Source organism: Rahnella sp. AA (assembly GCF_002834385.1).
GTDB lineage: Bacteria > Pseudomonadota > Gammaproteobacteria > Enterobacterales > Enterobacteriaceae > Rahnella.
Map to the genome: position 1 here is coordinate 634,385 of NZ_PITQ01000001.1, position 115,343 is coordinate 749,727.

Genomic DNA, 115,343 nt, shown 5'->3' on the forward strand with positions numbered 1-115,343 from the left:
TTACTGTTTTCTCAGCTCGAATGCCCGCGGGTGATGCGTGGCACGTGTGGAGGTGGTTAGGTTAATGACCCACTTTTTACCGCTTGTTACATTTCAACAGCATCCCCTGCAGCCTTTAATGCGCTTTGCAGCACTTCTTTCAGCGGACCTTCTTTTAGAAAAATGTCTGCCCTCTCTGCGATGTTACAGACAGCCTGACTATAGACAGGTCAGTCGCCGACATCTGTACGCTACTCAGTAAAACCGGAATCGTATTCCCGACATATAACTGTAGTAGCCTGCGACCTCGGGGCACTTTCCCCTGATTTCTCCTGACTCGTCACACGGAGTCTAAAAACGTGTTTTACAATGATATGAGTGAAAAACAGCCCCGTAGCTGTGGCACGCAGGGTTTTATCCTGTCTGAAAGCCAGCCTTGCGGGTTGTTCTCACCTGTTGTTACTGCGATAGTGGCTGGCCATGTTGTCAGTATAGAAAGAGGATTTACCTATGTCTGATGACATCCAGTCTCATCGTCCGTCACTTGCGGGCGATACTGTTTCTTTGCGCTCCATGCAGGAGGTTGCCGTGAACGATCGTGATGCCAGCAAAATGCTGCGCACTTACAACGTTGCCTATTGGGGTAACAACTATTATGACGTCAATGAACTGGGCCACATCAGTGTTTGCCCGGATCCTGATGAGCCTTCTGCCCGTGTTGATTTGGCGCAACTGGTGAAAGACATGCGCGAGCAGGACGGTCAGCGTCTGCCCGCTTTGTTCTGTTTCCCGCAAATTTTACAACACCGTCTGCGTTCGATTAACGGCGCCTTCAAACGCGCGCGTGAATCGTTCGGTTATGAGGGTGATTATTTCCTGGTTTATCCGATCAAGGTTAACCAGCACCGCCGTGTCATTGAATCTCTGGTCGAATCCGGCGAACCGCTGGGGCTGGAAGCGGGTTCAAAAGCGGAACTGATGGCGGTTCTGGCCCACGCCGGAATGACCCGTTCCGTTATCGTCTGTAACGGTTATAAAGACCGCGAATATATTCGTCTGGCACTGATCGGCGAGAAACTCGGTCACAAGGTTTATCTGGTTATTGAGAAAATGACCGAGATTAAACTGGTGCTGGAAGAAGCTGAACGTCTGAACGTCATCCCGCGTCTGGGCGTGCGTGCACGCCTGTCTTCGCAGGGGTCCGGTAAATGGCAGTCCAGTGGTGGCGAAAAGTCCAAGTTTGGTCTGGCGGCTTCTCAGGTTCTGCAACTGGTCGAAATGCTGCGTGAAGCAGGGCGTCTGGAAAGCCTGCAACTTCTGCACTTCCACCTCGGTTCGCAGCTGGCGAATATCCGCGACATCTCAACCGGTGTGCGTGAATCGGCGCGCTTCTATGTTGAGCTGCACAAACTGGGCGTCAATATTCAGTGCTTCGACGTAGGCGGCGGTCTGGGCGTGGATTACGAAGGAACGCGTTCTCAGTCCGATTGCTCCGTGAACTACGGCCTGAACGAATACGCTAACAACGTCATCTGGGGTATCGGTGATGCCTGTAATGAACACGGTCTTCCGCACCCGACGGTGATCACGGAATCAGGCCGCGCCGTCACGGCTCATCACACTGTGCTGGTTTCCAACGTGATTGGGGTTGAGCGCAACGAGTTCAAAGAGCCGGTTGCGCCGGAAGATGATGCCCCCCGTGCGCTTGGCAGCATGTGGGACACCTGGAATGAAATGCACGATCCGGAAAACCGCCGCTCACTGCGCGAATGGCTGCACGACAGCCAGATGGATCTGCACGATGTCCACTCGCAATATGCACACGGTATTCTGGATCTGACTCAGCGCGCCTGGGCGGAAGATATCTACCTGAATATCTGTAATAAAATTCAGGATCAGCTGGATCCAAGCAACCGCGCGCACCGTCCGATCATCGACGAATTGCAGGAACGTATGGCCGATAAGCTGTATGTGAACTTCTCGCTGTTCCAGTCCATGCCGGATGCGTGGGGTATCGATCAGCTGTTCCCGGTTCTGCCGCTGGAAGGGCTGGACAAACCGCCGGTTGGCCGTGCGGTGCTGCTGGATATTACCTGTGATTCCGACGGGACTATCGATCACTACATCGACGGTGACGGTGTGGCGACCACAATGCCGATGCCTCCGTATGATCCTGAGAACCCGCCGGTGCTGGGCTTCTTCATGGTTGGCGCGTATCAGGAAATTCTCGGCAACATGCACAACCTGTTCGGCGATACCGCGGCAGTGGACGTGTTTGTGTTCCCTGACGGCAGCATTGAAGTGCAGCAGTCTGACGAAGGCGACACCGTGGCCGATATGCTCGAATACGTGCAGCTTGACCCGAATGTGTTACTGACCCGTTTCCGCGATCAGGTAAAAGAAACCGATCTGGATGCGGAACTGCAGGCGCAGTTTGTGGAAGAGTTTGAATCCGGTTTATACGGTTATACGTATCTGGAAGAAGACGAATAAGGGCGCCGGTTTTTAGCCCTGAATGACAGATAAAATAAAGGCACCTTCGGGTGCCTTTATTATTTAGGTTATGAATATTCTATTTTGGGAAATATAAATAACGAATTTATTCTCGTGATTATTTATCTTCGGCGATACGTTTTTTAATATTATCTGCGCGCTCCTGAGAAGGCGGGTGAGAGCTGAATAAGCTCTTCTCACTGCCCCCGCTCATTTTTGCCAGTTTCTCAAAGGCAGTAACCAGCCCTTTGGTCGGCAGGCCGCGTTTTTTCAGCAAGGCGTAGGAATAATTATCTGCGTCAGATTCCTGTTTCTGAGAGAACTGCGCGTTAATCAGGTCTTCACCCAGATCGGCCAGCTGTGTGCTGGAAAGCTGTCCGGCAATGCCACCGGCTGCGCCCGCTGCATTGTGTGCGGCGGAAGTGCTGTATGCCACCTGCATGGCTTTTTTGCTGTGACCCAGTGCGACGTGACCTATTTCGTGGCCCAGCACGCCTTCGACTTCATCGTCGGTCATCATGTCCATCAGGCCGCTGTACACGCGGATACAGCCGTTTGCCATCGCCCAGGCGTTGACGTCGCTGGTGAGATAGACTTTGTAGTTAGCCGGTCTGCCATTGATGTCGTTGCCGAGGTTTTTGGCAATTTTATTCAGGCGTTTTGAGTATTTGCTTTTTGATGAAGCAATTTTAGATTCGGCATCCAGCGCTTTACAGGAACCTTCCGTCATATTGATGACATCCTGATCGGTCAGCGTGGCCGCTTTGTAAGCATCTGAGCCGGATTTCATTAAGGCATCGGTACTGAGCGCGCCGTTCTGGCAACCACTTAATAATACGGTGATGCCTAACGCAATTGCAGTTATGCGAAAATTCATAATCCATCTTCCTTTGATAGTTAAATTAAATAAAAACGCAGGAAGAATAACGAAACGTTTTTACTTAGCGAGGAAAAGTCTTCATGAAAGGTTATTTTCAGATTTTGTGCGATATTTATTTCCGAATAATGGATTTTTAATAAAATTAGGAAGCTTCACTTATACCGATAATAAAAAGATGCACCCTTTAGCGGGCGCATCTGTATGTATGAAGGAATTAATTACCGGCAGCTATGCGATCGCGGATATGCTTGGCTCGCGCTTCGGACGACGGGTGATCGTCAAACCAGCCAATGCTGCTTCCCTGATCCAGTTTTGCCAGTTTTTCAAAACTGGTCGCCAGCCCGGTCGGATCTATCCCGCGTTTCTTCAGCAGATCGAAAGAGTAATCGTCGGCTTCGGATTCCTGTTTCTGCGAGAACTGCGCGTTAACGTATTTCTCACCGAGATCGGCCAGCTGTGATTGCGAAAGCGTGGTGCTGACGCCGCCCAGTGACGCCACCGCCGTCCGCGCCGCCGTGGCGCTGTAGGCAACCTGCATCGCTTTGCGGGTGTGTCCCAGCGCGACGTGGCCCATTTCGTGGCCGAGTACGCCTTCAACTTCGTTGTCGTTCATCATATCCATCAGGCCGCTGTACACGCGGATGCAGCCGTTCGCCATCGCCCAGGCGTTGACGTCTTTCGTCACGTACACCTTGTAGTTGGCTGGCGTGCCGTTGATGTTGTCCCCCAGCGCCGCCGAGATTTTTTTCAGACGTTGCGCGTATTCGCTGCTTTCTGGTGCTATTTGCGCTTTTTTATCCATTTCTTCGCAGGACTGAACACTCAGGGTTTTTACATCGGCGTCGCTCAGTGTATAAGCCTGATAAGCCTGCGCGCCGGACTGCATCAGGGTATCGGTATTAATCGTTGAACAACCGCTGACCAGCGTGGCCGCGCAAAGACTCAGTAAAACGGGGTGGAATTTCATTAGTTTGGGTTCCCGGATATCGTTAACAATAGAATCAGTGCGGCCTTAAAAAGGCTCTGATTGTAATGATAGCGTTAAGATAGGTTTTTGGGATTGTCCGATCTATAGTGTAAGTCCGAAAAAACACACTGATTTAAAAGCGAATTCTGTGAACTTAATCACGAGAGTGATTAAGGATTGCCGTTTTAATGCCGAGTCTGAGAAAATGACTTCCTTGACAGCTTTTTTAATCCGACCTGGAGTAGAACATGTCCTCTCGTAAAGAGCTTGCGAACGCTATCCGCGCACTTAGTATGGACGCCGTGCAGAAAGCGAATTCCGGCCACCCTGGCGCCCCTATGGGCATGGCAGACATTGCCGAAGTATTGTGGCGTGATTACCTGAACCACAACCCGTCAAACCCGAACTGGGCTGACCGTGACCGCTTCGTGCTGTCCAATGGCCATGGTTCCATGCTGATTTACAGCCTGCTGCACCTCACTGGCTATGATCTGCCAATCAGCGAACTGGCGAACTTCCGTCAGTTGCATTCCAAGACGCCGGGTCACCCGGAATACGGTTATACCCCTGGCGTAGAAACCACTACTGGCCCGTTGGGGCAGGGCATCGCGAACGCAGTAGGTATGGCGATTGCTGAACGTACACTGGGTGCGCAGTTCAACAAACCAGGTCACGACATCGTCAATCACCAGACTTACGCTTTCCTGGGTGACGGCTGCATGATGGAAGGCATTTCTCACGAAGTGTGTTCTCTGGCCGGCACCATGAAACTCGGCAAGCTGACTGCGTTTTATGATGACAACGGTATCTCCATCGACGGCCACGTAGAAGGCTGGTTCACCGATGATACCGCTGCCCGTTTCGAAGCTTACGGCTGGCACGTTGTGCGTCACGTTGATGGCCACAATCCAGATTCCATTAAAGCGGCTATCGAAGAAGCGCACAAAGTCACCGACAAACCTTCCCTGCTGATGTGCAAAACCGTGATCGGTTTCGGTTCTCCGAACAAAGCCGGTACTCACGATGTGCACGGCGCAGCGCTGGGCGCAGCCGAAGTGGCCGCCACCCGCGAAGCACTGGGCTGGAAATATGCTGCGTTTGAAATTCCGCAAGATATCTACGCACAGTGGGACGCTAAAGAAGCAGGCAAAGCGAAAGAATCCGCATGGGATGAGAAATTCGCCGCTTACGCTAAAGCACACCCTGAACTGGCAAAAGAGTTCAAACGTCGTATCAACGGTGAACTGCCTGCTAACTGGGAAACCGACGCACAGAAATTTATCGAAGAGTTGCAGGCAAAACCTGCCAACATCGCCAGCCGTAAAGCGTCTCAGAACGCGCTGGAAGCTTTCGGTAAAGTGTTGCCAGAATTCCTGGGCGGCTCAGCTGACCTCGCGCCAAGCAACCTGACCATGTGGTCCGGTTCTAAGTCTATCGGCGACGATCAGGCGGGCAACTACATCCATTACGGTGTGCGCGAATTCGGTATGACCGCGATCACCAACGGTATCGCGCTGCACGGTGGTTTCCTGCCGTACTCCGCAACCTTCCTGATGTTTGTTGAATACGCGCGTAACGCCGTGCGTATGGCAGCACTGATGAAGATCCGTAACGTGTTCGTTTACACCCATGACTCCATCGGTCTGGGCGAAGACGGCCCGACGCACCAGCCGGTTGAGCAAATCGCCAGCCTGCGCGTGACGCCAAACATGAGCACATGGCGTCCGGCTGACCAGGTCGAATCTGCGGTGGCATGGAAATACGCCATCGAACGTAACGACGGCCCGGTTACCCTGATCTTCTCCCGTCAGAACCTGACCCAGCAACCGCGTACCGCTGAGCAACTGGCTAACGTGGCACGTGGTGGTTATGTCCTGAAAGATTGCGACGGCACGCCAGAAGTGATTCTGATCGCGACCGGTTCTGAAGTGGGCATCACTGTTGAAGCCGCGGACAAACTGGCCGCTGCGGGCACCAAAGTGCGCGTGGTTTCCATGCCTTCTACGGACGCCTTCGACAAACAGGACGCGGCTTACCGTGAATCTGTCTTGCCGAAAGCCGTTTCTGCACGCGTGGCGGTTGAAGCGGGTATCGCTGACTACTGGTTCAAATACGTTGGCCTGAACGGCGCTATTGTGGGCATGCACAGCTTCGGCGAATCTGCTCCGGCAGACCTGCTGTTCAAAGAGTTCGGCTTCACGGTTGATAACGTTGTGGCTCAGGCTCAGGCGTTACTGAAGTAATCTGATTCTGATATCATCTGAAAAGCACCTTCGGGTGCTTTTTTTTCGCCCTGAATTCGGGCTTTGCTCTGACTTTCGCGTGAAATGACACAGGTCAAACCCTTTTGAAGTGCTCTCCGCTACACTCCTGCATTCCGAAACTGTTTCATTTCGTCAGTTTTTGCGAAAAATGACTGTCGAAAAAGTGATGGAAAAGTAAAATCACTGTGAATACACGGAATTGGCTGGTGTTTTTTTCAGCGATCAGCGAGATTAACGCGTCGAAATTCCGGGAATTATTCCTTTTGTTCATAGTTTGGTTTATTCTCAGCTGAACCGTTTCAGTCAGGCTATTTGAGCTTAACATCGTCACCAGGTTGTTAACGTGCCGCAAACTGAAATTTTTCTACTGCACTGAACGTGCGGGCAGATGACGATGGTGATTCACCGTAAACGCACGCTGCATTACTATAGGTGTTACTGATATTAAGTAACAACCGTGTAACAGGGAGATGTATGCCAATACGTATTGCAATTAATGGCTTTGGTCGCATTGGCCGTAGCGTATTGCGCGCGTTATACGAATCCGGGCGTCGGGCGGAAATTTCCGTCATTGCCATCAATGAAATCGCCAGCCCTGAAGGCATGGCCCATCTGCTCAAATACGACTCCAGCCACGGGCGCTTTGCCTGGGATGTCCGCCAGGAAGGTGAAAACCTTTACGTTGGCGATGACTCCATCCGTTTACTCCATCAGCCTGATGCCAGCCAGTTGCCCTGGGGCGAACTGAGCATTGACGTGGTGCTCGACTGCACTGGCGTTTACGGCAGCCGCGAAGACGGTGAAACGCAGCTTGCGGCGGGAGCTAAAAAGATTCTGTTTGCGCATCCGGGCGGTCATGATTTAGACGCCACAGTGGTTTACGGTGTGAACCACGAGCTGCTCGAACGCCAGCACCGCATTGTGTCCAATGCGTCCTGCACCACCAACTGTATTATCCCTGTGATTAAGCTGCTCGACGATGCCTTTGGCATTGAGTCCGGCACGGTAACGACCATCCATTCTTCAATGAATGACCAGCCGGTTATCGACGCCTATCATGCGGATTTACGCCGCACGCGCGCCGCCAGCCAGTCCATTATTCCGGTCGATACCAAACTTGCCGCAGGGATCACGCGCATCATGCCGAAGTTCTGCGATCGCTTTGAAGCGATCTCCGTGCGGGTGCCAACCATCAATGTCACAGCCATTGATCTGAGCGTGTTTGTCGAGGGTTCTGTGACGGTAGACGAGGTGAACCAGCTGCTGCAAAAGGCCGCAACAGGTGCTTTTCGTGGTATAGTTGACTATACCGAACTACCATTAGTCTCGACAGATTTTAACCATGATCCCCACAGCGCCATCGTCGATGGAACGCAGACGCGGGTAAGTGGACAGCACCTGATAAAAACACTGGTCTGGTGCGATAACGAGTGGGGTTTTGCCAACCGAATGTTGGATACAACATTGGCAATGTCCGCGAGCGGTTTCTAGTACGGCTGTTCCGGCCTTCTGGCCGAAATTGCCTTCAAGCAACTTTAAAGAGAATCAACGAGAGGATTCACCATGTCTGTTATTAAGATGAGCGATCTGGATTTAGCGGGTAAACGCGTACTGATCCGTGCCGATCTGAACGTGCCAGTTAAAGATGGCAAAGTAACTTCAGATGCACGTATCCGCGCTTCTTTGCCAACCATCGAAATTGCCCTGAAACAAGGCGCACGCGTGATGGTTACCTCGCATCTGGGTCGTCCGACTGAAGGCGAATATAACGAAGAGTTTTCTCTGCTGCCAGTTGTTAACTACCTGAAAGACAAGCTGTCTTCTCCTGTGCGTCTGGCTAAAGACTATCTGGATGGCGTTGAAGTTGCCGAAGGCGAGCTGGTTGTTCTGGAAAACGTTCGCTTCAACAAAGGCGAAAAGAAAGACGACGAAGCCCTGTCCAAAAAATATGCTGCCCTGTGTGACATCTATGTGATGGACGCATTCGGTACTGCGCACCGCGCGCAAGCTTCTACCCACGGCGTAGGCAAATTTGCTCCTATCGCGTGTGCCGGTCCGCTGCTGTCAGCAGAACTGGAAGCACTGGGTAAAGCACTGGGTAACCCGGCTCGTCCGATGGTTGCTATCGTGGGTGGTTCTAAAGTTTCTACCAAACTGACCGTTCTGGATTCCCTGTCCAAAATCGCTGACCAGCTGATCGTTGGCGGTGGTATTGCGAACACCTTCGTTGCAGCACAAGGCAACAACGTCGGTAAATCTCTGTACGAAGCAGACCTGGTGGGTACCGCAAGCAAACTGCTGGAAACCTGCGACATTCCTGTCCCAACTGACGTTCGCGTTGCTACCGAGTTCTCTGAAACTGCGGTTGCTACCGTGAAGTCTGTTAAAGACATCAAAGATGACGAACAAATTCTCGACATGGGCGATGAGTCTGCAAACCGTCTGGCTGAGATCATTAAAAACGCTAAAACCATTCTGTGGAATGGTCCTGTAGGCGTGTTCGAGTTCCCTAACTTCCGTAAAGGGACCGAAATTGTGGCGCAGGCTATTGCTGACAGCGAAGCATTCTCTATCGCAGGCGGCGGCGACACTCTGGCAGCTATCGATCTGTTCGGTATTGCTGACAAAATTTCCTATATCTCCACTGGCGGTGGCGCATTCCTGGAATTCGTTGAAGGGAAAGCATTGCCAGCGGTTGTGATGCTGGAAGAGCGTGCTAAGAAGTAATGAACCCTGAATGAGCAGCACTAAGGCTGCTCGTTCTTCTTTGCCGCGCGGGGGGCTGCACAGTGGAACTCGCGCGACATAGCAAACCGATTCAATCCATCTACGGCCGACGAATACAGGACAAAGAACTATGTCTAAAATTTTTGATTTCGTAAAACCAGGCGTTATCACTGGTGATGATGTACAGAAAGTTTTCGCTATCGCTAAAGAAAACAAATTTGCACTGCCAGCGGTTAACTGCGTAGGCACCGACTCAATCAACGCCGTTCTCGAAGCTGCTGCGAAAGTCCGTTCACCGGTTATCGTTCAGTTCTCTAACGGTGGCGCTGCGTTCATCGCAGGTAAAGGCCTGAAAACTGACGTGCCACAAGGCGCGGCAATCCTGGGTGCAATCTCTGGCGCACACCACGTACATCAGATGGCAGAACATTACGGCGTGCCAGTTATCCTGCACACCGACCACTGCGCGAAAAAACTGCTGCCATGGATCGACGGTCTGCTGGACGCGGGTGAAGCTCACTTCGCGAAAACCGGTAAACCACTGTTCTCTTCTCACATGATCGACCTGTCTGAAGAATCTCTGGAAGAAAACATCGAAATTTGCAGCAAGTATTTAGCTCGCATGGCAAAACTCGATATGACTCTGGAAATCGAACTGGGTTGTACTGGTGGTGAAGAAGATGGCGTGGACAACAGCCATATGGACGCATCTGCACTGTACACTCAGCCACAAGACGTTGATTACGCATACGAAAAACTGAACGCAATCAGCCCGCGTTTCACTATCGCTGCGTCATTCGGTAACGTACACGGCGTGTACAAACCAGGTAACGTTAAACTGACTCCAACGATTCTGCGCGATTCTCAGGAATACGTTTGCAAGAAACACAACCTGCCACACAACAGCCTGAACTTCGTATTCCACGGCGGTTCCGGTTCTACTGCAGCAGAAATCAAAGAATCTGTAGGCTACGGTGTTATCAAAATGAACATCGATACCGACACCCAATGGGCAAACTGGGACGGTATTCTGCAGTTCTACAAGAAAAACGAAGCTTACCTGCAAGGTCAGTTGGGTAACCCGGAAGGCGCGGACAAACCTAACAAGAAATTCTATGACCCGCGCGTATGGCTGCGTTCTGCACAGTCTTCCATGGTGACTCGCCTGGAACTGGCATTCAAAGAACTGAACGCAATCGACGTACTGTAATTCTTACCCTTCCGGTGCTTGACCACCGGAATGTGAGGATAATCGTCAAAGGGGCTTCGGCCCCTTTTTTATTGCCTGTTTTCCAGACACAATAGCCCGTTACGTATTTCCGGCCGCCCCCCGAAGAGAGAGCCATGAAGCCAAAATCTGTCACCCTTGATGATGTCGCGCGCCATGCAGGCGTGTCTTATCAGACCGTATCACGCGTACTGAATCAGGCGGCGCACGTCTCCGCAAAAACGCGGGATAAAGTCGAGCAGGCCATGGCGGCGCTGAACTACGTGCCGAATCGCGTTGCCCAGCAGCTGGCCGGGAAACAAAGTTATACGCTGGGGCTGGCGACCACCGAACTCGCGCTCCATGCGCCGTCACAAATTGCTTCCGCAATGAAAACCCGCGCTAATCAGTTAGGTTTTAACGTCGTTATTTCGATGATTGATAACCTGAGCCTTCCGGCCTGCCGCACGGCGGTGAATGAGCTGATGTCACAGCGCGTTGATGGCGTGCTGATTAACGTGCCGCTGTCGAACGATGATGCGGGCGCCATTGCGCAGCTGTGTGGTGATTTACCGGTGCTGTTCCTGGATGTCGATCCGCAGGCAGACGTCTTTAAAATTCTGTTCGATCCACATTGCGGGGCAGAGCAGGGCGTTGAACACCTTCTGGCGCTGGGGCATCAGAAAATTGCGGTGCTGACCGGCCCGCTGGAATCTATCTCTGCGCGACTGCGTTACGAAGGCTGGCTGAGTACGCTGGCAAAGCACCAGATTACGCCCTGTGCCGTACAACACGGCGACTGGAGCGCGGCTTCCGGTTACCAGCAGGCATTATTGCTGCTCAATCAGCCGGTGCGGCCTACGGCGATCCTGATTGCCAATGATCAGATGGCGCTCGGTGTGCTGCGTGCGGTGCATGAATTCGGCCTTCGCGTACCGGAGCAGATTTCGGTGATCGGCTATGACGATACCGAAGACAGCGCGTTTTTCTTCCCGCCGCTGACCACTATCAAGCAGGATTTCCGCCTGCTCGGGCATGAAAGCGTCAACCGGCTGGTTGATCATCTGCATAATCATGGCGATAGGCAGCAATCGTCGCTCTTATTGCCGACCTCTCTGGTGGAGCGCCACACAACGTCGAAACCCGGCGAATCTGCTGTTTCTCAGGAAGCCCTGTCGCAGGAGCTTCTCCGCATCGCCCGCCAGCTCAGCCCGCGCTGATTCACTTTTTTTGCTTCTCCGGCGCGGGATCTGTGATCCGCGTCCCTTTCCCGCACTCCCTTGCTTTACTTAATCGTTCCCGTTGCGCATGTTTATATTATTGTGAGCGCATAACAATTTTGTATGGGGATTATTATGACACTATCAGCGGATGAAAAACTGTCGTCACTGGCCACCGTTCTGGGGCGTCGTGACTGGGAAAAACCATCATCAACGCAATACAACCGTCTTGCGGCGCACCCGCCTTTTAACAGCTGGCGCGAAAGCGAAGAGGCCCGAGGTAATCAGAATTCTGCTAACGTTCGTTGCCTGAACGGGGAGTGGTCTTTCAGCTATTTCAACCGGCCAGAAGCCGTGCCTGAGCAATGGCTGGAACGCGATCTTACTGATGCAGATAAGATTCAGGTGCCGTCAAACTGGCAACTGGCTGGTTATGACGCACCGATTTATACCAACGTTCAGTATCCTATTCCGGTTAATCCACCATTTGTACCGCAAGAAAACCCTACAGGTTGTTACTCGCTCACAGTTGATGTGGATAAAGGCTGGCTGAGCAACGGCCAGACGCGCATTGTGTTCAATGGCGTGAATTCTGCGTTCTATTTATGGTGCAACGGCAAATGGGTCGGTTATTCCCAGGACAGCCGTTTACCGGCGGAATTTGACCTCAGCGACGTACTGCACGCGGGTGAAAACCGGCTCGCGGTGATGGTGCTGCGCTGGAGCGACGGCAGCTATCTGGAAGATCAGGACATGTGGCGTATGAGCGGGATTTTCCGCGACGTCACTTTGCTGCACAAACCGGCGGAGCAGATCACGGATTATCAGGTCCGCACGCATCTGTTCCACGGTTTCACGCAGGCTGAGCTGGAAGTGCAGGTCAGTGCCGCCGTGCCGCAGGAAAGTGCCTCGGATTATCAGGTTCGCGTGCAGCTGTGGCAGGGCGAAAAACAAGTTGCCGAACACCAGCAGCCGCTGGGCAGCGAAATCATTGATGAACGCGGCTGCGCGTTTGATAAAACCACGCTGCGCCTGCCGGTCGGCCAGCCGGATTTGTGGAGCGCCGAACAGCCTGCGCTGTACCGCGCGGTTATTTCCCTGATTTCTCCGCAAGGACAGCTGATTGAGGCCGAAGCCTGCAACGTCGGGTTCCGTCGGGTGGAAATCAGTAACGGCCTGCTGAAAGTTAACGGCCAGCCGGTATTGATCCGCGGGACTAACCGTCACGAGCATCACCCGGAAAACGGCCAGGTAATGGACGAAGCGACCATGCGCCGTGACATCGTGCTAATGAAACAGCACAACTTCAACGCGGTGCGCTGCTCGCATTATCCGAACCATCCGCTGTGGTACACGCTTTGCGACGAATACGGCCTGTACGTAGTCGATGAGGCCAATATCGAAACCCACGGTATGCAGCCGATGAACCGGTTATCGGACGATCCGGTCTGGTTCAATGCTTTCAGCGAACGCGTTACCCGCATGGTTCAGCGCGATCGCAATCATCCGTGCATCATTATCTGGTCATTGGGTAATGAATCCGGCCACGGCGCGAATCATGACGCGATGTACCGCTGGATCAAATCCGTCGATCCGACGCGCCCGGTGCAGTACGAAGGCGGCGGCGCCAACAGCGCGGCGACCGACATTATCTGCCCGATGTATTCCCGCGTGGAGCAGGATCAGCCATTCCCGGCGGTGCCAAAATGGTCCATCAAAAAGTGGATCAGCATGCCGGACGAAACGCGTCCGTTAATCCTCTGCGAATACGCTCACGCAATGGGCAACAGCTTTGGTGGCTTCGACAAATACTGGAAAGCCTTCCGCCAGTTCCCGCGTTTGCAGGGCGGCTTTGTCTGGGACTGGGTCGATCAAAGCCTGCTGAAAACGGGCGAAAACGGTGAACGCCATATGGCATACGGCGGCGACTTTGGCGATACGCCGAATGACCGTCAGTTCTGCATGAACGGTCTGGTATTTGCCGACCGCACGCCGCATCCGTCACTGTTTGAAGCGCAGCGCGCCCAGCAGTTCTTCCAGTTTTCACTGGTCAGCACGTCGCCCCTGACGCTGGAAATTCAAAGCGAATACCTGTTCCGCCGCAGCGACAACGAACAGCTGGTCTGGCGTATCGAACGCGATGGCGAAGTGATTGCGCAGGGCGAAGCGGCGCTGAATATTGCGCCGAACGGAGTGCAGAAACTTGAACTGGGGCCGGTCCCGAAAACAGACGGCGATTTGTGGCTGAACGTTGCCGTTCATCAGCCACAGGCGACGGCGTGGTCGCAGGCAGGTCACCGCAGCGCATGGGATCAGTGGCAGTTACCACAGGCACTGAGCCTGCCGGTTCAGGAAAAAATCTCCGCAGCGGCACCGGTTCTGGACGTGCAGGGGGACAAAATTTCTGTCGTACATGGTGCGCAGCGCTGGCAGTTCTGCCAGCAGAGAGGTCTGCTGGAACAGTGGTTCGATGGCAAAACGCCGCGTCTTCTTTCTCCGCTTCGTGAGCAGTTTGTCCGTGCGCCGGTGGATAACGATATCGGTGTCAGCGAAGTCACACGCATCGATCTAAACGCCTGGGTGGAACGCTGGAAAGCTGCCGGTATGTACCAGCTCGAATCCCAGTTAATCAGCATCAGTGCCGATCATCTGCAGGACGGCGTGGTCATCATCGCTACGCACGCTTACGTGGCAGGGGAGGAAACACGTTTTCTGAGCCGCAAAATTTACCGCATCAATAACGATGGCGAACTGTATATCAGCGCGGATGTTCGCGTGGCCTCAAATGTGCCGTCACCGGGGCGGATCGGCATGACCTGCCAACTGGCAGATACTGCTGAGACCGTCAGTTGGCTGGGCCTGGGGCCGCATGAAAACTATCCGGATCGCCGCCTGGCTGCGCAACATGGCCGCTGGACATTGCCTCTCGGTGATTTGTATACGCCGTACGTTTTCCCGACGGAAAACGGCCTGCGTGGTGAAACCCGTGAGCTGGATTATGCCGGATGGAACCTGCAGGGTAATTTCCACTTTGGCCTGAGCCGTTACAGCCTGCAACAGCTGATGGACACCAGCCACCGCCATTTATTACGTGAAGAAGAGGGGACGTGGCTGAACATCGACGGTTTCCATATGGGCGTTGGCGGTGATGATTCCTGGAGCCCGAGCGTCAGCCCGGATTTCCTGCTGACCTCAACGCACTATCACTACGCTTTCACCTGGAAACGTGCCTGACATCCCGCGCCGCGGCGTTAACCCGCTGCGGCGCAGCTTTCAGTCGTAAGGAAACTGCTTATGTATTACCTGAAAAATACTAACTTTTGGATGTTCGGGCTGTTCTTCTTCTTCTATTTTTTCATCATGGGAGCGTATTTCCCGTTCTTCCCGATCTGGCTGCACGACATCAATCAGATCAGCAAAAGTGACACAGGAATAATATTTGCCAGCATTTCGCTGTTCTCCCTGTTATTCCAGCCGGTCTTCGGCCTGCTGGCCGATAAACTGGGGCTGAAAAAGCATTTGCTCTGGGTGATCACCGGCATGCTGGTTCTCTTCGCGCCGTTCTTTATTTACGTGTTTGGCCCGCTGCTGAAAATTAATATCTATCTCGGTTCGGTGGTCGGTGGGATTTATCTCGGCCTGATTTACAACGCCGGTGCGCCTGCGATTGAAGCGTATATCGAAAAAGTCAGCCGCCGCAGCAGCTTTGAATTTGGCCGTGCGCGGATGTTCGGTTGTGTCGGCTGGGCGCTTTGCGCGTCGGTGGTCGGCATCATGTTCACCATCAATAACGAATTTGTATTCTGGCTCGGCTCCGGCTGTGCGGTCATTCTGGCGATCCTTTTGCTGATCGCCAAACCGGAAGTTACGTCTACCGCGCGCGTAGTGAATGAACTGGGCGCGAACACCAAACCGTTCAGCCTGAAGATTGCCCTTGAGCTGCTCAAAGACCGCAAACTCTGGTTCCTGGCGTTGTACGTGATTGGCGTCTCCTGCACATATGATGTCTTCGACCAGCAGTTCGCCAACTTCTTTACCTCGTTCTTTGATTCATCGTCCGAAGGCACTCGCGTTTTCGGCTATGTCACCACCATGGGCGAGTTGCTGAACGCCTGCATCATGTTCTTCGCACCGCTTATCGTGAACCGCATCGGAGGGAAAAATGCGCTGCTTCTGGCCGGGACGATTATGTCGATCCGCATCATCGGCTCGTCGTTTGCCTCATCGCCGCTGGAAGTCGTGGTGCTCAAAACGTTGCACATGTTTGAGGTTCCGTTCCTGATTGTCGGCTGCTTCAAATACATCACTTCAGTGTTTGAGGTGCGCTTCTCCGCGACGATTTATCTGGTGACGTTCTGCTTCTTCAAACAGGTGGCGATCATGTTTATGTCCGTCTTCGCCGGGAATATGTATGACCGTATCGGTTTCCACGGCACATATCTTATCCTCGGATTGGTGGCGCTGACGTTCACTGTGATCTCTGCCTTCACGCTGAGTGGAAGAGGGCCGCTTCAGGCTTTCAAAACGCCGGAACCGTTGAAAAACAGCCGCGTAAATTCCTAATCTGACAGTCTTTGCCCTCTGGCAATTGGCACTTCATCGCATTGTTAGTTAACCTTAAAGAACACTTGCTGCCCGCTCAGACGGGCAGCTTTGGTTTCTTGCAGCCCGTCAGGGTTTATTTTGGGGTAGATTAAATGGATGATTTGAACGTTGTAGACGGCATCAACAATGCCGGCAACTGGTTGGTGAGAAACCAGGCGTTACTGATTAATTACGCTGTGAATATTGTGGCGGCCATCTTTATTCTGATTGTGGGCATGATCATTGCCCGTGTTGTTTCAGGCGGTGTCAGCCGGGTCTTAAAAGCGCGTGGTATTGATATCACGGTTTCCGACTTTCTTTCCGCCATGGTGCGTTACGCGATTATTGCGTTCACGCTGATCGCGGTTCTGGGGCGGATCGGTGTGCAAACCACCTCGGTGATTGCCGTTATCGGTGCAGCCGGTTTAGCCGTGGGCCTGGCATTGCAAGGCTCGCTGTCGAACTTTGCGGCGGGCGTTCTGCTGGTTATCTTCCGTCCATTCCGCGCCGGCGAGTATGTGGATCTGGGCGGCGTAGCGGGTACCGTGACGCAGGTACAGATTTTCTCCACGACTCTGCGTACGCCGGACAACAAAATTATTGTGGTACCGAACGGTAAGATCATCGCCGGCAACATCATCAATAACTCACGTGAACCGACCAGCCGTATCGATCTCACTATTGGTGTGGGTTATGACTCCGATATTGATTTGGTGAAGAAGATCCTGACTGAGATCATCACCGCCGATGGCCGTGTTCTGAAAGATAAAGATGTCGTGGTGCGCCTGAACGAAATGGCCGCCTCTACCCTGAATTTCATTGTGTACGCGTGGACCAGCAATGGTGATGCCCAGAACGTGAAATGGGATCTTCTGGAATCGTTCAAACGTGCGCTGGATAAGAACAATATCAACATCGCGTATCCGCAAATGGACGTTCATTTGTACCCGGCGGCTCCGGTCGTTGTCGATAAAAACGCACAGACTGCGGAATAACGTCGCAGCTTTTCAAATGGCGCCTGCGGGCGCCTTTTTTATGCCTGAAAATCGGGTGCTCCAGCAATAAGCCAGGCTAATGACCGATTAGAAATATCCATTTCCTCTAATGACAATAAAACCCTTACACTGCGCGCAATCTCTGTTATTGACTCTTTAAGGATATTCACGTGCTGGCTATTTTCCTGCAAGGACTGGCGATGAGCGCCGCAATGATTTTACCCATCGGGCCGCAGAATGCGTTTGTGATGAATCAGGGCATTCGACGCCAGTATCATTTAATGATTGCGTCTCTGTGCGCACTGAGTGATATCGCGCTGATTTGCGGCGGCATATTTGGCGGCAGTGCGCTGCTGAGCCAGTCCCCGACTCTGCTGGCGTTGGTGAGCTGGGGCGGTGTGGCATTTTTGCTGTGGTATGGCTGGGGCGCATTCCGCACGGCGTTCAGCAAAAATCCTGAACTGGCGCAGGCTGAAGTGGCAAAGCAAAGTCGCTGGAAAATAGTTGTCAGCATGCTGGCCGTGACCTGGCTCAATCCGCATGTTTATCTCGATACGTTTGTCGTGCTGGGTAGCCTGGGCGGAAGCCTGAGTCACGATGAACGTTCGTGGTTTGCGCTGGGCGCGGTCAGTGCTTCGGTTTTGTGGTTCTTCGGGTTGGCTATTCTCGCGGCATTGCTCGCGCCCTGGCTGAACACCGGAAAAGTGCAGCGCGTCATCAACTTTATTGTCGGCACCATCATGTGGGGGATCGCCATTCAGCTGGCACGTCAGACCGGCGTATTCTGAGTTTTTGTACGTAAGCAGGTTTTTGTCACTAATCTTAGTTTCAGTTTTAACGGTTTATGCTACGGTTTTGCGGATTGATTGAACTATCTATTGCCAGATCTTTAATGATTAATGGGGGCACTGTGAAACTGAAAGCATTGGCCGTAGCAGCGATGTTGGGATTAGGGACTTTACCTTTGGCGTTGCACGCGGCAGAAGTTCCTGCCGGGCCGCACGTTGTGACATCAGGAAGGGCAAGCGTTGACGCCACACCAGATATCGCGACGCTGGCGATTGAAGTGAGCGTGTCGGCAAAAGACTCCGCGAGCGCTAAAAAACAAGCCGATGATCGTGTGGCGGAATATTTTGGTTTCCTGCAGAAAAACGGAATTGAAAAGAAAGACATCAATGCCGCGAATCTCAGCACGCAGCCGGAGTATAACTACCTGAAAGACGGCAGTTCAGAGCTGAAAGGCTACCGCGCGGTGCGTCAGGTTCAGGTGACGTTGCGTCAGCTGGATAAGCTGAACGATTTGCTGGACGGTGCATTAAAATCCGGCCTGAATGAAATCCGTTCGATTGAGCTGGGCGTGGCAAATCCTGATCGTTTCCGTGACGAAGCGCGTCAGAAAGCGATTGAAAACGCAACGCAGCAGGCGAAATCGCTGGCAGAAGGTTTCCACACCCAACTGGGGCCGGTTTACAGCATTCGTTATCACGTCGCAAACTACCAGCCAATGCCGGTTGCGCGGATGTTCAAAGCCGCCGCCGCACCGATGCAAAATGATGCCGCTGAAACCTACGAACAGCAAAATATTCACTTTGATGATCAGGTGGATGTGGTGTTCGAACTCCAGCGCTAATATCTTTCATACTTCGAGCTGCAGACGTCCATATAAAAACCCGCTTCGGCGGGTTTTCTGGCATTCAGGCATTTTTATCGGCTGAAAATGTCATGTTTTTCTGCGTTTCCAATACCCGAAGCCTTTCTGCTAATGCACGGCTGATTGACGTATAGGCGGTGCTGCCAAGCGCCAGACGCAACGGAGGTTTCTCCGTATCGGCTGCCGTAATCATGGCATCGGCGGTTTTTATCGCATCCCCTTTGATGGCGAAATCCCCGGAGGCAATCGCCCGGCGGACTTCACCTGCCGGCGTATTTTCATAACAGGCCATCGGTTGTGCATGATCCAGACCGGCACCAAACTCTGTGCTGGTCGGGCCCGGTTCAGCAATCAGGAAATCGATGCCAAACGGCGCGACTTCCTGTGCGACCGATTCGATAAAGCCTTCGATTCCCCATTTGGTGGTGTGATAAAGGCTGAAGTTTGGGTAAGCGATTTGTCCTCCTTCGGATGAAACCTGAACAATTCTGCCGCCACCTTGTGCGCGTAGATGAGGTAAAACGGCGCGAATGAGCTGGATTGATCCCACAAGATTGGTGGCTATCTGACGGTCAATTTGTTCGTCGCTGATTTCTTCTCCGGCACCGAATAAACCATAACCGGCATTGCTGACCACAACGTCGATACGTCCCATCAGCGCAAACGCTTCGGCGACGGCTGCTCTGATAGCCGGTGTTTCTGTCACATCTAACATCATGATATGCAAACGATCGCCATGTGCGGCCTGTAAATCGTCCAGGGCACCGGCACGGCGTAATGTCGCGACCACGCGATCGCCGCGATCCAGTAACCGCTCAGTCAGGATCCGGCCCAGACCGGTTGATGTGCCTGTGATAAACCATGTTTTTTCCATGTTTCTGTTCCTTATTTAAAGAGGCTGAATGCCAGACAGTCAGGTTAGGGCAATGCTATTGTTGTGTTAATACCCATTAAATTGCATGAACAGGTGAGGTAAATCGTACCAATGAGTAAACCGACACTGGCTGAACTCAGGGCATTTATGGCCGTTGCAGAGCATCGCAGTTTCCGGCGTGCGGCCGATCTGCTGGGCATTACGCGTTCCTCGCTCAGCCATATTATGCGCGGGCTGGAAGATCGCCTGGGCGCTCGCCTGCTGCATCGCACAACCCGCAGCGTGTCGCTGACCGAAACGGGAGAGCGCCTGCTCAAACGGCTTGATCCGCTGATAAATGGTCTTGATGCCGCGCTTGAAGATGTGGCAGGTGAAGAAGGGAAACTGACCGGAGAGTTGCGCATAAACGGCAGCGAAGGGGCGATCCGGATTTTATTGCGTAATATTGTTCCGGCGTTTCTGGCGCGCTATCCCGATATTGAACTGGATCTGGTGGCTGAAGGGCGGCTGGTCGATATTATCGGACAAGGGTTTGATGCCGGCGTGCGGCTGGGCGAGGCCGTTCCGCAGGATATGATTGCGGTACGCCTGAGTTCGGATTTACGTTTTCTTGCGGTGGCCTCGCCGCACTATCTTGCTGCACATCCCGCGCCGGAAACGCCGGATGATCTCAGCCATCATCGCTGTATACGCCAGAGATTACCCAGCGGAAAACGCTACCGGTGGGAATTCCAAAAACACGGGCAGGAAGTGGCTGTAGATGTTCCGGGGAGCCTGACGCTGGATAACACACAACTGATGACAGAAGCTGCGCTGGACGGGTTGGGGATTGCTTATGTCCCTGAAAATTATGCGCATGAAGCGCTGAAAGCAGGGCGTTTAATTGCGGTGCTGGAAGACTGGAGCCCGCAAATCCCCGGTCTGTTTATCTACTTCTCGGGGAACCGACATATTCCTGCGAGCCTGCGGGCATTTATTGAGATGGTCCGGGAGAAAAGCGGCTGAACGCATTTACGCTTTTCAACCGGACGCTCAGGCGGGGGATCAGTCCTGACGCAATACCTGATGGCCGTGTGCCAGCAGGGCGTCGGTGACTTTACGCATCATGCGGCTTTCCGGCGCAAAGCGGTGCCAGTAGAGCATCCGGCGCTGGAACAGGCCGGGCGTCAGGTCGATAAGTTCGCCGCTTTCCAGTTCTTTCTCGATTTGCAGATGCGGGATCATACAACAGGTCGTGCCCTGACGGGCCAGTTGCACGAAGGCTTCCGACGAGTTAACGATATGGCACGGCACGCTGCCCGGTGACAAATCGAAGTTCTGTTGCAGGAATGCCTGGTGCATATCGTCGAGATGATCAAACGCAACCGCCGGAGCTTTCAGCAGCGCGGAACGGGTGACGCCGTTCGGGAAATACCGATCAGCAAACGGCTTGGAAGCGACAAACAGGTAATCCAGCGCGCCGAGTTGATCCACCAGACAGCTCGGAAGCGGCTGCGGCTGAATACTCACCGCACCGACCACTTCACCGCGGCGCAGACGTTCCTGCGTACGGGTTTCATCTTCAACCTGCAAATTCAGGCGGATAGGTGAATCGACCAGCACGGATTTCAATGCCGGTAACAGCCAGGTTGCCAGACTGTCGGCGTTGACCGCCAGCGAAAGCAGCAGCGGCGTATCATTACTGTCGCTGTTACTGTCACTGCCGAGCCACTCTTCTTCCAGTAATTCCACCTGATGTAACAACGCCAGCAATTTTTGCCCCTGCTCCGTCGGACGCGGTGGCACGGTTCGTACCAGCAGAGGCTGGCCGAACAAATTTTCCAGTTGTTTGATGCGCTGAGAGACCGCCGATTGAGTGATGCAAAGCTTTTGTGCGGCGCGCTCAAAACCACGCTCGCGGATCACCGCGTCCAGTGCCTGCAGCGTCCTGTAATCTGGGCGTTTCATCGGAATTCTGTCCCTTAGATTTAATGTTATCCGGACACTATGCCACAGATTGTCCGGTTTTGTGGTGCGGAAAATCGGGGTGTTTGCAGCACAATTGCACTTAATAAGTGTGATCTGGTCACGCTCTTGTCTGCCCAATCTGCCGGGACATGCTTTATAATCACCGACACTTTTCCGTATTCATGCCACTTACGTTATCAGACAGAGAAGCCATTATGACGCAGGAAGAATTGAAAAAAGCAGTCGGCTGGGCCGCACTGGATTACGTGACCCCGGGGACCATCGTCGGCGTCGGAACCGGATCCACCGCCGCCCATTTCATCGATGCTCTGGGTTCGATCAAAGGCCAGATTGAAGGCGCCGTTTCCAGCTCTGACGCTTCAACGGCAAAACTGAAAAGCCTGGGCATTCACGTTTTCGACAGCAATGAAGTGGACTCGCTGGACGTTTACGTTGACGGTGCAGATGAAATCAACGGCGCCATGCAGATGATCAAAGGCGGTGGCGCGGCGCTGACCCGTGAAAAAATCATTGCAGCGATCGCCAAAAAATTCATCTGTATTGTGGATTCATCAAAGCAGGTGGATGTGCTGGGTAAATTCCCGCTTCCGGTGGAAGTCATCCCTATGGCTCGTTCTTATGTTGCGCGTGAACTGGTGAAGCTCGGCGGCCTGCCGGAATACCGCCAAAATGTGCTGACCGACAACGGCAATATCATTCTCGATGTCCATAATCTGAACATTATGGATGCCATTGCGATGGAAAATAAGATCAACAGCATTGCCGGTGTCGTCACTGTCGGCCTGTTCGCCAACCGTGGCGCTGACGTGGCGCTGGTCGGTACGTCTGAAGGCGTAAAAACCGTCAAACTGAAGTAATCCCGCTATAAGCAGAAGATCTGGCTGCTTTGGTTGAAAGCAGCCAGCTCCTGCCTCGTCATCGCTCTGTCATAACGCAATGTTATGAAGATGATAATTTTCTGGTTGAATCATCTTTTCTTCAAAAGCTTTAATTTGGTGACTTATGTCACATTCTGAGGATAAGCCTCATGAACGTCCGGCTCTGCAAAATCTAGCCAGCATGAAATGCTAAAAACCATCAGGCGCGGTGAGCCTTCTGCTGCCGTGCAGGCAATCGTTTGTATTGATGATGGCGGATTTTTTGTTATGTTGACTGTGAGCAGTCACCTAGCAGTTCGAATTCAGCCAGAAAAATATAGGGTCGGGAAATGGCAAAAGTATCACTTGAGAAAGACAAGATTAAATTTTTGTTAGTGGAAGGCGTCCACCAAAGTGCGGTTGATACACTCCGTGCCGCGGGTTACACCAATATTGAATTTCACAAAGGTGCTTTAGATACGGAATCGCTGAAAGAATCGATCCGTGATGCGCACTTTGTTGGGCTCCGATCGCGTACTCAGCTGACCGAAGAAGTGTTCCAGGCAGCAGAAAAACTGGTGGCTGTAGGGTGTTTCTGTATCGGTACCAATCAGGTTGACCTGAAAGCGGCTACCCGTCGCGGTATTCCGGTCTTTAACGCACCGTTCTCCAATACCCGTTCCGTCGCCGAAATGGTGCTGGGCGAAATGTTGCTGATGATGCGCGGCATCCCTGAGGCCAACGCCAAAGCCCACCGCGGGATCTGGAACAAGCTGGCCGTCGGCTCTTTTGAAGCGCGCGGTAAACGTCTGGGTATTGTCGGCTATGGCCACATCGGTACACAGCTGGGTATTCTGGCGGAAAGCCTGGGGATGCGCGTCTTCTATTACGATATCGAAAGCAAATTGCCGCTGGGTAATGCACAGCCGATTGCGACTCTGGAAGAACTGCTCAGTACCAGCGACGTCGTGACCCTGCACGTTCCTGAAACACCAGGCACCAAAAACATGATTTCCGAAGTACAGCTGGCGCAAATCAAGCCGGGTGCATTGCTGATCAACGCCTCACGCGGCACGGTGATCGACATTCCTGCCCTGTGCAATGCGCTGCGCAGCAAACATCTGTCCGGTGCGGCTATCGACGTCTTCCCGGAAGAACCGGCGACCAACAGCGATCCGTTCAATTCTCCGCTGTGTGAATTCGACAACGTGCTGCTGACGCCACACATCGGCGGTTCTACCATGGAAGCGCAGGAAGGTATTGGCCTGGAAGTGGCAGGTAAACTGGCGAAATACTCTGACAACGGTTCCACGTTGTCCGCGGTTAACTTCCCTGAAGCCTCTCTGCCAGCGCATACCGAGAAAGCCAGCCGCTTGCTGCATATCCACGAAAACCGTCCGGGCGTGCTGACCAGCATCAACCAGATTTTCGCGGAGCAGGGCATCAACATTGCGGCGCAGTATCTGCAAACCAGCCCGGAAGTCGGCTATGTGGTTATCGATGCTGAAACGGATACCGCGACACTGAACACCGCGCTGCAACTGATGAAAGCAATCCCGGGCACCATTCGTGCGCGTTTGCTTTACTGATTAGTTTGTATGATGCAGAACATCAAACCGCCGAAAGGCGGTTTTTTTATGCATTTCCCGCAGACGGGAAGAGCTTGTTTGATGAGTTTTTGCCTGATAGCTCAACGCGCAGAGCCGATGACGGGCGCCATCTCAGGGCACTTCACGAAAGTGTCAGAAGTAAAAGAACAGGCTGACCAGACCACAGAGGATCAGTGAAGACAGGGTGATTTCGAACTGAAAGCGGCGCAGCATCATCCACAGTACCTCAGGATAAAAACTGGAGAAAAAAACACCCGGCGAACCGGGTGTAAATTTAACAGTCCTGGTAATTGCGAGTTAACACCTCACAAAGACTTCTTGGTGACTTCTTATGCTGCTGGCGTTGCTTTAACAGCCGGAGCAGCTTTCTTAGCATGTTTCACGTGTTTTTTAGCAGCCTGTGCTTTCTGAGCAACCGGAGCTGCTTTCTTAGCGTGTTTCACGTGTTTCTTAGCAGCCTGAGCTTTCTGAGCAACCGGAGCCGCTTTCTTAGCGTGTTTTACGTGTTTCTTAGCGGCTTGCGCTTTCTGAGCAACCGGAGCCGCTTTCTTAGCGGCTTTTTTGTGTTTTTTAGCAGCCTGAGCTTTCTGAGCGACTTTCTTATGAGTCTTGTGTTTGGTTACGTGCTTGGCAGCCGGTGCAGCAGTAGTGGCTGTAGCAGCAGGTGCCGGCGTTGCAGTTGTTTCAGCAGCGAAAGCGACAGAAGACAGACCCATTGCAGCGGCTACAACCAGAGCTAATACTTTTTTCATGTTTAATTCCTCAGAGATATCGGTTTATGTGTCCGCCCCACTGCGGGGCCGTTGAGAAGATAATAGACACGACGGATTTTATTGTCCGTGAGGGATTGGTTTCGGCGTGTAACGGTATGTATAAGAGGAATTTCTGAGGGGAGTATTATCGGAGATAAGTATTAACAGTCAGCCGGTCTTCGCCACGTCCACACTTTGCCCGGCGTGATCACCTGCGGCAAAGGCACATCCCAGTGTTCCGCCGGCAAGGCATCCACTTGCTGGCAATCATGCGCTAAGCCTATCGGATACGGCCCGCCATCCTGCCAGTGCTCCAGCGTGCGGTCATAGAACCCGCCGCCCATACCCAGACGTTGTCCGTGGCGGTCAAACGCGACCAGCGGCGTCAGGATGATATCCAGCTGAGATAATGGCAGAACCTGTGTGACATCGAGTTGTGGTTCGAGGATTTTAAGGCGGTTGCGCACCAGCGGCGTTTCAGGCGTGTAGCGCAGGAACAACAGATGGTGAGGGGAAAAAGGATGCAGCACAGGCAGAAAAAGCTCTTTTCCTTCCTGCCACAGGCGCTGAATCAGCGGTGTGGTATCAAGCTCTCCGTCGAAGGACAGAAAAACTGAAATCGTGATGGCAGACTGAATTTTAGGGTGTTCGGCAACGCGATCAGCGGCCTGAAGGGCAAACTGTGTTTGCTGACCGGAAGTCAGGTTTTTTCTACGCTGGCGAATTTCAGTACGGATATTTTGTCGGGCAGAAGCAAAAAGAGGAGTGTGCGACATAGATACAAACACCAGAAAGGGATGTACCGAAAAGAAAGGGGAATCTCCGAGATGCCGTCGCAGGCTGTAACCCTTGAACCCATGGTTCAAGGTGAACGTGCTGTCGCAATCTTTAGGCTTCTCGGACGGACCGAGCATGCGCACCGATTACGGATCATCACATTCTGTTGGTACTAATTATCGGCTCAGGGGACGGGCCCGCTGGCGAACATCTCAGAGAAATTTTTTACCGCTTCTGACTGGCCTGTGACGAGCCACATCAGCAACGTGTGTTATTCGAAAGGCGCCCCTTCACGTTCAGAGATCCGGCCTTGTTCGAGCAATGCCTGCTCGATGGTTTGTTGCAGCATCCGGATACGTTGTTCCATATTGGATGCGTAATCGCGCGTTTTCAACCTTTCCTGAGCAAGTTCGTGACATACGTTCAATGCCGCGATGAAAACCAGTTGCTCTGTATTGGTGACTCTAGTGCGAACTTTAAGATCTTGCAACCGCTGATTAAGATCTTCAGCTGCCAGATTCAGTGCTTCCTGTTGTTCTGGCGGACAATTCACCCGTAACGAGCGACCAAAAATTTGAATATCTACCGGTTGTGCAGACATGCCACCTTCCTGCTGATTTATTCGTCCGCCCCAACGTGACCACTACGACCTGGCGCAGGATGTTGGAAGCGGGCGCCACTATAACTATCTCAATACCAGGTTACAACCCCATGACCGGCTGACTGCTGCCTGATTGTTCAGGGCGTGCCATTCAGGCCAAAGTGAGCCTGATTGCGGGCTGCTAATCTGGTACTACGACAGACCTTGGTGGTAGCATAACACGAACTTAACCTGCCAACGATGGCGAATGCGCATGTCTATTGAGAATACTTACCCTACTTACGATTCGTTGGATCAAAACCTGAAACAACAATCGGTTGCTTTGACCGCAGCAGAAATGCACGGTCTGATCAGTGGCTTACTGTGTGGCGGCAACCGCGACGGCAGCTGGCTGACGATGGTGCATGATCTGACCAATGAAGGTTTGGCCTTCCCGCATACGCTGGCGGATTTGCTGCAACAGCTACGTAAAGTCACGTCCGATACGCTCGAAGATGACAGCTTCGAATTTAAAATGATGATGCCCGATGACGACAAAAGCGTCTTCGAACGTGCCGACGCGCTCGCCGGTTGGGTCAACCATTTCCTGCTCGGCCTTGGCATGATGCAGCCTAAACTCGCGAAAGTGAAAGGCGAAGTCGGCGAAGCCATCGATGATTTGCGTAGCATCGCGCAACTTGGCTACGACGAAGATGAAGATCAGGAACAACTGGCGCAATCTTTAGAGGAAGTGGTGGAGTACGTGCGTGTGGCAGCCATTTTGTGCTTTGGCGAATTTGGCCACAGCCTGCCGTCTGCACCGGAAAACACCCGCACGTTGCACTGATTATTTGAGAACACATTTAATAACAACGAATTAAAACGATTTCAGGAGAAAGTGATGACTCAGCAAGAGATCGAGAACCGTCGCCAGGCGCTGTTAGCGAAAATGGTACCGGGAAGCGCTGCGATAATTTTTGCGGCCCCCGAAGCCCCGCGTAGCGCCGACAGTGAATACCCGTATCGTCAGAACAGTGACTTCTGGTATTTCACCGGTTTCAACGAACCGGAAGCCGTGCTGATTCTGGTCAAAAGTGATGAAAATCATAACCACAGCGTGCTGTTTAACCGCGTGCGTGATCTCACCGCTGAAATCTGGTTCGGACGTCGTCTGGGGCAGGAAGCGGCACCGGCTAAGCTGGGCGTGACCAAAGCCTTGCCTTTCGGCGACATCAACGACCAGCTTCATCTGTTGCTCAACGGCCTTGATGTGGTCTATCACGCGCAGGGCGAATATGCCTATGCCGATGAAATCGTTAACCGTGCGATGGAAAAACTGCGTAAAGGTTTTCGTCAAAACTTCGCCGCGCCCGCGACCGTCACTGACTGGCGTCCGTGGGTTCACGACATGCGTCTGTTCAAATCCGCCGAAGAAATCGCTGTTATGCGTCGCGCCGGGCAAATCACCGCGCTGGCACACACCCGTGCAATGGAAAAATGCCGCCCTGGGATGTTTGAATATCAGCTCGAAGGCGAAATTCATCACGAATTCAACCGCCACGGCGCGCGTTATCCTTCCTACAACACGATTGTCGGTAGCGGTGAAAATGGCTGCATTCTGCATTACACCGAAAACGAATGTGAGATGCGTGACGGCGATTTAGTGCTGATCGACGCCGGTTGTGAGTACAAAGGTTATGCGGGCGATATCACCCGCACCTTCCCGGTGAACGGCAAATTCAGCAAAGCGCAGCGCGAAATCTACGACATCGTGCTGGCGTCAGAATACAAAGCGCTGGAGATTTTAAAGCCGGGCAGCAGCATCCAGGCGGCGACCGAAGCGGCCGTGCGCGTGATGATTGAAGGTCTGGTGAAACTGGGCGTGATGAAAGGCGATGTCGACACGCTGTATGCCGAACAGGCGCACCGTCAGTTCTTCATGCACGGTCTGTCTCACTGGCTGGGTCTGGACGTACATGACGTCGGCCATTATGGCTCGGCAGATCGCAGCCGTACGCTGGAACCGGGCATGGTGCTGACCGTTGAGCCGGGTCTGTACATCGCGCCGGACGCCGACGTTCCGGAAGCGTATCGCGGCATCGGTATTCGCATCGAAGACGACATTCTGATCACCGCGACCGGCATCGAAATTCTGACCGGCGACGTGGTGAAAGAAGCCGATGATATCGAAGCCTTAATGGCGGCGGCACGTAAATAATATGAGCATTGTTTCTCTATGAGCATAGTGATTGTTGGCGGCGGAATGACCGGTGCCACGCTGGCGCTGGCGATTTCCTCGCTGACGCAGGGGCGTCTGCCGGTGCATCTGGTGGAAGCGACCGCGCCGCAAGAGCACGGGCATCCGGGTTTTGATGCCCGTTCGATTGCGCTCGCGCAGGGAACCTGCCAGCAACTGGCGCGCGTCGGGATCTGGCCGGCACTGGCAAAAATCGCGACGCCTATCCGTGACATTCACGTCAGCGATCGCGGTCATGCGGCTTTTGTGAATCTCACTGCGGCGCATTACGGTGTCGAAGCGCTTGGTCACGTTGTTGAGCTGCATGAAGTCGGCAACCGTTTGTTTGCCATGCTCAGCAAGGCGCCCGGCGTGACGGTGCATTGCCCGGCAAAAGTGGTTGATGTTAAAAGACAAACTGACAACGCGAGTGTCACGCTCGACAGCGGTGAAACCCTGACCGCGCAGTTGCTGGTCGCCGCCGACGGTTCTCATTCGTCGCTGGCGAAAGCCTGCAATATCAGCTGGCAGCGCGAGGATTACGGGCAAATTGCCGTCATCGCCAACATCGCCACCAGCGAACCGCATAACGGCCGCGCGTTCGAACGCTTCACCCAAAACGGACCGCTGGCTTTATTGCCGATGTCCGACGGGCGCAGTTCGCTGGTCTGGTGCCACCCACGCGAAGCCCGTGAAGAAATTGATCACTGGAGCGAGGCGAAGTTTCTCAGCGAACTGCAAAAGGCCTTTGGCTGGCGTCTGGGTACCATGAAACAGGCCGGTAAACGCTTCAGTTATCCGCTGCAATTACAAAAAGCCAACAGCCATATCAGCCATCGTCTGGCGCTGGTGGGTAACGCGGCGCAAACCCTGCATCCGATTGCCGGTCAGGGATTTAACCTCGGCCTGCGCGATGTGATGACGCTGGCGGAAACGCTGGCAGGCGCCGCAGGGCAGGGCAACGACGTCGGCAGTTATCGCGTACTTTGCGATTATCAGAACCGCCGTCAGCCCGATCAGCAGGCAACCGTCGGCGTTACCGACGGCCTGATCCACCTCTTTGCCAACCGTTATCTGCCATTAATGGTCGGCCGCAATCTGGGTTTACTGGCGATGGAAGGCATCACGCCGTTGCGCGATGCGTTTACAAGGCGGACGCTCGGCTGGGTTGACCGTTAATTCCGTTCCGGGCCTTACAGGAAAAATTATGCAATCTTTTGATGTGGTTATCGCCGGTGGCGGAATGGTCGGTCTGGCGCTGGCATGCGGATTACAGGGCAGCGGCCTGCGTGTTGCTGTGCTGGAGAACCAGCTGCCGGATCTCGATTCACCTTTGCCGGAACAGCCGGGTCTGCGCGTTTCTGCCATCAACGCCGCCAGCGAGCGCCTGCTCAAATATATCGGCGTTTGGGACAACATCATCGCTCAGCGCGCGAATGCGTATCAGGGAATGGAAGTCTGGGATCGCGACAGCTTCGGTAAAATCGCATTTCGTGGCGAAGAATACGGTTTCAGCCACCTTGGTCATATCATCGAAAATCAGGTCATTCACCGCGCCCTGTGGCAGCGGGCAGAAAATGCTTCTGACATCACGCTGCTCGCACCTGCGACGCTGAAAAATGTCGCGTGGGGCGAAAACGATGCGTTCGTGACTCTCAGCGATGACCGCCAGCTCAGCGCGCGTTTAGTGGTCGGCGCTGACGGCGCACAGTCGTGGCTGCGTCAGCATGCCGATATCCCGCTGACGTTCTGGGATTACCGCCATCATGCACTGGTTGCGACCATTCGCACCGAAGAGCCGCACCAGTCTGCCGCACGACAGGTTTTCCACGGTGAAGGTATTCTGGCGTTCCTGCCGCTGGCGGATGCTCATTTGTCTTCTATCGTCTGGTCGGTTTCGCCGGATGAAGCGCAGCGTCTGAGCGCCCTGGCACCGGAAGAGTTTAATAAAATTCTCGCCAGCACCTTTGACCTGCGTCTGGGCGTTTGTGCTGTCGAAAGCGAGCGTCTGACCTTCCCGCTGACCGGCCGTTATGCCCGCAGTTTCGCCGCGCCACGTCTGGCGCTGGTGGGCGATGCGGCACACACCGTGCATCCGCTGGCCGGGCAGGGCGTTAACTTAGGCTTTATGGACGCCGCCGAGCTGGCTTCTGAAATCAAACGTCTGCAAAAAGATGGCAAAGATTTCGGTCAGCACATGTATTTGCGCCGTTACGAGCGCCGCCGTAAACACAGTGCGGCGCTGATGCTGGCGGGAATGCAGGGTTTCCGCGAACTGTTTGCCGGGGATAATCCGGCGAAGAAATTATTGCGTGATATCGGCCTGACGCTGGCGGATTCCTTACCGGGTGTGAAACCGCAACTGGTCCGTCAGGCGATGGGGCTCAACGATCTTCCTGAATGGTTACAGGACGATTCGCTTCGATTGAAATAATCTAATTTCAGCTCAGTTTTACCATTACTTTTTCTAATTCGAGGCCGGGTTCCCCATTCTGAAAAGGGTGAGAAATCCGGCCTCGCCGTTATATAACATCGATACTTTTGGTGTTTATTTGTAGATTTTGCGCCATAAACCCCAGTTTACCAGTCATAAGCTCTGCACAATGCCCCTGAGAAATTACTGACATTCGTTCTGCTCCGCATATTTTATCTTATGGTTAGCGCACGGATTAGGTGGTAAGTTCAGATAAAGGGTATCGTTTGCGCTCCCTGTCATTTTTACATTTTCAGGCAGCCTTTTCGTCATGAGGAATAAGATGGTTAAGCAGACTCAGCTTTATGAACAACACGTGGCGTGCGGTGCGCGTATGGTCGATTTCCACGGCTGGATGATGCCTTTGCATTACGGCTCGCAGCTGGATGAGCACCACATTGTGCGTCAGGACGCCGGTATGTTTGACGTCTCGCACATGACCATCGTTGACCTTCACGGCGCACGGACCCGCGAATTCCTCCGTTATCTTCTGGCGAATGACGTCGCCAAACTCACCGTCCCGGGCAAAGCCCTTTACACCGGCATGCTCAATGCGTCCGGCGGCGTGATCGACGACCTGATTGTTTACTTCCTCACTGAAGATTATTTCCGCCTGGTGGTGAATTCCGCCACCCGCGAAAAGGATCTGGCATGGATTTCGCAGCATGCAGAACCGTACGGCATCGAACTGACCGTGCGTGATGACTTAGCGCTGGTTGCCGTTCAGGGGCCGCAGGCGAAAGAAAAAGCCGAAACGCTGTTCACCGCAGAACAAAAGCAAGCCGTTGCTGGCATGAAACCGTTCTTCGGCGTGCAGGCAGGCGATCTCTTTATTGCCACGACCGGCTACACCGGCGAAACCGGTTATGAAATTGCACTGCCGCAAGAGCAGGTTGCTGATTTCTGGCAGAAATTACTGGCCGCGGGCGTTAAACCTGCCGGGCTCGGCGCGCGTGACACGCTGCGTCTGGAAGCCGGCATGAACCTCTACGGTCAGGAAATGGATGAAGGCGTTTCACCGCTGGCGGCCAATATGGGCTGGACCATCGCGTGGGCACCGGAAGACCGCAACTTTATTGGCCGTGACGCACTGGAAAGACAGCGCGAGCAGGGCACCGAACAGCTTGTCGGTTTAGTGATGACAGAGAAAGGCGTGCTGCGTAACGAACTGCCGGTGCGATTTACCGACGGCGCGGGCAATACGCAGGAAGGCGTGATCACCAGCGGCTCATTCTCCCCGACTCTCGGCTACAGTATTGCTCTGGCACGCGTTCCGGCGGGCATTGGCGAAAACGCTATTGTTCAAATCCGTAACCGCGAAATGCCGGTAAAAGTCACCAAACCAGGCTTTGTCCGTAACGGCAAACCGCTGGTGCAGTAACCCATTCGATTCGCTGATTTATAAAAATTTAAAATGTTTTCAGGAGATTAAAGATGAGCAATGTGCCAGCAGATTTGAAATACGCGTCTTCCCACGAGTGGGTGCGTTCAGAAGGCAACGGCGTTTACACCGTAGGGATCACCGAACACGCGCAGGAATTACTGGGCGACATGGTCTTTGTAGACCTGCCAGAAGTGGGCCGTGTAGTCGCCGCAGGCGAAGACTGCGCGGTCGCGGAATCCGTTAAAGCGGCGTCCGATATTTACTCCCCAATCAGCGGCGAAATCGTGGCTGTGAACGGCGAGCTGGAAGGTTCTCCGGAGCTGGTCAACAGCGAGCCGTATGGCGAAGGTTTCCTGTTCCAGATTAAAGCCTCAGACGAAGCCGAACTGGCTAACCTTCTGGATGCAGAAGCCTACTCAGCTTCAATCGAAGAGTAATCAAGACTGCAATACCCGCCCCGTAACCCGTTTGCGGGGCGAACTCAAGACCCGTAGCTTTTGTCAGTATCCCAAGACACCTCCAGCAGATTTCAGGAATGCGTAGCAAATGACTCAGACTCTCAGCCAACTCGAAAACAGCGAAGCCTTTATCGGCCGTCACATTGGTCCGTCTTCTCAGCAGCAGCAACAGATGCTGGAAACGGTCGGTGCAGACTCGTTAAACGCGCTGATCCAGCAGATCGTTCCGGTCGATATTCAGCTGCCGGGGCCACCGGCCGTCGGCGATGCCGTGACAGAACATCAGGCGCTGGCTGAGCTGAAAGCTATTGCCAGCCAGAACCAGCGTTATAAATCCTACATTGGTATGGGTTACAGCGCAGTGCTGACACCGCCGGTGATCCTGCGCAACATGCTGGAAAATCCGGGCTGGTACACCGCGTACACGCCATATCAGCCGGAAGTGTCTCAGGGCCGCCTCGAAGCGCTGCTCAACTTCCAGCAACTGACGCTGGATCTGACCGGTCTGGATCTGGCTTCTGCGTCGTTGCTCGATGAAGCAACCGCTGCCGCCGAAGCTATGGCGCTGGCGAAACGCGCCAGCAAACTGAAAGATGCTAACCGTTTCTTCGTGGCGGATGACGTACACCCGCAAACGCTGGACGTTGTGCGCACCCGTGCGGAAACTTTCGGCTTCGACGTTATCGTTGATAAAGCTGAAAAAGTGCTCGATCTGGAAGGTGTGTTCGGCGTGCTTTTACAACAGGTCGGCACCACCGGTGAAGTTCACGATTACACCGCGCTGCTGGGCGAACTGAAATCCCGCAAAATTGTGACCAGCGTTGCCGCTGATATTATGGCTCTGGTTCTGCTGGCCGCGCCGGGCAAACAGGGCGCTGATGTGGTCTTCGGTTCCGCGCAACGCTTTGGTGTGCCGATGGGTTACGGCGGCCCGCACGCCGCGTTCTTCGCCTGCCGCGACGAGTTCAAACGCTCTATGCCGGGCCGTATTATTGGTGTTTCCCGCGACGCCGCCGGGAAAACCGCGCTGCGTATGGCGATGCAGACCCGCGAGCAACATATCCGCCGCGAAAAAGCCAACTCCAACATCTGTACCTCGCAGGTTTTACTGGCGAATATTGCCAGCCTGTATGCGGTATTCCACGGCCCTGAAGGCCTGAAACGCATTGCGTCACGCATTCACCGTCTGACCGACATTCTTGCTTCTGGCCTGAAACAGGGCGGCCTGACCCTGCGTCACAACACCTGGTTTGACACGCTGACCGTTGAAGTCAAAGACAAAGCTGCCGTGCTGGAACGTGCGCTGAGCTTTGGTCTGAACCTGCGCACCGACATTCACGGTGCCGTAGGCGTGACGCTCGATGAAGCGACATCCCGTGAAGACGTACAGATTCTGTTCGCCGCCCTGCTGGGTGACGACAACGGTCTGGACATCGACAAGCTGGATAAAGCCGCATCGACCGACAGCAACTCGATTCCTGCCGCGATGCTGCGTGTGGATCCGATCCTGACGCACCCGGTCTTCAATCAGTACCACAGCGAAACCGAGATGATGCGTTACATGCACCGTCTGGAGAAAAAGGATCTGGCGCTGAATCAGGCGATGATCCCGCTGGGCTCCTGCACCATGAAACTGAATGCTGCGGCCGAAATGATCCCGATAACCTGGCCGGAATTTGCTGAGCTGCACCCGTTCTGCCCGACAGAACAGGCCGCCGGTTATCAGCAAATGATTGGTCAGTTGTCACAGTGGCTGGTGCAGCTGACCGGTTACGACGCGGTGTGTATGCAACCGAACTCTGGTGCGCAGGGCGAATATGCGGGCCTGCTGGCGATCCGTCGTTACCACGAAAGCCGTAACGAAAGCAGCCGTCACATCTGCCTGATCCCAAGTTCAGCGCACGGCACTAACCCGGCTTCCGCCCAGATGGCCAGCATGACGGTGGTGGTCGTGGCCTGCGACAAACAGGGCAACATTGATCTGAGCGATCTGCGTGAGAAAGCGGCGAAAGCGGGCGATGAGCTGTCCTGCATTATGGTCACTTATCCTTCCACGCACGGCGTTTACGAAGAAACGATCCGCGAAGTTTGCCAGATTGTGCATCAGTACGGCGGTCAGGTTTACCTCGACGGCGCGAACATGAATGCCCAGGTCGGCATCACCACGCCGGGTTACATCGGCGCGGACGTTTCGCACCTTAACCTGCATAAAACCTTCTGCATCCCGCACGGCGGTGGCGGTCCGGGTATGGGCCCGATCGGTGTGAAAGCGCATCTGGCACCGTTTGTTCCGGGCCACAGCGTCGTGCAGATTGACGGCGTGCTGACGCAAAATGGTGCAGTTTCTGCGGCACCGTTTGGCAGCGCGTCTATCCTGCCAATCAGCTGGATGTACATCCGCATGATGGGCGCGGAAGGTCTGAAGCAGGCCAGCCAGGTCGCGATCCTGAATGCGAACTACATCGCTACCCGACTGAAAGACGCGTATCCGGTGCTCTACACCGGCCGCGATGGCCGCGTGGCGCACGAATGTATTCTGGATATCCGTCCGCTGAAAGAGACCGTTGGTATCAGCGAAATGGACATCGCCAAGCGTCTGATCGACTACGGGTTCCACGCGCCAACCATGTCATTCCCGGTTGCGGGTACGCTGATGGTTGAACCGACCGAATCCGAAAGCAAAGTGGAGCTGGATCGCTTTATCGATGCGCTGCTCGCCATCCGCGGTGAAATCGACCGCGTAGCGAAAGGCGAATGGCCGCTGGCCGATAACCCGCTGGTGAACGCACCGCACGTACAAAATGAGCTGGTGAACGAGTGGAACCACCCGTACACCCGCGAAGTGGCCGTGTTCCCGGCAGGTGATGAGAATAAATACTGGCCGACGGTGAAACGTCTCGATGACGTTTACGGAGACAGGAACTTGTTCTGTTCATGCGTACCGATGAGTGATTACGAGTAAGGCTCGTTTTTAGCTGAGGCCGCAGCTAATGGCGGCTTTTGCTAGTCACATCAAAATCAAATTCAAAACCGTGGGCGTCGGCCCACACCGACCAGAGGGAGAACAAACCTTCTCCCTCTGGACACCCGCGTTTTTTCACTGCGCGCTGTCGCTAGCCAGCTATGTTTCAGAAACCCCCGCTTTTGCCGCAAAATCCCGCCGCTGCGCGGTACCCCTCCGTTCGGGTTACAAAACTCGCAAAAACACGCTCGTTTTTCCACCACTCCTCCGGCGCGATTTTTGAAAGCGGCTGGAAGCTTATCTGAATTCAAATGCAGGCTGGTTTTGTCTTTTAGATAGGCAGGATGGCGCGCTCAAAAATCCTGCTGAACGGAGCGGGCTGGAGACCTGAGGCTCCAGCACCGAGTGAAGGAACCGCGCAGCGGCAGGGTTTTGCGCCACACGCGGTTGTGCCAGAACACGTCTGTCGTCCCAGCGATAGCGCGTGTTCAAAAAGCGTGGGGAAATCCAAAAGGGGAAAAGCACTTTCCCCTTTTGGTCGGTTTCGGCGCCAGTCGCTGAGCGATCATTGCACATGAAAAACCGAAATATCCTCGATCCCTCCAAAACCATTAGGCAGGTTTGGGCAGCGAGCCAAGGTTTCTCCCTGAAAGTTGTAATTGAAACAATCTCCCCTACACTTTCCTCACTTTCCAAAAGGAGCTCCCTCTATGAACAGCGTAGCGTTAGTTACCGGCGGTAGCCGCGGTATCGGCCGTGCAACCGCGATCCTCCTCGCGCAACAGGGTTACGCCGTCGGCGTCAACTATCTGAATAACGAAACCGCTGCACAATCCGTCGTCGATGAAATTCAACAGGCCGGTGGCAAAGCCATCGCGCTTCAGGCTGATATTGCCGACGAAACGCAGGTTGTCGCGATGTTTAAACGCCTGGGCGAAGAACTCGGGACAATCACCGCGCTGGTGAATAATGCCGGAATTTTGTTCCAGCAGACGACGATTGAAAACCTCTCGGCGGAGCGGATTAATAAAGTGCTGTCCACCAACGTGACGGGCTATTTCCTGTGCTGCCGCGAGGCGGTGAAAATCATGTCGCACCGGCACGGCGGAAAGGGTGGGACGATTGTGAATGTCTCCTCGGCGGCAGCCCGTCTGGGTGCGCCGGGCGAATATGTTGATTACGCCGCCTCAAAAGGGGCGGTGGACACCCTGACCACCGGTCTGGCGCTGGAAGTGGCGGCGTACGGTATTCGCGTTAACTGCGTGCGGCCCGGTCTGATTTATACCGAAATGCACGCCAGCGGCGGTGAGCCGGGGCGCGTCGATCGCGTGAAGGCCAATCTGCCGATGCAGCGCGGTGGCCAGCCGGAAGAAGTGGCGCAGGCGATTCACTGGTTGCTCTCCGATTCCTCCTCCTACGTCACCGGCAGCTTTCTCGATCTGGCGGGTGGGAGATAATAAAAAACGGGGATCGCTCCCCGTTTCTCTGCTTATTTCCCGATTAAAAACGTCACCGGTTCCCCGGCTTTCGTCATTTCCCTGAAACCTTCTCCGCTTCGCTCAGTCTCGGCCAGATTTGAGGGCGTCACGGCGTTATGCGATTTCACTTCTCCGGTTTTTATTGCCTGCGCCGACGGATTCCAGCCACGTAAAACCCAGTGGTCGCCGCGCTGCGATTTCTTTAGCGTGCTGAAATGCAGCGCTGTTTCCCAGCTCAGTAAGCTGTAATTCGCGGCGAAGTTTTTCCCGTGCGGATTCAGCCGGAACCGCGACCAGCCGGTGGCGAGATACGCAAGCATCGGCGTTTTCCACGCTTCGACACGTTGCCAGAAACCGGCATCCGGCATGCCTGTCAGCGGCATTACGGCCAGTGAACAATGATGAAGGCCGGGGATCTGCGATTCCGGCGATGGCAGCACCATGCCCGATGCGCGTCCCGGCCGGTAAGGCATGTTTGCGCGGCCCAGCCAGCCGACGCTGCGCAGCAACGTAACGGCCAGTACGTCCTGCTGATTTTCGGGGATTTCATACTCGCGCAACCCTTCGGTGACCGCGCACAGCCCGCGTTTTTCGTCGTGCATTATCACCAGACTTTGCATCGGATACAGCGCTGCCGGGGCTTCATTCCAGTTTTCGGCCTGCCAGATTTTCATGGCGGCAGGCTGATTATCGCGCTGAATCAGCCCGAACGGCTGATCGGCGAAATGCACCTGCGTCTCTGCACCGGTTGGCATTAAAACCTGCAAGCGGTGATCGCGGGTCTGATTATCCACGGTGATGTCCACGCTCAGCGACGGCGAGTCGTGCATCAGCGTCAGCGTCAAAGTGACGTCCAGACTGGCATCGGCAAGCCTCTGCTGGCGCGAATCCAGATCCTGCGGCACCGGCAGCCGGTAGCGCAGCACCATGCGGTTATACAAACTGCCGCCGTCAGTGTGGCATTCCAGAAGATGATGGTCGCCGGTGATTTTCCAGTCCTGTACCGGCGGCGAATAGTTGTAGTTATCACCGGCATCGCCGCCGTCCACCAGTTGCAGCAGATGCGGATAATGCTGGCCGCTGCGTTTGTCGGTCAGCGTCAGCACGCCTTGCGCGTCGGCGCGCAGGTGCAGGAAATGGTTTTCCAGCTGATGCGGGTTCACCGAATGCGGCAGATGTTGGGTGATTTCGCCGGGCTGGAACCACAGCGTTGTGTAGCCGCACGGCGGCACGTTTTTCACGTCAATCAGCAGCTCGCATTTCCGGTACCAGATGGTTTCCGTGCTGTTCGACAGCTCCTGAACCACTGTCGACATATCCTGCGGTTGTTCACTGATCAGCTGCCAGTGACACTCATTGCCGTCGTTATCACAGAGCCGGAAGTCGTTTTCCGGCGTCATTACCGTCAGACGTACTTTGCCGCTGCGCAGTGTCGGCAGGCTGTTAAACAGCAGAATTTGCGTGCCTTCCTGCGTGGCGGTGATGCCTTCGCTGAGCTTTTTAAAGTTCAGCTCCAGCAACTGTTCGGCCATTTCCATGCCGGAAAGCAGCCGGTTTTTCACCATCGCATTCACCCTGTCGGAATTGCAGCCGCCGATGCTGTCATGCGCGTGGGATTTCATCGCTTCGCGCCAGATATTGTCCACTGCGGTTTGCGGATACGGCAGACCGAGCGAAGCACCGACCGTCAGCAGCGGTTCGAGATACTGACTGACTGTTTGTTCCAGCTTCGCGTTGAGCTTCTTGATGTCGATGCGGGTGGAGAAAATTCCGCGATGAATGCGCATGTATTTCGGGCTCAGGAGTTCGCCACGAAAATCTGGCAGATGATCGCGCTGTTTATCCAGTGCGGTGAAAAATGCGCCGAAGCTGCTGTTAACAAAGTGAAATTCATCCTGCCGCTGATTGAGCGCATTCAGCATTTCGGGAACCTGATATTCGAACGGCGACTGATCGTTGCCGTTGGGTAATAAAATCAGATCGCTGGCGGCAAACTGCGCTTGTTTGCGGCAGGCCTTTTGCACCACGGGCAGCGCCGTTTCGGCGTCAGCGGGTAACCATTTTGCGCAGCCGTAACCCCACGGCAAGACGGCGGTGGTGACGCAACTGCCGTCATCGCTATGCCAGATAAATTCGGTGGTCGCGACGTCATGCTCGCACCAGCCGCGCCAGAGTACGGCGTGGCCGATGGCGAACTGTTGCAGAAACATCGGCAACTGGGCGCTCTGGCCGAAAGAGTCCGGCACGTAGCCGACCGGCATCGGCGCGCCGTATTTGCGTGCGCCTTCAATCCCTAACAGCAAATTGCGTGCGACAGATTCCGCGCCGACCACCAGAAAATCGGTCTGCGTATACCACGGGCCAATCAGAATGCGGCCTTCGCGGATAAGCGCGGTCAGGCGACTGAGATTTTCCGGCGCCACTTCCAGATAATCGTCGAGCACTACCGTCTGTGCATCGAGCACGAACGGCGGCAACTGAGGGTCGGATTCCAGCCGGTTGAGCAGGTCATCCATGAAATAGTACAGCACCGCTTTCGAGTCATTTTCAGTGAAATACCATTCGCGATCCCAGTGAGTATGCTGAATCAGATGGACGGTTTTCATTGGCGGTTCACCTTAAATTTAGGGGCAGGGGATGCAGCAGGTTTCGCGACGGTTTCGGTATCGCCGTGGCGGAAGACCAGCAGCGAGCCGCAGGCGACCACCGCAGAACCGGTGGCGATCGAAAGTACGTAAACCGGCCAGCCGTCTACCGCCAGCCAGCCGTAGAACCCGGAAATCGGCGCGTGATTGACCGCACCCAACCCGACGGCCATCGCCGCGCCCAGAGCGGAACCGACAACGTTGATCACGATGATTTTGGGGTTGGATAACGCGAACGGGATCGCGCCTTCAGAGACGCCAATCAGCCCCATCAGCGTCGAGGCTTTTCCAGCTTCGCGCAGGGATTCGGGGAAGCGCTTTTTCCACAGCAAAGTGGCGACGCCCAGGCCAATCGGTGGAATTATAATCGCCACCTGCGCCGCGGTATTCGGGTCATAAATACCGGAAGCCAGCAGCGCCATCGCCGTGGTGACAGCCGCTTTATTGATGGGGCCGCCGAGATCAAACCCGACCATTCCGCCAATCACCGCGGCCAGCAACACTTTGTTGGTGCCGGATAGGGTCATCAGCCAGGCTTCCATCCCGCGATTGAGCGCCGCGAGAGGCGTACCGACCACAAACGCCATAATGCAGCAGGTCAGCAATGTGCCGCCGACCGGCAGAATAAATATCGGCCCGGCCGACGCCAGTGCGCGCGGCAGTTTGATAAAACGCACCATCCAGCGAACGATATAACCGGCTACAAACCCCGCCACCAGTGCGCCGATAAAGCCGGTACCCAGATTGCTGGCCAGCAGCCCGCCAATCATACCGGGCGCAATCCCCGGCTTATTCGCCAGCGCATAACTGATATACCCGGCGACAATGGGCAGCATCAGCGAAAGCGCCAGCCCGCCAAAACCGTCGAACTGGTGCAGCAGTTTGATTATCTGGCTGGCGGCCTGCGCATGGCTGTTGTCCCAGATATTATCGATGCCATACATCGACGCGCCGATGCGCGCGATGCCCATGATCACCGCGCCGGCAATCACGAACGGCAGCATATAAGAAACGCCGGTCATGATGGCGTTTTTAACATCCGTGCCGACGTGCCCGCCACCGGCTTCTGCCCTGAATTTAGCCATTCGCCACCTCCTGTTCGATCGCTTCAAAAACCGCATCACCGTGTTTGATCGGATCACTGACGCTGCATTCGAGCGTGATCATGCCGTCGAAACGTTCTTTATTATTGACAGCAACATCGGCGGCAAGAATAACGCCGTCGGCGCGCGCGAGATCTTCCGCAGTAATAATATTTTCAGCCCCCAGACTTCCCTGCGTTTCGACTTTGATTTCGTGTCCGCGTTTTTTTCCCAGCACTTCAAGCGATTCTGCGGCCATATAAGTATGAGCAACACCGGTCGGGCAGGCAGCAATACAGACGAAATACATAATAAATTCCTCGGATTTGACCTGATTTCAGGCATAAAAAAAGCACAACGGCGAAAGCGCGCGTTGTGCCTGATGGCGACGGAAAAGAAATAACAGCTGCCTCGTTAGCGGGTGCGCCGCTCAGACGGTGACAGCAGCGTAACTGGCTGACCAGAGTGGATAAATGTGTGAATGTCAGCACGTGACGTAATTGCGCCACCAGCCGGACGGCAACGGAAATAACATTAATCTGAGTGTGGGAAATAAAACGCTGCATTTTTTCCTGCGGCAGCAGCGAATTACCGGCGCAGTGCCAGAGCTGTTTCCACTGGTCACTGAAATCAGCCGGATTTATTTCTTCATTTTTATCTGCGGCGGCGCTGAGATTATCGACAGAGTTAAAGCAGCAGCAGCCTAATATAAACGCTTTTATTCCGCAGACTGGCGTCAGCAAAATTAATAAAAGGCGATTTATAAAAGGAGAAGAAGACATAAACGCTCCGTAAAAAGTGAATCTGTAGTAAACAGCAATCGAAAAATGCCCGCTGTGATGTTCTGCACAAACCCTGTTTCCCATCCCCAAACGGTCAACTCCACACAAACGGTCATAACCGGTCATGAGAAACCGCGAGGAATTGTGACCGTTTGCAAAACTGTTGCTGTCTTGTTGCAACGCAAATGACGATTTAATGCCGTTCCCGCCACAGATCCAAACTTTAACATTTCATCTTTTCTCATCTTTTCGTGACAACTATCACATGACGGCGGTGGCAAAAAATGCACACAGCCGCGTTTGAGGCACTGCGCATTCCACAACCACCGGGCTGCGTATCCTGTTTGACATCGGGAAAGAGGAATCACCACATGCTGCCAGTAGAGCGACATCGTTTTATTACCGAAATTCTCACCCAGCGCGGACGCATTCTGGTTCAGGAAGTGGCGCAGTTATGCCGTATTTCGCTGGAAACGGCGCGGCGGGATCTGGCGCTGCTGGAAAAGCGCGGCGTGCTGTTACGCAGCCACGGCGGCGCGGTCTTTACGGAACATTCGGCGGGCGAAAAAACCTATGTGCCGTCGCAGATTGAACAGGGCGAATCGTTTCGTGACCGCAGTAATCAGTCGCCTGACAGCAAAACGCGCATCGCCAAACGCGCATTGCAACTGATTAATCCGGGTGACTGTCTGCTGCTCGACAGCAGTTCGACCAGCTGGTATCTGGCGCGCCAGTTGCCCGATATTCAGCTGGTGGTGCTGACCAACTCAGTGCAGATCATCCAGACGCTGTCGGTGAAAGCCAATGTGCGCACCATCGGTTTAGGTGGTGAATATTCGGCGAAATATGAAGATTTCGTCGGCGTGCTGGCCGAGCAAATGCTGAAAGAGTTCGTCATCAACAAACTGTTTTTCTCCTGTCACGGCATCAGCCACGAAGGCGGCATCCGTGAAAGCAACGAGCATCACGCGCGGCTGAAACAGCAAATGCTGCTTTCCTCCGAGCACAAAATTTTGCTGGCTGACTCCAGCAAATTCGGCCGCCGCTCTTTTGCGCGGATCTGCCACTACCGGGAAATCGACACACTGATAACAGACCATCTGGAGGATGAGGAATTCCGCCAGGAACTGGCCTGGAGCAACGTTAACGTGATTGAAGTTTCTCCGTCACCCCTACAGAAAAAAACTAAAAACAACCGCAACGGCCCGTTTGCTGCGGTAAATAACTGACCTCCCAGGAGAGTAAACATGATCAAGAAATCCGTTCTTGCCTGCCTGTTCGCCACAGCCATGTTGTCCCTGTCAGCACACGCCGCTGACAAAATTCGCATGGGCGTGGTGGTGAAAGTCGGCGGTAACGCCTGGTTCAACGCGATGGAAGCCGGGATCAAAAGCGAAGCGGCGAAACGCGGGATCGACGCATGGCAGGTCGGCCCGACCAGCGCCGATCCGGCGTTGCAGGTGCGTGCGATTGAAGATCTGATCGCCCAGAAAGTGGATGTGATCGGCGTGGTGCCCAACGATGCCCGCGTGCTGGAGCCGGTGCTGAAACGCGCACACGACGCCGGGATCAAAGTCATCGTGCATGAATCGCCGGATCAGAAATACGCCGACTGGGATTTTGAAATGGTCGACGCCACGCAGCACGGCATTAACCACATGATCGCCCTCGCACAATGTATGAAAGAAAAAGGCGATTACGCGGTGTATGTCGGCAGCCTGACCGTACCTTTGCATCAGAAATGGGCCGATGCGGCCATCAATTATCAGAAAGAACATTATCCGAACATGCATCTGGTCGGCGATAAATTCGGTGTCGGCGAATCGCTTGATGACAGCATCCGCACCACCAACGACCTGATGTCAAAAGACGCCAATCTGAAAGGCATTCTGGCGATCGGTTCACAAGGCCCGATCGGCGCAGGCCGTGCGGTGCTTAACCGCGCCAAAACCGATGATGTCTGCGTCTTCGGGCCATTCAGTCCGGGTCAGGGCGCAAGCCTGGTGAAAGCCGGTGCCATCAAAGGCGGCTTTATCTGGAACCCGATGGTGGCCGGTGAAGTCTTCGTGCGCATCGCCGAGAAGCTGGAAAAAGGCGAAAAAATCACTGACGGCATGACCATCGAAGGCATGGGTAAAGTGAAAGTTGATGAAGCCACGCGCACCATTCTGGGCAACGAAACCGAAAGTCTGGATAAAGCGAACCTGCCGAAACTGGTCAAAATGGGGCTGTAATCATGGCAATCTCCGAGATCATTCAAACAGACAACACGCCGCTGATTGATGTACAGAATCTGTCGGTGACCTTTGGCGGACAGCGCGCGCTTAACGACATTTCCCTGCGGCTGATGCCGGGGGAAGTTCACTGCCTGGCGGGCACCAACGGCTGCGGTAAAAGTACGTTGATCAAAGTGATCTCGGGGGTTTATCAGCCGGATAACGGTTGCCGGATCACGCTGGGTTCTGCCACGCAGGGGCTTCAGACGTTCAGCAAGCTCAGCCCGGATCAGGCGCGGCAGTTTGGCGTTCAGGTGATCTATCAGGATCTGTCGCTGTTTCCGAACCTGAGCGTGTTTGAAAACATCGCGTTCGACCACAACCTGCAAGGGCTGATGGGCTGGTATCGCCCGTCACGCCTGCGCGACACCGCGCAGCGCATCCTCACTGAACTCAATTACACCTTAGATCTCGACAGCAAAGTGTCGGCGCTGCCGATTGCCCAGCGCCAGCAGGTGGCAATTTGTCGCGCGCTGGTTGCCGATGCGCGGTTAGTCATTATGGATGAACCGACCGCCTCGCTGACCCGCACCGAAGTGAATCAGCTGCTGCGCACCGTGCATTACCTGAAAAACAAAGGCATCAGCGTGGTCTTCGTCAGCCATCGTCTCGACGAAGTGCTGGAGATTTCCGACAGCGTCACGGTCATTCGTGACGGCAAAAAAGTCGGCACCTTCCCGGCTTCTGAAGTCAGCAGCGAACGCCTGACCGAGCTGATGACCGGCCTCAGGCTCGATTACCGCCTGAAAGCCGCCAACATGAATGACGAACGCATCATGCTGGAAGCCGACAAACTCACCCGCGAAGGCCAGTACCACGACGTCAGTTTCAAACTGCACGCCGGCGAAGTGCTCGGCCTGTGCGGCCTGCTCGGTTCCGGACGCACCGAACTGGCGCTTAGCCTGTTTGGTATGACCAAACCGGACAGCGGCAAAATTTACCTCGACAGCAAACCGGTGCGTTTTCGCAGCCACGAAGACGCGATCAAATCTGGCATCGGTTATGTCTCGGAAGACAGGCTGACGCTGGGGCTGATCCAGCAGCAATCGGTCGGCGACAACACCGTGCTGGCGATCATGGATCAGCTGCGCAGCCGTTTTCATCTGATCGACGAATACCGCAAAAACAAGATCATCCAGCAGTGGATCGAAAAACTCGGCGTCAAAGTCGCGAACCCGGATCAGGCGATTTCCACGCTGTCCGGCGGCAATCAGCAAAAAATCGTGCTGGCGAAATGGGTGCTGACGCAGCCGAAAATCCTGATCCTCGATTCACCGACCGTCGGCGTGGACGTCGGCGCGAAAGCCAGTATTTACCAGCTGGTGCATCAGCTGGCGGAAGAGGGCATTTCGATCCTGCTGATTTCCGACGAAGTGCCGGAAGTGTATTTCAACTGCGACCGCGTGCTGCATTTCTCCGAAGGCACGGTGAAGGGTGAATATCTTCCGGGCGCGATTACTCAGCAACAGCTTGCGGAGGCGGTCAATGCTTAAGCTCAGCCGGTTACGCCCGTCCAGCAACGAAGGTTATTTAGCCTGGGTTTTGCTGGTGGTTATCGTCACGTTTTCCCTGCTCACCAATCAGTTTCTGACGCTTCAGAACCTGCTCGATCTGACCGAAAGTTACGCCGTCAGCGGCATTTTTGCCCTCGGCTTATTTGTGGTGCTGGTCACCGGCGGCATTGATATTTCCTTCGCGGCGGTGGCTTCCGTCGTGCAGTACCTCATCGCCACGCTGGCCATTCATTACGGCCTGAGCAGCCCGACCGGTAGCATTTTACTGGCGATCGCGATCGGCACCGTCCTCGGGATGATCAACGCCATCCTGATCTACTGCCTGCGCATTGTCTCGATCATCGTCACTATCAGCATGCAGTCACTGCTGTTCGGCATGCTGATGTGGCTGACCAACGGCACCAGCCTCTACGACCTGCCGGACTGGCTGACCACGCCGATCCGCGTCCTGCCGTTCAGCGTCGGCGGGCAGCATTACCAGATTGGCTTGCCGGTTGTCGTGATGCTGGCGGTGGCAGCGCTGAGCTGGATTTTACTTAACAAAACGCATCTGGGCCGTCAGCTGTTTGCGGTCGGCGGTGATCAGGAATCCGCTCGCCGCATTGGCATCCGTGTCGGTCTGCTGCACCTGTTTGCCTACGGCTATCTCGGCGCGATGGCGGCGATTGGCGGGCTGGTTCAGGTCTACCGCGTCGGCGAAGTGGTGCCGAATGCGCTGGTCGGCGGCGAGCTGGATGTTCTGGCTGCTGCGGTGCTCGGCGGCGCCAGCCTTAACGGCGGCAAAGGCAGCGTGGTCGGCACACTGATGGGCGTGTTCCTGATTGGCGTGCTGAAAAACGGCCTCAACCTGGTTGGCGTCTCCAGCTACTTCATGAATATCGTCATCGGCGTGGTGATTGTCGCGGCCATCACCGTCACCCATTACAAGAAACGCAAAGAAACCGAAGTCGGCTTCGCCTGAGGAAAACCGCTATGTTCGCGAAAAGCAGAAATGTGAATCTTAAAGACCGGCCACGGCTGAAAATAGCTTCCCTGAAAATAGACAGCACCACACTGGGATTATCGCTGTTGCTGCTGGTGGTCATTATCGGTTTCAGCCTGGCGATGCCGGGGCGATTCTTCAGTGACGCCACCTTTATGAGCGTCGCATTTCAGCTGCCGGAACTCGGTTTGCTGACGCTGGCGATGTTTATCCCGATCCTCAGCGGCGGCCTGAACCTGTGCATTATTGCCACCGCTAACCTGACCAGTCTGCTGATGGCGTGGGTGTTTCTGACCTGGCTGCCGCCCGATGCCAGCATGGCGATGCAGGCGGTCTGGCTGACCGTAGCGCTGGTTGGCGCAATGATTCTGGCGCTGGTCATCGGCATGCTGACCGGTGCGCTGGTGGCCTATGTCGGGGCGCATCCGATTCTGGTCACGCTCGCCACCATGACGATGGTGAACGGCGTTGGCATCTATCTCTCACGCGGCGCGGCCATCAGCGGTATGCCCGACATCGTGCGCTTTATCGGCGCGGAAACGCTGCTCGGCGTGCCGGTTCCGCTGATTATCTTCCTGCTGACGGCGGTGTTCATCGCGGTGTTCCTCGAACGCACGCGTCTTGGAAAATACATCTACATGAGCGGCAGCAACATCAACGCCACCCATTTCAGCGGCGTCAACACGCACCGTGTCCTCATCGCCATTTACGTGATTTCCAGCATGTTATGCGTGATTGCCGGGCTGGTGATGATGGCGCGCTTCAACTCGGCGCGCATGGGCTACGGCGATTCTTACCTGCTGCTGACCGTCCTGGCGATCATTTTAGGCGGCACCGACCCGAACGGCGGATTCGGCAAAGTGGCGGGCGTGGTGCTCTCGCTGATTGTCCTCCAGGTGATTTCTACCGGCCTGAATCTGTTGAACGTCAGCCCGCATTTCAGCCTGGCGATGTGGGGCGCGGTACTGATTGTGGTGCTGGCGCTGAAATTCTTCCGTGCCCGTTTCCTGCAAAAACGTGCAGGGCGCATGAGCGCCGCCAAAGCGCGGGCTGCACAACCTTAACCCTTATTTTAAAGCTTATTTTCATAGCCTCTGACCTTAGGAAAACATCATGGAATACAAAATTTCTCCGTCGCTGATGTGCATGAGCCTGATAGACATCAGACAGCAACTGGAGGTGCTGAACCGCCGCGCTGACATGCTGCACATCGACATCATGGACGGCCATTACGTCAAAAACATCACGCTGTCGCCGTTCTTCATCGAACAAATCCGCCCGCATACGCCGCTGGTTCTGGACGTGCATATGATGGTGGAAAATCCGTCCGACTTTATCGAACCGATAGCCAGAGCCGGTGCTGATTTTATTTGCCCGCACGCCGAAACCATCAACCGCGACGCGTTCCGCATCATCAACCAGATCCGTTCTCTGGGTAAAAAGGTCGGCGTGGTACTTAACCCTGCGACGCCGGTGGAATATATCCAGCACTACATTCATCTGCTGGATAAAATTACCGTCATGACTGTCGATCCGGGCTACGCCGGGCAGCCGTTCATCCCGGAAATGCTGGGGAAAATTGCCCAGCTGCGCGATCTCAAACAGCAAAAAGGCTACCGCTATCTGATCGAAATCGACGGATCCTGCAACCTGCGGACGTATCAGGATCTGATGTCTGCGGGCGCGGAAGTGTTGATCGTCGGCAGTTCCGGCCTGTTCACACTCGACAGCGATCTGGATATTGCCTGGGACAAAATGCTCGATCAGATGCGTCAGGCGCGTCACGCAGCCTGAGGGCAGGAGAGCCGTATGCCGCATTTTCTTGGAGTGGACGTCGGGGGCACCAATACCCGTTTAATGCTGATGGACAGCCAGCAAAATTTTCGCGGCTACCACAAAATCCCGACGCAAAGTTGGGCAGGGCAAAGTGATCCGCTGAGCGGGCTGGAAGCACTGATTCGCAGGTATCTGGATGCGCAGGATCCGCATCATCAGGTGGCACAGGTGATGCTCGGTTTGCCGGGGATCTTATCCCGCGACCGGCAAACCGTGTTATCGCTGCCGTTTATTTCCGCGCTGGATAATCAGCCGGTCGCGGAGCAGCTTGCGCAGCGGCTGCATCTGCCGGTGACGATGGATAAAGACGTTAACCATCTGATGTGGTGGGATTTACTTCAGCACGACGCGCTGCCGGACGTCGCCGTCGGCCTGTATCTGGGCACCGGTCTGGGCAACAGTTTGTGGATTAACGGCGATTTTTATCACGGTGCGCACGGCGGCGCGGGCGAGCTCGGGCATATTCCGCTGGCAGGCAATCCGCTGCTGTGTCCTTGCGGCAAAACCGGGTGCGTCGAAACGCTGACGTCCGGCAACTGGCTGACCGGCTGGGCGCGGCAGCACGCACCGCAAACGCCGTTCGCCGATCTGTTTGTGCGTCACGCAGAACATGTGGATTTGACCGAATTTGTAGCGCGTCTGGCGCGAACGGTCGCCAGTGAAATGAACATTCTGGACCCGGAATATCTGGTGCTCGGCGGCGGTGTGCTGGCGATGGAGAATTTCCCGCTGGCGCAGCTCGAACAGCAGTTGCGCAGCCATCTGCGCAGCCCGTATCCGGCGAACGGACTGAAGATCCACTTCAGCGCCGTCACCGATGAAACCGGCTGCCGCGGTGCCTGTCTGGCCGCACAACGCGTTTTTCAGTCGCAGTCACGACCGTTTTCTTTCAGGAGAGAGGCATGAAAAAAGGCAAGGTATGCGTATTTGGTTCTTTCAACCTCGACATCGTCGCTGGCATGGCGCGTTTCCCCAAACCGGGGGAATCCCTGATTGCGCGCAACAGCATGATGGGGGCGGGCGGAAAGGGCGCGAATCAGGCGGTTGCAGCACTGCGCGCCGGTGCGCGGGTGCATTACATCGGGAAAGTCGGGCGCGATGATTTCGGCATGTTCGCCCGCCGCCACCTCGACAACGCCGGTTTCGACGCCGTCACGCTGTTTTCCACCAGCGAATGCCCGACCGGTAATGCGCTGATTTACGTCGCCGGTGCGGACGCGGAAAACATGATAGCGGTCGATCCGGGCGCGAACCTGACGGTCACCGACGAAGAGGTCGAACAATGCCGCCCGGCGGTAGCCGCTGCCGATATCCTGCTGACGCAGCTGGAAAATAATCTTCCGGCTATCGAAAAACTGATCAATATCGCCAGGGAAAACGGGACGTACATTATCCTCAACCCCGCGCCGTTCCAGCCGGTTTCCGACCACCTGCTGGCGCAGGTTGATTTGCTCACGCCCAACGCCACTGAATGCACATTGCTGACCGGCATTGAGGTTCACGATATTCCATCCGCTAAGCGCGCCGCCCACGCGCTGCACGCTAAAGGCATTCAGGCACTGATCGTCACGCTTGGCACGCAGGGCGCACTGCTTTCCGTGAATGGCGAAACGCAGATCATCGCCGCCTGCCCGGCCACACCGGTCGATACCACCGGCGCAGGCGATGCCTTCAACGGCGCATTAGCCTCACAACTCGCCGCCGGTTCCACGCTTTCCGAAGCCGCGCAATTTGCCTCCGCGTACGCGTCTGTTTGTGTGGAAAGAGCAGGGGCTGCGGCATCGATGCCGACCTATGAAGAAGCACGGGAAAGGATGGGAGTTGGTGTGGTTTGATATTTCACTGAATGATCAGTCCGCACAAACCTCAATTTTCGAATTCGCCATTAATACCCCACACCAGCCCTCCCCTTCGCAGGGGAGGGAGCAGACGTCATTCCTGCGAGACGCCTTCCAAATACCAAAGTAACTTCCTGTAAATCCATACAGTCTGTTTCATTGGCAAAATCATCGGAATATAGTCACCTCGCTGCGGCAAAATCCGTAGCCGGACTTGGAACTCCGATTATCTGGAACTGAAAAAACTTGTTTTTTTTCAGCGGCTACGTGCACACTTCAATTCGTGGCTCAGGCAGGGCAATCTTTATGATTGGCCGGTCGCTAGATCCGGAGTTCCAAACCTGTCTGAGTCACTCCTTTAGTTTGGAACCTGAAGGCGTGATGAAACTTAAATCTAGTAATGGAATGATCATCATGACAACAACCGAAACCCAATACCCTGAAAACTCCATCACCGCTTTTCGCACTTTGATTTCCGATATGGATCTCAGCAACTTCACCGAACCCCAGCTTTATGATCTTGGCGCGGTCGCCTCTGAATCTGCCGAAGGCCTTTGCCATGGTTTGCTGTGTCTGAGCGAAGGTCTGGAAAGCGGCGAGCTTTTGCCGCCTGAGGGTGTGGCGCAGGTGAGCGCGTACATCAAAGCTACGGCGCATGTTTTGCCTGCTTTGTTTGAGTTGTCGGAAAAAGCCGGGAACGCACTGGCGAGGTCGGGAGTTCAGGGTTAATGTCGGGAAAGCTAGCCTGATGTAAATTAAAGAACAGAGGCGACTAATAACAGAATCTGGTTGCCTCTGCGGTGTTTAAATCAGGCAAGCCATCGGTCAAGCACATCCCTGTTTTTTGCCATCACCTGCTTCCATTTTTCTCCATCCTGTTCTTTCAGTTTTTGGAGATTCTGTTGTTTCCAGCGTATGGCCGGGAATGTTGAAAGGTCGTGAGGGAAAAGTGACCAGTCCGGATCGCCTGCTTCATAAGACATTAGAAAACGATGATCTTGTTGGTTGAAATGTTTTTTAAGAGCCATCATCAACGCGCCCGGTACTGCGTTTAGTTGCCCGAGTGTTATGGGGACAGTAGTCATCCCTTCAAATTCTTTTTCGAAAGTTGCCCGGATATCTTTCCAGCGAGGATCGAGAATTTCAGCCATTGGGCGCGGGTGCCCCAGCAGGTATGCAAGAAAGCCATAGTAGATTTCTTGCGTCACACCGGAGTCTTCTAACAGAAGCTTCACGTCGAACAGATCCCGTGGATGTTGCCGGTCCAGTGCCGCACAAATCTTGCTGCCGTATAAGTCAGGCATTGAAACCACGTTGAACCCGGCGAATCCGAATTGTTCAGCCACGTCATCCTGAATGTCTGAAAAAATGGGCGGCTGAAGCAAACCTCGCCAGACATGGTTAACTTCAATTTTGATACTTACGGCTTCCGGGCTTCTGACAAAAATACGAGCGTCTGGTCCGTCAGTATCTTGCAACTGAGCGAGAAAACCTGCTTTATTCAGCCTTTCCGCTATCCGGCGGAGTGCGCCCGAGATCCCGGTAAGGGTTAACTGCCTGTCCTGAAGAGGAACGTACGCTAAATCAATATCCACCGACAATCGGGGGAAATTACGAACAAAAAGATTTATTGCCGTGCCACCTTTAAGCGCAAAGCATTTCTCCTCATCAATGGAGGGCAGGCATTCAATGAGTAATTTAACCTGTTTCGCATAGCGTTCAGTATTGTCCATCTTCCGTGATATTCCTTATCAGTGTAGCGGGAACGGTTATTTGAAATTCAGTGTTTAACCGGCCACCCACTTCGATTTGGCGTGTGCCGGATCCCATTTTTATATCGGCCATTTGCAGTCGTTCAAACCACTTATGCTTATTTCTTTGAGCAAGAAACATAAACACACGGTTGGTCTTGATGGACTGGCTGGCAGAGAGAATAAGCTGAAGCTTTTTCGGATTCAGGCTTATCAACCCCTGAAACAGTTCATCTGCATGGATGAACTCGATGAGTTCCGGAACATTATTGGCGATTTCATAAGCGGCCAGTTCCGCAGTGCTGCATTTAAGCTGAAGGGATGAGACAGCAATGTCTTTCAGAAAGCCACTGTTACCGCAATCCAGCCGGTTATTCGCTGTGGAATGCCATTTTACGTCCGGCATTTTTTGCAACCATTTGGGCAGATAAACCCGGGGCGGAAGGTTGAGCCATATGCGCGTGTTACCCAATTCAAGATAATGAGCGCTGCCCTGAAGATTCAAGCTGGTCAGCCCTGATACGTGAACCTGGTCATTCCATTGCGTTTGCAGACAATGAACAGCATCTGCCCAACCGGGTTCTTTTCCCGTGCGATAATATACGCCGGTATCCAGCCTATTCAGTAAGCCTTCTTTCACGTATTTTGACGAGCTGCGGCGGTCTATTCCCTGAGAGGTTAGCCACGTCTGAAGCATGACCTGACCCGGATGGGTATGAAGGAAAAGCCAGTTTATATTTTTTCTCATTTGTCGCCTTTTAGATGACATATTAAGAATTATTTAAACCACTGTAGCAGATGAAAAAGAGATATGGAGGCTAAATATTTATAAAATACAAAATATGTCGGCTTTAAGGCGACATATTCCAACATATTCAAATAGAGCAATCATAGCTCCCCTCACCACCCACAGTGATTTGTTCAGTAACATTAGCTCAATGTTCATTCAAATAACCATCACATAACCGCCATGTAACTGACACACATTCCCGACAGGATAGGCACCTTATTTGGCTGACCGGTATCCTGTAATGCGCCGTTTGTTGTTCCCTTATCTTGTTCTGTTGCCGACGCTGATTTTTCTGTTTCTGTTCACCTATTACCCTTTATTCCAGTCAGCGATGGACAGCCTCTTTGACAGCCGTCTGTCGTCGGAGGCGCCACCGTTTGCGGGTCTGCAAAATTATCTGCGTCTGGTGCAGGACTCCGTTTTCTGGCGTGCGCTGCTCAATAATCTGGCTTACATCCTGATGACCGTGATCCCTGGTATCGTGCTGGCGCTGCTGCTGGCCGTTGCGCTGTGGGAAAACACCTCGCTTAACCGCTGGCTGCGTACCGCGTTTTTCTTCCCGATGATCATTCCTCTCGTCAGCGCCGCCACACTATGGCTGTTCATTTTTATGCCCGGCATGGGGCTGCTTGATTACTACCTGGCGAAAATGTTCGGGCCGATGAATAACAACTATCTCGGCATGAGCAACAGTGCGCTGATTGCCCTGAGCGTTATCGGTGTATGGAAATTTGCCGGGTATTACATGCTGTTTTTCCTCGCCGGATTGCAGTCGATTCCCGCTTCTGCCCGTGAAGCGGCGCTGATGGAAGGGGCGTCGCGCCCGCAGGTTTTCCTCTATGTCACGCTGCCGCTGCTGCGCCCGACCATCAGTTTTGTGGTCACGATTGCGCTGATTTACTCGATTACCCAGATTGATCACGTCGCCGTAATGACGCAGGGCGGGCCGAATAACGCCACTACGGTGTTGCTGTATTACATCCAGAGCCTCGCCAACGACACGCACGATTTAGGCAAAGCGTCAGCGGCGACTTTCCTGACGCTGGTGCTGTTGTTTGGTTTTTCGATGCTGAATCTGCGCGTACTGGAAAGAGGGGCTCACTATGAGCGTTGAAACACTGATGACTCAAAAATCACGCGCCGTGCCGCGTTCTTCCGGGCTGCTGCTGCGCGGTGCCCGCCGTTCGACATTGCCGGTTCTGCTGCTCTGCGCCGCGTTTTTATGGATGGCACCGTTCCTGTGGATGCTGTCGTCGGCGTTCAGCGAAAGCAGCTTCGGGCCGGATATGGCGTCGCTGTTGCCCCGCTTCCCGCTGACGCTGCAAAACTTCCGTGATGCCTGGGACAGCGCAGACTGGCTGCGGCTTTACGCCAACACCATTTTCTTCTCGTTCGGCACGTTTCTGGTTCAGCTGGTGACGATTACCACCGCCGGTTACGTCTTCGCGTATCACGAATTTCGCGGCAAACAGACGCTGTTCTACCTGCTGCTCATCCAGCTGATGATCATGCCGGTCATCATGATGGTGCCGAACATGATGATCCTCAAACAGTTCGGGCTGCTCAACACATTGACCGGCGTGATGATGCCGTACTTCGCGTCGGCGTTCGGCGTGTTCCTGATGCGTCAGGCGTTTCTCAGTATCCCGCGTGAAATTGAAGAAGCCGCGCTGATGGAAGGCTGCCGCTGGTGGCAGGTGGTATTCCGCGTGCTGATCCCGATGTCATGGCCCGCCATTCTCGCTTTCGCGACCGTCAGCATTACCTATCACTGGAACGAATATCTCTGGCCGCTGATGGTGCTGAACGACCCGGACAAACAGGTGCTCACCGTCGGGCTGGTGTCCTTCGCGATGGGGGCAGAATCGGGCGGTCAGTGGGGATTAATTACTGCCGGGACGCTGATGGTGTGCCTTCCGCTGATGCTGGCGTTCATTATTTTTCAGAAACAGTTCCTGAAAAGCTTCGGCTTTTCGGGGATTAAATAAAGGAGTCTTCCATGTTTTTAGCTCAGATCTCTGACATGCACTTTCGCAGCCACGGCCGCAAACTGTATGACTTTATCGACGTGAACGGCTGTAACGCCGAAGTGGTCAGCCAGCTGAATGCGCTGGAAGAACAACCGGATGCGGTGGTGATCACCGGCGATATCGTGAACTGTGGCCTGCCGCAGGAATATGAGGTGGCGCGCCGCACGCTGGGCAACCTGCGTTATCCGCTGTTTATTATTCCGGGCAATCACGATGACAAAGCGCAGTTTCTGGAAGCGCTGCATCCGCTGTGCCCGCAGCTCGGAAACGACCCGCAAAACATGCGTTACGCCATCGACGATTTCCCGATGCGTTTGCTGTTTGTGGATTCCAGCCTGGCCGGTGAATCGAAAGGTTTTCTGACGCTGGAAACGCTGGCGTGGCTGGAAGGCCAGCTGGAGCAGGGCGGTGATAAACCGACGGCGGTGTTTATGCACCATCCGCCGGTCAAAGTCGGTTCCGCGCAGATGGACGCGATTTCCTGTGAAAATGGCGACCAGCTGCTGGCGCTGATTGACCGTTTCCCGTCGCTGGTTCGCGTGTTCTGCGGCCATACGCACCGCCTGATTTTCACCCAGTACAAACAGGCGATCATCACCACCATTCCCGGCACTGTGCACCAGGTTCCGTACTATCACCACAATCCGGCACCGTTCTATAACCTCGAACCGGCGGCCTGCGTGATGCACCGTCTGGTGGATAAAACCGGGCTGGTCAGTTATCTGCATCCTCTGTCGCAATATCCGGGGCCGTATCTTTACGACGCGCAAATCAGTTGCCCGGTGGATGATCAATGATGTCTGGCATTCGTCTGGAAAATATTACCAAGCAGTTTGAAGGCAGTACGGCGGTGAATCAGCTTTCGCTGGAGATTGCCGACGGCGAGTTTCTGGTGCTGGTCGGGCCGTCGGGATGTGGCAAAAGTACCTTGCTGCGCCTGCTGGCGGGGCTGGAAGACGTCAGCGAAGGACGTATTTTGCTCGACGGAACTGATATCACTGCGCAGGCGCCGCGTGAACGTAATTTCTCGATGATCTTCCAGAACTACGCGCTATTCCCGCACATGACCGTTGAACAAAACATCACGTTCGGCATGCGGATGCGCAATGAGCCGAAAGATCAGCATCAGGCTCGGGTCGATCGCGTGGCCGGATTATTGCAACTGGAACCGTTGCTCAAACGCAAGCCGGGCAAATTGTCCGGCGGTCAGCGTCAGCGGGTGGCGATGGCACGCGCGATAGTGCGCGATCCGAAGTTATTTCTGATGGATGAACCGCTGTCGAACCTCGATGCGCGCCTGCGCACCGAAGTACGCGATGGCATTATGCAGCTGCATCAGCAACTGAAAACCAGCACCGTTTACGTTACTCACGATCAGATGGAAGCCATGACCATGGCCGACCGGATTGCGGTGCTCGATAAAGGCCATCTGCAACAAATCGGCGCGCCGGAAACGCTTTACGCGCATCCGGCTAACCTGTTTGTCGCCGGTTTTATCGGCACGCCGTCGATGAATCTGTTTTTACTGCCGTGTGCCGGTGGCGTGCTGAGCGTCGAAAATCAGCCGGTGCATTTGCCGCAAACTGACCACGCGCAGGCGCTTACTGACGTGTATCTGGGCATCAGACCCGAACACATCAGCGACCGCCCGGTGGACGGCGAAAGCCTGCAATTGCAGGCCACACTGACCTATCGCGAACTGCTCGGCGCGGAGTATCTGTGCCACGCCGATACCGCGCTCGGCAAGATCCGTTATGTCCGTAAAAACCACCTGCGGGAAAATACCGGAGATATTCCACAACCCGGCGACCGCATCACTTTGCATTTTTCTTTGCACGACCTTCATCTTTTTTCAGGCCAAAACCAGCAAAATCTGCACCGGGAGAATCACCACAATGCGTAAAATACATGCGCTGGCGCTCGCTATCGGCTTCATCGCCGCTGGTACGGCGTCGGCCAAAGAAAACATCGATTTCATGTTCCCTGCGCCGGTTGACGGCAAGCTGACCATGGAAATGACCCGCGTTATTAAAGAGTTCAACCAGTCACAAAATGATGTCGAAGTGCGCGGGATTTTCACCGGCAGCTATGACACTACCAAAGTGAAAGCTGAGGCCGCCGCGAAATCCGGGCAGCCTCCGGCACTGGTGATCATGTCCGCCAACTTTACGGCGGATCTGGCAATCAAAAATGAAATCCTGCCGATGGACGAACTGTTCAAATTCGGCGACCAGAAAGCGACGCCATTTTTGACGCAAAACTTCTGGCCCGCCATGCGTCAGAACGCTCAGGTAAACGGCGTGACTTATGCCATTCCGTTCCACAACTCGACGCCGATTCTCTATTACAACAAAACCATGTTCGCCAAAGCCGGGATCACCGCGCCGCCAAAAGACTGGGATGAGCTGCTGGAAGATTCGAAAAAGCTGACCGATTCGGCGAAAGGCCAGTGGGGCATCATGTTGCCATCGACTAACGATGACTACGGCGGCTGGATTTTATCCGCGCTGGTGCGCGCTAACGGCGGTCAGTACTACAACGCCGATTACCCTGGCGAAGTGTATTACAACAAGCCGTCAACGCTGGGTGCGCTGCATTTCTGGCAGAACCTGGTCTATCGCGACAAGGTGATGCCTTCCGGTGTGCTGAATTCCAAGCAAATCAGCGCAGCGTTCTTCTCCGGAAAACTGGGGATGGCGATGCTGAGCACCGGCGCGCTGGGCTTTATGCGTGAAAACACCAAAGATTTCGAGCTGGGTGTGGCGATGATGCCTTCCAAAGTCCGCAACGGCGTGACCATCGGCGGCGCGAGTCTGGTGAGCTTTAAAGGGATTTCCGACGACCAGAAAAAAGCGGCGTACCAGTTCCTGCAATATCTGGTCAGCCCAAAAGTGAACGGTGCCTGGAGCCGCTTTACCGGCTATTTCTCACCGCGTATGGCGTCTTATGACACACCGGAAATGAAGGATTATCTGGCGAAAGACCCGCGTGCGGCGATTGCGCTGGAACAGCTGAAATATGCGTATCCGTGGTATGCGACGTATGAAACGGTGGCAGTGCGCCAGGCGATGGAAAATCAGCTGGCCGCGTTGGTGAACGATGAAAAAGTCACTCCGGAAGCCGCCGCCGCACAGGCGCAGAAAGATGCCGATACCATCATGAAACCGTATGTGGATTCAACGGCGCTGACAGTGCCGAAGTGATTGATTCTGCGCCTTCCTCAATGCAGGGGGAGGCGCAGTTCAGGAATTACTTCAGCCAGCCTTGCTGATGAGCATGGTCCAGATGGACGCGCAGGTGTTCCCACAGCTCCGGGTGAATATCGGCGATGAATGAATTACGTGCGAGAACCTGCTCCAGACGGATATTATTTTCCACCCAGCTTTGCCCCTGATTGTTCAGGTTCATGACCATCGGCATGACGCGGTCAATCACCAGCGCAAAGCGCGCTTCCGGCGTTTCCCCGGCTTCGTACTCATTCCACAAATCCAAAAACTGTGTGTTCAGCGGCGCGGGCAGCAGGCCAAACAGGCGTTTAGCGGCGATGATTTCCTGATCGTGCACGGCTGCACGGGCAGCGAGGTCATAAACGATGACATCACCGGCGTCGATTTCCACGATATCGTGGATTAATGCCATACGGATAACTTTCTGGATATCAACGCCTTCCGGCGCAAAAGGGGCCAGTGACATCGTTGCAACGGCGAAATGCCAGCTGTGTTCTGCTGAGTTTTCCTGACGCTCGGTGCCCAGTACTTTTGTACGGCGTTGCACGCTTTTCAGTTTATCGATTTCCATCAGGAACTGAAAAACCTCGGTCATTGCGCCGAAATTTAGCGGGGAAGTGGCTACAGACATGGTCAAACCTTAGTCAAATTGACGGCATTGTTAACGGCGTTATCAGAGATTTCCGCTATACCTTAATCGCTTGGTGTAAAAAAATCATGTTTTTGGCTGCGGAAAAACCCGCTGCCTTCAAAATGTCATGTGGGTAAATTATAAACAAAGTGAATGAATTGAAGGGATTCCAGCCATTCGTGTAATGAAATGATGATCCGGCTAAGAGACTGTTACATCAGGAAATACTCATTTTAAGCGTACAGGTGTACACTGGAATCGTTCTCAGTTAATCTGCCTGTCGGCGTAATTTATAAACAGCGCCGGATTAACGTTATTTTGTTGTTTTGCCTCGAGGGTTCTCATCGTATGGGTAAGTCATCACCACAGGGATATCCGTGGGCTGAAGAAATTGCCAACAGCCTGAGTCACGGCGTCGGGCTGGTGTTTGGGATTGTCGGTCTGGTGTTATTGCTGGTGCAGGCAGTGAGCGCGGACGCCAGCGCCATGGCGATCACCAGTTACAGTGTCTACGGCGGCAGCATGATTTTGCTGTATCTGGCCTCCACGTTGTATCACGCCATTCCGCATCAGAAAGCCAAATACTGGCTGAAAAAACTCGATCATTGTGCAATTTATCTGCTGATTGCCGGAACCTACACGCCGTTCCTGTTGATCGGGCTGAATTCTCCCCTGGCGAAAGGGCTGATGGCGGTGATCTGGGGGCTGGCGTTGTTTGGTGTGATTTTCAAACTGGCGTTTGCACACCGTTTTGAGGTGCTTTCGCTGATCACGTATCTGACGATGGGCTGGCTTTCGCTGGTTGTGATTTATCAGCTGGCGACCAAATTGTCTTTTGGCGGTGTGACGTTGCTGGCGGTGGGCGGCGTGGTGTACACGCTGGGCGTCATTTTCTACGCATCCAAACGCTTCCGTTTCGGCCACGCCATCTGGCATGGCTTTGTGCTGGGCGGCAGCGCCTGCCACTTTATGGCGATCTACTTCTACGTGTAGATAAAACGATGAGTCAACAATAAAAGCGGAGCCTGATGCTCCGCTTTTTTGTGCCTGCTATTCGCCGGACCACCATTGCACCAGAGACGGTACAGGGCGCAGATCGTAGTGCGGTTCGCCCAGCAGATGGTTCAGGATTTTTGCCGAACGCCACGCGGTCAGCGTCAGCTGGCCTTCGGCGCTGCCGTGGCTGTGGATACCGGCATTCACCGCGTAAATCCGGTTCTGCTCCGGGCCGTCCCAGCGCAGGTTGAAGTTGGGCAGCAACGGCAAATGCTGTTCGCGATCGTACGGAATTCTGTCGAGCATTGGCGCGAGATAATCCGGCAAACCGGGGCGATAACCGGTGGCGAGAATGACGATATCGCCGCTGAAATGCTCCTCGCATTTCTCCAGCCCGTGTTTCGCCTGCAAACTGAAATCGCCTGAAGCGTTGCGGACGATATGATCCAGCGCGCGGTGCGGCAGTAATCGCACGTTGCGCGGCTGGTGCAACACGTCAAAGCGGTGATAAAGCTGCTTATAAATGTCTTCCAGCGTGTGATAACTGATACCGTCGGAAGGCAGTTTCTGCGTTCTGATCTCCTGCTCACGTACGTCTTCCGGCAGGGTGTAAAAGTAATTCACATATTCGGGCGTGAAATATTCGTTTGTGAAAATTGATTCATCCAGCGGCTGAAAATTCTGACGTCGCGACAACCAGTTCAGCTCTGCGAACTCCCCCCAGTGGCCGCCCAGCGCATTAAGAATAACGTCTGCGCCGCTCTGGCCGCCACCGACCACAATGACGCGCTTGCCGGTGAAATCCGGTTCACGCAATTCAATTTCGGCGGCGTGGAAACAGTTTTCCCCCAGCGCCGCCCGCGCCGGTTTAGGGATCCACGGCGCATGGCCGGTGCCGAGGCAAATGTTGCGCGCGCGGTGTTCACCTTTCTCACTGCACACGACAAATTCCTGCTTTTTATCATCGAAATTAATATGTTCAATCGGCTCGGAAAAATGCAGACCGGGAATGCGGTTACACGCCCAGCGCAGATAATCTGAGAATTCATCGCGGCTGATGATCAGCTGCTCTGTCGCCAGAAAACGATAAATTTTCTTCTGCTCCACCAGATAGTTGATGAAGGAGAATTCGCTGCGTGGCGCGACCGTCGTCACCAGATCCTGCAAAACATAGGTCTGCATGGTGGCCGTGGGCAGTAACATGCCGGGGTGCCAGCTAAACTCCGGGTTAGCGTCAAAAAATGTGGCGTTCAGCTTGCCGGTATCCTTCGCCATCGCAGCCAGGCTCAGATTAAACGGGCCGATGCCAATACCTATCAAATCCTTCGCGGGCATCTTTCTGTTCCTTATGCGTTTTAGAAAAAGCAGTAAAGTGCTTTAAGCATAGGCCAGCCGCCGGAAGCTGACATTTTTCTCGAAATCAGAAAGAAAACTTCATAGACTCAGTCACTTCGCCTGTTTCTAAAAGATGAACAAAAGGATCCGTTATGACCCGCCTGCGCCGTTTTAAACAAGTTGATGTGTTTACCGCTGAGCCGATGAAAGGTAATGCACTGGCCGTAATCCTGGATGCCGAAGGGCTGACCGACGCCGAAATGTTCGCCATGGCGCGCTGGACCAATCTTGCGGAAACCGCGTTTGTGCTTAAACCGGCATCGCCGGAAGCCGATTACCGCGTGCGTATTTTTACCACCGACAAAGAGCTGCCGTTTGCCGGACATCCGACACTGGGCACGGCGTACGCGCTGTTGCAAAGCGGGCTGAAGCCTAAAAATCCGGGCCATCTGATACAGGAATGCGGCGTCGGGCTGGTTCAGGTTAACCAGCTGGCCGAAGGCGGGCAGGCGTTTTCTGCACCTCCGGCGGTGATGAATCCGCTGGCGGCTGAGCACAATGCGTTGCTGGCGACCGCGCTGCGCGGTGGCAAAATTCAGGCTGACGTCACGCCGGTGGCGGCTGACATGGGCATTATCTGGCTGGTGGTGCGCATGGAAAGTGCGCAGGATTGCCTGAATATTACGGCTGACGCAGCGGCTATCAGCGAACTGCAAACGCGCCTCGGCGTGAACGGCATTGCGGTTTACGGTTTGCACGATAAAAACGGCCCTGCAGATTATGAAGTGCGGGCGCTGATAGACGAAGACGGCGTGCTGAAAGAAGATCCGGTCACGGGCAGCGCGAATGCCTGCCTGGCGCGGGTGCTGAAAGCGGCGGGATTCCCGGACGGTGCTCATATGGCCGAAAGTTACCGCGTCCGTCAGGGCACAAAACTTCAGCGCGATGGCCGTGTGACGGTCACTTTCGTGGATGGCGAGCCGTGGATCGGCGGCGATACCTGTACGCTGATCGACGGCACGTTAGATCTCTGATATTAGGGGTTTTTCAGTAACTGGCGTCCGGCGGCTTCTGTCGCCAGACGCCTTTTCTCTATAAAAGGCGCTATCTGTTTTTTGGCCTGTTCGAGTATTTCCTCCGGTGCAACACGCGGTGAACCGGAGGTGAATGGCGGTTCAGGGTCATATTCCATGTGCAATTGAATACTCTGAGCGATTTCTGCTCCATAGATATCTGCAATGACATTTAAGGCGAAATCAATGCCTGACGTCACTCCAGCACCCGTAATTCGGTTGCGATCCCTGACGACCCGTTCGTTCACCGGTTCGGCGCCAAGCAGCCTGAGCTGATCAAGTGAAGCCCAGTGAGTGGTGGCTTTATATCCGCGTAAAAGCCCGGCAGCGCCGAGAACCAGAGATCCGGTACAAACGGAGGTGACTAATTTCGCGTTTTCACTTTTGGTACGAATGAAAGAAAGCGTTTCATCATCGTCCATAAGCTTAATTTGCCCCGGACCACCCGGTATACAGATGACATCCAGCGCCGGACAGGTGTCGAACGTGCAGGTGGGTAAAATGCCCATGCCACGATCTGATTTTACAGCATCCAGTGTTTTCCATATCAGATGAACGCTGGTATCAGGTGCTCTGGCAAACACTTCATATGGCCCCGTAAGGTCAAGCTGCGTGAGCTCCGGGAACAACAGCATGCCAATTGATAAAGAAGATTCGTTCATTGAGAACCTCAGCAGAGTGAAAACGCAGACGGTGAGCTTACAAAAAAAACACGGGTCAGCAGATTAATCAATAAAAGCCTGTGCGCCTAGACTTTCAAAGCATTGCCCTGTTGCGCCGTCTGTAGCAGATGAATAAACGCCTGCATATAGGGTGTGGCGTTCAGGTTATGGCGGTGCAGCAGCCAGGTGCGGTTCTTCACCGTTGTGCCATCGACGCTGACGGGCCGCCGGTAAAAATGCTCCGGCAGCGGTAAATACGTGGCGACAATCGCGTAGCCCAGCCCGTGCTCCACCATCGCCATACACACTTCGAGTTTATCGACTTCCATCGTGATGTTCGGCGCGTGCGAGAAATTGGCATTCCACCAGCGTTCAATCAGCTGCGTGACGTGCGCGCCGTGATGAATTTTTATCTGTGGCATGTGGGGCAGCAGCGCGAAATCAAAATCCTGACTGTTCACCAGCACATAGTCATCTTCTTCAATCAGATGCTTGCCTTCCTTCCAGTTAAAATCATCTTTCACCAGCGCCATATCAATCTCGCCGCGCAGCAGCTTTTGAATAATATCTTCGCTGAATCCGCTCATCAGGCTGACGCGGATCCCCGGATGTGTCTGGCGAAACTGGCTCAGCAAAGGCGGCAGACGATATGCTGCGTAATTGCTGGAAACGCCGAGCGAAATTTCCCCTTGCTGCGCCTGATCCAGACTGTGCAGATTGAGTTTCAGTTGCTGTAAATCGTTGAGCACGGTCACCGCGTGCTGCGCGAGATATTCCCCTTGCGCGCTGAAAATCAGCCCCTTTTGCCCTTCTTCAAATAAGCGGATAGCCAGTTTGCGTTCTATCTGACGCAGGCGGTAACTCAGTGCGGGCTGCGAGGTGTAAAGCTGCTCCGCCGCACGGGTGATATTTTTGTGCTGATATACGGCGCGCAAAATCAGCCAGTCTTTTTCGTTCATGGATTTTCCCGGGTTACGGCCTGCAAAGTCGAACACCATAAAATAATTTTTGCGTAAAAAGGGCAACAGATAAAAAGGCTCAATTTGACCAGAATCCCTAAAAGCCCTATTTCTGGAAGGCATAGAGGCAAAACAATGCAACGGCCAATTCACGCTGTCAGAAAATAATTTTTGGCTTTGCACCATCGCAGGGAATAAAACATGTCGGTTTGCACTACAGAAGAACAAAAGGCGCAGATTACCGCTGCCGTCGATTTACTGGCTGCTCAGGCGACGGAGCTGGCGCTGAACATTCATGCCAATCCGGAGCTCAGTTTTGAAGAAGTGAATTCTGCGGCGGCGTTAATTTCTCCCCTGCGTGCGGCAGGTTTTGAGATTGAAGAAGAACTCGGCGGCTTGCCGACGGCGTTCCGCGCCACTTATGACAGCGGCAAACCGGGGCCGGTGATTGCGCTGCTGGCCGAATATGACGCGCTGGTCAATCTGGGCCATGCCTGCGGACATAACCTGATCGGCACGGCTTCCGTGACGGCGGCGCTGGCGCTGAAACAGGTTTCGCATTTTCTGACGGGCAGGCTGGAAGTGATCGGCACACCGGCGGAAGAGGAGGGCGGCGGCAAAATTATCCTCAGTGACAAAGGCATTTTTGACAATGCCGATGCGGTGATGATGTTCCATCCACGCGATAAAACCATGGTGGTGCGCGGCGGGCTGGCGTGTGTCGATGCCGTCTTTAAATTTTATGGTAAAGCGGCGCATGCGGCGTCCGCACCGCAAAACGGCATCAGCGCGCTGGATGCGGTCATCCACACTTTCAACGGGATCAACGCGTTACGTCAGCTTTTCACCGATGATGTGCGCGTTCACGGCATCATCACCGACGGCGGCAGCGCCACCAATATCGTTCCGGCCTACAGCGAAGCAAAATTCCTGATGCGCGCCGACACCGTGAAAGGGCTGGCCGTCGTGAAGCAAAAAGTATTCGATGCAGCACGCGGTGCTGCGCTGATGACCGGCGCACGGCTGGAAATCGAAGAAGGGCTGACCTACGCCGAACGCAACAACAACCTCACGCTGGCCGGATTCTTCCAGCAAAACCTGGAAGCAATCGGCGTTGAAGTCGTTCCGCCTCCGCTGAAAGGCGGCATCGGTTCTTCCGATATCGGCAACGTCAGCCAGATTACGGCGGCGATCCACCCGTATATCCGTATCGGTGATGTCCTTCCTCACACGCCGGAATTTGCCGTTGCTGCCGGTTCAGAGGCCGGTTTGCAGGGCATGTTACAGGCCGCCAAAGCGCTGGCGATGACGGCTCTCGATTTATGTCAGGACGACACAAAGCTCCGCGCAGTCAGAGAAGAATTTTCAAACTGGCAGTCAAAACAATAACTTTGGGAAGAGAGGACAGAATAATGATGAAAAAAACACTGGCGGCAGCCGTTCTGGCACTGACCTTTGGCAGCGCGATGGCTCACGCAGACGGCGAAACCCTGCGCGTCGCCGCCGACATGGGCTATCCGCCATTCCAGTACCGTGACGCCAGCGGCACGCCGACCGGTTTTGAAATTGATATCACCAACGCCATCTGCGATGTGATGAAAGTGAAATGCGAGTTTGTGGTCAGCAGTTTTGACGCCGAAATTCCTTCCCTGCTCGCCAAGAAAGTCGATTTTATTTCGCCACAGGGCGCGACGGAAAAACGCCGTAAAGTGATTGATTTCAGCGATTTCGTCTTCCATATCCCGACCAGACTGGTGGTGCAAAAAGGCAGCCCGCTGTTGCCGACGCCGGAGTCTTTGCAGGGTAAACGCATTGCGGTTCAGCAGGGATCGATTCAGGAAATGTACGCCAATACCTTCTGGCAGCCGAAAGGCGTCGATGTGGTGGCTTACGCCGATCAGGATACGATTTATCAGGATCTGGTCGCCGGGCGTTTAGACGGCGCGCTCAGCCCGGCGGTCGCCGTGACCTTCGGATTCCTCAATAAGCCGGAAGGGAAAAACTTTGAGCTGACCGGCCCGGAAGTGCGTGACGACAAAATATTCAGCATCGGCTCCTCCTACGGCGTGCGCAAAGATGACGCCAGAATCAAAGCGTTGCTCAACGACGGGCTGGCAAAAATTAAGGCCGACGGCACCTGGGAGAAGATCAAAGTGAAATATTTCGGCCCGCTGGACATGTCCGTTCATCAGCAGGAGAAAGCCCAATAATGCCACTGCGTCCGCCGGTTCGTGAACATTTACTGCCGCTGATGGACGGCCTGTTGCACGAGTTTTCCTCGCTGCACCGGCTTTCCGGTTGTGATGATGCCGAACTGGCGGCGCAGCGGATGGTGTCGTTATTGCAGGAACAGGGGCTGGATGCGCGCCTGATGCATTGCCCGTTGTATCTCAGCGATCCGCTGAGCGGCAGCCTGGAATTGTCCGGCAAACCCGGCTGGCGCTGTGAAGCGAAAACCCGTTCATTTTCCGCGCATTGCCCGCAGGGCGTGGTAGGGCAGGCTTTTTATGACGCAGAGGCCTGCGCGCCGCGTACTGATCTACAGTGGAAAGCGTGGGCGCAGAACGTAAAAGGCAAAATCGTGATCGCCGGTCAGGGCTTTGAAGATTACGTGCAACGACTGTGTGCCGCCGGTGCGCTCGGGCTGATCCATATCTGGGGGTCGGCAGAATCCGCACTGCATGAAGAAACGGTCGGGCCGGTTTGGGGCACGCCGGAACCGGATGATTTTTTGCGTTATCCGCGCCTGCCGGTGATTTCGGTCAATCAGCAGGACGGCCAGCGGTTGTTAGCAGAGCTTCTGAATAACCCGCTGATGGCGTTGAAAATGGCCACACAGCTGAATTATCACGTCGCCGAATGCAGCATGCCGGTGGTGGATATTCCCGGCAGCAGCCCGGAGTTTGTGCTGTTGTCCTCCCACTATGATTCCTGGCATGAGGGCGTGACCGATAACGCGACCGGCAATGCATTGTGTCTGGCGATGGCGATCCATTTTTATCAGCAGCGCGAGACGCTGTTGCGCGGGCTGCGGATTATCTGGTGGCCGGGGCATTCCAATGCCCGTTATGGCGGCTCGACGTGGTACGCCGACCGTTACCGCCAGCAGCTGAAACAACATTGTGTGGCGCATATCAACGTCGATTCACCGGGGTGTCTGGACGCCGTCAATGTGGTGCTGAATGCCAGCGGTTCTGAATCCCATGCATTCTTAAATGCCGCCGTTGAAGCCGTGACCGGTGAACCGGCGCTGCACATTACCGCGCCGGGTAAAGGCGGTGACCAGTCATTCTGGGGCTGCGGTTTACCGCTGCATTTTGCCTTCCGCGAAGTGCCGCTGGAAAAAACGACGCAGTCACCGGGCAGCGGCGGTGGCTGGTGGTGGCACACGGAAGAAGACACTTACGATAAGGTGGACCTGAATATTCTCTGGCGCGATACGCAAATCCACGCGCACTGGCTGGAAGGATTGCTGACGCAGCCTGCACTACCTTTGGATCCGCTGGCGTATTTCGAGATTTTGCAGCACGCCCTCGCACAGCTTATCGCGGCTATTTCACCGGAATTCGACCTCGCGCCGGTGGCTGAAAAACTCAGGCAATTCCAGCCTGAACTGGCGAAGCTGACGGCGCGCTGGATGGCGGATCCGCTCCTCTGGCAGCCGCAGCTAAAGCAGGTTATCGCGGATTTACATCGCCTGCGTTACAGCTCGGTGGATGATTTTCACTATGATCTGAGTTATCGCGGCGGCGCGTTTCCCGGCTTTCAGGAACTGGCGTCAGCCCGTGAAAATACGTCGTCAGAGATGTGGCTGATGATGACCACACGCTTCTGGCGCCAGCGGGATCGCGCACTGGCGCTGCTTGAAAACGCAGAGGCTATTTGTCGCTCATGACCAGCAGGTAGCGGCAGGATTGATCGCCAGGATTGCTGAAAGTAACGGGCAGATCGACGCCAAACGTCAGTGCGTCACCGGCGGCCAGCGCGTAGTTTTCATCGCCGTAACAGATCTCCAGCGTGCCTTCTACCATCCATAATCGCTGTTTGTAAGCCTGCTGATGCCAGCCGGGGTAGCTGACGCGCGCACCGGCGGGAAGGGTAATTTCCACCAGTTCGGGCGCACCATTCTCTTCATGCGCGGTCACCTGGCGGCGCAGATAACCAATATCCGGATCCTTCCAGACTTCCTGCTCTGCCCGCGGACGCAGCGGGGCGGGTTGCGGGTTTTCTTCTGACAGCAACTGTGCCAGCGACACGCCGAGGCTGGCCGCCAGACGCCCCAGAAGGCTGGCGCTCGGGCTGCTGTCCTGCCGTTCAATTTTCGAGATCATCGCTTTACTGACCCCGGAATTGTTTGCCAGCTGTTCAAGGCTCAGCCCCTGAGTTTTTCGTAATGATTGCAGACGTGTGGCGATCAACTGGTCGATTGACATATCAGACGTTCCGTTGTTTACTTTTGTGGAATTAAATCCACTATAGTGGAAACTGAACCATAACGGAAGCGAAGGGGAACATCTGATGAAACTGATTGACTGTACTGAACGTCAGCACGCGGTGGCGATTCTGGATATTTTTAATGATGCCATTCTGACTTCGACGGCGCTGTATGATTATAAACCGCGCCATATCGACAGTATGACTTCATGGTTTGCCACTAAACTGATCAATAATTTTCCGGTTATCGGCCTTGAAGATGAAGAGGGAACGCTGCTGGGATTTGCCAGCTACGGCACGTTTCGCGCGTGGCCTGCCTATAAATATTCCGCTGAACATTCTATTTATATTCATAAAGATCATCGCGGAAAAGGGTTGGGAAAAGCGTTGCTCAACGCACTCATCGACGCGGCCCGCGAACGCGATGTCCATACGCTGATTGGCGCAATAGACGCTGCGAACGGCGGCAGCATCGCGCTGCATGAGAAGAACGGCTTCACCCACACCGGGACGATTAAACAGGCCGCCTGGAAATTTGACCGCTGGCTGGATCTGGCGTTTTATCAGCGGATCCTCGATACGCCATCGACGCCGGTCGGAGGCTGAAAGCAGAAGGCTGAATGAGAAAGCAAGCGCCGGAGGGCGCACGGAGATTTCACGGCATAAGCTGTGAGTCATCCAGTCAGGAAATGTGAGGCAGACCATGTCAGGCAAAGCGCAAGTTCGTCACGAAGCGGTATCGGGAAGTGCGGAAAGTCATCAGGCGCAGGATCCGCGCTGGCAGGCGGTTGTCAGCTGCGATGCGAAGGCCGACGGCCAGTTTGTGTATGCGGTAAAAACCACCGGTATTTACTGCGCGCCTTCCTGCCCGTCACGCCAGCCAAACCCGCAAAATATTGAATATTACGACAATGCCGAAGCCGCCGAACAGGCCGGGTTTCGCCCGTGCAAACGCTGCCGGCAGGGGCTTATTTCACTGGCGCAGTTTCACGCTCAGCGTGTGGCGCAGGCCTGCCGGTTGCTGGAACAATCCCCCGAAATGCTGACGCTGAACCAGCTGGCGGCAGAAGTCGGCATCAGCGCTTACCATTTTCATCGTATTTTCAAAGCCCAAACTGGCGTGACGCCAAAAGAATATCAACAGGCGCAGCGCACACGCCGCGTTCGTGAAAAGCTGGCCGATGCGGCGACAGTAACCGAAGCGGTTCACTCCGCCGGGTATTCATCCGATGGCCGGTTTTATGAAACGTCGGGCAGGGTGCTGGGCATGACGCCGCAATCATTCCGCGCCGGTGGCCGTGATGTTCGCGTGTGGTTTGCCATCGGGCACTCTACGCTGGGCGAGATTTTAGTCGCTGAAAGCCAGCGCGGAATTTGCGCCATTTTGCTGGGCGATGATCCGGAAAAGCTGATCGCTGAATTGCAAAACAGTTTCCCGCAGGCAGAACTGGTCGGCGGCGATCCTGATTTTGAGCAGCGTATTGCCGTGATCGTCGGCTTTGTTGAACAGCCGCAAATGGGGCTGGATTTGCCGCTGGATATTCGTGGTACGGCTTTTCAGCAGCGCGTCTGGCAGGCATTGCGCGATATTCCAGCCGGAACGACCGCCAGCTACGCAGATATTGCCCGCAAAATCGGCTCGCCAAAATCTGTTCGCGCCGTGGCCGGTGCCTGTGCGGCGAACCTGCTGGCTGTCGCCATTCCCTGCCATCGCGTCGTGAAAACAGACGGGAATATTTCCGGCTACCGCTGGGGCGTGGAAAGAAAGCGTTCATTGTTAGCGCGGGAAGAAAAAGCCTGACTATACTCAGCTGACTTTTCTGCCACCGGATTTTTTGATGATGAGGGACGCCGTGACTGCTTTTTCTTTGCGTGAAGCCGCGCCGGAAGATATTGATGAACTCGCCGGATTGCACGTCGCGATCTGGCGTGAAACCTACCGCGAACTGGCCCCGGCGGAGGCATTCGCTGCGCTGGATATACCACGCCGTAAAGCTTTCTGGCAGGATAAGTTTGATCATCCTGCTGCCGGACAGGGTATTTTTCTGGCCGAAGTGAACGGGAAACTGGCCGGTTTTTGCCTGAGTTCGGCGTCATCTAACCCTGAGTTTGGTGAGATGGCCGAAATCAAATTCCTGTATGTTTCAGGCGATTTTAAGCGTCAGGGCATCGGGAAACGGTTAATCAGTAAAGCGGCTCAGCATCTTATTGCTGCGGGGTATCGCAGTGTCGGGCTGGGCGTAGTGGAGGGCAACGAACCGGCAATCCGGTTTTACAGCGCGCTGGGTGGCCGCGAAGCGGGGCGGTATACCGACGCGGGCCCGCTCTGGCGTTCGCGAAATATCATTTATGCGTGGCCAGATATTACGTTGCTGTCTGCCGTGTAAATTCGTTGTTTAAATCTGCTATGCAAAGAAAGTGCCCGCGTCAGTGAATTCTGCGGGCTTTTTTTTATTTACGCAGTTCTTCCAGACGCTGCCTCTGCTGACCTTCCTCAGAGAAATTGTCGGCGCTCAGCCAGCGGTCAAATGCGGCTTTTGATTCCGGCCATTCACTGTCGATGACGGAATACCAGCACGTATCACGGTTGTGGCTGCGCAGGACGATAGCCTGACGGAATGTGCCTTCGTATTGAAAACCAAAGCGTAAAGCTGCCTGTTTAGACGGTTCATTCAGGCTGTGGCATTTCCATTCGCAGCGGCGGTATTTCAGCGTATCGAACAGATAACGTTGCAGCAGATAAATCGCTTCGGTGCCGAAACGTGTGCGCTTCATCAGCGGTGACCAGTTTACCCAACCAATTTCCGCAACGCCGTTCACCGGGTCGATACGCATCAGGGATACGCTGCCGACGGCGCGGCCTGTTGCGTTATCCACCACGGCAAAAAACAACGGATCTTCACTTTTGACCTGCTGCGAAATAAACAAATCGCATTCAGCCTGCGTTGCCGGACGGTCAACGGAAAGGTAGGTCCAGTCGCGGTTGTCATCAATGCTGTGCCAGGCTTTAAAGAGATCCTGACTGTGGCGTTCGCAGCTCAGTGGCTCAAGACGACACCATGTGCCGTTAAGCTGAACGCGAGAAGGACGTTCGCGGGGTTGCCAGTCAGGCAGTAAATCGCCAATGGGTTGACCGAAATGGTTGAGCGTCGTCATAGTCGTTTCCATTCGTTATTTAAGAACTTCCATAAAATCAGAATGGAAGTATGCCCGCAACCGACGTCAAAACAAAATTCCGAAAAGCGGGCATCCGCCCGCTTTGAAGATATTGCTTAACTCCGCTTATAAGCGCCCGGCACTCCCGCAGATCCTGATTTTTTCCTCCACCACTTTTTGCATGGCCAGTTTCCCCGGTACGATATATTTGCGCGGATCGTTAGCGTCAGGGTGTTCTGAAAAATATTCCTTCACCGCACTGGCAAACGCGATTTTCAGTTCTGTCGCCACGTTGACTTTGCAAATCCCTAAACCAATCGCCCGGCGGACCATTTCTTCCGGGATACCTGATGCACCGTGCAGCACCAGAGGGATATCGACTTGCTGACGGATTTGCCCAAGGCGCGTGAAGTCCAGTTTTGGTTCCCCCTGATAAAGGCCGTGTGCAGAACCAATCGCGACGGCTAATGAGTCGATGCGGGTGGATTCGACGAAATGCTTCGCGACAACCGGGTCGGTAAAGAAGCTGTCGCCTTCCTCAACCATCAGATCATCCTCCTGCCCCCCGAGCCGACCGAGCTCTGCTTCGACGCTGGCATCAAACATATGGCACAGCCGCACGGCCTCACGCACTTGTTCGATATTCCCGGCCAGCGGGAAGTGTGAGGCATCGATCATGACTGAGCGGATCCCGGAACGGACTTTTAACGCTATATCCCTGAGATCTTCGTGGTGATCCAGATGCAGAGCCAAAGGAATGCGGTATTTTCGTGCTGCTTCGTGACATATAGAAATCAAATAATCCGTTCCCGCATAACTAAACGTGCCGGGCGTTCCTGCCAGAATTACCGGAGAATTCATGGCTGCAGCAGTTTCAGCCACAACCTGGACGGTTTCCAGATTGTGGACGTTGAAAGCCGGAACGGCATAGCCCTCACGCTGAGCGGCGAGCAGTATTTCCCTGTTTGAAATCAGATACATTATTTCAGCTCCCTGTCATATCCAGCAGAATTTTCCCGGTCATCGGCTTACCAGCCAGCGCAGTGACTTCTCTGACGAACGTTTGCGGATCCCCAAGGCTGGCGATCAACGGTTCCAGATTTAACTTTTTCTCTGCAAACAGCTGTGCTGCTTGTTGCCATTCACTACCCGGCCAGGGCGCGGAATAATTCATCCAACTGCCCAGCAATGTCAGCTCTTTGCGCAGGATATGCCCGAAGGTAGTGGCGCTCAGCGTCAGGTCTTTATGCAAGGTGCCAACTAACGCAATTTGTGCTTTGGGGCCTGCAATATCGAGAGCCAGAGCCACCGTTTGTGGCGTTCCGGCGGTTTCAACGATCAGTTGATTAAAACGGCGTTCGTGGGTCTTCTGCCGGATGTTTTCAGCATCCAGGTGCGCACTGTTAAAGCCATAATGAGCGCCGGTATTCAGTGCCAGATCCAAGCGTTGTGGATTGATATCAATGGCTGTCACTGACTTTGCACCCAGCGCGCTGGCTACCTGAATGATCAACTGGCCGATTGTGCCAGCACCAACCACAATGACTTCTTTGCCCCGGCAACCCCCTGCAAGTTTTAACGCATGCAAGCCGACAGTCACGGGCTCCAAAAACGCGCTCTGAAGTAATGAAGAATTATCCTGAAGTTTGAATAAGTTTTTGCGCGAAACGACGACAAACTCTGCGTGGCCTCCATTGCTGCGGGAACCGATAAACTGATAATGCTTGCATTGCGAGTAGGCTTCTTTTCGGCACTCCTCACATTGAAAACAGGGTAATAAAGGTACGCAGGCCACAGCATCACCTTCCTGTAAATCATGGATTTCATCGCCTGTGCTGACCACATAACCACTGAATTCATGACCGAGTGTGATCGGGTAATAATGTGAGGCGTTGGCGAAAATACGAGGGATATCAGAGCCACACAGGCCGGAGTACGCCACACGAACTAACACATCATCGGGCGCGCCTAATACGGGTATTGCCTTATCCTCGACGGTAATATTTCCGCCCTGATGTACAACTACAGATTGCATCATTATTTCCTTAAGGCGGAGGTAAGCCTCCGCCTGGATGAGGGTTAAGCGCTGGCCAGTGCAGCCGCTGCCATTTTTTCAGCCCGGGTAAAATTACGGGCGCGTCGCCATGTGAGGAATACACCGACGGCGTAAATGACGCCGATGATGCTGAGGCCTGCGATGTTTTTCAGCGTACAAAGTTGGATCAGCAGATAGGTAATCGGAGAACCACCCTGATCCATCGATGCCACCCTGCCTCCTGCCGTGAGTGCACCCGCATTCACTGCCAGTTGTGTGTGTAAATCGATAGTCTGCGTCGCTATCCACAGCGTGATGCTCATGATGATGCAGCCCGAAATCAGCGTTCTGAACAGGTTGCCCTGATGCACGGCAACCGCAATTGCCACAAAGAAGCCGATAGTGGCCAGATCACCAAACGGAAGAACCTGATTTCCCGGTACCAGCACCGCAATCAAAATCGTTAACGGAATAAAGATCAGGCTGGCCGATACGACGGCGGTATGGCCGAGCAAAAGCGCAGGATCCAGGCCTATCAGGAATTCCTGACCACCGAAACGTGCCTGCAGACGGGAGCGGGCATGACGGGCAATGGGTGTTAATCCATCCATAATTGGCTTGATAACACGTGGCATCAGCAGCATGACTGCGGCTGTTTTCACCGCCAGTTGCAAAATACCTTTTATGTCATAACCGGCGAGATAGCCGATGATCAGCCCCATCACAAAGCCGACGGTGACTGGTTCCCCAAACGGGCCAAAGCGTTTTTGCACGTCGTCGGCACTGAAGTGGATCTTGTTCAGCCCCGGGATTTTCTCTATAACGACATCAACTAATACGGCAATCGGACCGAGATAGGCCGAGGAACCGTGCGGGATGGCGATACCTTCTAGGTTGAAGAAATCACGGGTGTCTTTCGCAAACCAGTCGCCCAGTTTGTAGATGAACGCCGCGTGAACCACAACGCCCATGATCCCCAGCCAGTAGGAGCCGGTGGCCAGATGCAACATGGCGCCGGTGAATGTCATGTGCCAGATATTCCAGATATCGACGTTGACGACGCGTGTCATGCGAGTGAGCAACATTACGATATTCACACCAATCGCAATCGGGATGGCAACCAGTGCAATCTGCGATGCCCAGGTCATTGGCGATGACCCCGGCCAGCCGATATCCACGACTTGCAGATTGATTTCAAAATGTTCTGCCATTGCCTTTGCGGCAGGCCCGATGGAATCGAGCATCAGCCCGATGACCAACCCGATCCCTACGAAACCAATGCCAATATGAATTGCGGATTTAAATGAATCGCCAAGTTTCATCCCTAAGATCAACGAGAAAACGATAATTACCCCAGGCAACATGACCGTTGGCCCGAGATCGAGGATATAGCGCATTATTTCGGTAAACATGGCTTACTCCTGTAACAGGGTCAGTATTTTTTCACGCAAAGCGTCCATGCCGACGCCGGAAATAAATGGCATTCCGTGTACTAACGGAATGCTGCCGAACTGGCGATCCACCCTGGCCGTCGTGCAAATCAGATGTGCGCCATCCATAAAGGTTTCGATCTCATTGATCCGGCACTGAACGAGTTCTATTTGTATGCCGTTCGCCTCGCATAGTTCTTTGATTTCCTCTGCCGCCAGAGTTGATGTGGCAACGGCTCCGCCGCAGGCAACAATAATTTTTCGCTTCACGTTAAGGTTCCTTTAATGTTCTGTTTCTGTTGTTGTTTTTTTCGTAAGGTATCGATGTTTTCGGGCTCTACGCTTTCAGGGACATAAATTCAGGGACAAGCTGATGATGTTTTCTCCGGGGCTGGGGCGAACACATGTTGTTTAAACAGTGCGGCCAGCTGGTTTTCAGGGATGGTCAGCAAGCTTTCGAAGAATGCGGGTTCCTGTAACTGACCGAATAATCTGCGTAACAGCGTGAGTTGTTCAGACGGATGTGTGACAACGAGCGCGATGATTAGCGAAGCGGGGATTGTCCCATCGCCGTCAGCCTGAAAAAAATCGACCGGGGCATCAGGGCGGATCAGATAAATGGCCGGATGGCGCGCATGCGCGGCTTCGCAATGTGGGATAGCGACAGCGTGTTGCTCAAGCTGAATGCCGGTCGGAAATTCAGCCTCGCGATTTATCAGCGCTTGCGGGTAACTGCTTTCCACCACACCTGCCAATACCATACGCTCACCGATGTGTGTCAGTGCTTCCTGATAATCTGCAAAGCAGACCCCAGTTTTAACGAGGATCTCGCAGTTATGCATAGTGGCACTCCCCGTGTGCAGATAACTGAGGGTGACAGCCGAAGTGATAGGCGCGCAAAACGTCCTGGATTTTGTCGATGATTAACGCCTGGGGATTGCTTTTCAGCTGGCCCGACATTACCCGTTCAAACTGAGCGGGCAGATATTGGCTTAGAAGGCCCAGGGGAATATCTGCAGATTGCAGATTGGCCATCAACACGTCCATTGCGCGATTGATCCTGGCATGTGGCCAGTAGTAACGAATGCGATCGGACAGGCTGAAATGCAGGTCGATAAGAGACAGGCTGAATGTCGGGTTGTAATACTTTTTCCAGTAACCCGGCTCATCCAGCATGACGCCATCGATAACGGTGAGGATCTGACTGCGGGATTCCGGTGCAATTAACACCTGCTCAATGTTCGCCAGCGCAAAGATGGCTTCACGCAATGCAAAAGTTAGCGCCGGCCCGACTTTGAGGATCGCATAGTGATCCTTCACCAGATTGCGGTAGGACTCCCGGGTCTGATAGTCCGTGGAATGCGCTTCATAGACCAGTGGCGTCGTTTCAATATAGGCCGACAAATCTTTGGCAAGATCGGGCTGGTAGTGAATCACGCGGCTGTGATCGAACTCTACGCCCGGCTGAACCACAACGGCGATGATCCGATCAATTGCTGCATCTAAACCCGCTTCACGAAAAGCCTGATGGTGCATATCCAACGTTGCTTTTGCGTCTTTTGCTTCAGTGACATGGACATGCTGAATAGAGGATGCCTCACCGCCCGGCACCGGAACTTCAGTACCGATGACGTAGGTCAGTGACTGCTTTTGCTGCGGTGACGCGACGCGTTCCGCCACCTGACATAAGCGTGCTGCGCGTTGTGCTACGACGAAGGGATCCAAAGGAACAGGGTCGTCTGCGCAGGACATTGACGCATCCAGATGGATTTTACTGAAATCAGCTTCGACATAGCGGGCAATCAGCGTTTCCGCTTTTTCCATTGCGCTTTCTGAATTTTCGTTTTGCCAGCAATTTGGCCCAAGATGGTCTCCTCCCAAAATCAAACGCTGAACAGGAAAGCCGATTTTCTCTGCAATAGCGTGAACAAAATCTCGAAAATCGGCAGGCTGCATGCCGGTGTAGCCACCAAACTGATTCACCTGATTGGAGGTTGCCTCGATCAGGACTTTGTTGTTTGTATGCAAATCTTCCTGTAATGCGGCTTCAATAACTAAAGGATGTGCAGAACAGACTGAGCAAATGCCAATGCTTTCGCCTTTCTTTTGTTTTTCGATGATGTCTTTCATGTGGAGCCTCCGTTTATTTCCGAATATGCTCATCTCTTTTCGAAAGACAAACAATAGCGTTTTCTGAATTTCGTGATAGAGATCGTAATACTTCGTAAGTTGATGGCATTCGTTTTCTTTCGAGTTTGGAGGTTTATCGAAAATATAAAAGATAAAATTCGAGGTTATGGGTGAGGATGCAACATTTCACAACGTCAGAAATTTTTTCTCCTCATTGATATGTCTTTTGTTTACACTATGGGGAATATGACCTTTCGGATCGTCAATAATGAATACTTACGATAGACGCAATAAAATCATTGGTTTAGTGAATGAAAATGGCAGCGTGCTAGTCTCTGAGCTTTCGAGTTCTTTCGGTGTATCGGAAGTTACAATTCGTTCAGATCTGGGATTGCTTGAGCAGAAAGGCGCATTGAGCCGCTTCCACGGTGGCGCGTCAAAGCGAGCTGCACAGCAGAAATCCTTACCGGATACTCAGCACGGTGAGATGGTGCTTGAAGAACGTTATCTTCAGGCAAGTGACCCGAAAAAGCGTATTGCTCAGGCTGCTGCAGGCATGATTAAGCCGGGTGATACCGTGATTATTGACAGTGGCAGCACGACAATGCTGCTGGCCGAAGAACTGGTAAAATCCGGTGACATAACGGTAATTACCAACAATTTGCCTGCAGCGTTCGTATTATCTGAAAACCCCGATATCACGCTGGTAGTCTGTGGCGGAACGCTGCGACATAAAACACGCTCTTTGCATGGAAACATTACGGAATATGCCTTGCAGGGAATTGTCGCCAATCTGATGTTTGTGGGCGCTGATGGCCTGGACGCTGCGACAGGCATTACCACATTTAACGAGGGCTACAGCATCAGCGGAATTATGGCCGCTGCCGCTCAGCAGGTTGTGGTTGTCACTGATTCCACTAAGTTTGGCCGTCGCGGATACAATCTGGTGCTGCCGATGGACAAAATCGACACGATTATTACGGACACGGATATCCGTGATGAAGCTTTGCAGGCGCTCAGGCAGACGTCAGCGAATCTCATGTTGGTGTAACCCTTTCAGATAACGTTTTATTGACGAGGCTGACTGTAGGCTGAAAGCCGGATCAGTGAAACGGGAAGGTTTGAGGATTGCGGAGGTTCACGAAAACAATCTTCTGAATTGCAGTTTCTGGCAGGTGGTATTGGAATCCGTCCCGCAAATATTGAGCCGCATGGTTAGCCACATGCGGCCTGATGAAGGGAATTACGGCTTTTTGGTATAGACCTCAAACGTGAAGTATTTCTTTTCCAACGTCTGGTAAGTCCCGTTTTTATGGATTTCTGCCAGAGCATTATTGATAAGTGTCAGGTGCGCCTGATCATCCTTACGCAGGCCGATAGCCGTTCCTTCGCCCAGATAACGGGTGTCGTTTAACGGCTCGCCAGCAAAGGCATAATCTTTGCCTTCAGGCGTTTTCAGAAAGCCGGTTTCGGCCGCCGCCGCGTTCGTCAGGGTTACGTCAATACGGCCAGATGCCAGGTCCTGATTCACAAAATCCTGATTCTGATAAGAGACGACATTCACACCTTTCTTCTGCCATTCGCCTTGCGCATAAGCTTCCTGCGTTGTCCCCTGAGCAACACCGACGGTTTTGCCTTTGAGCGATTCTGCCGTAGGTTGCAGGCCACTGCCTTTTTTCGCAATCAGCACACTGGGAACGTGATAAAGCATGTCGGAGAACGTGACCTGAGTTTTACGTTTTGGGGTCATCGACATTGCAGAGAGCACGGCATCAAATTTTTTGGCATTCAGGGCTGGAATAATGCCGTCATACGCAGTTTCAACCCACTCACATTTAACCTGAGCCTGCTGACAGATTGCGTTGCCCAGATCGATATCAAAACCGACCAATTTGCCATCCGGGGATTTGGACTCAAAAGGGGGAAACGACGGATCCACGCCGAAACGCAATGTCGTCTCAGCCTGCGCAAAACCGCTGGTAGCCGCCAGCGTTGCGATGGCCAGCAATATGTTTTTCTTCACAAGTAATCTCCTGATGGTACTAAAAAACAAACCCCCGCAGCTAAAGGCGAGGGTAAAAGTAGTGCTTCTTTGTTTCGAATATGACGACTCAGGCAGACGGGGTCAAGCGCCAAACATCTGTGCAAAACGGGCAAAAGTTGAAGATGGCAGCAATCAGAGATCTGGCCGCTATGGAAAACGAATATGGGCCGAAATGGATGAGGTTAATGTCGTGTTATGGATAAAAAACAAAAGGATAGGCTGCGATTGGTTTACCGGAGGAGTTGCAATAAAAAAGCCGCAAACCCTTGCGGGCTGCGGCTTTCTTTGCAGTAACGGCCTTATCTGGTAATAACCGAAACCTTGTTTGGCTGGGGGAAGTTGATTTATTTATTCAACTAACTGAAAATATTAACATTAATTAATTTCATTTTTTATAAATAGTCCCAAATGTAGTCCCAAAATATTATGTGAGCTTTTTTGTAGTGAGTATTCCTCAAAAGAATGAGCCTTATTTCATAATTTTTTTATATGTATCAAGGCTTTCTTCCGGTGTAATTTGCGACAGAATAAGACTGAGAGCCAAAGTTTTCTCATCACTAACCATTTTTGATGAGTTATCTAAAAGCCCTGCATATTTTGCTAAAAGATAAAGTGCCTGCATTTTATCGTGCATTAAAATTTCTGCGCCAGCAGGCGTTCTCTTAACTCCGGCGAAAAGGCTTCTCGCAGCGCCAGAAAGATCACGGGTATCACAAAGAAAAACCTCTCCGACTCCTTCACCCGCACAACTCTGGCAATACGGGTTAGGGTCAACTGTCGGATCCCAGGGATTATCCGGCCAGCATTCACGGCAATTCACGCGGCGGTATTGCGTCAGCTCGTTCGGATCGGCGGTTACAATGTTCCATAGCTGGCACATTACATCATCAATGCTAAGCCTGAGCGAAAACAGCCGGTCTTTCATGGCTGCCTGGATTGCATGATTGACCTTAACATTTCTATACAGACGTGAGGCGGCTGCGTAAAGAGAAGCAGGAGAGCAAGCGTAACCAGCACGGCGATATGCAGCAGACTTATTCAGGTCTTTTAGATATTCATATACAAAGCGCACCTGCATATCATTAAGCCCGTATTCATTGAGCTGCATGGTTTTCGGTGATTCGAAATCTGCGTAGTGGGGTGGTGATTGATTCTTTGATTTTGAGATAAGAACTTCATGAAGTGAGGCTGATTCATTTGGTATTTGCTGCGTACTTTCTGCGTACCTGCTTTCGCGTACCCAACCACCTGCCTTAGCGCGCTTCCTGATAGCTCCTTCACTGAGACCATACTTTTTGCCCAAGCCTCTGAGGGATAGTTGGGTTGTGGTGTAGTCGTAGTGGAGATAGTGATATGAGACTTTTTTCATTTCTCCTCCATGATTACTACTTTAACTTCGGAGCTTGTTCTGAAAACATTTTTTCCCAGCTTAATTGCCAGTTTTCACTAAGTGAGAATTTTTTAAATTTGTGATGTAGGCCATCTCTTACCAATAACCAATCTTGAGATAATAAGCTTTTACTTCTCAGTGCGCGAGAAACATTGTTTGTGAACTTATTATTATCCTCTGATACTATTTTTTCATTTATAATCGAGGTTATCTCTACCCCCATGCTAGTTTCAAATCCTTGAACAGCTCTTATTACTAATGATACAAATATAAGTGGAACATATTCTGAATGAATTAGCATTGCTTCTTCTAATTTAGAAGGAACAAGATGGGATAAATCGCTCTCATTCTCTAGCCCAGATGAAGGTTCGTCAGAAAATGCGAGAGCATACTGGTCGGGGGAGTTTATTTTTATCACACACTCTGTTTTATTGAATATATTTACAATTTGAGCTGCTATTTTCGAAACTCTTTTTTCAGTTAGATTAATGTCTTGTTTATTCCTTAGTTCGGTTAATGATAGTTTTTCTCTTTCATATTCAGAAGATAAATATTGAGCAGATGTTTTTGCCATATTACTTTCAATTATAAGGCTGATGCCGTCTGTGCTTATTGTTGATGTGTTGGTATCACACACACATGCTGAAATTATTTCAAAATCCTTTTTTATTTCATCGTATGGTTTTTTTTCATGAAATGGTAAATCAATAGATATTAAGGCGATATAGATTGGAGTGTGGCAAATGTCTAATATCAAAGATACCCCTAGTGGGGTTATCCTGAATGAATGTTCTTTGCAAATGTTATATTCATATATAAGATCGCTATCAGAGGGGATTTCAATACATTCAATAATCCTTTCTTCAATAGAAGACTCTAATGTTTTTGTTATCCAATCTTTTCTATAGCCATATAAAAGTGCGAAGTTTACTATTCTTTCTAATGTAATCCCTTTTGATATTTCACCTTGCGTAATGGCATCATGCAAAAATGATAGTATGCGCAGTTTAAGAAAATAGCATTGATTTACATTGTCATAGGGTTTGAAAATATTGGGTATAAAAGTATTCTCTCCCAACTCTATATTACTCATTAATGCTGATATCGTTTCAGTTTTGTTCCAAGGTGAAGTATTGGACCCGAGTTGTCCGTGAACTCTTTTTACAAGTTGATAGAATGTACGAACATTATGCCATGATACCGAAGATAAAATCTCAAGCACCGAAGCTGCATCTCTGGATGTTTGAAGATTATTCCTAAGAGTGTCTGCATGTGTTTGCATAGTGGAAATAAATTCTTTTATATCGTACTTTCTTCTCCAGTCTTTTATTCTAAAATCTGTTTCTATAAAGTCTTTTATATATCTTACTCTCGATGAAATTAACTTTCCAAAGTCGGGAGCTTTTAAGTGAATTATTTTATCTTCAGGTCTAACGTCGAGAAAACCCTTATCTTTATTCCTAAAGAAAGTAAACTCTCTTAAGGTGATTATTACCGTTGCACCGGATTCATTAGAGATTAAATGTGAGAGGGCATAAATTTCTTCTTGAAAACTTTCGGAAGCACGATCAACATTATCAAGAATTAATATTACAGCTTTCCCTTCATTAGTCCTTTTTTTGAATATTCTTAATACCATATTCTGATGGTTAGAACTTTCCTTGTCTAGTAATTCTGCTTCTTTGATGAAAAATATACTTTTGTCTTGCTCAAAAAGTTCTTTATATGCACCATTTTTAAGGATTTTTAATTCATGAGAAAATGTATTTCTAAGTTCATCTAAAGAAAATTCTTCGGGATAGTTTATTTTAACTTCTTTGTATAAATACTCAAAAACGATTGATTTGGCATCAACTGTTCTTTTTGATACATCGTTAATAAGATCAATTATAATTGGTGTTGCATATGTGTTTTTAGCCTGCCTAGCTTCAACTAAGCATTTTGTAACCAAAGTACTTTTGCCACACCCTACAGCACCAGTAATTATTATTACTTTTCCATAATGTTGGCTCAAGAGAAAATCCTTACTTTCTGAAGGATTAAAATCGTGAGTGCCATTTGGAAGATAGCTTGGTGTAGAGTCCTTCAACACTCTCTTTAATTCACCTTTGAATTGATCAAGTTTAGAGTCTGATACGAAACAGTGTTCTAACATATTTCTTTGATTTGTATCTGTAATTTGAGAAAAGAAACTTTGATAAAACTCATCTAGCCAAATATCATTGTTTCCATTTTGCCATTTCAAAGCGCCGTATGTATTTCTTAAAATATGACATACTTCTGAAGGTTTATGATTTATGTCTGAAAGATAAATATCTAATGTATTTTCTGATATTGCTTTTTTTGATATTAAGTTCCACATTAAATCAAAGGCAAAGTCCTCACTGAAAATATTTCCAAAATATATCCCTTTCATATTATCAATGGTTCTTCCAGGTTTAGGAAGCATAGGGCAAACTATCCATTCCCCGCCGTTGGTTAATACGGCATGAGAAACGGCTTTGTCAACGCAATAACGCTGCGCTTGCTCAATCACATCTGAAAGTGGTTTTTTAAATGCATTTTTAAAATAAGAAACATAATATTCATTAGATTTTGCTGTTCGAATAGGATAACCGAAAGTGATACCATTCTTCTTAGCTTCCACAATTAACTTTGGATTGTTATTAATTGAGAGCATGTAATCAGAGTAACCAGCCGCTCCGCAGTACGTTTCTGGGTTGAATTCTTCACTGTTCCAGCCAAGTAGATTAAGAATTCGGTCAATTATTAGTAGCCTTGCAGTTGCTTCATTAGCCTCGTGAATTTTATCTTTATATGAGGAAAATTCATTTTGAAGTATTTTGAATTTTTTTAGAGCAGTTTCCCTATCCATGAAAACTCCTTAGGCAATGTCAAGTAATCAGAGTCTATCAGGCAGATTTTAGGAGTCAAATGCTCAAAAACTGAAAAGGCATTCTAAGATGCGTGAGTTGGATAATTTGAAACGCACCGAGATGGGAAAGTTAAGCAACAATATTTGCTGCTTAACTTTTGTTTAAAATATTATCTAATCAAAAATATCTTTCTTATGAGTGGGGTTATACCGACTCGGCCAAATCACCTCCGGCCTCACACCTATAACCTCCGCAATCAACCGTTCACCCTTCGGCCATTTCCGCGTTAACGCATTCGCCAGCGTCGACGAACTGAGGCCAGCCAGGCGGGAAACCGCTGCCATTGTGGTGCCTTTTTTCTTGATTGCGGCAATGATGTCCGCGCTGTGCCAGTCCTGATTCATGGTCAAACTCCTTTTTTAAAACTAATTTAGGGTTTTTCTATATATAAGCAAAAGTGGGTCGGTTCAGTCAGTTCAATCGGTTCACTTTATTAATTCACTGATATAAATGAATTAATTCTGATTATTTGAACTGACTTTGGCGTTTTTCAGAGTCGGTTCAAAACCTGTTAAGTCGGTTCACTGAAAATCGCTTGTTATGGCAGGTCGGTTCAAATAGCACTAAGTCGGTTCAAGGTCGGTTCAGAATCCTTAAAAAAATCCTTACGGAACATGCCAATACAATATTGAACCGACTGAACTGACTGAACCGACCTACTTTCTTCACATGTGAGACTTTTACTCGTGATCTTCCGGTAGCTTCATCACTACAAAAGCGGGCTGTTCTCCCCCCACTCGAATCGCTTTGCGGGTCAGCCCCTTTAATGGCTTATCCAGCATCCCTGCTTCTGCCAGTGCCTGAGCGAAAGCTATCGGGTTATATCCTTTCGAAATTTCTTCACGGAACACGGCTGGGAAGGTATAGAACGTTTGTTTTTCATCCTGCGCTCTGGTAACGCGATAACCCGCTAGATCTTTTACTGGCATATCTCGTGGGTCAGCCTCCGGATGCGGTAAATAGCGGCTATATCCGAAGCGTTGTAGAAAACCTTGAGCCTGCTCTATGCAGGCTTTTGATTCGCGATTGCCCATACCGAATTCGCAAACCCATGCGTTAAAACTTTGCTGCAAAGCGTCGTGGCTCTCATGAGCTGTCCAACTGGTGAAACGTTCTGCCAGTACAAGCGCGGTTTCAAGCAGAGAGAACCTCACCGCCACACGCCTTACCTGCTCACCAACTGCGGGATCCAGACCTGCCAGCCATAGACGTTCGTAGTGTTTTGTGGCATCGGTTGCGGCTTCTTTCTGGCTGGCGAGATGTGAGATCCATGCCCGACCGGCTGCGCCGTAATTAGTAATGCTGGCGCTCCGTATCGCAGTTGCGTGCGCCTGTCCGTCTGCATGATTATGAAACTGAGTGGCTTTGCTGATGGGGACATTGAGCAGCCGTACCAACTGCCCCGCATTGATTTTGCCGCCATCGGCGCGCAGGTAACTTTCCAAATCTGTTTCGCCGGTGCTGAAGGCCATTGCGCGCCAGCGCTTTAAATCACGGTTGCCGCCGTCCTTTGCACCCTGTATTTTTCCGACGCCGTTAAACAGTGCATAGGCAGATTCGGCAACGGCGCGGCGGTTACTGCCCTGACCGATTTCATCCAGCGGCATAAATCCATCGTTATGGGCGGCGGCTTCGTTGATGAGCCCGAGCGCGGTGGAATACCAGGTCAGTTTCAATGTTTCCGGTTCGCCGTAGAGGCTGGTGGCGGCGTTACACGTGGTTGTTTTGCCTGTGGATGAGCCGCCGAACAGATGTACACCAAACCCATCAGCACTGACCAGCCCGATAAGGGGCGCTGCCAGCGCGCAGGCAATTGCAAGCATCATAGAGGGATTGCCCCGTGCAAGTGCCGCCACGCTATCGCGCCAGCTCTCTGGCGACCCTTTAATGCCATATCCTTTGGCTGCGCTGGATTTTCCATTGAATAACACTGGTGAGGCGGGTTCACCGATCACCGATCCATCCGGCATCAGATAGGCTCCATACTGCCAGCCGGTAGAGTCTGTAATTGACCAGCGTTGACCTGTTTCACTTTGAGAAAGATGGTCTGCCAAAATAGCCCTCAGGCCGCTTTTTGCTGTCACCCGCACACCACTTCGGCGTAACCGAACCCATCCTTCACGCTCACCTATCTCGCTCATCGGCATGGCTTCGATATGCGGAGCAGTGCCACCGGCAGGAATGGCTTTTAGTATCAGGTAGCGTTCTGTTTCACTGGCACCAATGCCAATTACTTCGAGTGGATCGCTCAGCCAGCTTTCCCGTTCAATGAGTTCTCCGCTGTAGGAGTCGGTGCGCGGTTCAATCCAGTACAGCCCTCCAGGCCGTAATGCAGCATGAGGTTTCAGCGGTGAAGTCTTTATCATGGCGCTGTCCTGTGGTTGATAGAGCGAAGCATTGAATAAGCTGGCGCACTGCATGACGCCATGACGCTGGCGGCAGTCGTCCCAGTCTGCTTTTTCGAGGGTAGGAGGTATCGCCACCCAGCCGGAAACTGCCACTGCGGCTTTCTCTGCGGCCAGCTTTCCAGTGTTTGTTTTATCGGGGGAAATATCGTTATCCGCAGCGATGATAATTTTTGCCTGTGAATACTTGCTACGGATGACAACCGCGACCGGTAACAGGTTTCCCGCATCCACGGCCATGACACAAAGCGCATCAGGCCGCATCAGGCTGATGCTCAAAGCAGTAGCCAGCCCTTCAGCCAGAATGACGGTCATCGGCGTTTCAGGGGCGTCAGGGACAAGGTAAAAAGCACCTTTCTTAGCAGAGCATTTCAGTAACTTTTTTTCACCGGTTGGATGGATAACCTGCGCCGCCGTGATCTCTCCGGCTCTGTCTGTCAGCGCAAGTAAAATTTGGCCGACGGTCAGGATCGGAAATAAAAAGCCGTTCAATCCCTTGCGCTTCAGGTATTCAGATTCCCCCTGAGAAGACAGAGATAACATTCGGGTAAACGCGACGGGAAAAGGCGTTGTCTGAGTCGTTAACTTTATGGCTGGCGCTTCCATCGGAAGGCTGAGTACCTCGGCGACCAGTTCGGCGGCTTCTTTGGCATTACAGCTTTTTACTTTCATCACCAAATCCAGCCCGTCACCAGCGCCGCATTGGTTGCAAAGGTAAGAGCCTTTGCCTTCTAAATCGTCAAAACGAAACCGATTCGAGCCACCGCAAGCAGGGCAAGGCACATGCTGTTTAGGGGATTTTGGGACGGTCACTGAAAGCGAATTTAGCACCTCAGGCCAGTGGTGGCGCGCCTTCTCTACAGTCTGATGTATCAGATCGATTGTTTTCATCACTCAGCTCCATTTTGCGAATTGAGCGAATTGCGAATCATCTCCAGGCGTTCACATAAAACAAAAGCGATAACCTCTTTCACCGCCTTATTGCTGAGCATGATCAGGGCGTAATTGAGTGCACGACATTGATCGCAAAGCTCTGAGGGTTCGAGCTCAGTGTTATCAAATAAACCATCGTCAGCGACGGGGTGAAGAGTTTGGCGGTTTTCTGGGACGGGCAAGGCCAGCGCGTTTTCAAGATTCTCGAGCTGGGTTTGCATCATCAGGGAAAGATAGGTTTGCGCGTGGGTGTTTTGGGGATTGATCAGGGCGTTTGCCAGTAACCGGCAGCTGTCGCAAATTGACCAGGAGTCGGGAAGGGTATCGGTTGGATGGGTAAAATCATTCATGGTGCGCTCCGGTGAACAAACGACGGGCGCGGACAAATAAATGAGTTGGGGTGAGGATCGTAGCCATATGGCAGCCTCCTTCAGATAGCGGGTAACGCTACCACGAGAGGTGCGAAGCTCTTGGGTGGTAGCCCAGACGAGGTTCGCACTACCGGTTCTGAAGGCTACCGGCCAGCCCGAGGGCTGCCTCGCCTGAGCCACCATAGTAAGATTACAAGCGCAGGTTAAAAAACGCACTGGTAACAGGTGTGCAAAGGCAGCGACACAGAGACGTTTAGATAAAACGGGCTGTGTCGCCTTCAGATTACTCGGGGTGCGAAACCCGACTGCGGATTTTGCCGCAGCGGCGCGACTATACTCCAATCCGCGATACATAACCAAGTAAGCCGGATAGGTTTTGCGAGGTATATTCCGCACCTGTTCGCGGGGTTCCTTCGCGCGCGCGCGCAGTTTGTGGCGATATTCAGAAACAGAAATCATGATTTAGCATCCCGTTCTGCAACACGGTTTATTAACCATTCCTCGATTTCATCTTCAAACCAGCCAAGCAAACGCATCCCCAGACGGAAACCTTTAGGAAACTGTCCTGAGTTAATCAGTTCCTGAAAGGCGCTGTCAGAATTAATTCTGATAATCTCTTTAACTTCTTTCTTGAGAAGGATTTTACGATTTGAAAGATTCATAGCAACTATCTCCAGTAACCGGCGTATTCCGGTTTATGCAGATAGTTAATCAGGATGTTTTAAACAGTATTGGAAGTTGACAAAAGATTGTTGGAAGTGGCTTTTTAGGATTTGGAAATAGATTTGGAAGTTTGAATAAAATCCAAATCAGTTATCTTTTAGCTGCGGAGAAAACTTCGTAAGTGCTTCATTAATCAGGTTGGTTAACTGCCTTTCGGTCACCACTTCAGCATCAGGATTGAATTCTATCAGCGCATCCAGCGCCGTTTTGGCAACTGCCGAACGGTTAAGTTTTTTCCCTCTTCGGTATTTGGAACCTGACTTTTCCAGCGCCAGGCATAAACCAGCAATAAACTTTAATGCAGTATCCATCCCTTTAGCGTCATTTTCCCAAACCGGTAGCCCTTGCGAAAGTGACGGCGATTGTGGCGAAGCATAAACATCGATGTCTTGTCCGATATCATTAAAGAATATTTGCAGGTCATCCCGACTGAAACCGTACTTATCTATACAGACCTTGGACATCGCCAGTTCGTAATAGAAGTGTTGTGAAAATTCTGGCGTATAGGCCATACCACTGATAATACATTCGTACATATTTTCTATGATGTTCACACCGGTAGCATTTTTATGCAATTTGGAATCGAGGCATGAAATTGTCATTTCATTCGTTGCCGAGAGAAAATATATGTCGAGAAGACGACGCTTCTCTCTGAGCATCTTTCTTAGCAGGATTTCAGCTAATTGACCGTTGCTGGCCTGAGGATACTCAGTGGCGAGAAGGGTGATTGTTTCTTTAAAAGAAACAAACTTCATGATTTTCGAATGATGTTCTTGCAGCAGATCCATGTATACCTCGGAGTGAAAGAACATCAGATGTCATCAAATACAGATACCTAACGATAGTCGATAAAGTTCATGACGTTGAAAATTTATCATTCGCCGATAAGTCTTAATCCGCGATAATTGTCGGTAGCTAAAGTCATACCACGCGCCGCTGCTTCTACAAACTCCCCCCACCAGCTCATCAACGCTCGACGTTGTTCCAGATAAGTGCTGCGGTTATACGCGCGGCGGACTTCATCCTTATCAACATGTGAGAGAGCTGCTTCGATAGCATCGGGATTAAACCCATTCTCATTCATTGCCGTAGACGCAATTGAGCGCATTCCATGAGCCACCAGCATATTTTGATAGCCCATGCGCTTTATCGCGGCGTTTGCTGTCTGGCTGTTCATCGGCGTTTTAGGATTCTTGATAGAAGGGAATACGTGTTCACGATGCTGGCTGAGAGGGGAAAGGGTTTGCAGAATATCGAGAGCCGGTTCTGACAGTGGGATAACGTGAACATAACCACTGGCTTTGCGTTTCTGGTTCCCTTTCATTTTGTGAGCAGGGATCCGCCATTCCTTGTTCTCAATATCGATATCTTCCCATGCGGTTTCGGCTGCTTCAGCCGGTCTTACTAAAGTAAGCAACTGCCATTTGATTACCAGGCGCGTCGTGAGATCAATGCTTGCCAGTGAAACTGCCTTCATGAATGCCGGTAATTCTTCAGGGCGTATAGTGGGCATGTGTTCTTTTTTGGGTTTCTTAAATGCTCTCCCAATCCCTGAAGCCGGATTGGCATCAATCAGGCCAGAGTTAACTGCATATATCATGATCTCATTTACTCGCTGGCTCAGACGTCTGACTGTTTCCAAAGCGCCACGAGCAGATACCGGTTCGAGCGTGCTGATCACTGTTTTAGCTTTGATGAGGCTTACCGGCAAAGCGCCTAGAGTCGGGAGCAAATCTTTCTCAATAGAGCGCCAGACGTCTTTCGCATAGTCCGCAGAAATCTCAGATTTTTTAATCTGCATCCAGGCTTCAGCGACATTTGCAAAAGTATGCGTGCTAATGGCTGTTTCAGCTTCAGTGAGCTCGCGCTGATGGTTTTGGGGATCGATATTTTTCGCAAGCAGTGTTTTGGCATTTTCGCGGAGCTGGCGTGCCTCGGCCAAAGAAATTGCCGGATAATTGCCAAAAGTGAGAGTGGTGCGTTTTTTAGTTTGGGGATGGTAGTAGCGGAAGCGCCACGTTTTCACACCCGTAGATTTGACGAGGAGAAGCAAACCTCCGCCATCATAGAGTGATAAATCCTTGTCAGATGTCTTGGCTGCTTTAACTTCGGTGTTATTGAGGGGCTGAGTTTGTGTCGCCATTATGCCGCCATGCATGGGGTGATTTGGGACTACGTTTTTTGGGACTCGGGAAGTGTAGTCCCAAACTGAGTCCCAAAATAACAGGGTAGAACCATGACACACCGATAGATAACGGGCAATAAAAAAGCCGCAAACCCTTGCGGGCTGCGGCTTTCTTTGCGGTAACGGCCTTATCTGGTAATAACCGAAACCTTGTTTGGTGGAGCTGGGGGGATTTGAACCCCCGTCCGAAATTACTACACCGTCGGCACTACATGCTTAGTCCAATCTTTACATTCGCCGGTTAGCTGCGGATGGACACGCCACTAACAAACTATCCTGATTGGGTTTAACGCTTTCACCCCAGGCAAGGTGTCCACGCGATCTCTTTTGGGTTTGACCTCTCTTGATCCCCGTCCTAAGAGCGGAGGCTAGGGAGAGAGGGCTCTAAGCAGGGTATTAAGCTGCTAGGGCGTAGTTTTCGTCGTTTGCGACTATTTTTTTGCGGCTTTTTACGAGGCCAACCGCCCCTCGGCATGCTCCTTGGGCTTCGCAAATCCCGTCGAATCCAGAATCAGCCCCAAGTACTATTTCGCAGTATACCAGAAAAACTACATGCTAAGCCAGAGACTTAGCGGTTTGAGTTCTTCATGATACGTGCTTTGTCTACTTTCCACTCACGATCTTTAATGTCATCGCGCTTATCGTGCTCTTTCTTACCTTTTGCCAGGCCGATTTTCACTTTTGACCAGGCGTTTTTCCAATACATGGAAAGTGCTACGACGGTGTAACCATCGCGAGTCACTTTACCGAACAGCGTTTCTAGCTCACGTTTGTTCAGCAGTAATTTTCTTGTGCGGGTCGGATCACAAACCACATGACTTGACGCCACGTTGAGAGGTTGAATGGTTGCGCCGAATAAAAAGGCTTCACCGTCGCGGAATGTGACATAGCTGTCAGTGATGTTTGCCTTACCAGCACGCATCGATTTGACTTCCCATCCCTGCAAAGCAAGCCCCGCCTCGATTTCATCTTCGATGAAATATTCATGGCGAGCGCGTTTGTTCATCGCGATAGTCGCGGAACCGGGTTTATGTGCTTTTTTCTTTGTCATAGTGATACTTATTATACTGCAAGCGATGGCGAATGAAATCCCTACGCTATCCCAGTCTGGTGTTTTTCCTGTTTGTTTGTCGTGCCTTGCACTTTGTAGTTTTTATTACCGAGCGGATAAATGGTATTATCTGTACGTTTTATGACACCTGGAAAATGATATGCCACAGATAAGTCGTTCTGCGCTTGTGCCGTTCAGCGTGGAACAGATGTACACCTTAGTGAATGATGTCGATGCCTACCCGCAATTTCTGCCTGGTTGTACAGGCAGTCGGATTTTAGAAAACAGCGATACGTCGATGACCGCTGCTGTCGATGTTTCTAAAGCGGGCATCAGTAAAACGTTTACCACGAAAAATACGCTGATAAGCAATAAACGCATTGATATGCAGCTGGTTGATGGCCCGTTTCGGAAACTGACCGGCGGTTGGGATTTCATCGAACTGAGCCCTGATGCATGTAAAGTCCAGCTAAGCCTGGATTTCGAATTTACGAATAAGCTGATTGAGCTTGCGTTCGGTAAAATCTTCAAAGAGCTTGCAGGAAGCATGGTTCAGGCTTTCACTTTGCGTGCAAAAGAGGTTTACAGTGTCTGAGATCCGCGTTGAAGTGGTCTACGCGTTGCCAGAACGTCAGTACCTGCGAACCGTCAAACTGGAAGAAGGAAGCAATGTTGAACAGGCTGTTATTGCTTCTGGCTTGCTTGAACTGCGTCAGGACATTGATTTAAAGAAGAACAAGCTGGGGATTTACAGCCGGCCCGTAAAATTGGTGGATACGGTGAGCGACGGTGATCGGATTGAAATTTACCGGCCATTGATTGCGGATCCAAAAGAGTTACGGCGCATACGCGCTGAGCGTTCCAAAAAATAAGGCGCCTTTGGCGCCTTATTTTTTTACCCTGAAAGATGATTTTTGGTGTTACCAGAGACCATCATCTCCGGGCGATTTATTTTTGATCGCTCAATTTTGGTTTGTTATCAATATTGGTCAATTCGCCAGCCTGGTTGAAGGTCAGCGTTAATGTTTGCTGAGTGATACCTTCATGACCTGGTTCCTGGCGGAACACGTAATACCAAACATCACTGCCAAACGGGTCGTGCAGCATCGGCGTGCCAAGAACATAAGCAACCTGTTGCTTAGTCATGCCGGTATGAATTTTTTGAACATCAGCAGGAGACAAATAGTTCCCCTGATTGATGTCAGGCCGATAAACCACCTTTTCCAGAGTGGAACAGCCCGCAGTAAGCATTAGAAGAGCTACAGCGGCGGCAGTTAGCGTTTTACAGCGCATAGTCATTACATTCCTTTAGGGCATAAGATGCCGATGATAATAGACCTTTCATCAGTTTGAAACCTTTGCGGGGCACCTGTATGACCGCTTAAATGTAAAAAAGTTGAGCTTTTTACGCTGCGAGTAACTCTTTTGCATTGGCGAGCGTGTTTCGGGTGACTTCACTTCCGCCCAGCAAGCGTGCCAGTTCCTGCAAACGCGCCTTCTTATCAAGACGATTCATTTGTGTTTCTGTCACTTCGCCGTCGGTTTCCTTGCTGACAAAATAATGCTGATGGCCGCATCCTGCAACCTGAGGTAAGTGAGTGACGCACATGACTTGTGTTGATTCACCCAACTGGCGTAACAGGCGACCAACGATGGCGGCAGTTGGCCCGCTGATACCGACGTCCACTTCATCGAAGATCAGGGCCGGAGTTTCCATTTTTTGTGCCGTAATGACCTGAATCGCCAGAGCGATACGTGAAAGTTCACCGCCTGATGCGACTTTTGCCAGTGCCTGAAGAGGCTGGCCCGGGTTAGTTGTGACCTGGAATTCCAGGCGATCTGCGCCTTCGATGCCCAGATGCTCAGGTTCGAACTGTACCTGAATCTTAAATTTACCGTGCGGCATGGAAAGTGCCTGCATGCTTTGGGTGATCAAATGTGTTAACTCGTCTGCGAAATACTGACGTTTATCATGCAGTTGCTCCGCGATAGCAACAGCCTGCTGGTAATGAACCTGTACGGCTTCGCTCAGCTCAGCCTGATTGGTTTCCTGCTCATCCAGCGCCTGTTGTTCTTCGAGCAGTTGGCGGTGCAATTCTGGCAACTCTTCTGCGCTGACATGGTGTTTGCGTGCCAGATTCATCTGCCGGGATAAGCGCTGCTCCAGTTCATACAAGCGATTCGGATCCATATCCAGGCGCTCGCTGTAATGGCGAAGTTCATCACTTGCTTCACTGACCTGAATAGACGCATCGTCGAGCATAACAATCAGATCATTCATCTTGCTGTCGAGTTCAGCCAGCTCAGCTAACTGATGGCGCGCGCTGTATAGCAAACTGACAATATTCTGCTCTTCACCATCAGCCAGTAAATAGAGTGCGCCCTGGCTCAATGAAAGCAACTGACCACTGTTAGCCAGACGTTTGTATTCTTCGTCAATTTGTTCGTACTCACCTTGCAAAGGCGCGAATTCATTGAGCTCTTTTAGCTGATATTGCAGCAACTGACGGCGTGATTCCCGCTCACTCACCTGCTGTTGATATTGGGCCAACTGGCGGCAACTCTGGTGCCAGTTTTGATAAGCTTTGCGCATTTCAGAGAGCAGCAAAGGCTGATCTGAGTAGGCATCGAGCAGGTCTTTCTGGTGCTCAGGTTTCAGCAGGAGCTGGTGGGCATGCTGACCGTGGATTTGGATCAGGTGCTGGCCGAGTTCGCGCAGTTGGGACAAGGGGACGGGGGTTCCGTTGATAAAACCGCGAGAACGGCCATCGTTACTGATAGTACGACGCAGCAGGCAATCATGCCCCTCATCAAGCTGATTCTCTGACAGCCAGTGTTTTGCTGAGGGGGTGTCGGCCAGCGTAAAACGCGCGCAAATATCCGCACGACTCGCGCCAAGACGAACCATGCTGCCGTCAGCGCGGTTGCCCAGGCAAAGGCCAAGTGCGTCAATAGCAATGGATTTACCTGCACCGGTTTCACCGGTGATTGCCGTCATCCCTGCATGAAAATCGATTTCTAATTCACGGACAATAGCAAAGTTACTGATAGTTAATTGCGCCAGCATGATCACCTTCCTGTACATAACAACAGACCTGTAATTACATACAGTATAAACTGGTTTTATATACAGTAAAGAGGCTGGCGAATTATTTTTATCGGATCAGAATAGTTTTTTAGACCACCCGAGTTTTGTGCTCAATGTATTGAAATAACTGTAGTCTTTAGGGTGAATCAGATTCAAATGGAAATTACTTCGACGGATAACAACCTCTTCGCCCGGCTGAATCGGCAGGGCAATCTGGCTGTCGCAGCTGATTTCCAGGTCATTGCTCATATGAGAGAAACGCAAACAAATCGTGCTGCTGCTATTGATGACCAACGGACGTGCTGAGAGCGTATGCGGGAACATAGGCACCAGTGCTATGGCTTCCAGTGTCGGCGTCAGAATTGGCCCCCCGCCAGACAACGAATACGCTGTAGAGCCCGTCGGTGTAGAAATGATCAGCCCATCAGAACGCTGGGAAAACGCAAATTTGTCGTCTATATAGACTTCAAATTCAATCATATGCGCTACTTTACCCGGATGGAGAACCACTTCGTTAATCGCGGTGCTGACGCGACACTGTTGATCATTACCGCGCACCATTGCTTCGAGCAGGAAACGTTGTTCACTGATGTATTCGCCTTGCAGGACGTCATCAAGTTGCTGCAGGGCGTTGTCCGGATCCAGATCAGTCAGAAAGCCAAGGTTGCCACGATTGATGCCAATCACTTGTATGTCGTAACGCGCCAGAACACGCGCTGCGCCCAGCATGTTACCATCACCGCCAACCACGACGGCGAGATCGGCCAATTTTCCAATCTCCGCCAGGCTGCCGGTTTGTGCGCCTTCCAGAGCTAAATCCTGTGCCACCTGCCGTTCAACGACGACCTGATAACCTTTTGAAATTAACCAGTGGTAGAGCATTTCATGGGTGGCAAGTGCCGAAGGATGGCGTGGGTGACCGACGATCCCAATGCACTCAAATTTTTTATTCATCGCTGTGGTTATCCTCAGCAGGGTGTGATGACACCTGCATTATGACCGGTTTCATTAAAAACCAAACCTTGAAACCCCGGTTTTGATCCCCATAATAAGCCAACTAGCAAGATTAATGCTAAAACGCGGAGAGATTCATGAGTAGTAAAGAACATAAGACACCTGACGAGCAAGTCTCTGAAGAACTGAATCAGGAACAAGAGCTGCAAGCGGAAGCGGAAACTCAGGCGGCAGATGTCGTTGACCCCCGCGATGAACGCATTGCTGAATTGGAAGCACAGCTGAAAGAAGTTCAGCAGCGTGAGCGTGACAGCCTGCTGCGTGCGAAAGCGGAAGTGGAAAACATCCGTCGTCGTACCGAACTGGATATCGAGAAAGCACACAAATTTGCCCTTGAGAAATTCTCTGGCGAATTGCTGCCGGTCATCGATAACCTGGAGCGTGCTCTGGATCTGGCTGATAAATCGAATTCAGAACTGGCAGGGTTGATTGAAGGCGTCGAACTGACCCTGAAATCTCTGCTGGACGCTGTACGCAAGTTCGGTCTGGAAGTGGTAAGCGACATCCACGTTCCATTCAACCCTGAGCAGCATCAGGCCATGACGATGATGGAATCCGACGAACTGGAACCTAATCACGTCATGATGGTGATGCAGAAGGGCTACATGCTGAATGGCCGTCTGTTACGCCCGGCGATGGTTGCGGTTTCTAAAGCCAAAGCCTGATTCTGTTTCAGAACGACTGTAAAAATGAGAGGCACCTTCGCGGGTGCCTCTTTTTTATGCTATTCCGTGGCCGGTAAAACAGGCATCCAGTCAATGGGTACCAGGCCTTGTTGCCTGAGCAATTCATTGGCCTGAGAAAAATGCTTACAGCCCAGAAAACCGCGATGCGCAGAAAGCGGAGAAGGGTGCGGCGCTTTCAGTACGTGATGGCGGTTGCGGTCAATGATATTGCCTTTTTTCTGAGCATGAGACCCCCACAGCAAGAACACAATTCCCTCACGGTTTTCATTCAATGCTGAGATCACCCGATCGGTAAAGGTTTCCCAACCCAGTTTGGCATGGGAATGTGCTTGCCCGCCTTCGACGGTCAAAACTGTATTGAGCAGAAGTACGCCCTGATCGGCCCAGCTCTGTAAGTAACCGTGATTAGGCCGCTCGAAACCGGCAATATCCGTTGCCAGCTCTTTATACATGTTCACTAAAGAAGGGGGGGCCGGAATACCTGGCAGGACTGAAAATGAAAGCCCATGCGCCTGATTAGGCCCGTGGTAGGGATCCTGCCCTAAAATAACCACTTTCACATTCGCCAGCTCTGTCGAGCGGAATGCATTAAACACGTCGTGCTGTGGCGGATAAATGGTCTTTCCCGCTGCACGTTCGGCAGCAACAAACTTCAGGGTATCAACAAAGTAAGGCTGTTCTTTTTCCTGACCTATTACGTCATGCCAGGTGAGTGTAGTGGACATTGACGTTCTCCTTTTCCGCATAATTTTAGCTGCCTGTAGCTTACCTGCTCATCCTGATGAGTTAAACCTGTGTGCGCTTGTGCGGCGGGTTATCTCTGGCTTAAAGTTTTGTATGCAAATTTTATTGATAATTTACAAAAATAATTTAAGAAATGGGCTTGGAAAAATTGATATAAAACATAAATATGCTGGTGTTGTGGAATGACCACACTGAAAAGATTGATATTTATCAAAGAATGCAGGGTGTTCTGCTGTTATATCTGACAGCAGGAACAAAAGGTTGTCTTCAGACCTGAAGCCAATCAATTCACAGAATCGTAGCCAATTGCGGAGGCAACATATGATCACCGGGATCCAAATTACTAAAACTAACAATGAAGCTCTGAAAAACTCTTTCTGGCTGCTGGATAATGAAAAATCCGAAGCTCGCTGTGTTTGTGCAAAAGCGGGTTATGCGGAAGATCAGATCGTTGCTGTCAGTGAACTGGGCCAGTTTGAATACCGTGAAGTGCCGATGGAAGTTCAACCGACTGTGCGTGTGGAAGGTGGTCAGCATCTGAACGTTAACGTGCTGCGTCGCGAAACTTTGGAAGATGCGGTCAAGCACCCTGAAAACTACCCACAGCTGACCATTCGTGTGTCTGGTTATGCGGTTCGTTTTAACTCACTGACTGCTGAACAACAGCGCGACGTGATTACCCGTACTTTCACCGAAAGTCTGTAATCGCAGCCGGTTACTTCGTTTCAGATAATAAAAAACCGCCTCTTCAGGCGGTTTTTTTTCGTCTTCAGTCAGCCTGTAAATGGCTTATTTTGACGTGTCTTTTGCTGCATCCGGCTTGACGCGGCGTTTACCGACGTTTTTGCTGTCACGATGGCGAACTTTAACCTTCACCTTTGATTTTTCTTGCGCAGCTTTCTGCTTCTCTTTGCGTTTTGCCAGCACTTTCTTCGAGGGCTTACCGGTGACTTTCTCGCTCGGTGCCTTCGTTTTAGGGCGGAATTCGTCGATCACACGGGCTTTCAGCGGTTCATTCAGGTAACGGCCGATTTTGCCCAGTAAAAGGTGGTCATGCGCTTCTACGAAGGAAATTGCCGTGCCTTTACGACCGGCACGCCCGGTACGTCCGATACGATGCAGATAAATATCCGCCGTCAAAGGCAGGTCGAAGTTGAAAACGTGGCTGATGTCGTTGATATCAAGGCCGCGGGCGGCGATGTCTGTAGCCACAAGCACGTTAACGCGATCTTCAACCATGCGTTTTACCGCTTCAGTACGCTTCACCTGAACCATTTCGCCTTCGAGGTAGCAGGAGTTGATCCCTGCTTCACGTAGCCAGGCTACCAGTTCATGCACACGCTCACGCTTGCGCACGAAGATCACGGATTTGGTGACGTCTTCCTGTTTAAGCAAATGAATCAGCATCTGGGTTTTGTGTGCCAGATCGTCTGCACGGTAGTACCACTGCAGGATTTTTTTGCGTTCGCGGCGTGACGGGTCGGCTTCTATTTCAACCGGCTCAGTCAGAATACGCTCTGCGAATTCACGGATGGCTTCCCCTTCCAGCGTTGCGGAGAACAGCAACGTCTGTTTACGCCAGCGCGCTTCGGCAGAAATCGTTTCGATATCCTGGGCAAAACCCATGTCCAGCATGCGGTCGGCTTCGTCGAGGATCAGCGTTTCGATTGCGCGGCAGTCAAAGTTTTCTTCTTTGATGTATTGCAGCAAACGGCCCGTCGTCGCAACGACGATGTCCTGATTCTCGCTGAAAACTTCGGCGTGGTTCATATAAGCCACGCCGCCGGTGATTGTCGCGATATCCAGATCGGTATGTTTTGCCAGCTCACGCGCCTGCTCAGCAACCTGCATGGCCAGTTCACGGGTCGGCGTGAGGATCAGAATACGGGGCGGACCAGATTTCTTACGCGGGAAATCCAGCAAATGCTGCAAGGCAGGCAACAGGAATGCCGCGGTTTTGCCAGTGCCGGTAGGAGCCGAACCCAACACATCGCGTCCGTCCATTGCTGGCGGAATTGCCTCTGCCTGTATGACAGTCGGGCGGCTATAGCCTTTGTCGCCTAAAGCGTCAATCAGGCGTTCATCGAGTTCGAGTTCGGAAAAAGTGGTTACAGTCATGGTCTACCTCTACTTGGGGCGCCGATTATAGACGTGTTAGACGCGATCTTCACCTATTTAAGCGGTTTGCGTGCCTTTTCCTCCACATCTCTTTACCCTATGCTACGACAGTTTTCGTTCACAGGCCTGATGGCCGGCGTAATTACGGTGAAATGAGTGGCAAAAGAAGTCAGTTCGGCCCGGCCTTTGCGGCGCAACGGGTTTACCTTTAAACAGTTTTTTATCGCGCACGATCGTTGTGCGATGAAAGTCGGCACCGATGGTGTGCTGCTTGGCGCGACGGCACCGGTCAGCGGCGCACAACGCGTTCTGGATATCGGCTGCGGCAGCGGTCTTATAGCTATCATGCTGGCGCAGCGCAGTGGCCCTCAAACCGCTATTGATGCCGTTGAACTTGAACCTGCCGCTGCTGAACAGGCTGCGGAGAATTTTCGCGAATCAGTCTGGGCTCAACGGTTGTCTGTCTTCGCACAGGATATCAATGATTACGCACGACAACACCCGGCTGAGTATGATCTGATTGTCAGCAATCCTCCATATTTTGAGCCGGCAGTGGCCTGTCGCGATGAAGCGCGAGATGCGGCCCGTTATACCGAAACCCTGACCCACGCCGCGCTGCTTGAATGCGGCGGGAAGCTGATTACGCCGCAAGGATTATTTAGCGTTGTGCTGCCCTATGATATTGGGCTGGCGTTTGAAGCCCTGGCGCATCAGCAAGGCTGGTTCAGCGCATGGCGGATGGCTGTGCGCGATCGTCCGGGAAAACCCCTTAATCGCCTGTTACTGACGTTATCGAAGCAGCCCGTTGAGCGGGAAGAACGGGAGCTGAATTTGCGGCAATCTGAAGGTATTTACAGTGAAGCGTTCTGCGCTCTGATTGCGGATTTTTATCTGAATTACTGACGGATTCTGAGCCTGTAAAAGTGCGTTCCTTCGCACTTTTTAGCGATTACGGCTGCAGGATTGTTGGCTGAGGATTTTCCTCTAAATCCGGATAATCCAGCGTGAAGTGCAGCCCGCGGCTTTCTTTACGTTCCAACGCGCTGCGTACGATTAGTTCAGCCACTAACACCAGATTGCGTAATTCGAGTAAGTTATTGGAAATTCGGAAGTTAGCATAGTATTCGTCAATTTCCTGTTGCAGCGTCATGATACGTCTCAGGGCGCGTTCCAGACGTTTTGTAGTACGAACAATCCCGACGTAATCCCACATAAACAGCCGCAGCTCATGCCAGTTATGCTGAATCACCACCTGTTCGTCCGAATTGTCGACGCGGCTTTCATCCCATTGCGGAATGTGTTTCGCCAGTTTGGCATGAGGAAGGCGTTTGATGATGTCTTCCGCCGCCGACCAGCCGTAGACCACGCATTCCAGCAGCGAGTTGGATGCCAGGCGATTAGCGCCATGCAATCCGGTATAGCTGACTTCACCGATCGCATACAAACCATCAAGATCGGTTCGCCCGTGCTGATCAACCATCACGCCACCACAGGTATAGTGTGCGGCCGGGACAATAGGAATGGGTTCTTTTGTGAGATCAATGCCAAGTGACTGCAGCTTTTCGTCAATCATCGGGAAGTGATGCTTAATAAATTCAGCAGGGCGGTGGCTGATATCGAGATACATGCAATCCGCACCCAGGCGCTTCATCTCATGATCAATAGCCCGCGCCACCACATCACGCGGTGCCAGTTCGCCACGCTCGTCGAAATCCGGCATAAAACGCGTTCCGTCCGGGCGTTTAAGTAACGCGCCTTCACCGCGCAAGGCTTCGGTCAACAGGAAATTGCGCGCCTGCGGATGATAGAGGCATGTCGGATGAAACTGGTTGAATTCAAGGTTAGCCACACGGCATCCGGCACGCCAGGCCATTGCGACGCCATCGCCGGAAGATATGTCCGGGTTAGTCGTATATTGATAGACTTTCGCCGCACCGCCTGTCGCCAGAATCACTGCTTTGGCCCGCAGCGTTTCGACGTGCTCTTTGTCTCTGTTCCAGACATAGGCTCCGACCACGCGCTGCGTACCGGGCAAACCCAGCTTGCTCGAGGTGATTAAATCCACAGCATTATAGCGTTCTTTCACGCAAATATTGGCGTGTGCTCTTGCTTTCCCAACCAGCGTAGTCTCTACTTCTTTACCAGTAGCATCAGCAGCATGCAAGATCCTACGGTGGCTGTGGCCGCCTTCACGAGTCAGGTGATAACGTTCCTCTGAGCTCGCGTTGGTTTCGGTATCAAACAGTACGCCCTGGTCGATCAACCACTGGACGCAATGACGTGCGTTACTGGCGATAAATTCGACGGCTTCTTTATCGCATAAACCTGCGCCCGCAATTAATGTGTCATCAACATGTGAGGCAATGCTGTCTGCTTCGTCGAAAACAGCGGCAATTCCGCCTTGTGCGTAGAATGTCGAGCCCTCGTTGAGCGGGCCTTTGCTGAGAACAGTGACATGACAGTGGTCTGCAAGTCGCAAAGCCAAAGAAAGGCCCGCAGCACCACTTCCGATTATCAATACATCGCTAACAAATTCAGATGAAGGTTGCATAACGTATGATGTTTGCAGAAGAAGAGGGAAATTCATGTTAGCCTAAACCTCCGTGCAAAAGCCACGGGCTTGAGACTTCAATAGAAAAAACAATGATGATGTGGAACTTAATGTTCCATGTGTACTCCAAGCTGTACTTGCTCAGGAATATAATGATGAAAGCTGGCAGTACGACTTTTAGCGCGGAGATGGTTTTGGGGAGATTTTACCTCGGATGAGCGAGCAGTTAGCCGATCAAGTTCTGGTTGAGCGGGTCCAGAAGGGTGATCAAAAATCGTTCAATTTACTGGTTGTTCGTTACCAGCATAAGGTGGCGAGCCTTGTATCCCGCTATGTACCACAGGGCGATGTGCCTGATGTGGTTCAGGAATCTTTCATAAAAGCGTATCGCGCGCTGGAATCTTTCCGCGGCGACAGCGCCTTTTATACCTGGCTGTATCGTATAGCAGTCAACACAGCGAAAAATTATCTGGTCGCTCAGGGACGACGTCCGCCTTCAAGTGACGTCGACGCGAATGAAGCTGAAAATTTCGAAAGTGGCGGTGCCCTGAAAGAAATTTCGAACCCTGAGAACTTGATGTTGTCTGAAGAGTTGCGGCAGATAGTTTTCCGTACGATTGAAGCACTTCCTGAGGATCTTCGCATGGCGATAACCTTGAGGGAGTTGGATGGATTGAGCTACGAAGAAATAGCCGCCATTATGGATTGTCCGGTGGGTACGGTAAGATCCCGTATATTCCGTGCCCGGGAAGCAATTGATAACAAAGTTCAACCGCTTATCCAGCGTTAGCGATGGCGGACACAGGAAGGGTACTTAGGCATGCAGAAAGAAAAGCTTTCCGCTCTGATGGATGGTGAAGCAATCGATTCTGAACTGTTAAGTTCTTTATCAACAGATCCCAAGCTTCAGCAAGACTGGCAGAGTTATCATTTGATCCGTGATACCTTACGCGGTGATATTGGGAATGTGGTGCATCTGGATATCGCAGACCGTGTGGCCGCAGCGCTGGCAAATGAGCCGGTTAAACTGGTGCCTGGCTCAGTCTCTGAATCCCAGCCCCAGCCTCATACCTGGCAGAAAATGCCGTTCTGGCAAAAGGTTCGCCCTTGGGCAAGCCAATTGACCCAGGTTGGCGTGGCTGCTTGTGTGTCACTTGCCGTTATTTTGGGCGTTCAGCATTACAATCAGCCTGACGCATCGGGTGTGACGTCCCCGGAAACGCCGGCATTTAATACACTGCCGATGATGGGGAAAGCTTCTCCGGTCAGCTTTGGTGTGCCAAATGAGGGTAATACCACCAGCGGGCAACAAAATGTGCAGGAGCAACGTAAGCGTATCAATGCTATGTTGCAGGACTACGAATTGCAGCGTCGCTTGCATTCTGAGCAGCTTCAACTTGAGCCTGTTACTCCGCAACAAGCCGCTGTTCAGGTCCCAGGAACTCAGTCTTTAGGAACGCAAACGCAGTAATGAAGCAATTTTGGTTTGCCGTTTGTTTAGTGACGGGCAGCCTGCTTACTCCAAGTATCGCCTCGGCAGATCAAACTTCCGAGGCGTTATTGCAAGAGATGGGTAAGGCCAGCCAGTCGCTGAATTATGAAATGGGCTTTATCAACATTACGAAGCAAGGGATCGATTCCTTTCGCTATCGTCATGCTGTCTCTCATCAAGCCTCGCTAGCTCAACTGATCCTGATGGATGGCCCGCGTCGTGAAATTGTTCAGCGCGGAAAAGACATCAGTTACTTTGAAACCGGGCTGCAACCTTTCACGCTGGATGGCGATCATATCGTTGATTCGTTGCCTTCCATTGTTTTTAGTGATTTCTCCCTGCTTTCTAAATACTACGATTTTATCGCCGTTGGACGTGCACGCGCTGCGGATCGCCTGAGCCAGGTTATCAGGGTCGTTTCGCGCGATGGTACGCGGTTTGGGTATGTCATCTGGGTCGATGAACAGACAAAATTACCGATGCGTGTCGATTTGCTAGATCGTGATGGTGAAACACTCGAACAGTTCCGCGTCATCAGTTTCGATGAAGGCAAACAAGTGGTAGAGACGCTTGCCGATCTTGATAAGGCCAGTTTGCCCCCTGTGCTTTCCTTGCCCGTTTCTGAGCAGGCTAAATTCAGCTGGTTGGTTAAATGGCTGCCGGACGGTGTCACTGAAATCGCGAGCAGCCGGAGAAACTTGCCAAACATGCCTGTCACGATAGAATCACGCCTGTATACTGATGGATTATTCAGTTTCTCCGTCAATATCAGCTCTACGACCAGCGGACCTTCTGAGCAGTTGATCAGGCAGGGGCGCAGAACGGTGCAGACTGAAATTCGCAACGGAAATGAAATTACCGTCGTTGGCGAATTGCCACCTTCAACCGCCAAACGTATTGCTGACAGTATCGTCTTCTCCGCAAAATGATTTTTGGCTAAAAAACCGGGTGATCACATGATGAAAGAATGGGCCACTGTTATTTCGTGGCAAAATGGTCTTGCAACGCTGCGTTGTGAAACGCAGGCGGGATGCAGTAGCTGCCATTCACGTTCTGGATGTGGCGCCCGCGTATTGAATGAGTTAGGGCCGCAGACCGAGCATAACCTTCAGGTCAGCATCAGTGAACCTCTGGAACCGGGTCAAAAAGTTGAGCTGGGAATACCCGAGGGAAGTTTGCTGCGTTCGGCGTTTTTAGTCTATATGACGCCACTTTTCGGCGTGATTGCTGGCGGCGGTCTGTTACAGGCGCTGCTGAAAGCCGATATCTACGCGGTAATTGGTGCAGTACTTGGCGGCGGTTTAGGTTTTTTGATCGCAAAGGCGCTGGCGGCAAAAATTGACGGGAAATCAGGCTATCAGCCGGTTATTTTACAGGTCGGGTTGCCACCTAATGCATTTCGCTATTCTGCAGACAACGAATTGCCCTCATAAAACGGCCTAATTCCTGATACGTATAAATGCCACTGTTTCTTCTGATTCAGTGGCTTTTTTAGTTTCTGACAGGGATGCGGTTCTGAATCATATGTTCTATCAGCGCGATGAAAAGATCGGCACTTGAGAGCGATGTGTAAGGGACGGAAAACAGGATCCGCCCATGCTTATCCAGTAATCTGATCAACGGGCTGTTGCTTCCACCACTGATGAACTGAATGTCCTCAACCGGCACCGTTTTCCCTTCATCGGTTGTCAGCATCAGCGCGCTCAGTCTGATCCGTTTCTCGTGCGTTGTCATGAGGTTGGAGCTGATAAATCGTTTCAATCCGCAGCGGTCATTAAGTACGCGGGTAAAAAGAATATCGCCACCCTGAGCCAATGTATTTAATGCCCACGGGCCACGAAACATCAGCTGTTCATTTTTAATCACTTCAATTAAACGTTCAGAATGAGCAATGTTTGGTGTGATCTTATGCCAGGTCTTGCTATTTTCCTCACGAAAAATCATTGTATTTAAAATACGTCGTGTGTATTTCCCTGTTCTGAAACGATATATATCCATGATCCGTTCGAACGGGATGAAGCGGTTCTTTCTGTCCGTCTGGCTTATTACTAAAATACCATTTTCGTGCAGCTGATAGATCTGATTTGGACGTATGAGCTTCCTCAACATGATGAGGACAATCCCCAGCGCAATGCTGAGTAAAGCAGACACAACCACGCTGTGCAGGCCGGTTGCTGTATGGCCGAAAGCCAGCAGATAGGCAATTTGCACTGCGCCGCCGATAAGCAGAATACCTGACAGGACCAGAGTGATCCACGAGTTGGCTTTGGCAAAGCCATGCTGACTTAGCAATCGCCCTTCATTGATCATATTGATAACCTTGTGACCGGATTGAATTAAAATAAAAAAGATGTTTAAGGAAGAATTAGAATTAGAGCTTGCCGGTTGGGAAAAGTAATTTTGTTTTTATAACAATATATTAAGTTCCAGGATGCGTTTTTGTATATGGGCATTTTCCTAAAACCTAAGGGGTGGGGAACCCACATAAAATATCGGATAACAGAAAAGTACTGATAGACCGTTAACGAAAATAAAATGAAATGTTGAACACGCACTTCAGAAAAGCTCGCATAATCTGGAGTTAGGGTATGCCGAGACTAGGTTTTCACGGTGCTGGCATGTAGAATGCTGCGACTTAGGCGAAAGACAGCCAACCTACAAACCGTCGCTGTATGTTCAAGGCGAATGATTCAGAAATACCAAGGTAAAAAAACTTTTATAATGAAGCATATACGAAATTTCTCCATTATTGCCCACATTGACCACGGTAAGTCGACGCTGTCAGACCGTATTATTCAAATTTGCGGCGGCTTGTCTGATCGTGAAATGGAAGCGCAGGTTCTTGATTCAATGGATCTGGAACGCGAACGTGGCATCACAATCAAAGCGCAGAGTGTTACGCTCGACTACAAAGCGAAAGATGGTCAGGTCTATCACCTGAACTTTATCGATACCCCGGGGCATGTCGACTTTTCCTACGAGGTTTCCCGTTCCCTGGCTGCCTGTGAGGGCGCCTTGTTGGTGGTCGATGCAGGGCAGGGTGTGGAAGCGCAGACGCTGGCAAACTGCTATACCGCAATGGAAATGGATCTGGAAGTAGTTCCGGTTCTGAACAAAATCGACTTGCCGGCGGCTGATCCCGATCGCGCTGCGCAGGAAATCGAAGATATCGTGGGCATCGATGCAACCGATGCCGTGCGTTGTTCGGCGAAAACCGGCGTTGGAGTGCCAGAGGTGCTGGAACGTCTGGTTCGTGATGTCCCGCCACCGGAGGGTGATCCGGAAGCCCCTCTGCAGGCGCTGATCATCGACTCCTGGTTCGATAACTACCTTGGCGTGGTTTCTCTGGTCCGTATCAAAAACGGCACCATGAGAAAAGGCGACAAAATCAAAGTGATGAGTACCGGACAGGTGTATAACGCCGATCGTCTGGGTATATTCACGCCTAAACGTGTTGATAAAGATGTCCTGAACTGCGGCGAAGTTGGCTGGCTGGTTTGTGCTATCAAAGACATCCTGGGCGCGCCGGTTGGCGATACATTAACGCTTGCCCGTAATCCTGCTGATAAAGTCCTGCCTGGTTTCAAAAAAGTGAAACCACAGGTTTATGCCGGTCTGTTCCCGGTCAGCTCCGACGATTACGAGAACTTCCGTGACGCGCTGGGCAAGCTGAGCCTCAACGATGCTTCTCTGTTCTATGAGCCAGAAAGTTCTACGGCGCTGGGCTTTGGATTCCGTATCGGTTTCCTTGGTCTGCTGCACATGGAAATCATTCAGGAACGTCTGGAACGTGAATACGATCTGGATCTGATTACCACGGCACCGACGGTAGTGTATGAAGTACTGACGACGAGTAACGAAACGGTTTATGTCGACAGCCCGTCAAAACTGCCCGCTTTGAATAACATTCAGGAGTTACGCGAACCTATCGCCGAATGTCACATGCTGATGCCACAGGAATATCTGGGCAGCGTGATCACGTTATGCATTGAGAAACGCGGCGTGCAGACCAACATGGTTTATCACGGCAATCAGGTTGCGTTGACTTACGAAATCCCAATGGCAGAAGTCGTGCTCGATTTCTTCGACCGTCTGAAGTCCACTTCGCGCGGCTATGCGTCGCTTGATTACAATTTCAAACGTTTCCAGACTTCAGACATGGTGCGTGTTGATGTTCTAATCAACGGTGACCGTGTGGATGCGTTGGCACTGATTACTCACCGTGGCAACTCACAGTTCCGTGGGCGCCAGTTGGTTGAGAAGATGCAGGAATTGATCCCGCGTCAGCAGTTCGACATTGCAATCCAGGCGGCGATTGGTGCTCATATCATTGCCCGTTCCACCGTGAAGCAATTACGTAAAAACGTTCTCGCCAAGTGTTATGGCGGTGACGTCAGCCGTAAGAAAAAACTGTTGCAGAAACAGAAAGATGGTAAGAAACGCATGAAGCAAGTGGGTAACGTTGAGTTACCACAGGAAGCGTTCCTGGCCATTCTTCACGTAGGCAAAGAAAGCAAATAAATCCTTAATTGAGTAGTAGGGAGTATGCATGGCTAACATGTTTGCCCTGATCCTGGCGATTGCAACGCTAGTGTCAGGGATTATCTGGTGCCTTGATCGTTTTAAGCTGGCACCTGCACGCCGGGCTAAAATTGAGAAAATTAAGGCCGAGACAGGAGGTGCTGTTGACGATTCAACGCTGAGCAAGGTCGCGAAGCAACCCGGCTGGGTTGAAACCTGTGCTTCTGTATTCCCGGTGTTGTTAGTTGTGTTTGTGGTGCGTTCATTTATTTATGAACCCTTCCAGATCCCGTCCGGCTCCATGATGCCAACGTTGCTTATTGGCGATTTTATTGTGGTTGAGAAATATGCTTATGGTCTGAAAGATCCTATTACTCAGACCAAGTTGATTCCAACGGGTGAGCCAAAGCGCGGCGACGTCGTGGTATTTAAATATCCGCTTAATCCCAGCGTGGACTATATTAAGCGTCTGGTTGGTTTGCCTGGTGATCGTGTGACTTACGATCCGTTTAGCAAGCAGGTGACCGTACAGCCCGCGTGTGAAAGCGGTAAAAATTGCAATACGGCACTGGCGGTGACTTATGACACCGGCGTTGCCAGCGATTTCGTACAGACTTTTGGTCAGTCATCGGGTGGTGAAGCCAGCAGTGGTTTCTTTGAAACGCCGCCTGCCGAGAATGTCCCGCAAGATGGGGTTCGTTTGGTACAGCGCAATGAAACACTGGGCAACGTAACTCATCGTATTCTGACCGTGCCAGGTGCGCGTGACCAATTGGGGGCGTATTATCAGCAACCAGGTCAACCACTGGGAACATGGGTTGTCCCGGCCGGCCATTATTTCATGATGGGTGACAACCGCGATAACAGCGCTGACAGCCGTTATTGGGGATTTGTCCCTGAGCAGAATTTAGTGGGTAAAGCTTCTGCAATCTGGATGAGCTTTAAAAAACAGGAAGGCGAGTGGCCGACCGGTGTTCGTTTAAGCCGTATCGGTGGAATTCATTAATTTAATGGTGCCTATTAACGCAGCATTATATGTTCACTCGTTGTAGAATATCTTTTCGGGCGATAAAAGTTGGCTCCCCTGATTTTTAATGTTTATTAAAAAAACAGCAGAGGGAGCCACTGCAAACGAAACAGCTTTGGATTGGCTTAGGGCGAAGCAGGCCTGTTCCGTATGCTGAAGTTTTTGACGCATTCTTGATCTATTGGTAACTCATGAATCCCATCGTAATAAACAGGCTTCAGCGGAAGCTGGGCTACACTTTCCAACAGCAGGAGCTTTTATTGCAGGCACTGACTCACCGCAGCGCAAGCAGTAAACACAATGAGCGTTTAGAGTTCCTGGGTGATTCCATTCTTAGTTATGTGATTGCTAACGCGCTGTACCATCGCTTTCCTCGCGTAGACGAGGGCGATATGAGTCGCATGCGCGCCACACTGGTGCGCGGAAATACGTTAGCTGAAATGGCACGTGAATTCGATCTCGGCGAATGTCTGCGTTTAGGGCCGGGCGAATTGAAAAGTGGTGGTTTCCGCCGCGAGTCGATTCTTGCGGATACGGTGGAGGCACTCATTGGCGGCGTGTTCCTGGACAGTGATATCCAGACCGTCGAAAAGCTGATTCTCGATTGGTACCGTAGTCGTTTAGACGAAATCAGTCCCGGTGATAAGCAGAAAGACCCAAAAACCCGTTTACAGGAGTTTTTGCAAGGTCGCCATCTGCCGTTGCCTTCTTATCTGGTTGTGCAGGTTCGCGGTGAAGCGCACGATCAGGAGTTTACCATCCACTGCCAGGTCAGTGGCTTGAACCAGCCGGTTGTAGGAACCGGTTCAAGTCGCCGAAAAGCCGAGCAGGCGGCAGCGGAACAAGCGCTGATACAGCTGGAGCTTGAATGAGCGAAGAAAAAAGTTACTGTGGTTTTGTTGCAATCGTAGGCCGTCCTAACGTCGGTAAATCTACGTTGCTTAATGAATTATTGGGGCAAAAAATCTCCATTACTTCACGCAAACCACAAACCACGCGTCACCGCATCATGGGCATCCACACCGAAGGGCCTTATCAGGCTATTTACGTGGATACCCCGGGGCTGCACATCGAAGAAAAACGTGCCATTAACCGTCTGATGAACCGTGCTGCGAGCAGCTCAATTGGTGATGTTGAACTGGTGATCTTCGTGGTTGAAGGCACCAACTGGACTGCCGATGACGAAATGGTCGTTAACAAACTGCGTGATTTGAAATCGCCGGTTTTGCTGGCTATCAATAAAATTGATAACGTTACCGACAAATCTAAGTTGTTGCCTCACTTGCAGTTCCTGAGTGAACAAATGAACTTTGTTGATATCGTTCCTATCTCTGCCGAGAAAGGGACTAACGTTGATACCATCGCAGCTCTGGTTCGCAAACGTCTGCCGGAAGCGGTGCATCACTTCCCGGAAGATTACATTACTGACCGTTCACAGCGCTTTATGGCGTCTGAAATCATCCGTGAAAAACTGATGCGTTTTCTGGGCGAAGAGCTGCCGTATTCAGTCACCGTTGAAATTGAACGCTTCGTCAGCAATGAACGTGGCGGTTACGACATCAATGGTCTGATTTTGGTAGAACGCGAAGGCCAGAAGAAAATGGTTATCGGTAATAAAGGCTCTAAAATCAAGACGATTGGCATCGAAGCCCGCCAGGACATGGAAAACATGTTTGAAGCGAAAGTTCATCTTGAATTGTGGGTTAAGGTTAAATCCGGCTGGGCAGACGATGAACGTGCGCTGCGTAGTTTGGGTTATGTAGACGACTTATAAGGTCCGCGCCTATGGAAGGCTGGCAACGCGCATTTGTTTTGCATGGGCGACCTTACAGTGAAACCAGCCTTATGCTGGATCTCTTCACTGAAGGACAGGGGCGGGTACGCATACTGGCTAAAGGTGCGCGTGGCCGCCGGTCCAATCTGAAAGGTTGCCTTCAGCCTTTTACGCCGTTGCTGGTTCGCTGGAGCGGACGGGGAGAAGTCAAAACCCTGCGCAACGCCGAACCAGTTTCTCTGGCACTTCCGCTTTCCGGTTTGATGCTTTACAGCGGCCTGTATGTAAACGAGCTGGTTTCCCGTGTGCTTGAGCAGGAAGCGAATTATTCCGCATTATTCTTCGATTATCTGAATTGCCTGCAAAATCTGGCCGGTGCTACCGGCTCGCCGGAATATGCTTTGCGCCAGTTCGAATTATCCCTTTTGTACCATCTGGGTTACGGCGTCGATTTTCTGCACTGCGCAGGCAGCGGCGAAGAAGTAAGTGACACCATGACTTACCGTTACCGCGAAGAGAAAGGGTTTATCGCCAGCCTGGTTATCGATAATTCCAGTTTCACCGGCAGGGATTTAAAAGCCCTCGCCAGTCGTGAATTCGACGTCGTTACCTTGCGCGCAGCCAAACGTTTCACACGCATGGCGTTGAAGCCGTATCTCGGCGGAAAACCGCTGAAAAGCCGTGAGCTGTTCCGCCAGTTTCAGGTAAAAAAGCCCGTCTCATCTTCTGACAATTCTGCCGGTTAATTCAGACTCCGCTCTACACCCCGACATACGGTAAGGTGTAAACTGCGGAAATCGCTTTTGTTTCATTCTTAAATCAATCCATTCAAAATCTGGAGCTGTTATGGCTGAGTTGCTGTTGGGCGTTAACATTGATCACATCGCGACACTGCGTAATGCGCGCGGTACGGCTTACCCTGACCCGGTCCAGGCTGCATTTATCGCCGAGCAGGCGGGTGCGGACGGCATTACCGTTCACCTGCGAGAAGATCGCCGCCATATTACTGACCGTGATGTGCGTCTTTTGCGCCAGACAATCCAGACCCGGATGAATCTGGAAATGGCCGTGACCGATGAAATGGTCGGGATCGCCTGTGAAATTCTGCCGCATTTCTGCTGCCTGGTGCCGGAAAAGCGTGAAGAAGTGACCACCGAAGGCGGGCTGGATGTGGCCGGTCAGCTCGACAAAATGACGGTCGCCGTTTCACGTCTCAGCGAAGCGGGAATTCTGGTTTCCCTGTTCATCGACCCGGATCTGCGCCAGATTGATGCCGCTGTGGCTGTCGGCGCGCCTTATATCGAAATCCATACCGGTGCTTATGCGGAAGCTAAAACTGACCTTGAGCGTCTGGCTGAACTGGAACGCATCAAACAAGGTGCAGCGTACGCCGCGGGCAAAGGCCTGAAAGTGAATGCGGGCCACGGCCTGACTTACCATAACGTGCAGCCGATTGCGGCTCTGCCGGAAATGCATGAGCTGAATATCGGCCACGCGATTATCGGTCAGGCTGTTATCGACGGTTTGTCGGGGGCGGTACGTGAGATGAAAAATCTGATGAGAGAAGCACGTCGGTAATGAGCATTTTAGGTTTAGGTACGGATATCGTTGAAATTTCCCGTATCGAAGCGGTTATTCAGCGTAGTGGTGACCGTCTGGCCCGCAGAATTTTGTGCGCCAGCGAGTGGGCTATATATCTGCAACATCAGCAGCCGGTTCGTTTTCTGGCAAAGCGTTTTGCGGTTAAAGAAGCGGCTGCAAAGGCGCTGGGAACCGGGATCCGCAACGGTCTGGCGTTTGAACAGTTTGAAGTGGTGAATGACGTGCTGGGAAAGCCAGGCCTGGTTTTCCATGCCCGTGCCGCTGAACTGGCAGCAAAAATGGGAGTGAAATCGGTGCATGTTACGCTTGCCGATGAACGCCGTTATGCCTGTGCGACAGTAATTATAGAAAATTAATTGAGTGCATCACGCCGCCATCACACGGTGTGATGCAATACCACAAATTTATCCCACAGCTCTTCGTTGGTTTCTTTATGCGCTGGATTGATGATGATTGTATTGTCGATCGGGCAGACACTCTGACAGGTCGGTTTATCGTAATGACCGATGCATTCCGTACAGCGATCGCTGTCGATTTCGTAAATCTCATTGCCCATCGAAATCGCCTGATTCGGGCACTCCGGTTCGCACATATCGCAATTAATGCATTTGTGTGTGATCAGCAGGGCCATGGCGTTTCTCATATCGTCAGTCAACAGGGCGCGCAGTATAGCAGAATTGCGCTGGCGTAGGTTCTGCGTCTGCGCCTTTTGAAGCGTCAACTGATCCTGATCAAACCAACTTTTTTACCAATTCTTCGCTATGGCGGATCCGTTCTGGCGCATGTTCTGTATCCTGCTGAACCAGCGCAACAAACAGCAAATCCGTCAGGGAATATTGCGCTGTCGTCGCCGACAGTGCTGCACCGCGGGTGGCAGGGAGTTCTGCGACGGTGTACAAACAGTGATCGGCCTGCTGTTGCAGCGTATTTGGAGAAAAGCCGGTGATAGCTAAAACTTTCGCGCCGCTTTCACGCGCAACCCGTGCAGCAAGATTGATTTCACTGCGTTCACCGCTAAAAGAAATCGCCAGCAGCAAATCCTCTTTTGAAAGCGCCTGAGCCGTTGCGATCAGCACATGCGTATCGGATTCTGCAATTGCCGTGACCCCGATTTTTAACAGCTTATACGCCAGATCTTTGGCTACCAGCCCGGATGCACCGATACCTGTCAGAATAATTTTTCGGGCACTTCCCAGCATCGACAACGCAATTTGCAGACGGGGTTCACTGTTAATGTCCAGCGTGGCACGAAGCGCTGATTGTTTTTCTGTCAGCAATTTCTCGCCAACAACATGCAGGCCATCCGTACTCAAAATCTGATTATGCACGGTGACCGGTTCGCTGCTTTTCGGTGACGCCAGCGATTCACTCATTGCAAGTTTCAGTGCCGGAAAGCCTTTGTAGCCTAATTTCTGGGCAAACTTCACCACGCCGGACTGGCTGACACCGGCCATCTCTGCCAGTTTTTGCGAGCTCATATGGCGCGCCTTTTCCGGCTGAACCAGAAGGAAGTCCGCCAGTTTACGGTCATTTTGTGCCAGCGTCGGATAAAGCTGGCGGATACGAATCATACAACTCATGGTGGGTTATCCCGACGCCTCTGAATACTTACGTCACGTTTTGCGGATTATGTTATCTAAAATAGCAAATATTCCTCGCATTGATGAATAAAATATTCAAATATCATGCAATAAATTTGAATTAAAAATTCAGGAGAAAGTTATGACCCGTCTGATGAACTTAGGCGCACTGGTTTCAGAAAGCCGTAATCCGGACACAATGCATCTGGATGAGATGTCCACGCTGGAACTGGTGACCTGTTTTAATCAGCAAGATCGTATCGTCCCGGAAGCGATTGAGAAAGTTTTGCCGGAAATTGCGAAAGCCGTGGATAAAGCGACGGCATCATTTAACGCAGGTGGTCGCCTGATTTATCTTGGGGCCGGAACCAGTGGTCGTCTGGGGGTTCTGGATGCGTCGGAATGCCCGCCGACGTTTGGTGTCCCGCACGGTATGGTGATCGGGTTGATCGCTGGCGGCCCGGGTGCGTTGCTCAAGGCAGTCGAAGGCGCAGAAGACAGTGAAACGCTGGGCGTGAAAGATTTAAAAAATCTCAACCTGACGGACAAAGATACCGTCGTCGGGCTTGCTGCCAGCGGCCGCACGCCATACGTTATCGGCGCACTGCGCTACGCTACGGAACTGGGATGCGCGACGGTCGCGATTTCCTGCAACCCCGATTCCCCGATTGCCTGTGAGGCAAACATCGCAATTTCCCCGGTGGTAGGCCCTGAGGCATTGACCGGTTCCACCCGCCTCAAATCGGGTACTGCGCAGAAACTGGTACTGAATATGATTTCAACCGGCGCGATGGTTAAAACCGGAAAGGTTTATCAGAACCTGATGGTTGACGTGAAAGCGACCAACGTCAAACTGGTCGACCGTGCGTGCCGCATTGTGGTTGATGCCACTGGTGCAACGCGTGATGAGGCCGAGTTGGCACTGTCACAAACCGATTTTGAAGTGAAACCGGCAATCCTCATGCTGCTCGCGGGTATTGATGCGCCGCAAGCCAAAGCGCGGCTGGAAAAACATCACGGTTTTCTGCGCGCAGCTCTTGCGGAATAAAATCGGGAGAAAAGCATGGCGATGGCAATGGATAAAACCCACCTGCTGGCTTCGAAAATTCTGCAGGGTGTGGGGGGCGAAGGAAATATCAGTAAGCTGGAAAACTGCATGACCCGCGTACGTGTGGAAGTGCATGATGACGGGCGTCTGGATCTGACCAGCCTGAAAACACTGGAAGGTATTAAAGGCTATCTGAAACAGGGTGAGCAGCATCAGTTTATTGTCGGGCCTGGGGCGGCGGCCAAAGTCGTGGATGCCATGCGCGCATTGCTCAGCCCTGCGGGGGAGCCGGTTCAGAATGATATCGCCCGCAACAAAGCCACTGCGAAGGCAAAATACTCTGCGCCGATGAGCGGGGCGTTACGCAAACTGGCGGATGTGTTTATTCCGCTGATCCCTGCATTTATCGCCTCCGGGTTGATTATGGGCATTATTAACCTGCTCAAACGGCCTGATATCGCAGGTTCCATTGCGACTGATTACCCGAATGTACTCGGGTTGCTGGCGATTTTCGGTGGTGCGGTTTTTGCCATTATGAATATCCTGGTGGGCGTGAATGCTGCGCGCGTGTTCGGCGGTTCACAGGCGATGGGCGGCGTGATGGCCGGTATTCTTTCCAGCCCGGCGCTGGCGCAAATTACGCTGTTTGGTGAAACTTTGCAGCCGGGGCGCGGCGGGGTGATCGCGGTGCTTCTTGTGGTGGCGCTGATGTGCTGGCTTGAAAAGCGGCTGCGTAATTTACTGCCGGAATCGGTGGAGCTGATCCTGAATCCGCTGATGACCACGCTGATTACCGCAACGCTGGCGATCGTCATCTTGCAACCGCTTGGTGGCATTATTTCTGACGGCATCGCACATGGCGTCAATATTGCGATCGATAAGGGCGGATTGCTGGTCGGTGCGGTGCTGGCGGGCGCTTTCCTGCCGCTGGTATTATCGGGATTACATCAGGGGTTAGTGCCGATCCACGTAGAACTGATTCAGGCTCATGGTTCCAATCCGCTGCTGCCCATTTTAGCGATGGCGGGGGTCGGCCAGGTCGGTGCGGCGATTGCGGTATACATGAAAACCCGCAATAAACGGCTGAAAA

At 52.3% G+C, this 115,343-nt stretch carries 108 protein-coding genes, 2 other RNA genes and 1 pseudogene (1 of these 111 cut by a window edge); 65 read left to right on the plus strand and 46 right to left on the minus strand.

All coding sequences use genetic code 11. From position 1 onward, the window contains the following. The first annotated feature begins 489 nt into the window (after positions 1-489). On the plus strand, positions 490-2,472 hold the full coding sequence (gene speA / locus CWS43_RS02815; RefSeq protein WP_101075331.1) for a biosynthetic arginine decarboxylase: 1,983 nt from the start codon (positions 490-492) through the stop codon (positions 2,470-2,472). 118 nt (positions 2,473-2,590) lie between these two features. On the opposite strand, the gene CWS43_RS02820 is transcribed toward speA, so the two are convergent. Next, positions 2,591-3,349, minus strand: coding sequence for a M48 family metallopeptidase (locus tag CWS43_RS02820; protein WP_101075332.1), 759 nt, complete (start codon positions 3,347-3,349; stop codon positions 2,591-2,593). Between the two features lie 217 nt (positions 3,350-3,566). Continuing rightward, positions 3,567-4,319, minus strand: a complete 753-nt coding sequence (locus CWS43_RS02825) for a M48 family metallopeptidase (RefSeq protein WP_101075333.1) — start codon at positions 4,317-4,319, stop codon at positions 3,567-3,569. A gap of 248 nt (positions 4,320-4,567) precedes the next feature. On the opposite strand from CWS43_RS02825, the gene tkt reads away from it, so the two are divergent. The 10 genes from tkt to CWS43_RS02875 all read left to right on the plus strand — a co-directional run bounded on the left by tkt (position 4,568) and on the right by CWS43_RS02875 (position 18,946). Then, positions 4,568-6,562 (plus strand): transketolase, encoded by a 1,995-nt coding sequence (tkt, locus tag CWS43_RS02830; RefSeq protein ID WP_101075334.1) that lies wholly within the window; start codon positions 4,568-4,570, stop codon positions 6,560-6,562. Positions 6,563-7,057: 495 nt separating this feature from the next. Further along, positions 7,058-8,074: an erythrose-4-phosphate dehydrogenase gene (gene epd / locus CWS43_RS02835; RefSeq protein ID WP_101075335.1), complete on the plus strand. Its 1,017-nt coding sequence runs from the start codon at positions 7,058-7,060 to the stop codon at positions 8,072-8,074. Between the two features lie 72 nt (positions 8,075-8,146). Further along, positions 8,147-9,310: a phosphoglycerate kinase gene (gene pgk / locus CWS43_RS02840; RefSeq protein ID WP_101075336.1), complete on the plus strand. Its 1,164-nt coding sequence runs from the start codon at positions 8,147-8,149 to the stop codon at positions 9,308-9,310. A gap of 130 nt (positions 9,311-9,440) precedes the next feature. Next, positions 9,441-10,520 (plus strand): class II fructose-bisphosphate aldolase, encoded by a 1,080-nt coding sequence (fbaA, locus tag CWS43_RS02845; RefSeq protein WP_056773197.1) that lies wholly within the window; start codon positions 9,441-9,443, stop codon positions 10,518-10,520. Positions 10,521-10,654: 134 nt separating this feature from the next. Next, complete coding sequence (locus CWS43_RS02850; RefSeq protein WP_101075337.1) at positions 10,655-11,737, plus strand: LacI family DNA-binding transcriptional regulator; 1,083 nt, start codon at positions 10,655-10,657, stop codon at positions 11,735-11,737. Between the two features lie 135 nt (positions 11,738-11,872). Continuing rightward, entirely contained in the window at positions 11,873-14,971 is a 3,099-nt protein-coding gene (locus CWS43_RS02855; protein ID WP_101075338.1) for a beta-galactosidase, read from the plus strand. 60 nt (positions 14,972-15,031) lie between these two features. Further along, positions 15,032-16,300: an MFS transporter gene (locus CWS43_RS02860; protein ID WP_101075339.1), complete on the plus strand. Its 1,269-nt coding sequence runs from the start codon at positions 15,032-15,034 to the stop codon at positions 16,298-16,300. A 134-nt stretch (positions 16,301-16,434) separates the two neighbouring features. After that, entirely contained in the window at positions 16,435-17,316 is an 882-nt protein-coding gene (mscS, locus tag CWS43_RS02865; RefSeq protein ID WP_101075340.1) for a small-conductance mechanosensitive channel MscS, read from the plus strand. A gap of 170 nt (positions 17,317-17,486) precedes the next feature. After that, entirely contained in the window at positions 17,487-18,104 is a 618-nt protein-coding gene (gene argO, locus CWS43_RS02870; protein WP_101075341.1) for an arginine exporter ArgO, read from the plus strand. Positions 18,105-18,226: 122 nt separating this feature from the next. Further along, positions 18,227-18,946, plus strand: coding sequence for an oxidative stress defense protein (locus CWS43_RS02875; protein ID WP_198555758.1), 720 nt, complete (start codon positions 18,227-18,229; stop codon positions 18,944-18,946). 64 nt (positions 18,947-19,010) lie between these two features. On the opposite strand, the gene CWS43_RS02880 is transcribed toward CWS43_RS02875, so the two are convergent. Beyond that, positions 19,011-19,841 carry an SDR family oxidoreductase gene (locus tag CWS43_RS02880; RefSeq protein WP_101075343.1) on the minus strand — a complete coding sequence of 277 codons (831 nt, stop codon included), beginning with the start codon at positions 19,839-19,841 and terminating at the stop codon, positions 19,011-19,013. A gap of 111 nt (positions 19,842-19,952) precedes the next feature. Here CWS43_RS02880 and CWS43_RS02885 point away from each other — a divergent pair, with 111 nt between their 5' ends. Next, entirely contained in the window at positions 19,953-20,846 is an 894-nt protein-coding gene (locus CWS43_RS02885; RefSeq protein ID WP_101075344.1) for a LysR family transcriptional regulator, read from the plus strand. Positions 20,847-20,885: 39 nt separating this feature from the next. On the opposite strand, the gene CWS43_RS02890 is transcribed toward CWS43_RS02885, so the two are convergent. After that, positions 20,886-21,788 carry a LysR family transcriptional regulator ArgP gene (locus CWS43_RS02890; protein ID WP_101075345.1) on the minus strand — a complete coding sequence of 301 codons (903 nt, stop codon included), beginning with the start codon at positions 21,786-21,788 and terminating at the stop codon, positions 20,886-20,888. 215 nt (positions 21,789-22,003) lie between these two features. On the opposite strand from CWS43_RS02890, the gene rpiA reads away from it, so the two are divergent. From rpiA to CWS43_RS27140, 3 genes are all read left to right on the plus strand, one after another. After that, on the plus strand, positions 22,004-22,666 hold the full coding sequence (gene rpiA, locus CWS43_RS02895; RefSeq protein ID WP_101075346.1) for a ribose-5-phosphate isomerase RpiA: 663 nt from the start codon (positions 22,004-22,006) through the stop codon (positions 22,664-22,666). Positions 22,667-23,016: 350 nt separating this feature from the next. Beyond that, the gene (serA, locus tag CWS43_RS02900; RefSeq protein WP_101075347.1) at positions 23,017-24,255 is read left to right on the plus strand and encodes a phosphoglycerate dehydrogenase; all 1,239 of its coding nucleotides are present in this window, start codon (positions 23,017-23,019) and stop codon (positions 24,253-24,255) included. A gap of 9 nt (positions 24,256-24,264) precedes the next feature. Further along, a complete protein-coding gene (locus CWS43_RS27140; protein ID WP_157825344.1) occupies positions 24,265-24,453 on the plus strand; it encodes a hypothetical protein in 189 nt (62 codons plus the stop codon). Positions 24,454-24,605: 152 nt separating this feature from the next. Here the strand turns inward: CWS43_RS27140 and asr are convergent, their stop codons facing one another. The 4 genes from asr to zapA form a co-directional block, all read right to left on the minus strand. Continuing rightward, entirely contained in the window at positions 24,606-25,028 is a 423-nt protein-coding gene (asr, locus tag CWS43_RS02905) for an acid resistance repetitive basic protein Asr (protein WP_101075348.1), read from the minus strand. Between the two features lie 161 nt (positions 25,029-25,189). Then, the gene (locus CWS43_RS02910; RefSeq protein WP_101075349.1) at positions 25,190-25,804 is read right to left on the minus strand and encodes a 5-formyltetrahydrofolate cyclo-ligase; all 615 of its coding nucleotides are present in this window, start codon (positions 25,802-25,804) and stop codon (positions 25,190-25,192) included. Positions 25,805-25,843: 39 nt separating this feature from the next. Continuing rightward, a non-coding RNA gene (gene ssrS, locus CWS43_RS02915) (6S RNA) lies at positions 25,844-26,027 on the minus strand. A gap of 49 nt (positions 26,028-26,076) precedes the next feature. Then, positions 26,077-26,406 carry a cell division protein ZapA gene (gene zapA / locus CWS43_RS02920; RefSeq protein ID WP_013576788.1) on the minus strand — a complete coding sequence of 110 codons (330 nt, stop codon included), beginning with the start codon at positions 26,404-26,406 and terminating at the stop codon, positions 26,077-26,079. Between the two features lie 253 nt (positions 26,407-26,659). Here zapA and CWS43_RS02925 point away from each other — a divergent pair, with 253 nt between their 5' ends. The 8 genes from CWS43_RS02925 (at position 26,660) to CWS43_RS02960 (ending at position 37,355) form a co-directional block, all read left to right on the plus strand. Next, the gene (locus CWS43_RS02925; protein WP_101075350.1) at positions 26,660-27,232 is read left to right on the plus strand and encodes a YecA family protein; all 573 of its coding nucleotides are present in this window, start codon (positions 26,660-26,662) and stop codon (positions 27,230-27,232) included. A 54-nt stretch (positions 27,233-27,286) separates the two neighbouring features. After that, a complete protein-coding gene (gene pepP / locus CWS43_RS02930; protein WP_101075351.1) occupies positions 27,287-28,603 on the plus strand; it encodes a Xaa-Pro aminopeptidase in 1,317 nt (438 codons plus the stop codon). A gap of 18 nt (positions 28,604-28,621) precedes the next feature. Then, entirely contained in the window at positions 28,622-29,800 is a 1,179-nt protein-coding gene (ubiH, locus tag CWS43_RS02935; protein WP_101075352.1) for a 2-octaprenyl-6-methoxyphenyl hydroxylase, read from the plus strand. Positions 29,801-29,828: 28 nt separating this feature from the next. Further along, positions 29,829-31,055: an FAD-dependent 2-octaprenylphenol hydroxylase gene (gene ubiI, locus CWS43_RS02940; RefSeq protein ID WP_101075353.1), complete on the plus strand. Its 1,227-nt coding sequence runs from the start codon at positions 29,829-29,831 to the stop codon at positions 31,053-31,055. 322 nt (positions 31,056-31,377) lie between these two features. Further along, positions 31,378-32,475 (plus strand): glycine cleavage system aminomethyltransferase GcvT, encoded by a 1,098-nt coding sequence (gcvT, locus tag CWS43_RS02945; protein ID WP_101075354.1) that lies wholly within the window; start codon positions 31,378-31,380, stop codon positions 32,473-32,475. 53 nt (positions 32,476-32,528) lie between these two features. Next, positions 32,529-32,915 carry a glycine cleavage system protein GcvH gene (gene gcvH, locus CWS43_RS02950; protein ID WP_101075355.1) on the plus strand — a complete coding sequence of 129 codons (387 nt, stop codon included), beginning with the start codon at positions 32,529-32,531 and terminating at the stop codon, positions 32,913-32,915. Positions 32,916-33,024: 109 nt separating this feature from the next. Then, positions 33,025-35,898, plus strand: a complete 2,874-nt coding sequence (gcvP, locus tag CWS43_RS02955; RefSeq protein ID WP_101075356.1) for an aminomethyl-transferring glycine dehydrogenase — start codon at positions 33,025-33,027, stop codon at positions 35,896-35,898. Positions 35,899-36,608: 710 nt separating this feature from the next. Next, complete coding sequence (locus CWS43_RS02960; RefSeq protein WP_101075357.1) at positions 36,609-37,355, plus strand: SDR family oxidoreductase; 747 nt, start codon at positions 36,609-36,611, stop codon at positions 37,353-37,355. A gap of 32 nt (positions 37,356-37,387) precedes the next feature. Here CWS43_RS02960 and CWS43_RS02965 read toward each other — a convergent pair whose 3' ends face one another. Genes CWS43_RS02965 through CWS43_RS02975 form a run of 3 tightly spaced genes read right to left on the minus strand, consistent with a single transcriptional unit; the run spans position 37,388 to position 41,413 of the window. Beyond that, on the minus strand, positions 37,388-39,982 hold the full coding sequence (locus CWS43_RS02965; protein ID WP_101075358.1) for a glycoside hydrolase family 38 C-terminal domain-containing protein: 2,595 nt from the start codon (positions 39,980-39,982) through the stop codon (positions 37,388-37,390). Then, positions 39,979-41,106, minus strand: a complete 1,128-nt coding sequence (locus CWS43_RS02970) for a PTS fructose transporter subunit IIC (protein ID WP_101075359.1) — start codon at positions 41,104-41,106, stop codon at positions 39,979-39,981. Before CWS43_RS02970 ends, CWS43_RS02965 begins: the two co-directional genes overlap by 4 nt. After that, the gene (locus CWS43_RS02975) at positions 41,099-41,413 is read right to left on the minus strand and encodes a PTS fructose transporter subunit IIB (protein ID WP_101075360.1); all 315 of its coding nucleotides are present in this window, start codon (positions 41,411-41,413) and stop codon (positions 41,099-41,101) included. Before CWS43_RS02975 ends, CWS43_RS02970 begins: the two co-directional genes overlap by 8 nt. Positions 41,414-42,256: 843 nt before the next feature. On the opposite strand from CWS43_RS02975, the gene CWS43_RS02985 reads away from it, so the two are divergent. From CWS43_RS02985 to CWS43_RS03025, 9 genes are all read left to right on the plus strand, one after another. After that, entirely contained in the window at positions 42,257-43,114 is an 858-nt protein-coding gene (locus CWS43_RS02985; RefSeq protein ID WP_101075362.1) for a DeoR/GlpR family DNA-binding transcription regulator, read from the plus strand. Positions 43,115-43,132: 18 nt separating this feature from the next. After that, positions 43,133-44,119, plus strand: a complete 987-nt coding sequence (locus tag CWS43_RS02990) for a substrate-binding domain-containing protein (protein WP_369825841.1) — start codon at positions 43,133-43,135, stop codon at positions 44,117-44,119. A gap of 2 nt (positions 44,120-44,121) precedes the next feature. Next, positions 44,122-45,654, plus strand: a complete 1,533-nt coding sequence (locus CWS43_RS02995; protein WP_101075363.1) for a sugar ABC transporter ATP-binding protein — start codon at positions 44,122-44,124, stop codon at positions 45,652-45,654. Further along, positions 45,647-46,636, plus strand: coding sequence for an ABC transporter permease (locus CWS43_RS03000; protein WP_101075364.1), 990 nt, complete (start codon positions 45,647-45,649; stop codon positions 46,634-46,636). Before CWS43_RS02995 ends, CWS43_RS03000 begins: the two co-directional genes overlap by 8 nt. 11 nt (positions 46,637-46,647) lie before the next feature. Beyond that, complete coding sequence (locus tag CWS43_RS03005; protein WP_101075365.1) at positions 46,648-47,721, plus strand: ABC transporter permease; 1,074 nt, start codon at positions 46,648-46,650, stop codon at positions 47,719-47,721. Positions 47,722-47,770: 49 nt separating this feature from the next. Next, positions 47,771-48,451 carry a D-allulose 6-phosphate 3-epimerase gene (gene alsE / locus CWS43_RS03010; RefSeq protein ID WP_101075366.1) on the plus strand — a complete coding sequence of 227 codons (681 nt, stop codon included), beginning with the start codon at positions 47,771-47,773 and terminating at the stop codon, positions 48,449-48,451. A 15-nt stretch (positions 48,452-48,466) separates the two neighbouring features. Beyond that, entirely contained in the window at positions 48,467-49,399 is a 933-nt protein-coding gene (gene alsK, locus CWS43_RS03015) for an allose kinase (RefSeq protein WP_101075367.1), read from the plus strand. After that, positions 49,396-50,328 (plus strand): ribokinase, encoded by a 933-nt coding sequence (gene rbsK / locus CWS43_RS03020; RefSeq protein WP_101075368.1) that lies wholly within the window; start codon positions 49,396-49,398, stop codon positions 50,326-50,328. The genes alsK and rbsK overlap by 4 nt, the downstream gene beginning before the upstream one ends. Before the next feature lie 417 nt (positions 50,329-50,745). Next, the gene (locus CWS43_RS03025) at positions 50,746-51,060 is read left to right on the plus strand and encodes a hypothetical protein (RefSeq protein WP_101075787.1); all 315 of its coding nucleotides are present in this window, start codon (positions 50,746-50,748) and stop codon (positions 51,058-51,060) included. An 80-nt stretch (positions 51,061-51,140) separates the two neighbouring features. Here CWS43_RS03025 and CWS43_RS03030 read toward each other — a convergent pair whose 3' ends face one another. After that, a complete protein-coding gene (locus CWS43_RS03030; RefSeq protein ID WP_101075369.1) occupies positions 51,141-52,064 on the minus strand; it encodes a nucleotidyl transferase AbiEii/AbiGii toxin family protein in 924 nt (307 codons plus the stop codon). Then, the gene (locus tag CWS43_RS03035) at positions 52,051-52,830 is read right to left on the minus strand and encodes a type IV toxin-antitoxin system AbiEi family antitoxin domain-containing protein (RefSeq protein ID WP_101075370.1); all 780 of its coding nucleotides are present in this window, start codon (positions 52,828-52,830) and stop codon (positions 52,051-52,053) included. Before CWS43_RS03035 ends, CWS43_RS03030 begins: the two co-directional genes overlap by 14 nt. 283 nt (positions 52,831-53,113) lie before the next feature. On the opposite strand from CWS43_RS03035, the gene CWS43_RS03040 reads away from it, so the two are divergent. Genes CWS43_RS03040 through CWS43_RS03060 form a run of 5 tightly spaced genes read left to right on the plus strand, consistent with a single transcriptional unit; the run spans position 53,114 to position 58,105 of the window. Then, positions 53,114-53,986: a carbohydrate ABC transporter permease gene (locus tag CWS43_RS03040; protein ID WP_101075371.1), complete on the plus strand. Its 873-nt coding sequence runs from the start codon at positions 53,114-53,116 to the stop codon at positions 53,984-53,986. Next, a complete protein-coding gene (locus CWS43_RS03045) occupies positions 53,976-54,860 on the plus strand; it encodes a carbohydrate ABC transporter permease (RefSeq protein WP_101075372.1) in 885 nt (294 codons plus the stop codon). Before CWS43_RS03040 ends, CWS43_RS03045 begins: the two co-directional genes overlap by 11 nt. Positions 54,861-54,871: 11 nt before the next feature. Continuing rightward, on the plus strand, positions 54,872-55,699 hold the full coding sequence (locus CWS43_RS03050; protein WP_101075373.1) for a phosphodiesterase: 828 nt from the start codon (positions 54,872-54,874) through the stop codon (positions 55,697-55,699). Beyond that, positions 55,699-56,805 carry an ABC transporter ATP-binding protein gene (locus CWS43_RS03055; protein WP_198555773.1) on the plus strand — a complete coding sequence of 369 codons (1,107 nt, stop codon included), beginning with the start codon at positions 55,699-55,701 and terminating at the stop codon, positions 56,803-56,805. The genes CWS43_RS03050 and CWS43_RS03055 overlap by 1 nt, the downstream gene beginning before the upstream one ends. After that, positions 56,798-58,105, plus strand: a complete 1,308-nt coding sequence (locus CWS43_RS03060; RefSeq protein ID WP_101075375.1) for an ABC transporter substrate-binding protein — start codon at positions 56,798-56,800, stop codon at positions 58,103-58,105. The genes CWS43_RS03055 and CWS43_RS03060 overlap by 8 nt, the downstream gene beginning before the upstream one ends. Before the next feature lie 46 nt (positions 58,106-58,151). On the opposite strand, the gene CWS43_RS03065 is transcribed toward CWS43_RS03060, so the two are convergent. Further along, positions 58,152-58,760, minus strand: a complete 609-nt coding sequence (locus CWS43_RS03065) for an HD family hydrolase (protein ID WP_101075376.1) — start codon at positions 58,758-58,760, stop codon at positions 58,152-58,154. Positions 58,761-59,108: 348 nt separating this feature from the next. Here CWS43_RS03065 and CWS43_RS03070 point away from each other — a divergent pair, with 348 nt between their 5' ends. Continuing rightward, complete coding sequence (locus tag CWS43_RS03070; protein ID WP_101075377.1) at positions 59,109-59,753, plus strand: hemolysin III family protein; 645 nt, start codon at positions 59,109-59,111, stop codon at positions 59,751-59,753. A gap of 57 nt (positions 59,754-59,810) precedes the next feature. On the opposite strand, the gene CWS43_RS03075 is transcribed toward CWS43_RS03070, so the two are convergent. Continuing rightward, positions 59,811-61,091, minus strand: coding sequence for a lysine N(6)-hydroxylase/L-ornithine N(5)-oxygenase family protein (locus CWS43_RS03075; protein ID WP_101075378.1), 1,281 nt, complete (start codon positions 61,089-61,091; stop codon positions 59,811-59,813). A gap of 152 nt (positions 61,092-61,243) precedes the next feature. Between CWS43_RS03075 and CWS43_RS03080 the strand changes: the two genes are divergently transcribed. Further along, positions 61,244-62,125, plus strand: a complete 882-nt coding sequence (locus CWS43_RS03080; protein ID WP_101075379.1) for a PhzF family phenazine biosynthesis protein — start codon at positions 61,244-61,246, stop codon at positions 62,123-62,125. A gap of 2 nt (positions 62,126-62,127) precedes the next feature. Here the strand turns inward: CWS43_RS03080 and CWS43_RS03085 are convergent, their stop codons facing one another. Further along, entirely contained in the window at positions 62,128-62,826 is a 699-nt protein-coding gene (locus CWS43_RS03085; protein WP_101075380.1) for a DJ-1/PfpI family protein, read from the minus strand. Positions 62,827-62,912: 86 nt separating this feature from the next. Beyond that, positions 62,913-63,785 carry a LysR family transcriptional regulator gene (locus CWS43_RS03090; RefSeq protein WP_101075788.1) on the minus strand — a complete coding sequence of 291 codons (873 nt, stop codon included), beginning with the start codon at positions 63,783-63,785 and terminating at the stop codon, positions 62,913-62,915. 201 nt (positions 63,786-63,986) lie between these two features. Between CWS43_RS03090 and CWS43_RS03095 the strand changes: the two genes are divergently transcribed. The 3 genes from CWS43_RS03095 to CWS43_RS03105 are packed head-to-tail and all read left to right on the plus strand — an operon-like array spanning position 63,987 to position 67,680. Further along, complete coding sequence (locus CWS43_RS03095) at positions 63,987-65,174, plus strand: M20 family metallopeptidase (RefSeq protein WP_101075381.1); 1,188 nt, start codon at positions 63,987-63,989, stop codon at positions 65,172-65,174. Between the two features lie 23 nt (positions 65,175-65,197). Further along, complete coding sequence (locus CWS43_RS03100) at positions 65,198-65,995, plus strand: transporter substrate-binding domain-containing protein (RefSeq protein ID WP_101075382.1); 798 nt, start codon at positions 65,198-65,200, stop codon at positions 65,993-65,995. Continuing rightward, on the plus strand, positions 65,995-67,680 hold the full coding sequence (locus CWS43_RS03105; protein WP_101075383.1) for a M28 family peptidase: 1,686 nt from the start codon (positions 65,995-65,997) through the stop codon (positions 67,678-67,680). Before CWS43_RS03100 ends, CWS43_RS03105 begins: the two co-directional genes overlap by 1 nt. Here the strand turns inward: CWS43_RS03105 and CWS43_RS03110 are convergent. After that, the gene (locus CWS43_RS03110) at positions 67,664-68,218 is read right to left on the minus strand and encodes a helix-turn-helix domain-containing protein (protein WP_101075384.1); all 555 of its coding nucleotides are present in this window, start codon (positions 68,216-68,218) and stop codon (positions 67,664-67,666) included. The two genes, CWS43_RS03105 and CWS43_RS03110, sit on opposite strands and share 17 nt — an antisense overlap. A gap of 85 nt (positions 68,219-68,303) precedes the next feature. On the opposite strand from CWS43_RS03110, the gene CWS43_RS03115 reads away from it, so the two are divergent. The 3 genes from CWS43_RS03115 (at position 68,304) to CWS43_RS03125 (ending at position 70,606) form a co-directional block, all read left to right on the plus strand. Then, positions 68,304-68,825 carry a GNAT family N-acetyltransferase gene (locus CWS43_RS03115; RefSeq protein WP_101075385.1) on the plus strand — a complete coding sequence of 174 codons (522 nt, stop codon included), beginning with the start codon at positions 68,304-68,306 and terminating at the stop codon, positions 68,823-68,825. A 97-nt stretch (positions 68,826-68,922) separates the two neighbouring features. Then, entirely contained in the window at positions 68,923-70,020 is a 1,098-nt protein-coding gene (gene ada / locus CWS43_RS03120) for a bifunctional DNA-binding transcriptional regulator/O6-methylguanine-DNA methyltransferase Ada (protein WP_101075386.1), read from the plus strand. A 52-nt stretch (positions 70,021-70,072) separates the two neighbouring features. Continuing rightward, positions 70,073-70,606 (plus strand): GNAT family N-acetyltransferase, encoded by a 534-nt coding sequence (locus CWS43_RS03125; protein ID WP_101075789.1) that lies wholly within the window; start codon positions 70,073-70,075, stop codon positions 70,604-70,606. A gap of 64 nt (positions 70,607-70,670) precedes the next feature. Here the strand turns inward: CWS43_RS03125 and CWS43_RS03130 are convergent, their stop codons facing one another. The 7 genes from CWS43_RS03130 to gatZ all read right to left on the minus strand — a co-directional run bounded on the left by CWS43_RS03130 (position 70,671) and on the right by gatZ (position 76,970). Further along, on the minus strand, positions 70,671-71,375 hold the full coding sequence (locus CWS43_RS03130) for a GNAT family N-acetyltransferase (RefSeq protein ID WP_101075387.1): 705 nt from the start codon (positions 71,373-71,375) through the stop codon (positions 70,671-70,673). 126 nt (positions 71,376-71,501) lie between these two features. Continuing rightward, positions 71,502-72,356: a tagatose bisphosphate family class II aldolase gene (locus CWS43_RS03135; protein WP_101075388.1), complete on the minus strand. Its 855-nt coding sequence runs from the start codon at positions 72,354-72,356 to the stop codon at positions 71,502-71,504. Between the two features lie 4 nt (positions 72,357-72,360). Further along, positions 72,361-73,410, minus strand: coding sequence for a galactitol-1-phosphate 5-dehydrogenase (gene gatD, locus CWS43_RS03140; RefSeq protein WP_101075389.1), 1,050 nt, complete (start codon positions 73,408-73,410; stop codon positions 72,361-72,363). A gap of 44 nt (positions 73,411-73,454) precedes the next feature. Beyond that, the gene (locus CWS43_RS03145) at positions 73,455-74,822 is read right to left on the minus strand and encodes a galactitol-specific PTS transporter subunit IIC (protein ID WP_101075390.1); all 1,368 of its coding nucleotides are present in this window, start codon (positions 74,820-74,822) and stop codon (positions 73,455-73,457) included. 3 nt (positions 74,823-74,825) lie between these two features. Beyond that, complete coding sequence (gatB, locus tag CWS43_RS03150) at positions 74,826-75,110, minus strand: PTS galactitol transporter subunit IIB (protein WP_101075391.1); 285 nt, start codon at positions 75,108-75,110, stop codon at positions 74,826-74,828. Between the two features lie 89 nt (positions 75,111-75,199). Beyond that, a complete protein-coding gene (gene gatA, locus CWS43_RS03155) occupies positions 75,200-75,682 on the minus strand; it encodes a PTS galactitol transporter subunit IIA (protein WP_101075392.1) in 483 nt (160 codons plus the stop codon). Then, positions 75,675-76,970: a tagatose-bisphosphate aldolase subunit GatZ gene (gatZ, locus tag CWS43_RS03160; RefSeq protein WP_101075393.1), complete on the minus strand. Its 1,296-nt coding sequence runs from the start codon at positions 76,968-76,970 to the stop codon at positions 75,675-75,677. The genes gatA and gatZ overlap by 8 nt, the downstream gene beginning before the upstream one ends. A gap of 268 nt (positions 76,971-77,238) precedes the next feature. Here gatZ and CWS43_RS03165 point away from each other — a divergent pair, with 268 nt between their 5' ends. Then, the gene (locus CWS43_RS03165; protein ID WP_101075394.1) at positions 77,239-78,021 is read left to right on the plus strand and encodes a DeoR/GlpR family DNA-binding transcription regulator; all 783 of its coding nucleotides are present in this window, start codon (positions 77,239-77,241) and stop codon (positions 78,019-78,021) included. Positions 78,022-78,213: 192 nt separating this feature from the next. Here the strand turns inward: CWS43_RS03165 and CWS43_RS03170 are convergent, their stop codons facing one another. The 12 genes and pseudogenes from CWS43_RS03170 to smpB all read right to left on the minus strand — a co-directional run bounded on the left by CWS43_RS03170 (position 78,214) and on the right by smpB (position 91,008). Next, a complete protein-coding gene (locus CWS43_RS03170) occupies positions 78,214-78,993 on the minus strand; it encodes an ABC transporter substrate-binding protein (RefSeq protein ID WP_101075395.1) in 780 nt (259 codons plus the stop codon). Between the two features lie 490 nt (positions 78,994-79,483). Continuing rightward, on the minus strand, positions 79,484-80,383 hold the full coding sequence (locus tag CWS43_RS03180; RefSeq protein ID WP_101075397.1) for a terminase small subunit: 900 nt from the start codon (positions 80,381-80,383) through the stop codon (positions 79,484-79,486). A 16-nt stretch (positions 80,384-80,399) separates the two neighbouring features. Then, positions 80,400-83,279 (minus strand): AAA family ATPase, encoded by a 2,880-nt coding sequence (locus CWS43_RS03185; RefSeq protein ID WP_101075398.1) that lies wholly within the window; start codon positions 83,277-83,279, stop codon positions 80,400-80,402. 174 nt (positions 83,280-83,453) lie between these two features. Continuing rightward, positions 83,454-83,684 carry a helix-turn-helix transcriptional regulator gene (locus CWS43_RS03190; RefSeq protein WP_101075399.1) on the minus strand — a complete coding sequence of 77 codons (231 nt, stop codon included), beginning with the start codon at positions 83,682-83,684 and terminating at the stop codon, positions 83,454-83,456. 336 nt (positions 83,685-84,020) lie between these two features. Next, the gene (locus CWS43_RS03195) at positions 84,021-86,636 is read right to left on the minus strand and encodes a TOPRIM and DUF927 domain-containing protein (protein ID WP_101075400.1); all 2,616 of its coding nucleotides are present in this window, start codon (positions 86,634-86,636) and stop codon (positions 84,021-84,023) included. Beyond that, on the minus strand, positions 86,636-87,028 hold the full coding sequence (locus CWS43_RS27480; protein ID WP_232776637.1) for a hypothetical protein: 393 nt from the start codon (positions 87,026-87,028) through the stop codon (positions 86,636-86,638). The genes CWS43_RS03195 and CWS43_RS27480 overlap by 1 nt, the downstream gene beginning before the upstream one ends. Before the next feature lie 66 nt (positions 87,029-87,094). Next, positions 87,095-87,508 (minus strand): annotated as a pseudogene (locus CWS43_RS27740) (ash family protein); the annotation flags it as partial. Then, positions 87,505-87,711: an AlpA family transcriptional regulator gene (locus tag CWS43_RS03205; RefSeq protein WP_101075402.1), complete on the minus strand. Its 207-nt coding sequence runs from the start codon at positions 87,709-87,711 to the stop codon at positions 87,505-87,507. The pseudogene CWS43_RS27740 and the gene CWS43_RS03205, both read right to left, overlap by 4 nt. A gap of 147 nt (positions 87,712-87,858) precedes the next feature. Continuing rightward, complete coding sequence (locus CWS43_RS03210; RefSeq protein WP_101075403.1) at positions 87,859-88,560, minus strand: hypothetical protein; 702 nt, start codon at positions 88,558-88,560, stop codon at positions 87,859-87,861. Positions 88,561-88,646: 86 nt separating this feature from the next. Continuing rightward, on the minus strand, positions 88,647-89,915 hold the full coding sequence (locus CWS43_RS03215; RefSeq protein WP_101075404.1) for an integrase domain-containing protein: 1,269 nt from the start codon (positions 89,913-89,915) through the stop codon (positions 88,647-88,649). 197 nt (positions 89,916-90,112) lie between these two features. Then, positions 90,113-90,476: a transfer-messenger RNA gene (ssrA, locus tag CWS43_RS03220) on the minus strand. Positions 90,477-90,525: 49 nt separating this feature from the next. Continuing rightward, the gene (gene smpB / locus CWS43_RS03225) at positions 90,526-91,008 is read right to left on the minus strand and encodes an SsrA-binding protein SmpB (RefSeq protein WP_101075405.1); all 483 of its coding nucleotides are present in this window, start codon (positions 91,006-91,008) and stop codon (positions 90,526-90,528) included. A gap of 160 nt (positions 91,009-91,168) precedes the next feature. On the opposite strand from smpB, the gene CWS43_RS03230 reads away from it, so the two are divergent. Beyond that, the gene (locus tag CWS43_RS03230; RefSeq protein ID WP_013576738.1) at positions 91,169-91,603 is read left to right on the plus strand and encodes a type II toxin-antitoxin system RatA family toxin; all 435 of its coding nucleotides are present in this window, start codon (positions 91,169-91,171) and stop codon (positions 91,601-91,603) included. Beyond that, a complete protein-coding gene (locus tag CWS43_RS03235) occupies positions 91,596-91,880 on the plus strand; it encodes an RnfH family protein (RefSeq protein ID WP_101075406.1) in 285 nt (94 codons plus the stop codon). Before CWS43_RS03230 ends, CWS43_RS03235 begins: the two co-directional genes overlap by 8 nt. A gap of 76 nt (positions 91,881-91,956) precedes the next feature. Here the strand turns inward: CWS43_RS03235 and bamE are convergent, their stop codons facing one another. From bamE to nadK, 3 genes are all read right to left on the minus strand, one after another. Next, positions 91,957-92,301 carry an outer membrane protein assembly factor BamE gene (gene bamE / locus CWS43_RS03240; protein ID WP_101075407.1) on the minus strand — a complete coding sequence of 115 codons (345 nt, stop codon included), beginning with the start codon at positions 92,299-92,301 and terminating at the stop codon, positions 91,957-91,959. Between the two features lie 112 nt (positions 92,302-92,413). Beyond that, complete coding sequence (gene recN, locus CWS43_RS03245; protein WP_198555759.1) at positions 92,414-94,075, minus strand: DNA repair protein RecN; 1,662 nt, start codon at positions 94,073-94,075, stop codon at positions 92,414-92,416. A 96-nt stretch (positions 94,076-94,171) separates the two neighbouring features. Further along, positions 94,172-95,050: an NAD(+) kinase gene (gene nadK, locus CWS43_RS03250; RefSeq protein ID WP_101075409.1), complete on the minus strand. Its 879-nt coding sequence runs from the start codon at positions 95,048-95,050 to the stop codon at positions 94,172-94,174. A gap of 137 nt (positions 95,051-95,187) precedes the next feature. Here nadK and grpE point away from each other — a divergent pair, with 137 nt between their 5' ends. Beyond that, entirely contained in the window at positions 95,188-95,775 is a 588-nt protein-coding gene (gene grpE / locus CWS43_RS03255) for a nucleotide exchange factor GrpE (protein ID WP_101075410.1), read from the plus strand. A 59-nt stretch (positions 95,776-95,834) separates the two neighbouring features. Here the strand turns inward: grpE and ung are convergent, their stop codons facing one another. Further along, positions 95,835-96,521: a uracil-DNA glycosylase gene (gene ung, locus CWS43_RS03260; protein WP_101075411.1), complete on the minus strand. Its 687-nt coding sequence runs from the start codon at positions 96,519-96,521 to the stop codon at positions 95,835-95,837. On the opposite strand from ung, the gene CWS43_RS27145 reads away from it, so the two are divergent. After that, complete coding sequence (locus tag CWS43_RS27145) at positions 96,514-96,726, plus strand: hypothetical protein (protein ID WP_157825345.1); 213 nt, start codon at positions 96,514-96,516, stop codon at positions 96,724-96,726. The two genes, ung and CWS43_RS27145, sit on opposite strands and share 8 nt — an antisense overlap. A 135-nt stretch (positions 96,727-96,861) precedes the next feature. After that, complete coding sequence (grcA, locus tag CWS43_RS03265) at positions 96,862-97,245, plus strand: autonomous glycyl radical cofactor GrcA (RefSeq protein WP_101075412.1); 384 nt, start codon at positions 96,862-96,864, stop codon at positions 97,243-97,245. Between the two features lie 84 nt (positions 97,246-97,329). Here grcA and srmB read toward each other — a convergent pair whose 3' ends face one another. After that, positions 97,330-98,658, minus strand: a complete 1,329-nt coding sequence (gene srmB, locus CWS43_RS03270) for an ATP-dependent RNA helicase SrmB (RefSeq protein WP_101075413.1) — start codon at positions 98,656-98,658, stop codon at positions 97,330-97,332. A 156-nt stretch (positions 98,659-98,814) separates the two neighbouring features. On the opposite strand from srmB, the gene CWS43_RS03275 reads away from it, so the two are divergent. Then, a complete protein-coding gene (locus CWS43_RS03275) occupies positions 98,815-99,561 on the plus strand; it encodes a tRNA1(Val) (adenine(37)-N6)-methyltransferase (protein WP_101075414.1) in 747 nt (248 codons plus the stop codon). A gap of 46 nt (positions 99,562-99,607) precedes the next feature. Here the strand turns inward: CWS43_RS03275 and nadB are convergent, their stop codons facing one another. Beyond that, positions 99,608-101,209 (minus strand): L-aspartate oxidase, encoded by a 1,602-nt coding sequence (gene nadB / locus CWS43_RS03280; RefSeq protein WP_198555760.1) that lies wholly within the window; start codon positions 101,207-101,209, stop codon positions 99,608-99,610. A gap of 214 nt (positions 101,210-101,423) precedes the next feature. Between nadB and rpoE the strand changes: the two genes are divergently transcribed. Genes rpoE through rseC form a run of 4 tightly spaced genes read left to right on the plus strand, consistent with a single transcriptional unit; the run spans position 101,424 to position 104,134 of the window. Beyond that, positions 101,424-101,999, plus strand: coding sequence for an RNA polymerase sigma factor RpoE (rpoE, locus tag CWS43_RS03285; RefSeq protein WP_101075416.1), 576 nt, complete (start codon positions 101,424-101,426; stop codon positions 101,997-101,999). Positions 102,000-102,029: 30 nt separating this feature from the next. Continuing rightward, a complete protein-coding gene (gene rseA, locus CWS43_RS03290; RefSeq protein WP_101075417.1) occupies positions 102,030-102,680 on the plus strand; it encodes an anti-sigma-E factor RseA in 651 nt (216 codons plus the stop codon). Further along, complete coding sequence (rseB, locus tag CWS43_RS03295; protein ID WP_101075418.1) at positions 102,680-103,630, plus strand: sigma-E factor regulatory protein RseB; 951 nt, start codon at positions 102,680-102,682, stop codon at positions 103,628-103,630. Before rseA ends, rseB begins: the two co-directional genes overlap by 1 nt. A 27-nt stretch (positions 103,631-103,657) precedes the next feature. Next, a complete protein-coding gene (rseC, locus tag CWS43_RS03300; RefSeq protein ID WP_101075419.1) occupies positions 103,658-104,134 on the plus strand; it encodes a SoxR-reducing system protein RseC in 477 nt (158 codons plus the stop codon). Between the two features lie 58 nt (positions 104,135-104,192). Here the strand turns inward: rseC and CWS43_RS03305 are convergent, their stop codons facing one another. Further along, complete coding sequence (locus tag CWS43_RS03305) at positions 104,193-105,011, minus strand: DUF6585 family protein (protein WP_101075420.1); 819 nt, start codon at positions 105,009-105,011, stop codon at positions 104,193-104,195. Positions 105,012-105,422: 411 nt separating this feature from the next. Between CWS43_RS03305 and lepA the strand changes: the two genes are divergently transcribed. The 7 genes from lepA to acpS all read left to right on the plus strand — a co-directional run bounded on the left by lepA (position 105,423) and on the right by acpS (position 111,981). After that, complete coding sequence (gene lepA / locus CWS43_RS03310) at positions 105,423-107,222, plus strand: translation elongation factor 4 (protein ID WP_101075790.1); 1,800 nt, start codon at positions 105,423-105,425, stop codon at positions 107,220-107,222. A gap of 28 nt (positions 107,223-107,250) precedes the next feature. Then, complete coding sequence (gene lepB / locus CWS43_RS03315) at positions 107,251-108,228, plus strand: signal peptidase I (protein ID WP_101075421.1); 978 nt, start codon at positions 107,251-107,253, stop codon at positions 108,226-108,228. A 212-nt stretch (positions 108,229-108,440) separates the two neighbouring features. Next, the gene (gene rnc / locus CWS43_RS03320) at positions 108,441-109,121 is read left to right on the plus strand and encodes a ribonuclease III (protein ID WP_013576719.1); all 681 of its coding nucleotides are present in this window, start codon (positions 108,441-108,443) and stop codon (positions 109,119-109,121) included. Continuing rightward, positions 109,118-110,023, plus strand: coding sequence for a GTPase Era (gene era / locus CWS43_RS03325; RefSeq protein ID WP_101075422.1), 906 nt, complete (start codon positions 109,118-109,120; stop codon positions 110,021-110,023). Before rnc ends, era begins: the two co-directional genes overlap by 4 nt. A gap of 11 nt (positions 110,024-110,034) precedes the next feature. Further along, positions 110,035-110,769: a DNA repair protein RecO gene (gene recO / locus CWS43_RS03330; protein ID WP_101075423.1), complete on the plus strand. Its 735-nt coding sequence runs from the start codon at positions 110,035-110,037 to the stop codon at positions 110,767-110,769. A gap of 100 nt (positions 110,770-110,869) precedes the next feature. Beyond that, positions 110,870-111,601, plus strand: coding sequence for a pyridoxine 5'-phosphate synthase (pdxJ, locus tag CWS43_RS03335; RefSeq protein WP_101075424.1), 732 nt, complete (start codon positions 110,870-110,872; stop codon positions 111,599-111,601). Further along, the gene (gene acpS / locus CWS43_RS03340; protein WP_101075425.1) at positions 111,601-111,981 is read left to right on the plus strand and encodes a holo-ACP synthase; all 381 of its coding nucleotides are present in this window, start codon (positions 111,601-111,603) and stop codon (positions 111,979-111,981) included. Before pdxJ ends, acpS begins: the two co-directional genes overlap by 1 nt. A gap of 20 nt (positions 111,982-112,001) precedes the next feature. On the opposite strand, the gene CWS43_RS03345 is transcribed toward acpS, so the two are convergent. Together CWS43_RS03345 and CWS43_RS03350 are read right to left on the minus strand one after the other, a co-directional pair. Beyond that, positions 112,002-112,292: a YfhL family 4Fe-4S dicluster ferredoxin gene (locus tag CWS43_RS03345; RefSeq protein ID WP_369825844.1), complete on the minus strand. Its 291-nt coding sequence runs from the start codon at positions 112,290-112,292 to the stop codon at positions 112,002-112,004. Positions 112,293-112,356: 64 nt separating this feature from the next. Continuing rightward, positions 112,357-113,205: a MurR/RpiR family transcriptional regulator gene (locus tag CWS43_RS03350; RefSeq protein ID WP_101075426.1), complete on the minus strand. Its 849-nt coding sequence runs from the start codon at positions 113,203-113,205 to the stop codon at positions 112,357-112,359. A gap of 154 nt (positions 113,206-113,359) precedes the next feature. On the opposite strand from CWS43_RS03350, the gene murQ reads away from it, so the two are divergent. Then, the gene (gene murQ, locus CWS43_RS03355) at positions 113,360-114,253 is read left to right on the plus strand and encodes an N-acetylmuramic acid 6-phosphate etherase (RefSeq protein ID WP_101075792.1); all 894 of its coding nucleotides are present in this window, start codon (positions 113,360-113,362) and stop codon (positions 114,251-114,253) included. A gap of 27 nt (positions 114,254-114,280) precedes the next feature. Continuing rightward, a protein-coding gene (locus CWS43_RS03360) for a PTS transporter subunit EIIC (protein ID WP_101075793.1) crosses the window boundary here: on the plus strand, positions 114,281-115,343 show its 5' portion. Its footprint extends 299 nt past the window's final position; 1,063 of the gene's 1,362 nt are visible here — the first part of the coding sequence; the start codon lies at positions 114,281-114,283; the stop codon falls past the right edge of the window.

Coding starts and splice junctions, on each gene's coding strand:
- speA (WP_101075331.1), top strand. CDS start 490: ATGTCTGATGACATCCAGTCTCATCGTCCGTCACTTGCGGGCGATACT.
- CWS43_RS02820 (WP_101075332.1), bottom strand. CDS start 3,349: ATGAATTTTCGCATAACTGCAATTGCGTTAGGCATCACCGTATTATTA.
- CWS43_RS02825 (WP_101075333.1), bottom strand. CDS start 4,319: ATGAAATTCCACCCCGTTTTACTGAGTCTTTGCGCGGCCACGCTGGTC.
- tkt (WP_101075334.1), top strand. CDS start 4,568: ATGTCCTCTCGTAAAGAGCTTGCGAACGCTATCCGCGCACTTAGTATG.
- epd (WP_101075335.1), top strand. CDS start 7,058: ATGCCAATACGTATTGCAATTAATGGCTTTGGTCGCATTGGCCGTAGC.
- pgk (WP_101075336.1), top strand. CDS start 8,147: ATGTCTGTTATTAAGATGAGCGATCTGGATTTAGCGGGTAAACGCGTA.
- fbaA (WP_056773197.1), top strand. CDS start 9,441: ATGTCTAAAATTTTTGATTTCGTAAAACCAGGCGTTATCACTGGTGAT.
- CWS43_RS02850 (WP_101075337.1), top strand. CDS start 10,655: ATGAAGCCAAAATCTGTCACCCTTGATGATGTCGCGCGCCATGCAGGC.
- CWS43_RS02855 (WP_101075338.1), top strand. CDS start 11,873: ATGACACTATCAGCGGATGAAAAACTGTCGTCACTGGCCACCGTTCTG.
- CWS43_RS02860 (WP_101075339.1), top strand. CDS start 15,032: ATGTATTACCTGAAAAATACTAACTTTTGGATGTTCGGGCTGTTCTTC.
- mscS (WP_101075340.1), top strand. CDS start 16,435: ATGGATGATTTGAACGTTGTAGACGGCATCAACAATGCCGGCAACTGG.
- CWS43_RS02880 (WP_101075343.1), bottom strand. CDS start 19,841: ATGGAAAAAACATGGTTTATCACAGGCACATCAACCGGTCTGGGCCGG.
- CWS43_RS02885 (WP_101075344.1), top strand. CDS start 19,953: ATGAGTAAACCGACACTGGCTGAACTCAGGGCATTTATGGCCGTTGCA.
- CWS43_RS02890 (WP_101075345.1), bottom strand. CDS start 21,788: ATGAAACGCCCAGATTACAGGACGCTGCAGGCACTGGACGCGGTGATC.
- rpiA (WP_101075346.1), top strand. CDS start 22,004: ATGACGCAGGAAGAATTGAAAAAAGCAGTCGGCTGGGCCGCACTGGAT.
- serA (WP_101075347.1), top strand. CDS start 23,017: ATGGCAAAAGTATCACTTGAGAAAGACAAGATTAAATTTTTGTTAGTG.
- CWS43_RS27140 (WP_157825344.1), top strand. CDS start 24,265: ATGATGCAGAACATCAAACCGCCGAAAGGCGGTTTTTTTATGCATTTC.
- asr (WP_101075348.1), bottom strand. CDS start 25,028: ATGAAAAAAGTATTAGCTCTGGTTGTAGCCGCTGCAATGGGTCTGTCT.
- CWS43_RS02910 (WP_101075349.1), bottom strand. CDS start 25,804: ATGTCGCACACTCCTCTTTTTGCTTCTGCCCGACAAAATATCCGTACT.
- zapA (WP_013576788.1), bottom strand. CDS start 26,406: ATGTCTGCACAACCGGTAGATATTCAAATTTTTGGTCGCTCGTTACGG.
- CWS43_RS02925 (WP_101075350.1), top strand. CDS start 26,660: ATGTCTATTGAGAATACTTACCCTACTTACGATTCGTTGGATCAAAAC.
- pepP (WP_101075351.1), top strand. CDS start 27,287: ATGACTCAGCAAGAGATCGAGAACCGTCGCCAGGCGCTGTTAGCGAAA.
- ubiH (WP_101075352.1), top strand. CDS start 28,622: ATGAGCATAGTGATTGTTGGCGGCGGAATGACCGGTGCCACGCTGGCG.
- ubiI (WP_101075353.1), top strand. CDS start 29,829: ATGCAATCTTTTGATGTGGTTATCGCCGGTGGCGGAATGGTCGGTCTG.
- gcvT (WP_101075354.1), top strand. CDS start 31,378: ATGGTTAAGCAGACTCAGCTTTATGAACAACACGTGGCGTGCGGTGCG.
- gcvH (WP_101075355.1), top strand. CDS start 32,529: ATGAGCAATGTGCCAGCAGATTTGAAATACGCGTCTTCCCACGAGTGG.
- gcvP (WP_101075356.1), top strand. CDS start 33,025: ATGACTCAGACTCTCAGCCAACTCGAAAACAGCGAAGCCTTTATCGGC.
- CWS43_RS02960 (WP_101075357.1), top strand. CDS start 36,609: ATGAACAGCGTAGCGTTAGTTACCGGCGGTAGCCGCGGTATCGGCCGT.
- CWS43_RS02965 (WP_101075358.1), bottom strand. CDS start 39,982: ATGAAAACCGTCCATCTGATTCAGCATACTCACTGGGATCGCGAATGG.
- CWS43_RS02970 (WP_101075359.1), bottom strand. CDS start 41,106: ATGGCTAAATTCAGGGCAGAAGCCGGTGGCGGGCACGTCGGCACGGAT.
- CWS43_RS02975 (WP_101075360.1), bottom strand. CDS start 41,413: ATGTATTTCGTCTGTATTGCTGCCTGCCCGACCGGTGTTGCTCATACT.
- CWS43_RS02985 (WP_101075362.1), top strand. CDS start 42,257: ATGCTGCCAGTAGAGCGACATCGTTTTATTACCGAAATTCTCACCCAG.
- CWS43_RS02990 (WP_369825841.1), top strand. CDS start 43,133: ATGATCAAGAAATCCGTTCTTGCCTGCCTGTTCGCCACAGCCATGTTG.
- CWS43_RS02995 (WP_101075363.1), top strand. CDS start 44,122: ATGGCAATCTCCGAGATCATTCAAACAGACAACACGCCGCTGATTGAT.
- CWS43_RS03000 (WP_101075364.1), top strand. CDS start 45,647: ATGCTTAAGCTCAGCCGGTTACGCCCGTCCAGCAACGAAGGTTATTTA.
- CWS43_RS03005 (WP_101075365.1), top strand. CDS start 46,648: ATGTTCGCGAAAAGCAGAAATGTGAATCTTAAAGACCGGCCACGGCTG.
- alsE (WP_101075366.1), top strand. CDS start 47,771: ATGGAATACAAAATTTCTCCGTCGCTGATGTGCATGAGCCTGATAGAC.
- alsK (WP_101075367.1), top strand. CDS start 48,467: ATGCCGCATTTTCTTGGAGTGGACGTCGGGGGCACCAATACCCGTTTA.
- rbsK (WP_101075368.1), top strand. CDS start 49,396: ATGAAAAAAGGCAAGGTATGCGTATTTGGTTCTTTCAACCTCGACATC.
- CWS43_RS03025 (WP_101075787.1), top strand. CDS start 50,746: ATGACAACAACCGAAACCCAATACCCTGAAAACTCCATCACCGCTTTT.
- CWS43_RS03030 (WP_101075369.1), bottom strand. CDS start 52,064: ATGGACAATACTGAACGCTATGCGAAACAGGTTAAATTACTCATTGAA.
- CWS43_RS03035 (WP_101075370.1), bottom strand. CDS start 52,830: ATGAGAAAAAATATAAACTGGCTTTTCCTTCATACCCATCCGGGTCAG.
- CWS43_RS03040 (WP_101075371.1), top strand. CDS start 53,114: ATGCGCCGTTTGTTGTTCCCTTATCTTGTTCTGTTGCCGACGCTGATT.
- CWS43_RS03045 (WP_101075372.1), top strand. CDS start 53,976: ATGAGCGTTGAAACACTGATGACTCAAAAATCACGCGCCGTGCCGCGT.
- CWS43_RS03050 (WP_101075373.1), top strand. CDS start 54,872: ATGTTTTTAGCTCAGATCTCTGACATGCACTTTCGCAGCCACGGCCGC.
- CWS43_RS03055 (WP_198555773.1), top strand. CDS start 55,699: ATGTCTGGCATTCGTCTGGAAAATATTACCAAGCAGTTTGAAGGCAGT.
- CWS43_RS03060 (WP_101075375.1), top strand. CDS start 56,798: ATGCGTAAAATACATGCGCTGGCGCTCGCTATCGGCTTCATCGCCGCT.
- CWS43_RS03065 (WP_101075376.1), bottom strand. CDS start 58,760: ATGTCTGTAGCCACTTCCCCGCTAAATTTCGGCGCAATGACCGAGGTT.
- CWS43_RS03070 (WP_101075377.1), top strand. CDS start 59,109: ATGGGTAAGTCATCACCACAGGGATATCCGTGGGCTGAAGAAATTGCC.
- CWS43_RS03075 (WP_101075378.1), bottom strand. CDS start 61,091: ATGCCCGCGAAGGATTTGATAGGTATTGGCATCGGCCCGTTTAATCTG.
- CWS43_RS03080 (WP_101075379.1), top strand. CDS start 61,244: ATGACCCGCCTGCGCCGTTTTAAACAAGTTGATGTGTTTACCGCTGAG.
- CWS43_RS03085 (WP_101075380.1), bottom strand. CDS start 62,826: ATGAACGAATCTTCTTTATCAATTGGCATGCTGTTGTTCCCGGAGCTC.
- CWS43_RS03090 (WP_101075788.1), bottom strand. CDS start 63,785: ATGAACGAAAAAGACTGGCTGATTTTGCGCGCCGTATATCAGCACAAA.
- CWS43_RS03095 (WP_101075381.1), top strand. CDS start 63,987: ATGTCGGTTTGCACTACAGAAGAACAAAAGGCGCAGATTACCGCTGCC.
- CWS43_RS03100 (WP_101075382.1), top strand. CDS start 65,198: ATGATGAAAAAAACACTGGCGGCAGCCGTTCTGGCACTGACCTTTGGC.
- CWS43_RS03105 (WP_101075383.1), top strand. CDS start 65,995: ATGCCACTGCGTCCGCCGGTTCGTGAACATTTACTGCCGCTGATGGAC.
- CWS43_RS03110 (WP_101075384.1), bottom strand. CDS start 68,218: ATGTCAATCGACCAGTTGATCGCCACACGTCTGCAATCATTACGAAAA.
- CWS43_RS03115 (WP_101075385.1), top strand. CDS start 68,304: ATGAAACTGATTGACTGTACTGAACGTCAGCACGCGGTGGCGATTCTG.
- ada (WP_101075386.1), top strand. CDS start 68,923: ATGTCAGGCAAAGCGCAAGTTCGTCACGAAGCGGTATCGGGAAGTGCG.
- CWS43_RS03130 (WP_101075387.1), bottom strand. CDS start 71,375: ATGACGACGCTCAACCATTTCGGTCAACCCATTGGCGATTTACTGCCT.
- CWS43_RS03135 (WP_101075388.1), bottom strand. CDS start 72,356: ATGTATCTGATTTCAAACAGGGAAATACTGCTCGCCGCTCAGCGTGAG.
- gatD (WP_101075389.1), bottom strand. CDS start 73,410: ATGCAATCTGTAGTTGTACATCAGGGCGGAAATATTACCGTCGAGGAT.
- CWS43_RS03145 (WP_101075390.1), bottom strand. CDS start 74,822: ATGTTTACCGAAATAATGCGCTATATCCTCGATCTCGGGCCAACGGTC.
- gatA (WP_101075392.1), bottom strand. CDS start 75,682: ATGCATAACTGCGAGATCCTCGTTAAAACTGGGGTCTGCTTTGCAGAT.
- gatZ (WP_101075393.1), bottom strand. CDS start 76,970: ATGAAAGACATCATCGAAAAACAAAAGAAAGGCGAAAGCATTGGCATT.
- CWS43_RS03165 (WP_101075394.1), top strand. CDS start 77,239: ATGAATACTTACGATAGACGCAATAAAATCATTGGTTTAGTGAATGAA.
- CWS43_RS03180 (WP_101075397.1), bottom strand. CDS start 80,383: ATGAAAAAAGTCTCATATCACTATCTCCACTACGACTACACCACAACC.
- CWS43_RS03185 (WP_101075398.1), bottom strand. CDS start 83,279: ATGGATAGGGAAACTGCTCTAAAAAAATTCAAAATACTTCAAAATGAA.
- CWS43_RS03190 (WP_101075399.1), bottom strand. CDS start 83,684: ATGAATCAGGACTGGCACAGCGCGGACATCATTGCCGCAATCAAGAAA.
- CWS43_RS03195 (WP_101075400.1), bottom strand. CDS start 86,636: ATGAAAACAATCGATCTGATACATCAGACTGTAGAGAAGGCGCGCCAC.
- CWS43_RS27480 (WP_232776637.1), bottom strand. CDS start 87,028: ATGAATGATTTTACCCATCCAACCGATACCCTTCCCGACTCCTGGTCA.
- CWS43_RS03205 (WP_101075402.1), bottom strand. CDS start 87,711: ATGAATCTTTCAAATCGTAAAATCCTTCTCAAGAAAGAAGTTAAAGAG.
- CWS43_RS03210 (WP_101075403.1), bottom strand. CDS start 88,560: ATGGATCTGCTGCAAGAACATCATTCGAAAATCATGAAGTTTGTTTCT.
- CWS43_RS03215 (WP_101075404.1), bottom strand. CDS start 89,915: ATGGCGACACAAACTCAGCCCCTCAATAACACCGAAGTTAAAGCAGCC.
- smpB (WP_101075405.1), bottom strand. CDS start 91,008: ATGACAAAGAAAAAAGCACATAAACCCGGTTCCGCGACTATCGCGATG.
- CWS43_RS03230 (WP_013576738.1), top strand. CDS start 91,169: ATGCCACAGATAAGTCGTTCTGCGCTTGTGCCGTTCAGCGTGGAACAG.
- bamE (WP_101075407.1), bottom strand. CDS start 92,301: ATGCGCTGTAAAACGCTAACTGCCGCCGCTGTAGCTCTTCTAATGCTT.
- recN (WP_198555759.1), bottom strand. CDS start 94,075: ATGCTGGCGCAATTAACTATCAGTAACTTTGCTATTGTCCGTGAATTA.
- nadK (WP_101075409.1), bottom strand. CDS start 95,050: ATGAATAAAAAATTTGAGTGCATTGGGATCGTCGGTCACCCACGCCAT.
- grpE (WP_101075410.1), top strand. CDS start 95,188: ATGAGTAGTAAAGAACATAAGACACCTGACGAGCAAGTCTCTGAAGAA.
- ung (WP_101075411.1), bottom strand. CDS start 96,521: ATGTCCACTACACTCACCTGGCATGACGTAATAGGTCAGGAAAAAGAA.
- grcA (WP_101075412.1), top strand. CDS start 96,862: ATGATCACCGGGATCCAAATTACTAAAACTAACAATGAAGCTCTGAAA.
- srmB (WP_101075413.1), bottom strand. CDS start 98,658: ATGACTGTAACCACTTTTTCCGAACTCGAACTCGATGAACGCCTGATT.
- nadB (WP_198555760.1), bottom strand. CDS start 101,209: ATGCAACCTTCATCTGAATTTGTTAGCGATGTATTGATAATCGGAAGT.
- rpoE (WP_101075416.1), top strand. CDS start 101,424: ATGAGCGAGCAGTTAGCCGATCAAGTTCTGGTTGAGCGGGTCCAGAAG.
- rseA (WP_101075417.1), top strand. CDS start 102,030: ATGCAGAAAGAAAAGCTTTCCGCTCTGATGGATGGTGAAGCAATCGAT.
- rseB (WP_101075418.1), top strand. CDS start 102,680: ATGAAGCAATTTTGGTTTGCCGTTTGTTTAGTGACGGGCAGCCTGCTT.
- rseC (WP_101075419.1), top strand. CDS start 103,658: ATGATGAAAGAATGGGCCACTGTTATTTCGTGGCAAAATGGTCTTGCA.
- CWS43_RS03305 (WP_101075420.1), bottom strand. CDS start 105,011: ATGATCAATGAAGGGCGATTGCTAAGTCAGCATGGCTTTGCCAAAGCC.
- lepA (WP_101075790.1), top strand. CDS start 105,423: ATGAAGCATATACGAAATTTCTCCATTATTGCCCACATTGACCACGGT.
- lepB (WP_101075421.1), top strand. CDS start 107,251: ATGGCTAACATGTTTGCCCTGATCCTGGCGATTGCAACGCTAGTGTCA.
- rnc (WP_013576719.1), top strand. CDS start 108,441: ATGAATCCCATCGTAATAAACAGGCTTCAGCGGAAGCTGGGCTACACT.
- era (WP_101075422.1), top strand. CDS start 109,118: ATGAGCGAAGAAAAAAGTTACTGTGGTTTTGTTGCAATCGTAGGCCGT.
- recO (WP_101075423.1), top strand. CDS start 110,035: ATGGAAGGCTGGCAACGCGCATTTGTTTTGCATGGGCGACCTTACAGT.
- pdxJ (WP_101075424.1), top strand. CDS start 110,870: ATGGCTGAGTTGCTGTTGGGCGTTAACATTGATCACATCGCGACACTG.
- acpS (WP_101075425.1), top strand. CDS start 111,601: ATGAGCATTTTAGGTTTAGGTACGGATATCGTTGAAATTTCCCGTATC.
- CWS43_RS03350 (WP_101075426.1), bottom strand. CDS start 113,205: ATGAGTTGTATGATTCGTATCCGCCAGCTTTATCCGACGCTGGCACAA.
- murQ (WP_101075792.1), top strand. CDS start 113,360: ATGAACTTAGGCGCACTGGTTTCAGAAAGCCGTAATCCGGACACAATG.